We start from the raw sequence: 100,972 nt of genomic DNA on the forward strand, positions 1-100,972 counted from the left end.
CGCTCGGGTCGTGAACGTACGGCGCGACGATGTGGGCGTTGTCGACCCCCTCGAGGTAGTAGGCCTCTTCGGCCGGCCACTCGACGCCGCAGTGGTGGATCTCGAGCCCCATGCTCCGTCGGCCCTCCGTTCCGTGGAGGGAGTAGCCGCGTCGGGTCCTGTCGGCCGCGCAGTTGACGAGGCCGGTGTAGTCCATCACGTCGATGTCGTAGCCGTGGCCGTCGTTATCGAGCGAGTAGCAGGTGTGAAACTGCGTCGACGTCCCGTGACCGGTGACGAAGAAGCCGCTCCCGCCGTTGTGCTGGGCCCGACAGGTGGCGATCCGCGAGACGATCGGCCGGTGAATCGCGAAGCCGTGGCTCCTCGCGCGGACGCCGTGAACGTTCGCCACGTCGAGCACGACGTTCACGTCGGCGCCCGCCTCGCTGACGCTGAGGGCGTGATCGGCGACGCCGTTGGCGTCGAGGCTGAGATCGCGGACGATCAGGTCGTGACCGTCGGTCCACTCGGTCCGTTCCGGTCTGTTCAGGACTCCCTCGCCGGCCGGCCACGACCCGTTCGGATCCGCTCGAACGGTGACCGCGCCGCTCCCGCGAAGGTGGCGAGCGCGACCCCCGTAACCGAACTCGATCGGCTCGGAGACGAGATACGCGTCCTCGGGCTCGGGGAAGAAGACCGCGTAGCTCGCGTCGTCGATCGCGTTCTGAATGGCCTGCGTGTCGTCGGTGACGCCGTCCCCGACGGCGCCGTACGCGGTCACGGGGGCCGTCGTCTCCGCGACGGTACCCAGGTGAGTCCACGCCGACCCGGTGCCGACGTACACGTCGCCCGTGTCTCGAGCGATGAACACCGAATCGCCGTGAGGCGTGTATCCGTCGCGGTCGGTCTCGTCGTCGACGATCGGCACCCGCTCCTCGAGCGCCGCGAACTCGTCGTTGTAGTCCCACGTTTCGCCCGGTTCGTAGTCGAGGTCGAATCCGTGGTTGTCGGATGATGTTGGCATGATCTACTCCGGAGTTATGACCCGTATCGACGGCCGTATTCCGCTCCGAATCCGCACTCACTCGCGGGCTCGTCCGTCGCGTCCGTGGAATCTCGAGACGGCGGCCCCCCTCGTTCGTGATTGGATCGGTGGTGAGCGGCCGCCGAGCCGGTGACGGCGCCGACGAGCGACATCGCGGTCGTCGCGGCGAGGATCGCTCGGCGGTGGATCGTCCGGTCGTCTTCGGTCATCGTGGAGAGGGAGACGCTCAGTCGACTTAAGCAATCCACTGCACTCGTTCAGCGACGAGACGGATAGAGGTATTAAGTCGATGAGCATGGTGAGACGCAATCGAGTGTCCAATACGCATCCGTCACCCGCAACGAGCCGTCGTCGAGCGCCTCCGTCACCGGTCACCGTTCCGGACCGATGAGAGAGTTCGGGTTCGTCAAATCGTCTCTCGGCGTGTTCTTCCTTCAGGTCGGAATCGCCGGACTCGAGTTCGCCGGCGTCCTCTACGTCGCTCGAGCGACCGACGCTGCGACGTTCGGGACCTACGCGCTGTTCGCCGCGACGGTGTTCTTCGCCGCTTTGCTGACCGATATGGGGTTCTCCGAGGCGACGCGAAAGCGGATCAGCGAGCGGTCCGCGGGCGGCGCCGGCACCCGCGATCGGTACTTTACGGCCTCGCTGTCGATTCGGCTCGGACTCTTCGTCGGTGTCCTCGCCGCGCTGTTCGCGTTTCGCGGTCCGGTCGCGACGTACATCGGGAGCGACGTCGTACTCCCCTTCCTGGTGGCCGGGATCTTTCTGAACGTCGTCGTCGACACCCTCTCGTCGGTGCTGGCCGGGAAGAAGCTCGTCGGCCGGTCGGTACTGCTGTTGTTCACGGAGACGCTCGGGCGGGTCTCGCTGTGGTTCGTTCTGGTCGCTCTCGGGTACGGGCTGACCGGAATCCTGGTCGGTTTCATCGCCGGACAGGTGCTCGCGATCGTCCTGGCGCTGTACCTGCTCCCCGTCGTGCCCGGCACGCCCGCGAGAGACCACTACTCGAGCCTCTACCGGTTCGCACGGTTCAGTTGGCTCGCATCCATCAAGGACACCTCGTGGGTGTGGACGGACACGCTCGTACTCGGGTTCTTCGTCGCGTCCGCGCTGATCGGCATCTACGAGGTGAGCTGGCAGGTCTCCGGGATCTTCTTCTTCGTCGGTCTGGCGGTGAGTTCGACGCTGCTGCCGAACGTGAGCGAACTCTGGACCAACGGCGAGCGCGCCCGCGTCGAACTGCTCGTGGAATCGTCGCTGGTCTACGCGGGGATCATCGCGATCCCCGGCTTCGTCGGGGCGATCTTCGTCGGCGAGGAGCTCCTCTCGTACTTCGGCGAGGAGTTCACCGCCGGCTACGTCGTGTTGCTCGTGCTGATCTTCGCGCGCGTGATCCACAGCTACGAGATCATCCTCGAGAAGCTCGTCCACGCCCTCGATCGACCGGTGTTGATGTTCAAAGCCAACGTCGTGTTCATCGCGCTGGCGGTCGTGCTCAACGTGGCGTTGATCGCCTCGTTCGGCTGGCAGGGAGCGGCCGTCGCGACCTCGCTGGCGATGCTGATCAAGACCGCGCTCGTGTACGTCTACTCCTCACGGCTGCTCGAGATCACCGTCCCGACGCGCGAGATCAGCATGCAGGTCGTCTCTGCGGGAATCATGGGACTCGCACTGCTGTTCTCCCCGTTCGACGTCGACACGCTCGTCGGTCTCGTGCTGGCGGTCGGGCTCGGAATCGTCGTCTACGTCGTCTCCCTACTGTCGCTGACGAAGCGAATCCGTCGGGACGTCATCGACGTCCTCTCGCCGTCCGACTGAGTCGCGACACCGCGACCTCGATCGGACAGCGCGCCGCGGGTCGAAAATCGTGAATCGCCTCTCGAGATCCGGACTCTCAGCAGCCGTAAATCGTCGCGGAGCCGCTGTCGTACACCCGGTTCGAGTCGACCACGACCGCCTCGTAAAAGGTCGTCTCCGCGAACTCGGTGTGCTCGAGCGTCTCGGTCTCGGTGTCGAAGTACGGCATTCGCCCGTCGTTGTTCATCTCGTTCCCGAGGTAGATGCACGTCCCCTGTGGGACCGAATCGGTGTCCCGTTCGAACCACACGAACTCCGTTTGCTCGTAGTAGCCGGAGAGTATCATGAAGTCCTTATTGTGCCACCAGTGATTCGGCGGGCCGGGGAGGGTCGCGATCTCGTCCGACCCGGAGTGGGTGCTCACCCACTCCGCGGCGGCCAGTTCGGACGGGTAGGCGACGTTCCACTCCTCCCAGTTATCGTCGTCCAAGTAGATCGCGTACGGCGGGGTTTCGTCGCCAGCGAGCGCGAACCCCGCGCCCGTACTGAACAGCAGGTAGACGACGATGAAGACGCACGCCGCCTTGCGCGCGTTGCTCGGCGTCGCGATCCGCCTCGTGGACTCGACTACGCTCGCGGTGGCGGTCGCCAGCGCGACGGTACCGATGATCAGGTACGGGGCGAGGACGAACAACGCCAGTTGTAGGATGCGGTCGAATCCGATGTCGAACGGGAGGACGATCGTGACGGCGATCAGCGCGTAACATCCCGCCGCGAGAACGTGGTACGGGTGGATCTCCCGATCGGCGAGAATTCGCCGCGCCGTCGCGAGGAGGCCCGCGGAGACGAGCCCGAGGAGGACGACGTTCAACAGCCGGTACCACTCCCAGAGCGCGCCGCCCGGGAGGTCCCGCGTCGCGTAGTCCACGCCGCTGCGGCTCTCGGGCGTCACCATGAACGCCTCGACGTTCGCGAGCGTCTCGGCGGAGACGGCGAGGATCAACTCGAGGTTCGTTCCCTGGCTGACGGTGCCGTACCAGAGCACGTTGAAGAGGACGAAGTACATCCACAGCCCGACGCTGACGGGGATGGCGGTCCGCTCGACGCGTATCGAGCCGGATCGATATCGCGAGACGATGTCGACGAACGCCACCGGCGTGAAGAGGCCGATCAGGACGAAACTCGTCGCGTAGTGCGACGTGACGATTCCGCCGAGAAACGCGACGGAGAGGACGAGTTTGACGCGCTGTGAGAGACGCGGGTCGGTCGCCGCGACGAGGAGAAAGCCGAGAAACAGGATGGCCATATGCTGTTTGTCCGGCATGTCCTTGAAGAAACTGTAGTAGGCGACGAATACGAACGCGGCCAGGAAGCCGACGTCCCGACGGTCGAACACGTGAATCGTCGCGTGATACACGCAGAGCGGGGCCAGCGAGAAGAAAAACGGCACGACCGCTTTGAAAATCAACGCGACCTCGACGTTCGCGAGGATCGCGTACATCGCCGGGAGCACCGCGATCGACAGCAGGGAGTTTCCGACCGAGGTAACCTGCGGGTACCAGCGGGCCTGCTCGCGAACGGCGTTTGCGGTGTAGTACTCGTAGTGGATGTCGAACCCGACGACGTGCGTCGAGACCATCGTGAACTGAAAGAGGATCGCGAGCGACACCGTCCAGATCACGAGCGGATACGCCGACGCAGGAAGATCGCTGACGTACGCGACCAGCGGAACGAGACAGAGCACTACCAGAACGACGAGATTGATGTGGTACTCCCCGGTCGCGGACCCGTAGTGCGAGGCGACCGCGCTCAGTACCGGCAGCGTCAGCAGCGGGACGGCGTATCGGACCGTCCGCCAGGTGACGACATCGTCCATTTGCGGGACGGACGGCACGGCGTCCCGACGCAGCGCGCCGAGCAAGTAGAGGAAACTGAGCGAGACGACGATCGTCACGGCGAGCGTGAGCGGCGCCATCGGCCGAGCGATCCCGAAGAGCGGATACACGACGTTGACGATCGCACCGAGGGCCATCGAGAAGACGAGACTCGAGCCGACCGCAAGCACGAGCAGCGACGAGACGGACCGGACGTCGACGTTCAACAGCCGAACAAGGACGAACCCGGGAACGAACGTGAGGTAGAGAAAGACGAACGCCGCGCGAACGACCGGGAGGTCGAAGCCGAGCGCGGCCATCCCGATCCAGCCGAGGAACGCAACCTGGAGGCAACAAAAGAGGAGCGCCCCGGCGTACTCGCGGGGTGTCCCTCGGTAATCAGCGTGGGTCTCGTGCATTCGTCTGTCTCGTTACGCCAGCGATCGGACCTCGCGGTCGAACTCCGATCCGAACGCGCTCGGATGACGATGCGATCTCGTTTCGCCGCTTCCGGTCGATCGGCGCGGCGTCCGTACGCGCAGCCGAGCCGGAGCGAACGGCTCCATCCCGGGACTCATCGGCCACACTCTTCCTCGAGCCAGATCTCCTTCCAGTCTTCCGGCCGTCGGTTTCGGAGCCGTTCGATGTCCCGGATCTTCGCGTACGTCGTCACGTAGTGATTGACGTCCGTAAACGCCATGTAGAAGCCGCGATAGCCGTCCAGTACGGCCCGTCCGACGACGAGTCGGTAGAGCGCCGCGCCGATCCCCTTCGCCAGGAGCACGGCGGCGTCGACGCGCTTGTCCAGTTCCACGATCTGGAGGGCTTCAAGCGCGCTGTACTGCATCATCTTGGTCTCTCGCTCGGAGACCCGATCGACCGTGTAGTTGTTGAGCGCGTGCTCGAGGTCTCTCGTCCGTTCGGCGTACTCGTCTCTGATCGCCGGGCGCTCCCACAGGTGTTCCTGCTGGTAGTACAGCGCCTCCTTGCGCGCTAACACCGGCTGCTTGACGTGATACTGGTGGGACCAGGCGCCCAGGATGTGCTCGCGTTTCCGGATGTAGAAGCCGACGATTCCGGACGAGCCGAACGCGTCGAAGATTTCCCGACGGAGAGCCGGGGGCACCTCTTCGTCCGAGTCGAGGATGAGCACCCAGTCGTTCGTCGCGTGGGCGATCGACTTCGTCTTGATATCCCCGAACCCCTTGAACTCGTGTTGGTAGACGTTCGCGCCGTACTCCTCGCAGATTTCGATCGTCCCGTCCCGACTGTCGCTGTCCACGACGACGATCTCGTCCGTCCAGTCGTGGACGCTCTCGAGACACCGTCTAATGATATCGGCGTTGTTCTTCGTCGTGATACAGACGGAGATCGGGAGGGGCTCGCGCTCGGCCGTCCGTTCGTCGGTCGTCGCGGCTCTCATGGCAGGACCCGCCGTCGACGGAGACGAATCGGCGTTCGCGCGGCGCACACGTCACGGCAATGATTCGACGTCCGCTCGCGACGCCCGGAACGGAACAAATACACGGTGTCTGTCATCTTCGTTCGCTACCGCAGTTACCAGCGTTCGGGGTAAAACAGTATGGGAAGGCGGAAGCCGGTAAGACGCCGTTGTCGAACGGTTCACGCCCGTAGGCCGAACTTATTTCGAGCACGACGCTTCGTTTCGAACGGCGCTCTCGAGCGCGTACTCCGAACCCCGATCGACGCGTTACGGAGGCGTCCGCGTGTAGCGCGCGATCAGTCGGCCGCGGATTCGCCTGGGGAGCAGTCGAAGGGGAACCCGCGTGAGCAGGTTGTACAGGAGGATCGGCGCGTCGACGAACCCGGATCGGTAGAACGTCCACTGGAGTCGGGCTTCGGCCCTCGCGACGGCGATTCCACCGCGCTGGGTGTAGTGACGGTCGATTCGCGCCTTCGCGAGCACGGCCGGTACGTTGGCGAACGTCGACCCGTTCGACAGCATTCGCACCCACAGGTCGTAGTCCTCCATGCCCAGGAAGTCCCGATAGTTACCGGCCTCGAGGATCGCCCGGCGGCGGGCCATTACGGTGATGTGATTCATCGGGTTCCGAAACCGGGCTCGAGCGGCGATCGACGCGTGGTTCGTGGGGACGACCCGCCGCGCGTAAAGGTCGTCCGGATCGTCGTCGAACTCGGCGATGTACCCGCCGACAGCGTCGACGTCCGGACGACGGTCGAAGACCGCTAGTTGGCGCTCGAACCGGTCAGAGACGCTGATATCGTCGGCGTCCATTCTGGCGACGAGTTCGTGTTCGCACCGCGGTACGCCAGCCCGAAGCGCGTTCCCGATACCGACGCTTTCGCGCAATCGGTAGCGCGAGATCAGCTCTCCGCACTCCCGCTGGAAGGCGTCGAGAACGGCGTTCAGCTCTCGAGTGAGCGGCCCGTCCTCGACGATCACGATCTCGTCCGGACGAACCGATTGGTCGATGACGCTCCGAACGGCGGCCGTTAGCTGCGACGGATCGTCGCCGTGGTACACCGGCATCAGTACCGAAAACGAGGGTCTCATGGTGTGAGGGAGGGATCCAATGGTCGACGAATCGGCTCTCGTAGCCACGAGTGCGCCGTCGCCGGGTTTAGAATGGGGGTATCGTTACCGCGTTAGTCCCCGCTTGTCGCGGGGGAGCTCCGGCGATACGGAAGCGGAAGCGGCGGGGGCGTCGGGTGGAACGCTCGAGTACGGACTCGGGGGCGACTCGAGGGGCGAAACGATGCGCTCCATATTTGGATCGCGGCGGCGTTCGTACGGACACGCCGAATCGTCTCGAACGCGCGGGTCCCCGATACCGCGTCCGTCGAGTGTGAGCCGATCGAAATGGTACGAACTGTCAATCTGTACGGTCGCGAGGATCCGGACGCCCCGGAGCTGAGCCATAGGGTTCTGAAGAGCACGTGGATACGACTGGCCCGTCTCGATTACTACGCGAACGTCTCGTCTTGGGTGCCGGTTCCGGACTCCGGGAACCGGATTCTCATGTACCACTCCGTCGGAGGCGGGTTTTACGACGACATCTCTCCGAACCGGTTCCGGAGACAGCTCGAACAGCTCACCCGGAAATACGCCGTCGTCGACCTTCCGGACGTGACGGCGGAGGTGGACGAAACCCGCGTCGCGCTGACGTTCGACGACGGAACCGTCGATTTCTTCGAGAACGTGGTGCCGATACTCCGCGAGTACGACGTCCCGGCGACGGTCTTCGTCATCGCCGGCAGTATCGGAGACAGGACGTTCCGGCAAAACGAGCTGTTCGACTACGAGTACATGACCGAAGACCAGCTCGTCGAACTCGCCGACGACGAGTTGGTCACCATCGGGAACCACTCGAAGTCCCACCGGAAACTCGACGCGGTGCCCGACGACGAGTTAGCGGCGGAGATTGCGGGATCGAAGGACGAACTCGAGGAGTTACTAGGGATCGAGGTGACACGATTCTGTTACCCCGAAGGCGAGTACTCGCCGACGGCCGTAGACCTCGTTCGCGACACGCACCGGTTCGCGGTGGCGGGACTGAACGAGATCCGGGTTGGCCCGGAGTCGGATCCGCACCTCCTGGCGCGGATAAACGGCGCCGGTGAGCCGAAACAGCTCCGGTGGGAGTTCACCGATCTCAGCGCCTTCCTCGCGAAGACGGCGTTCAGATTTCAGAACGGGTATCGCTGAGCGTCATCCGTCGCGACGACCGCCCTCACGGTCGTTCGTCGACCGTGGTGACCTCACTGTCGGAGGCGATCTCTGACGGTGGCTCGCGGTACTGGAGGGACGTCGAACGGTCCCAGTCCGGAGTCGTTCGGAAGGACGGATGCGTGTTGATCGTGTGGAGAAACACCGCGAGCAGGACCATCGTCGTCCCGGCGAGTACGAACGCGGCGGCCGCGAACACCGAGATCACCGACACCGGGGTGACGAACAGCTGTCCGATCGACCAGAGACCGAACGACACGCCGAGGACGGCGAGGAACAGTCCCGGAAGCCCGAGCGCGAGCAGAGGGTGTCTTCGCTCGAGGAATCCCAAGATGTTCCGTACGAGACCGGCCCCGTGAGAGAGCGCCCCCTGGGAACTACCGTGCTCGACGTCGTATCTGATCGTGGTTCCGACCTCCTCGAAGTCGAACCCCTCCTGGTGAGCGTGGTAGATGATATCCGTGCTCGCGCCCATTCCGCTCCCGAGGTCGGCGGTCGTCGCGAGAGAGTCGACGGCGTCTCGCGTGTACGATCGGAGACCACTCTGGGTGTCTCGAACCCACGTGTGCGGTCGGAATCGTCCCAGACTCGCGTTCGTGAGGAGGTTGACGACGTCGAGTCCGAGCGACCGAACGCGGGGCATTCGCGTGTTCGAGTCGTCCGTGAATCGACTGCCAATGACGACCTCGGCACCGCTCGCTTCCTGCGCCGCGACGAGGATCGCGATGGACGCAGGGTCGTGCTGTCCGTCGGCGTCTACCGTCACGAGGTGGTCGGCATCGAGCGTTTGTCCCACCTCGAAGATGGTCTCGAGCGCGCCGCCGTAGCCGCGGTTGCGGTCGTGGCGGACGACGAGCGCACCGGCGCGTTCCGCGCGTTCGGCCGTTGCGTCGGCGCTCCCGTCGTCGACGACGAGGACCGTATCCGCGTGATCGGCGGCTTCCCGAACGACCTGACCGATCGTTTCTGCCGCGTTGTACGCGGGAATCGCCGCGACGACGTGCGGCTGGCGTTCGAACGCCGAGCGTACTTCCGGGACGGCGTAGACTTCGAACCGATCCTCCTCGAACGACGCCAGGGTCCGCTCGTAGTCGATTCGCGGACACCCCTCCAGTTGGAAGATGAGCCCGGCGTGGCCGCCGATTCGTCCCGCCGCGAAGAGGGCCGATTCGAGTTCGAGTCGGCTCGCCGCCGAGTCGCGCGGTTCGACGACCGTGGCGCCGAGACCGACGGCGAGGCGACCGACTTCGGAGTCCGGATCGACTGCGGTGAGGTAGACTGCGAGCCGGCGGTCGGTCGCACGAAGGATCGTTCGGTAGATCGATTCGGCCTCCTCGCCCCGGGCGATGATACCGATCGCGAGACGATGCGGAACGAGCGGAGACGGCGGGCCGTCGACGTCCGCCTCGGTCTCTGCGAGGCGGTGGTGGTGTGTGGCGCTCATACTCGTTTAGAGCACCGACGACCCTCAGTAATGATAGCAACCTGATAGTTACGGGAGACGGTTACCTCGAGGAAACCGCCGCCGGAGCGGCCGGGAACGCGGAATGTCGCGGCTGTTCAGATCCGATCTCTCTGGGGAAGACGTACTCGTCGCAACGGAGATCAGCTCGTGTCAAAAGGAGAATTCGGAACGGGTTGCGGTCTGCGATTCGTTACTCGAGTCGAACGGCCGTTCCGTAGGCCATCACTTCCGAGCCGCCGTCGGTGATCTGGGAGGTTTCGAGGCGGACGTTGACCACGGCGTCGGCACCCATGCGTTCGGCGTCGGCTTCCATCCGGGAGATGGCCTCGTCTCGAGCCTTCGAGAGGAGTTCCGAGTAGGCCTTGAGTTCCCCGCCGAAGACGTTGCGGATCCCCTGGGTGATGTCGCGGCCGGCGTTTCTGGCTTCGACGGTGTTTCCGCGGGCGATTCCGATCGTTTCGACGATATCGCCGTTCGGGACGGTTTCGGTGTTTGCGATCTGCATAGCCACGCCTTCACAGACCCGAACCAAATACTCGTCGGAAACGACACCGAGTTGAACAGTTCGCTCTGGAGCCGATACCAGACGCCGCAGCGAGGGCCAATATGCAAGCTCGCGATCGACGAACCGCACCAATATTTGTGTTCGATCCCGAACGACGAACCATGCACTTCGATCACGCGGGAATCGCGACCGAGGACGCCACCGAACTCGCCGACCTGTACGCTGACCTCTTGGGTCTCGAGGTCGTCCACGAGGAGGAGTTCGACGGCATGCGCGTCGTCTTCCTCGACTGTGGGAACGGCTACTTTGAACTCCTCGAACCGCTCGGGGACGGGACTATCGCGCAGTATCTCGAGTCAAACGGCGCGGGGATTCACCACCTCGCGCTCGCGACGGACGATCTCGCGGACGCACTTGAGACGGTCCGCGACCACGACGTCCAGTTAATCGACGAGGAGCCACGACCCGGCGCGTGGGGGCATTCGGTCGTCTTTTTGCATCCCAAAGACACCGGCGGAATCCTCATCGAACTCGTCGAGCACTGAACCGAACGTCGCCGCCGCTCGAGATGAGCGACTGACTCAGTCCATTCGATTGTCGCTCTCGTCGAACTCGCCCTGATCGATGTCGATGCGGTGCGGTTCGGGGCGCTCGCGGCCGCTGTCCCGGCTGCCACCGACCGGCAGTTTGGTTCGGAGGTCCGCGGCGAACGACTGGACCTGATCGAGCAGCGTCTTGACCTCCTCTTCGAACTGCTCGACTGAGCGCTCGACGTAGTGGACGCGCTGGGCCGGAATCCGCCGAACGATGTCGTGGCCCTCCTCGTCCTCGTCGGTCTTGATGATCCAGTGATCCTGAAAGTAGGCGATGTGTTCGTTCGGAACCGTCTTCCTGACGGTGTCCTCGTCGGGTTCCTCGTACACGATTGTCGCCTGTCCGATGTCTCGCTCGAGTTCGAGATCTTCGTCAACCATAGATCAACTAGCGAACGAACAGGCGTAGTGACTGTGCTTGCGAGGTGCGGCGCGCGATCGATCCTCGGGATGGCCGCGCGTCTTGGCCAACTGTTCACCCGGTAGTCGGGTACTCGGGTGAGAGGATGATCAGCCGTTCGGCGCAGTCGAGTGACCAATCGACCGCATCGGAACGAAGCGGTTCCGTCGGCAAGCCACAGAAAAGCTGTGGTTCCGCGCTCGAACGGCTTCTCAGCCGAAGTTCTCGATCAGCGCCTCGTCGGAATCGCCGCCGTCCTCGTCGATCGTGTCGGCCACGAACCGCACGAAGTCCTCGAAGCCGAAGGCGTAGAGTTGGCCGTCCGTGCGGTGGGACTCGATCGCCTCGGCCAGTCCGTCGCCGTCGTCCTCGTCGAGGATGACGACGTCCGCGCCCGCGTCCTCGAGCGCCTCGAGTCGGTCGACGTGTGCGGGTTCGTCGTCCTGGTAGACGACGACCGCCTCGTGACCCGACTCGTGGGCCGCTTCGGCGATCGAGACGGCTGGACCGACGCCGGGACCGCCCGCGACGGCGACAACGTCCTCGTCACCCTCGTAGGTGATCGTCCCGAACGGGCCTTCGATGTGGACGGTTTCACCGCCCTCGAGATCGGCGAGCCACGGGGAGAGGTCGCCGTCGGGGTCGATGCCGACCGTGATTTCGAACGTCTCGCCGACCGCGGGCGAGGAGAGCGTGTAGTGGCGCATGACGATGTCGTCCTCGTCGTGGTCGCCGCTCGTCTGGTCCTCGGCCCCGGGAACGGCCCGGAGCAGCACGAACTGTCCGGGGAGGGCATCGAACCCCCCGGGCGTCTCGAGTTCGAGTGCGACGGTACCCGGACCGACTTCGCGGACCGATTCGACGGTGACTGGTGTTCCTTCGATTGTCATGTCGAATCCGTTCGGGGGCCGCTGGAAAAGGCGTTCCGTTCCGCGTCGTCGTCACGCTCGCGGTTCGATACACCCGTGGTCCGATACACTTGCTCCAGGGCCACTCTCGGAAACGGTCGTTCTCGAGAGATGGCCGTCCCGTTCGAGAGAGTACCAACCGGCGTTCTCACAGCCTTCCGGGAACGTAATTTCATCGGCTATTTATTCTGATTCGAGTAACGAACGCGGCGATCGAGAGCGGACATATCACGCACTGTTGCGGTGGTCCGGTTGGGTTTTCAGAAGCCTTTTCATTTACTGGGGGCAAGGCTCAGCATAACATGGCTGAGGATCTCAACTGGGCGGTCGGAGGCGAGGCCGGGGACGGTATCGACTCCACCGGAAAAATCTTCGCTCAGGCCCTTTCCCGAGCCGGGCGGCACGTATTCACGTCGAAAGACTTCGCGTCCCGAATCCGCGGCGGCTACACAGCCTACAAGATTCGGACGTCGGTCGAGCAGGTCCAGAGCGTCGTGGACCGGCTCGATATCCTGGTCGCCCTGACACAGCGCACCATCGACGAAAACCTCGACGAACTCCACGAGGGCAGTGCCGTCATCTACGACGGCGAACGCTCCTGGGAGGCCGAGATTCCCGACGAGATCACCGCAGTCGACGTCCCTCTGAAATCGCTCGCCGAGGACGCCGGCGGCGCGATCATGCGCAACATCGTCGCGCTCGGTGCCGCGTGTAAGATCACCGGCTTCGACGTCGAGTACTTGGACGAGGCGCTCGAGAAGCGCTTCGGTGGCAAGGGCTCGAAGATCGTCGAGAACAACAAGGAAGCCGCCCGCCTCGGCCAAGAGTACGTCGAAGAGAATTACGACCTCGACCACCTCGGCTACAACGTCGACGTAACTGACAACGACTACGTCCTCCTGAACGGCAACGAGGCGATCGGGATGGGTGCCATCGCCGCCGGCTGTCGCTTCTACGCCGGCTACCCCATCACGCCCGCGACGTCCATCATGGAGTATCTGACGGGCCGTATCGAGGACTACGGCGGCCACGTCGTCCAGGCCGAAGACGAGCTTTCGGCGATCAACATGGCACTTGGCGGCGCACGCGCCGGCGCTCGAGCCATGACGGCGACGTCGGGAGCCGGGATCGACCTCATGACCGAGACGTTCGGACTGGTCGCGACCAGCGAGACGCCGCTGGTCATCTGTGACGTCCAGCGATCCGGTCCCTCGACGGGGATGCCGACGAAACAGGAACAAGGTGACCTCAACATGGCCCTGTACGGCGGCCACGGTGAAGTGCCGCGGTTCGTCGTCGCCCCCACCTCGATCACCGAGTGTTTCTGGAAGACCGTCGAGGCGTTCAACCTCGCCGAGAAGTACAACACGCCGGTGTTCCTCGTCTCCGATCTGGCGATGTCGGTCACCGAACAGACGTTCCCGCCGGAAGCCTTCGACATGGATGCAGTCGAGATTGACCGCGGCAAACTCGTCGGCGACGACGAGGTCGACGAGTGGCTCGACGAGCAGGGCCGGTTCCGCGCCCACGCCGACACCGACGACGGCGTCAGCCCGCGCGCCATCCCCGGCACGATCGACGGCGCGCACATGAGCACCGGCCTCGAGCACGACGAACTCGGCCGCCGAACCGAGGAACAGGACGAGCGCGTCCAGCAGGTCGACAAACGGTATCGGAAGGTCGAGACCGCACAGGAGCAAGAAGAGTGGGAGTGTCGCGAGTTCGGCGACGAGGACGCGGACAACCTCATCCTCTCGTGGGGATCCAACGAAGGGGCACTCGTCGAAGCCCTCGGCTACCTCGAGGACGAGGACGTCGACGTTCGCGTGATCTCGGTACCGTACATCTTCCCGCGGCCGGACCTCAGCGACGAGATCGAGGCGGCCGAACAGACGGTCGTCGTCGAGTGTAACGCGACCGGCCAGTTCGCCGACCTCATCGAACACGACGCACTTACCCGCGTCAAGCGCATCAACAAGTACACCGGCGTCCGCTTCAAGGCGGACGAACTCGCCGAACAGATCACTGACAAACTCTCCGAGGAGGTGCCAGCACAATGAGCTCCGACGTACGATTCACCGACTTCAAATCCGACAAGCAGCCCACGTGGTGTCCCGGATGCGGCGACTTCGGGACGATGAACGGCATGATGAAAGCCCTGGCCGAAACCGGCAACGACCCCGACAACACGTTCGTGGTCGCCGGAATCGGCTGTTCCGGCAAAATCGGGACCTACATGCACAGCTACGCCCTCCACGGGGTTCACGGCCGTGCACTTCCCGTCGGCACCGGCGTCAAGATGGCCCGCCCCGACATCGAAGTGATGGTCTCCGGCGGCGACGGTGACGGCTACTCGATCGGTGCCGGTCACTTCGTCCACGCCGTCCGCCGAAACGTCGACATGTCCTACGTCGTCATGGACAACCGCATCTACGGCCTGACGAAGGGCCAGGCCTCGCCGACCTCGCGGTCGGACTTCGAGACCTCCACCACTCCAGACGGCCCACAGCAGCCACCCGTCAACCCGCTCGCACTCGCACTCGCATCGGGCGCGACGTTCATCGCCCAATCGTTCGCCTCCGACGCGCTGCGCCACCAGGAGATCATCGAGCAGGCGATCGAACACGACGGCTTCGGCTTCGTCAACGTCTTCAGCCCGTGTGTCACGTTCAACGACGTCGACACGTACGACTACTTCCGCGAGAGCCTCGTCGACCTCAAAGAGGAGGGCCACGATCCGAACGACTACGAGAACGCCAAGGAAGTCATCCTCGACGGCGAGAAGGAGTACCAGGGCGTCATGTACCAGGACGAAAACTCCGTCCCGTACCACGAGCAACACGGCGTCACCGAGGACATGTCCGAGATTCCTGACGGCGCGCCGGACGATGCAATGGATCTCGTTCGCGAGTTCTACTGACGACCGACGTTCTCGACGCGACTCCGTCGTATTCGTTTTCTCGAGCACCGATCACCAGCCACTGTTGCTACCGTCGAGACGATCTTGTGTCCGTACCCGCGCGCCGGACGGCGCTCGAGCCATCCAGACGAGGCTCGGGCGACCGAGATATCGTCAGTCTCGCTCTCTCAGTGCGGAACGCCTGCGTTCTGCGTCTCTCGGTTGTGGTTCGAAAATGGCGATCCGAGCGCGGCCGTCTCTCGAGTTCGCGAGCGTTCAGACCGGGTGTTCGACGGATTCCATCAGCTCCTCGGCGTTCACCGATTCCTCGGCCAGCGGCGCTGGGTAGCTTCCGAGGAGGACGATGAGGTCGTCCTCGTGAGGGAACGACGTTACCGGAATTTCGATATCGATCGGTTCGCCTTCGAACTCGGATTCACCCTCGAAGACGTCGACTGTTCGACCGTCGCCGAGAATATCGAGCGTGAACGAGTCGATCTTCGAGATGTCGTCGATATCGGTGTGTTCGCTGTCGATTTCGGACGTGAACTCCTCGAGCAGTTCTTCGTTCGTCATCTCCGAAATCGGGTTGAACGACCGCCCGAGGACCGAGAAGTCGGGAATCGAGACGGCAACGAAGAACGCGCCCTCGTGTTCGATACCGCGGTGCTCGACGTCTTTCGAGTAGACCGACGACCAGACCCTGGCCTCGACGTCGCGCTCGACGCCGACCTCGATCGTCTCCTCGACGGATCGTTCTTCGATCTCGTACTCGTCGTAGCCGGCGGTCTCGAGGGCTGCGTCGGTGGGGGCAACGCGCTCGGCCGTGAGCTCCATCGGCCCGTTTCCGAGGACGAAGTCGAGACAGCCGGCCGTCAGTGCGAGCGTTCCGGTCGCTCCTGTTGCGAGAATGGCACGTCGAGAGTAGGTCATTAGCCGTGTATTCGGTAGAAAACGTATATTAGTTGTGGAACATCCATTCACGTAGACAAGACTATTACTGGATCATGATTATCGAATCGGTCGTTGCAACGGACCCCCAGAACACATCAAGAGTTATCGGGATCCGCACCAGCCTTTAGGCATGACCGAGTTCGCACGACGAGTCGAGCAGGTGTCGATCAGCGGTATTCGCGAAGTGTTCGAGGCCGCGGGAGACGACGCGATCAACCTCGGAATCGGCCAGCCGGACTTTCCGACGCCCGCTCACGCCCGCCGGGGCGCGATCGAGGCGATCGAGGCCGGCCAGACCGACGCCTACACGTCGAACAAGGGAACGCTGACGCTGCGCGAGGCGATCGCGGCGAAGTACGACCGCGACTACGACCTCGCGGTCGACCCCGAACACGTCATCGCCACCTCCGGCGGCAGCGAGGCCCTCCACCTCGTCCTGCAGGCCCACGTCGATCCGGACGAGGAAGTGATCTTCCCGGATCCGGGCTTCGTCTCCTACGACGCGCTGACCCACATCGCGGACGGCACGCCGAACCCCGTCGGCCTCCGCAAGGATCTCACGCTCGATCCGGCGACCGTCGAGGAAGCCATCACCGACGAGACGGCCGCTTTCGTCGTCAACAGCCCGGCCAACCCGACCGGCGCCGTCCAGAGCGAGGCCGACATGCGCGAGTTCGCCCGTATCGCCGACGAGCACGACGTGCTCTGCATCTCCGACGAGGTGTACGAACACATCGTCTTCGAGGGCGAACACCGCTCGCCGCTCGAGTTCGCCGAGACGGACAACGTGGTCGTCGTCAGCGCCTGCTCGAAGACCTACTCGATGACCGGCTGGCGACTCGGCTGGGTCACGGGCTCGAATCGCCGCATCGAGCGCATGCTGCGCGTCCACCAGTACGGACAGGCCTGTGCCTCCGCCCCCGCCCAGTACGCCGCCGAGGCCGCGCTGACCGGACCACAGGAGCCGGTAGCGGAGATGGTCGCAGCGTTCGAGGAACGCCGCGACGTCGTGCTCGACGGACTCGCGGACGCCGGTCTCGAGGTTCCCAAACCCGAGGGCGCGTTCTACGTCATGCCGAAGGTTCCGGAAGGATGGTGTGACGAGGTGCTGGACCGCGGCGTGATCGTCGTCCCCGGCGACGCCTTCGGCGCGAACGGGGAGGGCTACGCGCGGCTCTCGTACGCGACGGCGATGGAGGAGTTGAAGGAAGCCCTCGAGATCATCGACGACGCGACGCGGGCGGTTCAATAACGGCTGGTCTCGCCCACTGGATCGGGGGAGAATTCGACAGGACAGTCGCCGGAACCGTCATTAGAACCGCTAGAATCGCTTTATCTGCGTATAGCGCGTATCTGTCCGTGGCGATTGAATTGACAACGAGACAACTCACACCCCGATCGAACGACGAACACCTCCACGTGCTCGGCGCGACGATGACGATCACGGCCGACGGCGACGACACTGACGGCGAGTTTACCGTCATCGACATGCTCGCTCCGCCGGGGTTCGAAAACGGACTTCACACCCACGCACCGGCCGAGGTGTTCCACGTCCTCGAGGGATCCATGACCCTCCACATCGACGGCGACAATCACCTCCTCGAGCCCGAAACGACGGGCTACGTCGCCGGCGGACGTCCACACGGGTTCCGCGTCGAGGGAGACGAAGCGGTCCGCGTGCTCGTCGCGCTCACGCCCGCCGGAACCGAGGACTTCTTCCGCGCGGTCGGCGAGCCGACCGAAACGCGGTCACTACCGGAATCTCGCGACGTGACCGACGCCGACCTCAAGGCGCTGTTCGCCGTCGGCGAGGAACACGGCTTCGCGTTTATGGGACCGCTCCCGGCCGACGACTGAATCGGTCGGAGCGTTTCGGATCGCCGGTTTTAGCTCGCGAACTCCTCGAGGATCGTCTCGCAGAACGCCTCGAGGTCGTCCGGGTTCCGACTCGTGATCAGTCCGTCGTCGACGACGACCTCCTCGTCGACCCACTCGCCGCCGGCGTTGCGGACGTCGGTCTGCAGGCTCGGATAGGAGGTCAGCGTCTTGCCGTCGACGACGTCCGCTTCGACCAGCGTCCACGGGCCGTGACAGATAACGGCCGTCGGCTTGCCGGCCTCGACGTGTTTTCGGAGGAGGGCCACGCCGGCCTCTCGGGTTCGGAGCGTATCCGCACCGACGGTGCCGCCGGGGACGATCACCGCGTCGTAGTCGTCTGCGGAGACCTCGTCGAACGACTTTTCGATCTCGTAGCGCTCGCTCTCCTCCAAGTCGTTGTTCACCGTCAGGCCCTCGCCCGTTTCGTGCCCGACGACGTCGACCGTCGCGCCCGCCTCGGTGACGGCGTCCTTCGGTTCGGTGAACTCGATCTCTTCGCTGCCTTCCTGTGCGAGGAAGACCGCGACCGTTACGTCCTCGAGGTGACTGCCACTGGGTTCACTCATCGTCTCGTTCGAGGGCCAGCGAACGCACAAGCGTTGGACTTGCTGGTGCAGCCGCGACGAGCCCGAGATCGCACCTGTTCCCGAGCAGCCGAGAACTGTACCCTTATACGGCTCTACGGCGTGTGCTCGAGTATCATGCGCGCTGTACGCCTACACGAGCACGGTGACGCGGACGTACTGCAGGTAAACGACGTCGACCGACCCGAGCCAGCCGACGACGAGTTGCTCGTCGAGGTGGCCGCCGCGGGGATCAACCCCGTCGACACCTACTTCCGAGACGGTTCCTACGAGCCGGTCAGCGTGCCGTTCACGCCCGGCGTCGACCTCGCCGGCGTCGTTTCGGAGACCGGGTCGGCCGTCGAGGGCTTCGCCGAGGGCGACCGCGTCTTCGGGACCGGGATCGGAAACGGCGGCTTTCAGGGCTCCTACGCCGAGTACGCGACGGTACCTACCGACCGGGTCGTCCACCTCCCAGACGGCGCGGATCTGACTGAAGCGGGCGCGGCCGGCGTCGCCGCCGTCACCGCCTGGCGCGCGCTGATCGACCACGCCGACCTCGATCCCGCCGAGCACTGCCTCGTCCACGGCGGCTCCGGCGGCGTCGGACATGCGGCCGTCCAGATCGGGGCCGCTGTCAGCGCCCGAGTCGTCACGACCGGTTCCGAAACGTACCACGACGATCTCGAAGCCCTCGGCGCCGAGACGGTCCTCGATTACGGGCGCGACGATCTGGCCGACGCGGTTCTCGAGGCCACCGACGGCGGCGTCGACGCCGTTCTCGACCACCGGCTGGACGACTACCTCCAGTTCGACGCGGACGTCGCCGCGACCGGCTGTCGCGTCGTCGGCATCGGGGAGAACAGCCCCGATCCCGCGTTCACGAACGACGGCGCCGCGCGCTCGAAGGACGTCAACTACCAGTTCATGAGCATGTTCAACACGCCGGACCTGCGCGTGCCGCTCCGCGGCGTGGCGCACCTCATGGCAACCGACGCACTCGAGATCGAACTCGCGCGAAGCTACGGCCTCGACGAAGCGTCACAGGCCCAGGAGGACGTCATGAACGACAGTTTCCTCGGGAAGCTGGTTATCGAGCCGTAGCCGAACAGTTCCAGCCGACGATCCGGATTTCGAGTTCGATCGACCGTTCGAGATCGTCTCCGCGAAATGCGGTCTGTTAGCCGTCACTCGGCCGGTTACGACTGTCCAGCGATCCGGCGTATCCGTACGGCTATGCTGACGGGACCCGTGTTCGCAACCATGCCACAGGATGTCAAGCTCAACGGACTCGTGAACGTCCTCGACGACCTCGAGTATCCGATTTCCCAGGACGAAGCCGCCGAACAGTGCGACGGCGTGACGCTGGTCCTCGCCGACGGGGAAGAGAACCTCGGCGAACTCGTCGCCAATTCGAACGGCGACACGTTCGCGTCGATGGACGACCTCGAGACGGAAGTGTTCAACCTCCTCCCTCGACACGCCGTCGGTGAACCGTACCAGTCCGAGGGCGAGGGATAACGGATCGGTCGGCGGTCGGACGATCGATCGGCGGTCCGGTGATCGCGGCACTGGTCCCGAAGCGGAACGCGTTTTCGACGGGCGACTCGAGCGGCGATCGGTCGACCCTACACCAGCTCGGCGACCGCTTCCATCGTCGTCTCCTTTTCGTTTTCGGTCATCTCGTTGACGAAGCCGACGCGAACGGCGTCGACGCCGTCGATCTCGCCGTACGATTCGACCCACTCGCGAACTTCATCGGGCGTTCCCGCTGGCGCGAGTTCGTCGAGCAGTTCCTCCGGTAACTCCGCGGCCATTCGCTCCGTATCGCGATCCTGCCACGCCGCGCGGATGTTCTCGACGACCTCGGGGTAGCCCTGCTCGGCGACCGAGTCGCCGTAGTAGGGGCCGTAGGCACCCAGCATGAACGCGATCGTGCCACGGGCCTTTCGCCGCGCCAGTTCGCGATCCTCGCTCGCGATACCGCGCACGATCGGTGCCACGCGCAGGTCGTCGACGCTCTTGTCGGCGAGTTCGGCACCGCGGGAAAGGTCCTCGAGACGCTCCTCGAGGCCGTCCTTCGTGAACATCTGTGGCGCCCAGCCGTCGCCGAAGCGGCCGGCCATCTCGGTGGCCTTCGGGCCGAGCGTCCCGAGATCGATCGGCGGCGGGTTTTCGGGGACCTCGCGCTCGTAGTTGAGGCCGGCGATGTCGAAGATATCGCCCTCGTAGGCGGGGTTGCCGTTCTCGTAGACCGACCGAATGACCTCGATGGCTTCGCGCGTACGGCGGAGCGGGCGATCGAACTCGAGGCCGTGCCAGCGCTCGGTGATCGCGGGCGAACTGGGGCCGAGACCGAGCCGGAACCGTCCCTCGGAGGCCTCGTGCAGCGTGAGTGCGGTCTGGGCGAGCATCGCGGGCGAGCGGCCGAACGGCGAGATGACGTCGTTCGTGATCCCCAGTTCGTCGGTGCGGTCGGCGGCGAGCGTGAGCACCGGGACGATGTTCCAGCCCGTGGTCTCGCCGACCGTGATCCGGTCGAAGCCAAACTCCTCGGCTTGTACGGCCCGCTCGGCGACGTCCTGCGGTCGCTCGTAGTCGTTGAGCTGCACCAGCAGGTCGAGATCGGCGTTCACAGTTCTCCCCTCCAGGTCGGTCGGATCGCTCGGCTATCTGCCATCAGCGGACAGTACGGTATCAGTTATCATAAAATCCATCGTTTCCGAGAGTTGACTATTTGCTGAACACTGGTTGTCGATGTGGGTAGAATACCTTCCAGTAGTAGATTGCGTAGGCGGCGCAGAAGTTGCGTCTCACACTCCGGCCCCATATCGGGGCCTCGAGTGCTCGTCACCCGCTACGTGGCCGAGTCGCGGCTCCGGTCAATCGGGGTCGGAGTCAGGCTCGAGTCCACTCCTCGCGCAGCAGTCCGTACCGGATCGTGTCGACGTACTCGCCGTCGATGAACCGGTCCCGTCGAGTGCGCCCCTCCTCCTCGAACCCGAGCGACTCGAGGAGGCCACGGGAGGCGTCGTTGAACTCGTAGGCCGCCGCGCCGACGGCCGGCGTGTCGTACGTGCGGAAGACGTAGTCGATCACCAGGGACACGGCCTCGCTCCCGTAGCCGTCGCCGTGGACCGCCGGGACGAGCCAGTAGATGAGCTCCGGACGCCGCCAGTCGGCGTCTTCGACCGTCACGAGGCCGATACGCCGAACATCGTCGGCATCTTCGGGACGGCCGGGACCCGTACGCTCTCCGTCGAGACAGACGAGGAACCGATCCGCGTTGTCGTCGGTGAGCCACGCCTCGAGTTCGTCTCGGTTCAGCAGCGGATTTCCGAGCGGATACCGAAGGTCGGGGTTGGCGTACGCTCGCTGCAGGAACGGGAGATCATCGTCCTCGACCGTCCGGAGCGTCACGCGAGTACCGCGGGAGATTCGGGCACCTGGCATACAGTCGACAACAGAGACGAGTGGAATATGTCTTCCGTCGTGAGCGAATGCAGCGGACGGGTCCTACCTCGTCGCATCTCGATACGTCAGGTCGGACGACGGGGTTAGTTGTGCCTCGCCTCCTCGAGAATCGCCTTACAGCACTGGATCGCCGCTTCGAGGTGGTCGTCAGCCTCCTCGTGACCGGTCTCGTCCACCTCAGAGAGCAGGTGCTGGATCTTCCCGACGCGTTCGACGACGACATCGTCCTCGAGGTCGCTCATCGCCACGTCTCGGGCGATGGCGTCGGCCTCGCCGAGCCAGCGGTTGGCGTCTCGATCGATCGGTAGTTCGGCGGTGTGCTCGAGGTGGCGGTGAAGCTGTTGGGTGTGGTCCTCGAGCGAGTCCTCGGACCCGTCAGCCGTGCGGGCCGGGTGGGAATCGTCGGTCACGATTGGTTCTACGGACTCGAGACCCGTGACGCTTGCTCGAAAAAACGACGGGGCTACCCCACCACATGCGAGCAGCGAGGATCGAAGGGAACTACGTGGGAAACGTTGATACGGGACGTGAACGACGACCACGTATGACACACGACTGTTCGTTCCTCGAGGACCTCGACTTCGCGGACGACCAGCTATCGTTCGCGGAGGGGCGCCGGGAGACACACGCCGCCGACTGGGGCGCGGAACAGGACGGACGCGGCGTGCTTCCGGACGCCGTCGTCTGGCCGGAAACGACTGACGACGTCTCGGCGGTCCTCGCCGCCGCGACCGAGCACGACGTCCCCGTCACGCCATACGCGGCGGGAACGGGGCTCGAGGGCAACGCCGTCCCCGCCCAGGGCGGGATCAGTATGGATCTAACCCGAATGGACGACATCGTCGACTACCGGCCGGACGACTTCCAGATCGACGTCGGACCCGGGATCATCGGCTCGGCGGTCGACGAGTACGTCGCCGACGACGGCCTGTTCTTCCCGCCGCTGCCCTCCTCGGGCGACATCTCGACGATCGGCGGCATGATCGCGACCGACGCCAGCGGCATGCAGACCGTCAAGTACGGCGAGGTCGCCGACTGGGTGCTCGGCCTCGAGGCCGTGTTAGCCGACGGAACCGTCATCGAGACGGGGTCGCGGGCGATCAAGACCTCGAGCGGCTACAACCTGACCGAACTGCTCGTCGGCAGCGAGGGCACGCTGGCGGTCGTCACCGAGGCGACCCTCCGATTGGCCGGCCGCCCCCAGCAGATCCGCGGCGGGCGGGCCATCTTCGAGACGCTCGACGACGCGACCGCAGCGGTCTTCGACGCCGTCCGAACCGACGTCGACGTCGCCCGGATCGAACTCGTCGACGGGCTGAGCGCCCGGATGGCAAACGAGTACTTAGACTCCGGCCTGCCGGACGCGCCGATGGTCTTCCTCGAGTTCCACGCCAACCACGGCGTCGAGGAGGAGATCGACCTCTGTCGGACCATCTTCGAAGACCACAACGTGGCCCGCTTCGAGATGAGCGACGACGACGCGGAGATGGAATCGCTCTGGCAGGCACGTCGAGAACTGGCCTACGCAGTACAGAGCTACGACCCCGATCGACGGCCGCTACATCCCGGCGACGTAACGGTCCCGATCAGCGCCTATCCGGAGATCGTCCACGAGGCCAAACGGTTAGAGGAGGAGTACGGACTGCTCGTCCCCTGCTTCGGTCACGCGGGCGACGGCAACCTCCACTACAGCGTGCTCGTCGATCCGGACGATCCCGCACAACTCGAGCGCGGCGAAGCACTGTACAAGGAAATCGTCGAGCAAGCGATGGCGATCGGCGGCACCTCGACTGGCGAGCACGGGATCGGACAGGGAAAACGGGAGTATCTCGAGGCCGAACACGGCGCGGGTGCAGTCGATACGATGCGACGGATCAAGCGGGCGCTGGATCCGACGGGGACGCTGAACCCGGGGAAAATCTTCCCGGACGAAATGGAGTGATTCCGAACGAAGCGGCGTGATTGACTCGACTCGAGGAAGATGCGAACACGTCTCTCCTCGAACCCTACCTTTTTTACCGCCGTTCGGTCAGTAGCTATCGTGACTCACGGGCTGGATCCGACGGAGGAGTACGACGGGTCGATCACGGTTCGGCTCCTCGACGACGGCGCCAGGACGGAGGCTATCAGCTGTGCGTCGTACGAGCGAGCGATCGAACTCGTCAAAGAGCGACAGCACTCGGTCACGGTGGCGAAGATCGTCGATCGAGACGGAGCCGTCGTCTTCACCTCCGCAGAGATGGATATCGACGACTGGGAGCGCGTCTGGCGGCGGGAAAAGCGCAGCCTCTCCGTCCACGTCGAGACGTACGACTGTCCCTACGACAACATCTCGTGTTTCGCCGACGATCTCTGCGTGCAGTGCCAGATCGACAACGTACGGGAGCAGCACTGAACGGTGGTCGTCCGTTCCGTCCGTCGGTCGGGACGAGAATGATCGTGCGATGGTAAGTTTATTCATCCCAAGTGACATCTCGTACAGTAATGGGTCGTATCACTCGCCGAACTGCCCTCCAAATACTTTCCGGGGGCGTGCTCCTGACATCAGGTGGCAGCCTTGATCGAGTCCGCGAAACGGACGACGAGACGGCGGACTCCGTCCGACTGTGTCAGGCGATGGTTTTCAACGACGACGAGACCGAGACCCACCGCGTTCGACTGCGGCTTCGCGAGGGTGACGACCGACTGTACGACGAGGAAGCAGACCTCGAGCCCCACGAGTGGCTAACCGTCGAAGCGGCCGACGTGGAACCGACCGTGGGCGCATTCACCTTCGAATTCAAACTGAACGGCGCAGGGTGGCACGAGATGGACATGACGAGCATTCGGTCCGATCCGGTGGCTGCGACCGCGCTCGTCACCGGTGACGATTCGTTCGTGTTCTTAGAATCGAGCGAGGGAAATATCGAGTGTTAGACGGATGTTCGACGATCTCCGCGTCCCAAAATTCGAGCGATCCCGTCTCAGTCGTGTACTAACACGTCGAGCACGTCCACGCCATCGTTCGAGAGGGCCTCCTCGAGCGCCCCTTCGATCCCGTCCGGCGTCTCGACCTGTTCGGCCCGCGCGCCGTGGCTCTCTGCGTTTTTGACCAGGTCGACGGCCGGATCGAAGTCCATGGCCGTGAACTCGTAGTCGGCCTCCTCGCCGCCCATCAGTTTGAGCGTGTTGTCCTTCAGGATGCGGTAGTTGCGGTTGTCTGAGATGACGACCGTGAGGTCGACGTCGTGGCGGGCCGCGCTGTAGATGGAGTGGGGGTAGTAGAGGTAGGAGCCGTCGCCGATGAAGCCGATGACGTCTCGCGGATCGTCGCGCTGACCTTCGGCGATGGCCGCGCCCACGGAGGCGGGCAGTCCGTAGCCGAGCCCGCCGCCCTTGTTCGAGATGTACTGCTCGGGCGCGAGGTTCCAGCGGGTCAGCATGGCGTACTTCGATGTCACGCCCTCGTCGACGATTGCGGCGTCTCCGGCCACCCGTTCCATCGCGTCGACGAGTTCGGCCTTCGAGGCCCGTGGGTCGTCCTCGGCGTCGCCCTCGCCCATGCCGGCCATCTTCGCCTCGACCATCTCCTTGATCGCGCCGACGTTCTCGAGTCGCCCCTGGACGGTCTCTTCCGAGAGTCTGCCCTGCACGCGCTCGATGAGTCCCTGCAGAATCAGTCCGGGGTCGCCGATGACCGCCGCGTCGGCGGGCTGGTTTTTCCCGACCTGCCAGTCGTCGTCGCTAATGTGGATACAGGTCGTTTCGGAGTCGACCAGCGCCTCCTCGTGACGAGTCAGCGTCGTGTTGGTCGAACAACCGATAAACGCGACCGTGTCGGTGTCCATCAGCATCGACGCGAGGTCCTCGTTCGGCGGGATGTAGGAGACCCACTGGTCGTGGTCGGTCGGGAAGTCCACCTCCGAAGAGAGGATCTCGCCGTGGACGCGAGCCCCGGTCGCCTCCGCGAGTTCGACCGCCGCGGCGACCGCGTCCGCGCCGGAACGCGCGATGTGGTCGCCGACGACCATCACCGGGTTGTCGGCGTCGACGAGCAGATCGGCGGCGTGCTCGAGTTGGGCGGGATCCCCGCTGCCCGCGTTCGGAATCGGGCCGAGGCGTTCGGGCTCGGCGTCGGTTTCGGCGAGCATGACGTCCAGCGGAAGCCCGAGGAAGACGGGGCCGGTCGGCGGCGTCATCGCGACGCGGAACGCGCGCCGGAGCATCGTCGGAAGCGCCTCGACGTCTAACACTTCGTCGGACCACTTGCAGAACTGCACGGCCATCTCGACCAGCCCGCCCGAGAGGATGGGCTCCTCGTGGCGGAAATCCGTGCTGTGATTTCCGGCGGTGACGACCACCGGCGCGCCGGTGATCTTGGCCGCGTAGAGGTTCCCCAGCCCGTGGGCCAGCCCCGGCGCGACGTGAAGGTTCGCCACGCCGACCGGGTTGATCGACTCGTCGTGATGGGAGTGGTACCGTCGCGTCTGGGCGTAGCCCGAAGCCATCCCCACCGCGATGTCCTCGTGGAGCCCCAGGACGTACTCGAGGTCGCTTTGCCCGACTGCGTCCACGATCGGAAGCTCCGTCGTACCCGGATTCCCGAAGAGGTAGTCGACACCGTAGGACTCGAGTGCGTCGGTGAAGAGATCTGCACCGGTGTAGCCGTCTGTCATGATCGTTCGTGGAACGGGACGATACATCAAACTGTGTGTTTCGGCGCTCGAGACGGGTTTCCGGGCTGTCACGTGTCTCTCCGATTTCGGCGAGTTCTCTGCCGGGCGGGGTATTATACATCAGTTCGTTGTCGCTCGAGACATGGCTCTCGCGAGAGATGGACCCGGCGTCGCAGCGACTGTACAGGCGTTCTGGTCGCAGGTCCATCCGGTGTTCATGCTGCCCCCGCTCGCGGCGTCGCTGTTCGGCGTCGTCCTCGCTGGCGATCTCGAGCCACCGCTCGCGGCGATCCACGTCCTCGCGATCTTCGCGGCGGTCTACACCGCCCACGTCAAGGACGGCTACGTCGACTTCCACCTACGGGGTGAGGACGACGATCACCCGCTGACCGAGCGCGGCTGTCGCGTTGGTCTCGTCATCTCGACCGCGACGTTCGGCGTGTGCTGTCTCCTCCTCTGGCTCTTCGTCGGTTGGATCGCGGTCGCGCTGACGCTGCCGACGTGGGTGATCGCCTACCATCACGCCCCGCAACTCGATATGAACCCCATCACGGCGACGACCGGTTACCCGCTCGGGATCGCGCTCTCCCTGCTCGGCGGGTTTTATGTGCAGGCCGGGACGATCACTGCAGTCCCGCTCGGGTTCGCGCTGGTCTTTCTCGTCTTGCTGTCGGGCATCAAGGTCGTCGACGACGCGCAGGACTACGACTACGATCGATCGATCGAGAAACGAACCGTCGCCGTCGCGCTCGGTCCGCAACGAGCGCACGCCGTCGCGTACGGTCTGATGGTGCTCGCGCTCCTCGTCGTGCTCGGCTTCGCCCTCGCTCGCGTGTTTCCGCCGACGGCGATCCTCGCGGCACTCGCGTTCGCCGTCGTCGCCGCCGTCGCGTACCGGGCCGGACCGGATCTGGCGACGATGTTGCTCGTCCGCGGATCGTACGTCTTCCTGGCCGTCCTGGTCGCCGCGGTCTGGTTCGAGCCGCTGGCGGCGATCGGTTGACGACGCGGACCGTCGATACGCCGCGAACGAGACCGATACGCTGCGAGGGAGACGAGACGATTCGGGACGATTCCGTCTGGAATAAGAGAATACATGTGACGAAATTCTACAACAGACTTTTCACAAACTTCGCCGAACGGGGGGTATGGGAGCATCCGATCGTGAGGGCACGTCCGGGGGCGAGACGATTCGATCACACCACGACTGGGCGACGACGACACCGAGTCGGGCCGTCGTCGAGGCCATCGCGACGGTCGAGGAGACGACGCCGGTAACGCTCGCACGGGAAACCGGAACGACGTTGTACGACCACGTCGATCCGGAGGCGCTTGATTCGCTCGTCGGTTCCGACCGAAACGGATCCGTCGAGGTCGCGTTCGATGTCGGTTCCCTGCGCGTCACGATTGCGAGCGACGGCCGACTCGTGATCGACGTCGGCGGGCACTGATACGTCGGGACGGGACGTTGTCTCGAGTCGAGCGCGGGTGCCGAGTGGACCGCCCGAAGCGTCGAACGCCGCCGCTCGCAGCGTCGCGTGCTGTCGGCGAGATCAGAACAGGTGCGGACCCCAGATCAACACCAACCACGAAACGAGGCTCACGATGCCGAATACGGCGAACAGCAGGCCGAACCACGACCGCTCCATGACTGCCGTCAGCCGGTACCCGCTGTAGGCCGCGACGATCCCCGCGAGCGGAACGAGCAACGAGACGACCGTCGAGACGGTCGCACCCAGGAGATGCGGCATGCTCTCCCGGGCCGCGCGCTCGAGGTCCTCCATCAGCGTCGGTCGTGATTCGCTCATCACGTCGACTCCGCGTACGCTCTCGAGAGAAGTAACGTATCAGGTCAGTCATCACTCCGTGAAGATCGGTCACAACCTCGTCGCATCGTGGGGAATCACACGCCCACTCGAGAGCGAGCGACCCGCATCCATTCCGGAGACCTACCCTGAGATGCCGCGTCGCTTTTGTCGCCGACCGAGAAACTGGTCGACAGTGAGCGCACAGCGAATCGTCGACCGGTATCGCCTCGCGCGTCCCCTCGTCGTCACCGGCGATAGCGGACCGTCCGACCCGCTCGACGGCCCGTTCGAAGGGTGATTCCGGATGCTCGAGCGTATCGCACCCGTCCTGATCGAGCCGACGCTGCTCGCGGTCTACCTCGTCGCAGCGGGTGCGATGATCCTCTCACCCGGTCCGGACACGCTCTACGTGCTCACTAGGAGCGTCGGCGACGGCCGCGACGCCGGCATCGCCTCCGCCGTCGGAATCAGCGTCGGCGTGCTCGTTCACACCTTCGCGGCGGTCGTGGGACTATCCGCCGTTTTTCGGGCGTCCGAACTCGCCTTTACCACCGTCACTGTCGTCGGCGCGGGCTACCTCGTCTATCTGGGCGTTCGGACGATCCGGGACGACGGACTCCTGTTGGCAGACGACAACCCCTCGGCGGCGAGTCCATTTCGGGAGGCCGTGCTGGTCAACGTCCTGAACCCGCAGGTTGCGCTGTTTTTCCTCGCCTTCCTGCCGCAGTTCGTCGATCGAGCGGGCCACGTCCCGACGCAACTCTCCATCCTCGGCGCGATCTACGCGCTCGTGACGATGGGCTATCTCGCGACGGTGGCGGTCGGCTCGAGCGCCGTCCGCCGGGTACTGTTCGCGCGGCCGCGAGTCGCCGACGGCGTGCGGTGGCTCTCGGGGCTGATCCTCGTCGGACTCGGAGTTCGTCTGCTGCTCGGGAGTTTACTCGGCTGAGGGCGAGTCGGACGGGCGACAGTGAGGTGAAAGCTGAACGAGGGCGGCCGTTCGGCCCGAACGACGCCAACCGAGAGTCGGTAGTCGAACAGTGGTCCATAACGGCCTGTCGAGAATTGAATCCGCGTCAGTCTTCGACTGCGTCCATGACTGAGGTCGGACAGCCCGCCGGGACGGCGTTTTGCGGATCGTTGCCGGTGCCGGCGAAATATACCGTCCCGCCGTAGTGATCCGTCCAACCGCCGCGGAACTCGTCGTCCCACTGCGTTCTGGCCACGACCATGGTGCTCCCCTCGTCCTCCGCGCCGGGAACGAACGAGTAGTGATTCCCGTTCATCGCGAACTGGCTGTCTTTGACGAAGACCGGACCGGGTGGCCACGCCCACACACCCCGACCCTGACGGTGCTGTCGGTCGTCGGTAACGGCAGCGACGCAGTTATCCACGATGCCGCGTGCGAGTCGGTAGTGAGCGATCCCGCAGTTCGCCGCGTAACAGTTCCGGAAGGTTACCGTCCCGTCGCCGTTGCCGCCCGGCGACGAACAGTAGAAGGCGTTGTTCCCCATCTCCTGGACGTTCACCCGATCGATCGTGAGGTGACCGTCGTGTTCGGGATCGAGCCAGATTCCGATTCCGCCTTCCTCCTCGTAAACCGCGCCGTCGCCCATCCACACGTTTTCGATACGAGCGCTCCCGCCGTCGGTGACGGCCCCACCGATGACGGTATTATCCTCCATGTCGACCTGCCCGCGGACGCCAATGTTTCGGATCGTCCAACCCGATCCGTACGCGACAATCGTTACGCCGGCACCGCACGCCGTGACGTCGAACAGCACGTTCTCGAGCGTCTCGTCGTCGTTCACGTAGACGACTTCGCGTTCGCCCTCGGGAACGGTGACGGTTTCGTAGCCGTCGTCCGTCGCGCTCACTGCACTCGTTCCGCCGAGCATTCCCGCAACGGTCGCGCCGGTCAGGGTGAGATACGATCGTCGGTTCAGGGATCGACCACTTCGGATTCGTTCGGGATTCATCTGTTACAACCCGATAGCCAACGTCGGAGTTTTAAGAAATAATTACTATACTCAAAAGTTGAAAATTCGACATTCGGTAATGTAATCTACTAATTACTATTGCCGATAGTTCGGTGGTGTCACGGAAACCACTGAAACGGCTGGTCGTCGTCGAAAACGGTCTCGACCGATCGAAACGCTACCCCTGTCGCCCGTGCTACCCCGCGGTCAGCGATAGTGCAGTGACTCAACGAAATCGAACGAGCACCGCGCGCCCGTCAATCGGTACTCACGGGCCTCGCGCTCGATTGCGACTCGGTGTGTACGCATTCCGTCACTGGCGAAAACCCACCGTCGGTACCGACACCAGACCAGAATCGGTGTCGTAGCCGTGAGCTGTCTTAGAGCAGCGTTCCCGCGATAACGGTACTAGTCGGGTTTCTCGGAAACGTTCACTGACGTGGTTAACCACAAACACTATTCGCTCAATTGACCCAGTTGAGATATGGCAGACGACATTTCGTTCGACGGGCGGACACTCGCCGGGGTCGAAAACGACGACGGCGGAGAGGTCGGCGCGGACACCGAGTTCCACTTCGAACAAAACGGTGAGCGGATCTACGCGAGTTACTCTGGTGGGGCCATCGTCGACGGGCACCTGGTTGGGACGTTCGATGGCGACCAGTGGGACGTTCGATACGTCCAAATAAACGAGGACGGTGAAACGGCTACTGGCCACTCCGTCGGAGTTGTCGAACGACTCGATGATGGCCGTCTCAGAGTCGAAGACGAGTGGGAGTGGGAGTCCAAACCCGGGGAGGGCGAGTCCGTTCACGAAGAGGTCGACCGATAAGATCAGTTCACTTCTCGCCCGACTGTCGGGCCGCCGTGGATACGGAAGTACCTCTTTACGCCTCCGGATTTCTCGTGATCCGAGAACGCCGGTTTCTTGTCACCAAGCGAAGCCTCCGGCTTCGCGGATAGCGGCCGCTCTTTGCTCGCGGGCGAGCAGCCGGCTCACATAACTCGAGGTTCCGTACGACGAACTCGCGAATCTTTAGTAGAACAGCTGGGAGGGATGCCAGATAACAACACACCGCCCGAAGCCTGAAGAACGAGCGTTGCGGAGCCTCCGTATGAAACTCGTAGAAGCCACCGCGAACGACCTCGATACGCTCGTGGACCGTTGGTACGACCTCGCGGCCGGAATGGAGGAGCACTCCGAGTTGAACGAACTCGTCTACCCAGACGTTCACGAGGTCCCGGACGATGGCTTCCGCGCGCATCTCGACAACGAGGACATCACGGACTACCTCATCGTTCACGACGACGAGACTATCGGCTTCGTCACGCTCCGCGAGGGCCGCCACCCGTCCCGGCAGTACTCGAAGTATCTCCGCATCGTAAACATCGCTATCGACGAAGACGACCGAAGCCGAGGCCACGGCACGGCGGTCGTCGAACGCGTGAAAGAACTCGCTCGCGAGCGGGGGTGCGACCATCTCAAAGTCTCCTGCGAGTGGCAAAACGAGGGCGCACGCCGGTTCTATCGTAACGCGGACTTTCAGCCGAAGCAAGTCGATTACGCACAGCCCCTAGAGTAAGTCGAAGTACGCCGGTCTATCTGACCGCTCCGGACACTGATTCCCGAGTTCGCGATCACCACAGATGCTTACTGATCGATGACTCGTTCTTGTTCAGAGAGGATGTTTTCGTGTTCATCACGCGCTTCATTGTGCGCCTCAACATCCCCTTCATCTCGGTCTGCGAGTTCCTGTAATCGATCTTCTTTCCCATAGAGGGTAACAGTATCTCCCGGTTGAATCTCTGTATCGGGACCAGGGGCACCGATATAGTCATCATTTCGCTCGATTCCGAGCAAGATCACTCCTTCGTCAGAGAGATTCAATTCTCTGGCTGTATCATTTGCCAGCCATTCGTCTTCATTGATCTCAATTTCGGCGACGCGATATTCACTCTGAAGACCGAGTACCTGCGTGTAATCTTGGATGGTAAGATCAGTCGTATGGTCAAGTGTTCTTTCAATAATTGGTGTCAATGCTCGATTCAATAGTTGGCTATGAGCGAAAAGAATAATCCCGATAACGCCACCGATAACGTAGATGAGGGTAAGAATGTTCTCGCCCTCTGCGTTGATGAACGACAGAAGAAGCGACGCAAGCGCACTCACAACTCCGACACTTCCGAGTCGGATAAGCCAAATGACAATGGTTCGTCTGCTTGGTTCTGAGACCGTAAACTCTGCTTCTTCGGTTGTGTACCCCGCTCCCGAAAATGCTGATGCCGCCTGAAATGTGGCCACATCCGGTGAGAGACCAGTCATTCGAAGTGCAATCGCTCCGATCCGGATCACGAGTAGCGCGAGGGCAAAGATGATGAAAACGGACAGGATTTGATTTGTCGCTACCATGAAATGGCGTCCTACAGTAAGCTGTAAAAAGACGCAGTCTTCATTCAACGGAATCGTTATGTTATCAGCCTGTACCGATCACCGCACCCCCCGAAACGAGAGTCTATCTATTAGGAATGAGCGCGACCTTCGAAACGTTCGGTCCGATCCCCACCGACGGTGGCCGGCGGGATCGCTCTGGTTTGAGTCCGTGTAGTGATCAGTTTGTGCTCACGATCTTGATCACGTCACCCTCCTCGAGTTCGTACCCGTCACTCACCTCTCGACTCGACTTCGCGTTGACGGCGTGGAGGTAGCCGTCGCCGATGTCGGAATGGACGGCGTAGGCGAGGTCGACGGGCGTCGAGCCGTCGGGCAGGAGGAAGGCGTCGGGCAGGACGTTCCCGCTCCCGTCGGACCACTTCGCGGCGTCCTCGACCGGGTAGGCCGTGAGGTACTCGAGCAACTCGTAGACCGCGTAATTCAGCGCGGACTGCACGCCGGTGCCGTCCCACTCGTCCATCGTTTGGGCGAGTCCCTCGAGGGCCTCGCGCTGGGCGTCGTTGACGCCGTCACCGATCGCTAAACTCTCGTCACCAGGATCGTAGTCGACGAGGCCGTTCTCCGCGGCGCGGCGGAGTGCGAGTTCGCCCTCCGCGGTGGTCGGGATGACCGGCTTATCCAACTCGAGCAGCTTTTCGACGTTTTCCTGGGGCGCGACGTCGATCTTGTTCGCCGCGACGACGATCGGCTTGGTCCGTTCGCGGACCAGTCGGGCGAGCTCCTCGCGGTGGTCATCCTCCCACTGGATGGGGTCGTTGGGATACTCCAGCTCCCGAAGCACCTTCGCGATCTGCGTCGGCGACGCGCCGAAGCCGGAGAGCATGTCCGCCAGCACGTCGTCGATGTCGAAATCGGGCGAGCGGGACTTGCGCTCGACGGATTCCCAGTTGTTCTCGACGATGCCGGCCAGCCAGAGGTCCATCTCCTCCTCGACGAAGTCGATGTCCTCGAGCGGGTCGTGTTCACCGATATCGACGGGTTCGCCCTTCGCGTTGGTTCCGCCCGAGGCGTCGACGACGTTCACGATCACGTCCGCGTTCGTGAGTTCGTCGAGGAACTGATTGCCGAGCCCCTTCCCCTCGTGAGCGCCAGGTACCAGCCCCGCCACGTCGAGCAGTTCGATCGGAACGTAGCGCTTGCCGTCCTCGCAGTTGTCGGCGTTACAGCGTTCCTCGCGCTCGAGGCAGGGACACTCCGTCCGGACGTAGCTGACCCCGCGGTTGGCGTCGATGGTCGTAAAGGGGTAGTTGGCGACGTCGACCTCCGCCATCGTCGCCGCGGTGTAGAACGTGGACTTGCCGGCGTTCGGTTTCCCGGCAAGCGCGATCGAAAGCATGCCTCTCCGTAGCATCGTCCCCTCAAACTGTCTTTCGATTCCCGCCACCGATCGCCGGCGGTGACGGACCGGCGCTCGAGGAGTCGTCGAGTACGAACGAATCGACGGATCGCGGGTTGCACCGAACGCCCACCGCTCGTCGGTCACCGACGGCACCCTTTCGACTGACGGGGTCAGGCTCACCAGTGGCGCGCGTGAACGAGCGCACAGCTCCCCGAAGAGCTCGGCCGGTTCCTCGAGGATTCGACGACGTCGAACGCGAACCGTTCGACGAATTCGTCGACCGCGTCGCCGAGCGCGAGGAGATCGGCGACGAGGATGCGGCCGACGCCGCCTTCCACGCGCAGGTCGTCGTCGACGTTGTCGAGAAGGCCGTCACCGAAGGAGCACTCGAGGATATCAGACCACAGCTCCCCGACGACGGGTACGACGATCTGTTCGAGATCGCAGAACACGAAGGGAGTCCCGCGTAAAAAGCGAAGACGTACCGCTACCGAGTGCCTGGCTCGAACGCCTCGAGCAGCGCGGACGCATCGCGAACGCCTTCTTCGAAGAGTGCGTGTTCCGGCGCGCTGATGCGATCGGCGTACGGGTCCCAGTCGATGGCGCGAATAGCAACCAGCCGCGGGAGCGTCGCGTGGCGGAGTGAAACGGCCGCAGTAGCGGCGCGCTGGTCGGTGTGTGCGGCGACGACGCGCGCGAGTTCGTCGAGCGACCGCGATCCGTCGACGTCGTGGTACAGCCGTGCGAGGACGATGCGCGACCGTTCGTCCCGCAGGACTTCGAGTACGGTCTCCGTCGTCTCCGGAACGGCCGCGACCCGTTCGACGCTCGGGTCGAGTTCGCCCGAGGACGGGGCCGGTGGATCGGTTTCGTCGGGGACGATCGGGTCGGGTAGATCAGCGGATTCGATACTCGCCGCGCTCTCGGCGGGCTCGAGTGGACGGTCCGCAATCGGTTCCGGGACGGTCACGGCGGAGGCGCTACCCGATGTGCTCGCGGCTGGCTTCGCGGTCGTGTCAGGTTCGGCCTCGGAGTTGGTTTCGGTGGCCACCTCCCGTTCGTCTTCGCAACTGTTCTCCGAATCGTCCTCGTGCGACAGTTCGTGCTCTGCGGCGGTCTCGCAGGGTGATTCGAGGGGGGCCGTCGGCTCGGCGGCGAGCGCTCGAGGCGTCACGCGAACGGCGGCGACGAACCCCGTCGCGCCGCCGACCGCCGCGAGCGTCGTCACGAGCGATAGCGGTTCGACGATCGTCCCGCCCTCGAGGGAGACGTAGAGCACCAGCCAGCCGCCGAGCCCGCAGGCGGCGACGATGCCGATCGAGACCCAGGTTGCGACCCGAGAACGAACGCCCGGCGCGACGTTTCGACTGGCCAGCCAGTAGCCGCCGGTGGCGAGGCCCGTCGGGACGAGAAACGAGACGAACAACTCGAGCGCGATGACCGGGTGTGCGTCCGGCGCGGTAATCGCCTGGGCGATACCGGCGGTCGCGAGGGCGAGCCCCATCGCGACGATTGCCGTGCTCGACTCCCCCCACCCCTCCAACTCGGACTGCAGGGGGGTATAAAAGCGCATACCCGTCCCTTCCCCAGAGGATCACATAAAGTATCGTGTCGGCTCAGTCTTCGTTTCTCGAGTCGAACTGTAATCGTTCTCGACTGGTGCATCGGTGGCACGCACTGAGCCGAAGCGAGCGAACGACGAGCACCGGCCCAAACGTGGCGAGAAATGATGGTTCGAGAGAGCAAACACCCCGTCTACAGCACGAGCGCCATCATCACCTCGTCGACGTAGTGGCCGTTTAACTTGTAGTGGTCCTCGCGGACGGCCTCGGTCTCCCAGTCGTGGCCCTCGAGGAACGCGATCGCGTCCTCGTTGCTCGAGGGAACGCTCTGGTAGACCCGCTCGTAGCCGTTCGCGCCGGCCCACTCGAGGCCCCGCGAGAGGAGGTGCGAGCCGATGCCGTGGCCGCGGTACTCCTCTAGAACGCCGACGGTGAGTTCGGCGGTGTGGGAGAGTTTCTCTAGCTCCGGGGCGTGGAGATGGACCCAGCCGACGACTTCGTCCTCGACCGTCGCGACGAAGAACATCCGTGACTCGATTTCGTTGTGCCGCAACAGGGCGTCCTGATGGTCGATCTCGTCGGCGACGCTTTCGGCTTCGATATACGTCTTCTCCTCGGCGACCTGTCGGATCGCGCCGACGATTCCCGTGAGATCCTCCTGTCTGGCGGGACGGATGTGGAACTCGAGATCCTCGGAAACGTACTCCTCCTCGGCCCCCGCGTCGATCGTGACTCGGAGTTTGCCGCCCGATTCCTCGAGTTGCCCGTCGCGCTTGAGGATCGCGACGTGGTGTCGGAACCCGCTGGGATCGATTCCGAGAGTCACCTGTACGTCGTCGGGATCGACGGCCCCGTGGCGCTCGACGTGCTCGTAGATCCGTTTGCGGTCGTCATGGCCGAACTCGAGGGGTTCACTGGATGCCATGGTACTAGGTACCACCTTACAATACTTAATCCTTGGCCGGATATCACGGACCGTCGATACCGAGGCAGTACAGGTCGCCTCTACCGCAGGGACGGTGTGTCCGCAGTGATCCGAGCACACAACAGTTGGAGGGGCGACGCGCCCCGCAGACCGGACTTAATGGACCAACAGGTGAATCCGGACAGCCTTCCGCGGCCGGTCCTTCCCACCGAGTACGTGAGATGACGATACGGATCGCTGTCCGTCGCTGAACGGAACTCGACTCGAGCGAGTCGAACGCGGATGTCGATCTCACGTGTCCACATGATCGAAACGGAGGTGGCGGTTGCTGGCGGTGCGCTCGTCCTCGCGGTAGCCACCGGACTGATGGCCCACGAGTGGCTGCACGCACTGACCCTTCGACTCGCTCGAATCGACTACACGGTGACCTACTTTCCGGATCGGACCGACGGGGTCGTCGGTCTGCTGGCGAGTTGTCCGTGGGCGGCCGTCCGGCCGCATCCAACCGGTCGCGAACCCACCTGGCAGCTTCGGGTTGCGGCACTCTCCCCGTTCCTTCTGGCCGTCCCCGTCTTCGCACTCGGAATAGGTGGCGTGCCAGTCGACTCGCCGGTCGTGACGGCGATCGGAATCGGCTTGCTGGCCTGTTCGATCCCCAGCCCACAGGACTTCTCGGTCGCCTTCTACGCCCACCGCGCCCTCGAGTCCGAGTCTGCCCGCGAACCGAACACGGCACAAGCTTCCTGCGCCGATTGACGGTCGTCGCTTCGACGCCGTGCGCTCGCGGGCCGCTCGCTCGGCTTAACTACCGATCGGAGAACAATTATTCTTCAACGAACGTCGAGTAGACGTGTAGGGCCGTGACGACGGCAAACGTCAGCACGGTGAGAACCGAGACGGCGATCCACGGAACCGAGACGAGGCCGCTCGCGGTCACGGCGAGAAGCAGTCCGGAACAGCCGACGGTTCCCGCGTACCGGTAGGGCCACGGGTCGTCCGACGCCGACGACTCGACTCCCGCCAGATAGGGATCGAACTGCGGCGTCAGGTCGGTTGCGGTGATCGTCCCGCGGTCCTTGTCGTAGTCGATGATTCCGCGGGTGTCGAGTTTCGGGAGGTGGGATTGGTACAACGAGATGTAGACGCGCTGGCGCTGGTCGGAGTGGAGGTTCTCGACCGTCGTTTCGTGCTCCCAGGCGGCGACCTGTTCGGCGAGGTCGCTCAACAGAACCGGATCGTCGTTGGTCCGGAGGTACCGGAGCACGTCACGCCGTCGACGCGTCTGTAGGATGTGATAGATGTCGTCGGGGTCCAGCGACGAATCGTCGTCCGCCGTGGACGCTCGAGACGGTCCTTCGCCGACGGATCGTGGTGAAGACGCAGGTGGCGCCATTGTCGATACGCTAGCACTACAGAGCGTAGATAAGTATCTTCCCCGTCTCGAGAGGCAGCTCTCTCGGTCTCGAACGTGCGGTGAAAAGGTGTGGGCCGAATGGTATGCAGTGGAGCGGCCCGTGGGATCTGAGACCGGCAGCCACACAGCCACGAGTGGCCGCCGTGATTGAGCACGAGTGAACCACCGGCGCTTTAGGGCACTCGGTGATGTCGCGGAGTCGGCGTCTCGCCGACAGGAATTGTTTGTTTCCGTCCAATAATAAACCTGTCCGTTGCGGTAGATTCGACTATACTGGACAATTATGCGGATATCCGGCCAATTTTCACGGAGAATACGTCTCGGTGTGTTATAATTCTCACTGCGGAGGTTGTAAATTATCCGTTTGTGAGACTCGCCGTCGGTAGCAGCGACTCATCGGGACATCTCGTCACGAGTGGCGAGGTGCCGATGGTCGCCGATTCGAACGATATAGTCGATCCGAAAAGCGGTGTCGAACCGACTTGTCGAACGGATCAAACCGATCTGCGACTCGCACTCAGGGATCGATCGCCGTCGGCTGCATTCCGTCCGTCAGTTCGGCGCTGACGAGCGTCGAGTGACAGCGCCGCAGTCGCTCGGAGAGCGCCTGATGAGAAACGTCGAGTTCGGCGGCGAGTTCCTTGAGCGTGATCTGGCGGGGAATGTCGAAGTAGCCGAGTTCGTGAGCCTTACAGATCGTCTCGTACTGGGTCTGTGTCAGCGGCGTCTGGGCGCTCTCGAAGTCGTCCATGCCGGTCAGACGCGTCACGTCGACGCTGTAATCGTACTGTTCGAACAGCGCGTAACACTCCGAGAGCGATGCCCGATCGTGGAAGAGCAGTTTCACCGACCACGTTCCGTTCTGCCCGCAGGCCGCCAGGATTGCACCACCGTTCTCCGCGACGATCTGTTCGAACAGTTTGACGCTGTCTCCGAACTCGAGTCGGAACAACCAGCGCTCGCTGTCGTCGGATTCGTTCCCGGCTCGAAGGCTCCGTTCACCGCCTGTCAAACTCGCGATCACGTCGACCGATGGGTCCGACTCGAGCGCGTCGTGGACGGTCCGTCGATCCGGACCGATAACCCAGACCAGCGGCGGCGAATCCCCGATCATCCCACCAATCTGGCACTCGAACGTCGGCACCCGATCGAACGTCCGGGCGATCCCGAATCGATCGGCCGGAATCTCGAGTTCGACGACTGTCGTCATGTTCGAAACCCACCACAGAGACGTATAGACGCGTTGGGTTTCCGGTAGCCTTTCCCGCCACCCAATTGCCGTGACTCTCGTTGGTAGTGGAGTGTTTTGGGCGGTGAATAGTTCACCAATACTAGCCGATCATATCGAATGTGTGGTATCTCTCACGCGTTGCAGCCACCAGAAAAGTTATAGTACGAGTGTGACAAATATTCGATCAGCCGAGTGTGGAAACTTGGTTACAGGGAATGCAGATCGGCGGTCTCGCGTTTTCTCGTCTCCGCAACACCGTGGACAAGCGACTCGTCGCGGGCTCCGTCACGCGGCTCCCGAGAAGGAGCCGCGTCGCTCGCCGCCCTACGCGGGAACTTCCTCCGGACTCCGCCCCCAGTGGCGGTGCTCGGCGATGGCGTCGACGAACGCCTCGAGGTCGTCGTATTCGTCGCCTACGTCGGGGTCCTCGTAGGGCTGGAAGTAGCCGTGGGCACCCGTCCCGCGGGCGTGGACGACCCGTTCTGGGATCGACTCGTGGTCGAACTGGGCCATCTTCTCCCGGAAGTGGAAGTCCTCCATGATTGTCGGCCCGCGTTCGCCGGCTTTCAGGGAGTTGTCCGTATCGCTGATCTTTACGCCGTGATCGGAGGTGAGGTCCTCTCCCGCGGAATTCTCGAGAACCGCATCCAGTTGCTCCTGCTTGCTGTTTTCGTCCGTTTCACCCCCCTGGTCGTCGCTGGTTCCGGCACGGCTCGATAACGAGTCGGACGCGTCTCCGGAGCCGTCGGCTCGAGGCGCTCTTCGATCAGTATTCACGTCGCCGTCAGCCGATTCCTCGGATCGATTCTCCGTTCGGTCGTGCTCGGTGGGTTCGTCTGTAGTCATCGGTAGATCGACGGTCAGGCGTTCCGGCAGAGAGACGAGCGAGCGCGCAAGGCGGCCGACGACCGTCATGGCCCGATTTCGACAAACCGTGACGTAATGCTCATCCAGTCATGTGCTTGCGGCCGTAGATCAAGCCGAAACGCGGGACGACGGCCCGTCGCCGAGGCACTCGAGATGTCGATCACGGCCGTGGCGGCTCCGACCCGGAGAGACGCCATCTACCGACGCGAGCCGCGAGTAGTCCGCGTTCACGGTCACTCCACGACCGACAGGGGTGGCGTCAGATCGACTGCTGGTAGCCACACGTCGGACACGTCATCATGCCGTCGGCGATAAGAAGATAGCTCCGCTCGCAGTGGCCACAGGGGCAGCCGATCGAAACGCCCGCCTGTCTGGCGACCGCACGGAGCGTGTTCTCCAGCAACGGAAGCCGGGTTTCGATCCGTTCGAGGCGTGCGGTCACGTTCCGTAGCTCGGACGCCGTCCGCTCGAGGCGTGGCGTCGCGTCGGTGGGGGAGGTTCGCCAACGCCGGTAGTCACGCCCGCGGTCGTCCGTCCGTGCGGGTATTCGAGGCGTCATCGAACAGTATAGGCCGCGGAAAAACATATATGTGTCTCGTGGTCGAGTGAATCGTTCGCACCGTCGAAACGCCACCCCGTCTCGGACGAACGCCGGATCCGATCCGAGAGTCGATGCGGACGAGATCAGGCGCTGCTCGCTCTCGACTGGGTCAACTGCCAGCTCCCATAGATGCTCCCGCCGGCCAGGATCGCCACGAGCGCGCCGGCGATCACGTTACTCCAGAGGAGCCGGCCCGCGGTTACCTGCAGGACGAACGGGGCGGCGAGCACCCACAGCCCGAGGAGCGCGGCAAGGGTCGGTGCGGCGACGCTCGGCAACGGACCGCCGTCGGGCCAGCCGGCGGTGTACGACGCGAACGCGGCGATTGCTGCGCCAGCGAGGAAGTTGTTCATGATGATGGGGCCGGAGCCCGTCAGGATCACTCCCGACCAGAGGATCCAGGCTCCGAGCGCGGCGGCGAACCCGGCCGTCCGCACCGGGATCGACGATCGATCGGTCGTCGCGCGTGTCTCGCTCATACCGCTCGTATGCACCCTGCGATGCTAAATGTGGTCCAAGCATTGTGCCGCTAACTGGCGTCGGCGGGTCGGATTCCGTTTCCCGTTTCCGACGGCTCCGCTCGGGACGCGCGTTCCGTCGAGAAGTGAGTCTGCCCTAATTCATTCAATATCTGAAGCATTTCGGCGAGAGGGACAGAAACGACCGTTTGCCGAGTACGGCGGATTGCAAGGGATATTTTGTCGGATCACGGTGTCGGAATCGGACCCACGCAGTTTTATTCTCTCAGACGAATTAGTTGCTATGACTCCGGGGGAGATGCGGATGGACGGGGTGGTCGACATCCTGTTAGTCGAGCCGAATCCTGGCGATACGCGACTGTTCACCGAGAACTTCAGGGACGCGAAACTGCTCAACACGATTCACTCCGTCTCCGACGGCGAGTCCGCACTCGAGTTCGTCCGCCAGCGCGGCGAGTACGCGGACGTCCCGCGTCCGGACATCGTTCTGCTCGAGCCACAACTCCCCGGAACCAGCGGTATGGACGTTCTTGCGGAGCTAAACGGCGACTCGGTGCTCCGTGAGATCCCCGTCGTCATCCTCACGAGTTCGAAAGCCGGCGAGGATATCGTCAAAGGCCACGATCTCGAGGCCGACTGCTACATCCGAAAACCGGTCGCCCCGGAGGAGTTCGTGGACTTCGTCCACTCGCTCGAAGAGTTCTGGTTCGCGATCGTTCGGAATCCGGTCGACGGCGACTGACGACCTCCCCTATCGTCCCTCGAACCGATCGAATCCCGTTTCGCTCCCGAGCTGCCCGACACCGTTTTCGGCGTTCGCACCCTAAGAATTCGTATGACAACCACTGCATCCACAGCCGACCGTCCGCCCACCAGCAAGGCCGTTCTCTACTGTTTCGACTGTGGACACGAGAGTTCGTTCGACGGCGACTGGAACGTCCGCCGAACGATCGACGGCGACAGATACGACTGCCCCGAGTGTGGGACGACGATCACCGTTCGGCCGACCAAGGCGACTCGAGGCGCCGACCGACACACCACGTCCTGTTACTGCACCTGAGATCGAGCCATCGGTCCCGCCGTGCGTTTAGCCGCCACTCGAGCGGCGTCGTCGCGCGTAACGTGTACACAAATCGCTTTCGTCAACGAACTCGTTCCCTGATTGAAGGGCCGTTATCGGACCAGACTGACCAGATCCACAGACTCTATTGGGCCCGTTAGAGTTACGCTTATACGCTTGCACTGTCACGCACGGATATGGCGTTAGCAGACGACGAGAGCGATGGCGAAATCGGGGAGACGATCGACATCTTACTGGTCGAGCCGAATCCCGGCGATATGCGCCTCTTCGAGGAGAATTTCAGAGAGGCGAAGCTCATGAACGCCGTCCACGCCGTCACCGACGGCGAGGCGGCGCTCGAGTTCGTCAACCAACGCGGCGAGTACGCGGACGCTCCGCGACCGGATCTCATCTTACTTGAGCCACAGCTTCCCGGCCAGAGCGGCATGGAGGTCCTCGCGCAACTGAACGACGAACCCCTACTCCGTGAGATCCCCGTGATCGTGCTCACGAGTTCGGAGGTGGGCGAATCGATCGTCAAGTCTCACGATCTCGAGGCGGACGCCTACATCCAGAAGCCGGTAGAGACCGACGAGTTCATCGAGTTCGTTCGGGAGGTCGAGGAGTTCTGGTTCGCCATCGTCAAAACTGAACCCACCAACTGAGTCGTCTGTCGAGCCATCAGTCGCTCCCGACCGGCCACGGCTCTTGTCGTCACGCGCCTGTGGTCTCACTTTCAGTTCTGCTCTCTCGCCTACCGTTGCCGAAGGACCCTTGACCGACCGCATTTTGCGGGCATTCGTTCGAACCGCAACCGGGTCGTTCGGCCGGTCGTCGTTCACGACAGTCCGAGGGCGTGGATGCGTCGTTCGGAACTACATCGCCCTCGAGCCCCGATTCCGAACCAGGTGCCGATAATAAGGGGAAGGTGATTGCTTAGAGCAAGTTTTCATACGATCTGCTGTAACAATTTATCGGCGCAATCGCTGGCCGGTTCGAGGTTGCGCCGGAAATAACTTACAGCAGACCGTATCAGTCCGATCCCGAACTGTCGTACAACTCCTCGAACTCTCCTTCGCCGCGGATCAGTTCATCGACACCTTCGGCGAGTGTGACGTCTCCGAAGACGGTCGCCCGATAGTACGTGTACAGCCCGTCCTGTCCTCGTTCCGTACGTTGTCGCTTCTCGACGAGCCCGACCTCGAGTAGCTTGTTGAGGTGGTAGTGCAGGGTGCTGTCGTCGATATCGATCGCTTTCTCTTCTATCTAATGGGACCGTACAAGTCGTTCAACCTCAACTACGTGCTCAGCGACGAAGAGCGTCGAGACATCGACGTCGACGAACTTCCAGGTCCCCTTCGCAAACTGTTCCGGAACAAAATTGACATCACCGAGGCACAGGCGCTCTTGCGGCGGGTACAGGGTGAGCTCCGAACCGACCCCGGAGTGAACGCGTTTCTGGCCCTCGACGCCGATGTGGACACTGACAACGTGAATGCAGTGACCCAGAGCATCGAGTACACGCGATGCAGCAATGCGACCGCGTTCATCGTCCCGTTTCTCGGACACAACTTCGGCGTCACTGAGGAAGCCGGAAGTATTCTCGAGAACCTCGCGGAAACGCATGCTGGTCGGTTGCTCTTTGTTCACGAGGACGACGTAACGAGTGCGATGATGCGATCAGCGACGGTACAGTGGGACCTGCGAGTCGAAACGTACGAGACCGAGACCGAACTCGTCGATACCCTCCGCCGGTTCGTTGGCGGAATCATGCACCGCGAACGCCGCGGCGACCTCAACCACCTCGGCTGATCGTCGACATGACGTTTTCCGTCGTGCAACGAATTGTTCGACCGGTTGATGTCTCTCGAATGGAACGTCCGACGGAATGGGCCAGAGGAATTTGTACCACGGTCGCAGCAAGCTGCTCCCTGATTCAAATCCTCCGGATTACATACCTGTCGCTCGCGGACTTGCTCGCGACAAAAGTATGGGGCCGGAGGGATTTGAACCCCGATCCGACGAGAGGAGCGCCATACGCACCGAATATGGCACTCTCGTCGGTAAACCGACCCTGATACCCGAGTGGTGCGCGAGGGAACCCCCCCGCTTCCATCACCTGAGGGTTGATCCGGTGGTCAGCTCACGTTCGGCGGTTCAGATCGATACCAATGACACCGAACGTAACTCCGAAGCAAGCAGTAGAGGACTTCCTCGCAGAGCGAGAGGATGAAGTCAGCAAAGCCAGCCATCGAAACTACAAGTACGCACTCAAGGAGCTAATACAGTTCTGTGAGAATCAAGGCATTGAGGAGGTCGGAGAGCTTCACGGCTACCACCTGAAACAGTACAAGCTCCGAAGGCGAGGACAGGGCATCAAGGAGGTCACGTTGAAGAACAATCTCTCGACCCTCCGGGTATTCCTCCGCTGGTGCGAGCAGGCAGAACTCGTCGAGCAAGGATTTGCAGAGCTGGTGCAGCTCCCTGATCTCAATTCCGATGATCGGGTGAGCGAAACAGTTCTTTCACTCAACCGAATAGAAGACATTCTGAACTACTACTACAAATTCGAATATGCTACGCGCCGCCATGCTGTCTTCCAGCTAATGTGGCACACTTGTTTCCGCATGGGCACAGCCGTTGGCCTTGATCTTGAAGACTATCTCTCGGGTCAGAAACGGCTCAAAGTGCGTCATCGCCCGGAGACTGGCACTCCGCTAAAGAACGGCATTGAGGGGGAGCGCATTGTGAATCTAAACGATCGAATCACACAAGTTCTTGACGACTACATTCAAGTTCAACGGCATGACGTGACAGACGACTACGGTCGGGAACCGCTTTTTACTACCCGCCACGGTCGCCTATCTCGGACAGCACTCAGAAAAAACTTCTACGGGATTACCCGACCGTGTAAGATCGGCGGGAATTGTCCACATGATCGCTGCATTGAGGAGTGTGAAGCGGCGATCAGGAAGGCAAACTCATCCCAATGTCCATCAAGTCGGAGTCCTCACCCGATCCGACGTGCTGCGATAACCTATCATCTCAATCGAGACTGGCCTGCGGAGAAAGTTAGCGAACGGGCGAATGTAACCGTTGACGTTCTGGAAGAACACTACGACAGTCGAACAGAAGGCGAGCGAGCAACAACTAGAAGGCAGTATTTGGATAACCTCTAAATAGAGTATCAAAGTCCATCGTCGGGAAGATATGGCTTGTCGTTGAACCTATTGCTGATGTATGTGATAAGTGATTTTTTCTTTGCAGCGTCATCGATTATTTCCTGAAAATCTTTATCAGAATCATAGTTGTCAAAGAACATAGCCCAATATTCACGCTCGTTGAATGCCGAGACGGGCATATCAAAGCCGAAATCTGTTCTCCAGATAAGGAAGTCTTCTAATCGGCCTAATTCGTCAGTCTGATGTGCCAATTCAAACAGATCAAAGAGTGTTATTAGCAAGACGCGATCTCCTTCCTCGACTGCTTCGTAAATCCCGTTCATTCCAAATGTTTGGTCAATATGTTGGTTTTGAGAAAACAAGGTAGGTAGTAATCCATCGAGAACTACTATTACTCCATATTCCTTCTCGAGTGGGGATTTATCACCTGCGAGATGGTACAATACATCCTCTCCTTGGTCTTTTAAGAATTTTAATGTGTTATCCCCCTGTGAGATCGCATCTTTGAACTTTTCTTCAAATCTGTTTAGTGCTATCGAGGCATTGCCGGGGACCTTCCGGAAGATTGGATGAGATTTGACTTCTACAGCCCAGTAAGAATTTTCAAAAAAGAGTAATCCATCTGTCTCATGAGGATGAGGATCAGTATATTTGAAAGAGTGAACCAGATTTCGACTATTGAACTCAGCAAGTGCTTCTAAAGCTAATTCTTCGACTAGATCGCCCTTCTGATTGTCTTCTAAATCTCTCAAACTTTTATGATTCTGGAAAATTTCCTCTATTCTTATTTGTGTTGTACTCACTAAGAGGGAAGGGAACGGAACTAAAATCCTGTTTTCCTCACCAACTACCTCAAAGAGTGGCGTTTTTAGAAACTGATGTTGGGAGTATTCGACTTCAGGTCCATATGGTTTAGAGAGAAAATCAATCATCGCATTTGCTGCGTCAATCCGCTCGGTGAGGGAAAGAGATTGTGCCAACTGCTGATTATCCGTTTTAGCCAAAAAGGAATCAATTAGCTCGCTTCGTGAGAATTCGATACAAGCTCGCCATCTATTCTGGAATTGCTTACTAGGATCTTCAAATTCATTCATTTCTGTATATTCTTCTTTATCCTCGAATTCATAAAAATTGGATTTAATGTCCAAATTTTCAGCTCTGTCTGCAATCTGGTTATAAATAAATGCCTCAAAAGAGACCAAATCAACTGCTGAATATCCTAATTCATTCCGAATCTGTTCACTCAAATCAGCATAGCGTATACTAAGATACATCTGGTAATGTTGTAGATCGGGATCATCGGGATACATCAGTAGTAGTTCTCGAAACGATTGCTCTGGTTCATCTGGGTCTAAACCATTGTTTTCCCCATAGTCGCTAATAGCTATATCTGAGACTTTGCCATCAAACAACTCACCTGTCTGTAGAGCTTTATCAAAGTACCCTCGTAGAAGTGGTCTTCTCTCAGTATTGTACCTGGTAGCGGCAGAAATGAAACTAAGATTATCGACGCTTTGTCTAGACATTATTGGTATCAATACATTTCATTTACAAAATAGTATTGGCTTTTGTTATAAAATAGACATCTTCAGCTGTTGTCTTCTGCGTTCAATCGCATTGAGGGAAGGGAGTCCCGATCACTTTCACTTAGCATCATAACTCTGAATCGCAGGAAGGCACGTGACTCCAACCCCTGACCGACTGAAATCCATCACTACATTGAGGGCGCGAATTTAAGGAGGATACTCTCTGCTAACCATTTTGAAGCGATAGAGGGAGTAATGGGGCCGGAGGGATTTGAACCCCCGATCGACTGATATCTCCGGTGCGCCTCGGAACTCCAGAGGGTCATCACACGGACACTGATCAGGTGTCCGATCAGTATATCAGTCTGGAGTGTCGTCCCGGGCGCCGTAGCCTCTGGAGTCAGTCGCCATCCCTGGCTTGGCCACAGCCCCTCGTTTTGCAGTTGGTCGATCCTGCGTAAAGTGGTTTCGATTCGGAATCCGCCCTACAGCCACGGGGCCCGACCCTGCGTGTCGGTCGAGTCGTCGCCCGGATACGGTCCCGAATCGGAGTCGTCGTCGCTCGAGTCCGCGTCGTCGGGATCCGACCCGCCGCCGTCGGTCAGCGCGCCCAGGCTGTCCGTGGGCGAATCGTCGCCGTCGGTTGCGCTGTCACTCGAGTCGCGCTCGAGCGGCAGATCGATCGCGAACACGCCGGCGACGAGCAGCGCGGCTAGCGGTGCCTGTCCGAAGGCCATCCCGAGCATCGACAGCGGGAGCAGTCCGAGGGCGACCGCGCTGCCGAAGCGGAAGCGATCGATGTCCATGCAACCGCGGAGGTACGGGCCGCCGAGGGCGATGGCGAGCGCGAACGCGACGCCGACGCCCGCGGCGAGGACGGCGTTTGCGACCAATGCGGGGTTGTCCATGACGACGAACTCGGCACCCGCGGGGTCGATGCTCGCGACGAGCCCGAGGCCGATGATGACGGCCGGGTTCGGGAGGTAGTCGCCGATCGTCGCGCTGGCGGTCTTGGCCGCGATGGCGACGATGACCAGCGCCGCGAACCGTTCGAAGATGACGATATCGAGGACGCTCCCGATCGCCGGCGCGAGCGCGGCCTGCACTCCCGCGAGTAGTATCAGCGGAACTCCGACGAGCATGACGATCGTGGCCTGTTCCCGGGGCGTCCCGGACATCTCTGCGAGGATCACCGCGACCGTGGCGCTGCCGCCGAAGATCAGTAGGCCGACCTGGACGGCACCGAGCGGGTCGTCCAACGCGCCCGCAAGGATCAGCGCCGGGAAGACGCCGTCGATCAGCGGCAACATCATCACCAGCGCTAACAGACGGGTATCACCACCGACTATTCGCTCGAGGCGGAGTGCGACCGGGTGTCGTGACGTACTCATGAGTCAGGCTCGATGGCCATGACCCGAGGCCGGTGGGCAATAGGGTGGACGGTCCCGTCGAGACTGGTGAATCGCACACCGGGTCGTCCAGTTGCGGCCTCGCGCTGTGAATTGTTTTGTGAATTTCCCGAACTGGAAATTGGCGGCGTCACTGTCGACGCTCGTCCGACCAACGGTTCGGGCAGCACTGAAATTCACAGCGTACATACCCGTATCGAGAACCGGATTCTCAATAAGCGTTGTGTGGGACGCGGTCGCATAACTTGCCGCATTCGTACCACTGGGTGCCAGAAGCGGTCGGGAATGTACACACCTGCGCTTGACAACTGTGGCTGAGAGCGTGGTTCGGTCGACGAACGTCCACTCGAAAAGAGTCAACGACCGGCGCTATGGGTTTTCCGTACGGCCCGCGGTCGTCCGGCCACCTCGAGCGCACGGGTTCACGCTCGTCGACGTTCGTCCATCCCGCTACCGGGTATCACTTTCTCGCCGAAAGCCTCGACAACCGTTCGCACCCAGTTCGTATCTCGCAACGCTTTTTGCTCACGGGTTCGGACGGTTTACATGGCGAACGATATCCCTGAGCAGGAGCCTTATTCTTCGAAATTACAGGTACCGGAAGCGCTAACCTTCGACGACGTCCTCTTGCGTCCGAAAGAGAGTCGCGTCGAACCCGACGACGCGGACCTCACCACGTACGTCTCGAAATCCGTCGAGGTGTCGGTGCCGATCCTCTCGGCCGCGATGGACACCGTCACCGAGAGCGGGATGGCCATCGCGATGGCCCGCCACGGCGGCCTGGGCGTTCTCCATCGCAACATGAACGTCGACGCGATGGTCGAGGAGATCGAACGGGTCAAGAGCGCCGACGAACTCATCATCCCGCTCGACTCGGTCGTCACCGCCGATCCCGAGATGAGCGTCCGGGAAGTCGACGAGCAGATGGCCCGCCAGGGCGTCGGCGGTGCACCGGTCGTCAACACCCGCGGCGAGGTGCTTGGCATCATCTCGAGTACCGACATCCGACCCCACCTCGAGGTCAACGAGGACGATCCGGTCACCGAAGCGATGACCGACGAGGTCGTGACGGCCTCCGAGGACATCGATCCGCGCGACGCGTTCGACCTGATGTACGAGCACAAAATCGAGCGCGTGCCGGTCGTCGACGACGAGAACCTGCTGGTCGGGCTGGTGACGATGCAGGGCATCCTCCAGCGCCGCGAGTACCAACAGGCCGTCCGCGACGACGACGGACGCCTCCGCTGTGGCGTCGCCGTCAGCCCCTTCGAACAGGAGCGAGCCGAGGCCGCCGACGAGGCCGGCGCGGACGTGCTGTTCATCGATACCGCCCACGCCCACAACCTGAACGTCATCGACGGCGCTCGAGAGATCAAGGAGTCCGTCGAGGCCGACGTCGTCGTCGGTAACGTCGGGACGCGCGAAGCGGCCGCGGATCTGGTCGACTTCGCGGACGGGATCAAAGTCGGTATCGGTCCGGGCTCGATCTGTACGACCCGAATCGTCTCGGGCTCCGGTATGCCACAGATCACGGCCGTTGCACAGGTCGCAGACGTCGCGAGCGAACACGACGTACCGGTGATCGCCGACGGCGGAATTCGGTACTCCGGCGACGCGATCAAAGCGGTCGCCGCCGGTGCGGACGCCGTCATGCTCGGCTCCTACTTCGCCGGTACCGAGGAGGCGCCCGGCCGCGTCGTCACGATGAACGGCAAGAAGTACAAGCAGTACCGCGGCATGGGCTCCGTCGGCGCGATGAAGTCCGGCGACAGCGACCGATACCTCAAGGAAGAACCGAACGAGGACGACGAGTACGTCCCCGAAGGCGTCGAGGCCGCAACCCCGTACAAAGGAACGCTCAGGTCCGAACTCCACCAGCTCGCCGGCGGGATGCAGTCCGGCATGGGCTACGTCGGCGCCGAGACGATCCCCGAATTCAAAGAGCGCAGCGAGTTCGTCCGTGTCTCCGCGGCCGGCCAGGCCGAGAGTCACGCCCACGACGTCGTCATCACCGACGAAGCGCCGAACTACTCGCCCGACAGCGAGTAAGGGACCACTCGGAAACCGCGGTCCCGGAAGCGACTCAGACGAGTTCAGTTCGCCGGATCTTCCCGGTCGTCGTGGTCGGGAGCTCCTCTCGAAACTCGATCTCACGCGGATATTCGTACGCCGCTAGCTTCTCACGGACTAACTCACGTATCTCGGCGCGCACAGCCTCGGTTCCGGTGACATCACCCGTCAGCTGGACGACGGCCTTGATAACCTCGCTCCGGGTCTCGTCCGGAACGCCGACGACGCCGACCTGTTCGACGGCCTCGTGCTCGAGAATCGTCTCCTCGACCTCCCGCGGCGCGACGCGGTAGCCGCTCGTGATGATGAGGTCGTCGTCTCGTGACGTAAACCAGTAGTAGCCGTCGTCGTCGCGTTCGGCCAAGTCGCCCGTGAGGTGCCAGACGCCCCCGTCGGGGCCGTCTCCCAGCGTCACCGCCGCCGTCTTCTCCGGAGCGTTCCAGTACGTCTCGAAGATCACCGGATCGTCGCCGCGACGGACGGCAATCTCGCCGATGTCGCCCGCCTCCACGCGCTCGCCGGTCTCGGAATCGACCACGGCGACGTCGTGACCCGGCACGGGTTTCCCCATGCTGCCCGGCTTCGCGGGAAACCACTCCCGGCAGTTGGTCACGAGCAGGTTCGCCTCCGTCTGGCCGTAGAGTTCGTCGACGATTACGCCCTCGAGGACCTTGTCAGCCCACTCGAGGATCTCCCCGGTTAGCGGTTCCCCGCCGGAACAGATCGCCTCGAGGGAAAGGTTGTACCGCTCGCCGGGCTCGTCGACGCTCATCAGCAGCCGGATCGCCGTCGGCGGGAGGAAGGCGTCGGTGACGTCGAACTGGGCCATAATCTCGTAGGCGCGCTCGGGGTCGAACGAGCCCATCGGGTACCCCACCACCGGCCGGCCGTAGTGCCAGGCCGGGAAGACGAGGTCGCCGAGCGCGCCGATCCAGGCCCAGTCGGCGGGCGTCCAGTAGACGCCGTCGCGGACGTCGCGCTCGAAGTACATCGTAAACGCCGGACAGTGTCCGATCCAGACGCCGTGCGTGTGGAGGACGCCCTTCGGCTCGCCCGTGCTGCCGCTCGTGTACATGATGATCGCGGACGTGTCGGCGTCCGTATCGGCCAGTTCGAACGCCGTCTCGTCCCAGTCGACGGCGTCCGCGAACCGCTCCACCGTCACGTCGTCGATGGCCTCCGAATCGATAGCCCGCCCCGAACTCCCGACGACGAGGACGGACTCGAGTCGGGGACAGTCCGGCGCGACCTCGCGCACCGTCTCCCACTGGCTCGCGTCGACGACGGCCACGCGGGCTTCGCTGTCGGTCAGTCGATAGCGGAGCGCGTCGTCGCCGAACAGCACCGACAGCGGGAGCGAGACCGCACCCAGTTTCCAGCAGGCGAGGTGGGTGAGGACGTTCGCCGGCTTCTGCGGGACGACGACGGCGACGCGGTCGCCGTACTCGACGTCGCGGGACTCGAGTGCGTTCGCGACCGCGTTGGAGCGCGCGTCGAGGTCGGCGAACGTGTACGCCTTGTGGCCACCGTCAACCGCTACCTGATAGAGCGCGACTTGTTCGCCGTCGTCGTGCTTGCCGACCAGATCCGCGGCCGCGTTGAACCCCGAGGGAACGTCCCACGAGAACGACTCGCGGGCCTCCTCGTACGAGTCTCCGTCGACGGTGACGTAGTACGCCATACTGCTAGTTGATCACACACACAGCACAAAATAGCCATCGACCGCGAGCGGCGACGACTCGACGACCGTCACTGCGTCGCGGGCAAAATTCGTCCGAATCGCGGTGCTACGGATCGACGGCCGGCGTCGAGAACGCCCCTTCGTCGATCTCGGGATCGTACTCCTCGAGTGCAGCCCGCACGAGTTCGAACACGCCGCGTTTGCTCCAGCGGGCGGTGTTGATCGAGAGGTCGTAGAACTCCCGGTCGTCGATGTCGATTGCGTAGTAGGACTGGTAGCGACCGGCCTCGCTGACCTCGCGGACGCGCATCTCGGCTTCGGTTTCGATACGACCCTCGATCCGGTCCGCGCGGACGTCCTCGGGCGCGTCGAGCCAGATGCGGAGGTCGGCCCGTTCGCCGGCCAGCCAGCCGGCGAGGCGGGACTCGAGGATGAAGGGTTTGTTCGCCGTTCCCCACTTCTCGGCGATCTGCTGGAGGCGCTGGTCGATCGCGCGGTCGATCTCCTCGGAGGAGTCCGCCTGGGCCGTCAACTGGTTGAGGTTCATGCCGCGATCCTCGGCGATCTCGCGGAAGATGTCGCCGCCGGAGACGTACGGACAGCCCATCGCGTCGGCGAGTTGCTCACAGAGCGTCGTCGCGCCACAGCCCGGTGGCCCGGAGACCGTAATGAACAGTGTCGTGTCGATCTCGCCCACCGCCGTCGGGTCCGTAGACATACGTGCTTGCTCACGGTTCTGCGTGAAAAACGGTCCGACTGATCGCGCGCTAAAAGAGCGACCAGCGCGGCGAGTCGAGTTCGATCCCGACGTGCTCGAGTCGCGAGTCCTCCGCGAGGGCCGCCACGGTCTCCCGCTGTGGGTCGGCCTCGCTGGTGCTGACGAGCGTCATCCCGCCGCCGTACCGGGTGTCGTCGAGGCCCGCCTCGGACCACTCGAGTTCGAGTCTGGCGCGGCGAAACCGCGTCCCTTCGACATGTCGAATCGACTCGAGGGCCTCGAGCGGAATCGCGAAGTTCTCCTCGGCGAGGTCGAGTAGTTCCTCGGGGCGGCTGTCCTCAACGATGGCCCGGTCGCGCTCGCCCATATCGGCTCGCAACAGCATCGAGCGGTAGGACTGGCCGACGTAACACCAGACGAGTCGCTCGTTCGTCACCACCAGTTCCCAGAACTCGATCGAGTTCGGGCGCTGGCGGAGCCACCGCGTGAGTCGCGCGATCGATTCCTCGGTGTGGACCATCATCGTTCGAACAGGGCGTGGAGGTCGTTCGGGAGTTCGTTGCGATCCTGGGTCGCAATGGAGACGAAGATGAAGACGATCATCGCGACCAGCAATCCGATCGCTTCTGACGGAACCTCCGCGGGATACGGGTACGTCATCATGACGAAATCGTTGAGCGCGGTCGCCCAGCCGGCCTCCGTAACCGCAGCCAGTTCGCCCGGAACGTTGTAGACGATGTTGAACAGCATGCCGACGACGAGCGAAGCGATCGCTCCCTCCTTCGTCGCTCCCTTCCAGTTGAGTCCCAACACCACCACCGGAACGAACGCGGCGGCGAAGAAGCCCCAACTGATCGCGCCCAGAATGCCGACCAGCGCCTGGGAGTAGAAGACGACGAGCGTCGAGAGCACCGTTAGCGTGGCGAGGGCGGCCTGGGTCACGCGGAGTTCGGTCTTGTCGTCGGTGATCGGTTTTCCGAGTGCTCGTGGGATGTCCCGCGAGATGGCCGCCGCCCCGATGTTGAGAAACGAGTCGCTCGTCGACATGATCGCCGCGAGCAGCGCGGCGAGGATCAGCCCCGCGACGACGCTTCCCGTGTGATCGAGGACGAAGACCGGACCGACCTCGGAGGCGGAGAACGTTTCAGAGATTTCGCCGGCTTCGACCATCGCGCGCATCGAGAGCCCCGCCGAGAAGGCGATCAAACTCGAGATGGCGTAGGAGATGGCCGCGATCGGCGCGCCCCACTTCAGGATCTTCATGTCGCGGCTCATGTAGAACTTCGTGATGAGGTGGGGCTGTCCGGCCGCACCGATGGAGAACAGCATCCACCACGAAATGCCGACGAGGACGGCGACGGCGGGGGCACCTAGCGCGCCGAACGGCGAGATGAGGTTCGGATCCGCGCTGGCGAGGTTCCGCGAGATGGTTCCCATCCCGCCGCCGAACGACATCGCGTAGGCGAAGACGAACCCCGCGCCGACGATCATCGTGATCGCCTGCAGGAAGTCGGTCCAGACGCCGGCGATCATTCCGCCGAGCATGCTGTACAGGAGGAGAATGAGGGCGCCGCCGAGCAGGCCCCAGATGAGCGGAATGCCGAAGATGGCGCGCATGACGAACTGCAGCGCGGCCAGGTTGACCGCGAGGTAGGCGACGACGCCCAGCGCAACGGCGACGCCGCCGAGTCCGCGGACCCACTCGCTCTCGTAGCGGACGTACATCGCGTCCGGCAGGGTCAACACGTTGCGGATGTCGGCGAGAATTCGCATCCGCTTTGCCAAAACGATCCACGTGAGCAGGAAGCCGAGCGGTGCTGTAAAGAAGATCCACAGCGCGGACGTCCCGAACGTGTAGACCAGTTCGGGTCCGCCGACGAAGCCGAACCCGGACTGGATCACCGAGAACGCGGTCAGCGCGAGGACCCACGTCCCGATGCTCTTGCCCGTGATCAGGAAGTCGCTCGTCGATTCGGTCTGCATCCAGCCCCAGGCGCCGATCGCGATGACGATGAGCAGATAGGCAGCCCCGAAACCGATGATGATCGGGTCGTCGGCGATCGGGATCCCCTCCTCCTGCAACGGCATCGGCGCCACCGAAAGCATCGAGAGCGCGTTACTCATCGCTCTCACCTCCGGTCGTCAGTTCGCCGCCGTCGGCCGTCTCGGCGGTTCGTGTCGGCTGCTCCGGCGCCAGCGGGAACGACTCCCGGCGCTGTCGTTCGCGGGCCGATTCGATGATATCGTCGACGATCTCGTCGCTCGCGATCCGATCGAAGATCAGCGAGTAGTAGATCGCGGCGGTCAGCGGTAACAGCCAGATGAACCCGAAGTAGATGAGCGTCGAGACCGGGACCCCGAGCACGTAGCTGTACTCCGCGGTGCCCGGTTCCCACGTCAACCATATTCCGCCCAAACCGATCAGAAAGAACGTCGCCAGTGCACCGATCAGTCCGGTGTACGGTGCGAAATCCGGATCGCCGTCGCTTCGTTCGATCGTCGCGGACGCGATCACCGTGAGGATGACCGCCGCCCCGACGAAGGAAAACGCCCTGTACAACCCGAGACTCGCCGTAATCAGTGCGATCAGTGAAAGTACACCGAGCGCACCCATCGTTCGATTTCGTGCCATTGTGTTGGTTACTCGTGTCGAAGTCGCTTCGCGTTCGATTCGGTTCTACCCGCCGTCCAACCCGTTCTCGAGGGATCGTTCCCGATTCCAGTGATCGTCACTACAGCGGTGCGTCACGGCCCGCTCGAGCGAACTCTCCGTTGGTGACCATCACGATACTACATGCCACGCTCTATACCCCCGAGAATGTGCTTGTTAACATGTCAATAGCCTCCTCGAGACAGGGCTCAAAACGATCGTCGAGTCATCGCTCCGAAGGCGAGTGAATCGACGGGAAAGTCACTGAAACGGCTAAGATGAGCGTTTCCGATTATCCGATCGTAAACGCGTTGTCGCAGTCGGTACAGGTCATTCGGAACGCACCTTCGTTAGTAAGTTCCAATCCGTGACCGACCTCCTCCTCGCAGTCCTGGCAGAAGATCATCGATTCGATCTGGTCCCAGTCGTGTTGGGCACCGGGTGCGCCGAAGGCGAAGCCGACGACCGGGTCGTCGCCGTCGTTGTAGCCCTGCTGGAACTCCCCCGGAGCGAACCGAATCACCTCGTCTTCCCCGACGGTGACCTCGCCCTCCTCGGTGTCGAACGTCGCGGTCCCGGATTGCACGTAGAACACCTCCTCCTGATCGTGGTGGGTGTGATAGCCGCCGGAGAAGGACTCGTCGGCCTCGAGTTCGAAGTAGTTCATCGCGAAGTCCGAGAAGCCGAGTGCCTTCGAAATCGGCCGTCTGATCGAGTGGACATCCATCGGGTTGGTCTCGATATCGACGTCGTCGATTGCGGTTTTCTCCATACGTGCGTGTGTTTCCCTCTCGTATCATAAAACCGCACGATAGTCCATCACAATCACACGGAAGCGGCTCGCGGAGCGACGAAGAGTAATGCCTACGTTCGCTCGCTCCCGAGCATCGGGTGTGAACCGCCGCACGCTACTTCAGTCCGCCGGAGTGGCGGCCGCCGTCGGGCTCGCGGGCTGTGTCGACGGCGTCCAGGAACACTTCGGACTGCAGGGTATCATCCCGATCGAGATCCACAACGAGGGCGACCGCACCCGGAACCTCCACCTCCAGGCTCGAGAGCGCAACGGAGGCCGCGCGAGTTACGAGCAGAGTTACTCCGTCGGTCCGGGCGAGACCGTCGGCCCGCCCCACCTCGACGAGACGGAACAGAGCTTCCGCGCCGCCATCATCGAGAACGAGGACGAGGCGACGGTCAGAGCGGTCTCGATCACGCCCGACACTTCACTCGTCGTGATCCGAATCTCCGAGGACGACCTCGTCGTCGAAGTCCAGCGCAGTGAGGGCGAAGACGAGATCGCGGACGGCACCGAGGACACGGAGGACGCAGACGACGATGACGAGCAAAGCGACGAAAACGGGGACGAGAGCGACGAGAACGAAACCGACTCCGACGACTAATCGCGCTCTTGGTGCTATTTTACGGACATCTTCCCCACCGTGCGTAGTGCTGGATACCGACGTACACGCTCTCCACCGACGGGTTTCAGGGGTACGGGTGGTATGCCCGCTCGAGTCGCGGTTCGAATCCGAGATCGTCCGGCACCGTTCGCGCGCGCTCGCCGAAGAACGGCTCGCCGGTGAAAAGCGGCTGTGCGCCCGGCACCACTACGCGAACGGCCTCGAAGCCGACGCGCTCGACGTCTCGAGTCGTCAGTCGCGCCGCGTAGGGCGTGAGATCGACGTCAGCCGTCCGTGAGACGAGTTTCTCGAGCGCCTCCGTCCCCGACGGTACCGGATCCGGACCGACGCTTTCGGCCGGAATCGTCCGCTCGACATCGACGAAAGACCGGACGGCCGCTGGGAACGCGGCGTACTCGCCGATCGAACCGGAGGCGTCGGCGGCCTCCTCGGGACCGAGCCCGCGCAGTTCCGTCCAGTTCTGCAGCGCCTCCTCGAGCGCCGACCGTGCGGCGGCGGTGGCGTCGAGTCCAGCCGCGGAGCCGACGGCGAACGCCGGCCACTCGTCGTCCGTCGGCTCGAGTCTGTCCGCGAGCGTCTCCGGGTCACGGTGGACGGCGACGGCGACCACGGGGACATCGATATCCTGCGTGACGAGCAGCGGCGTCACCGACAGCCCCTCGCTCCGGGCCCGGCGCTCGAGTACGTCGAACCCGTCGTCGTCGACCGACAGGCCAAGCGGCTCGAACGATGAGTACCACGCGAGCATCGTCGCGTCGCGCTCGAGCACCTCCGTCAGCCCCGACAGCAGCGCGTCGACGGTAGAGGAGCCGAGTCCCAGCCCGGTCGTGATCGCCGGGAGGAGTCGCTCGCCGGGCTGAGGGAACTGGACCGCCGCGGCGGGTAGATGGACCGAATCGCCGGTCGCAAGGTTCTCGCCGGGAATCCACCGGTGTTCGTCGCTCGCGTCGTACGCCGGCGCGTCCTCGGGCCGCACGAGATCGGTGGGCGAGACCGCGTTCTCGAGGTCGCCCTCGCTCTCGTGAACGAACTCACTCTCACGATAGACGCCGGCGCAGTAGCGCTCGAGGCCCTCGCCGACGGCTTTCATGAGCGCCGCGTTCCAGTCGTCGGCGACGCCGGCGGCCTGCGTCGGCGCGCTCGCGTCGCTAAAGCTCGATGTGTCCGCCATCGTCGCGAGATAGTACGGAACCGGGAACGACGCGACCTCGCCGATGCTCGAGACGACGCCGACTCGGTCGTCGATCGCCGCCTCGGCGTGCTCGACGGCCGCGTCGAGGCCGAGCGCGTCGTCGTCGCGCTCGAGGGACCGATTCCGCTCGCCGCCCTGGCAGTCACAGCCCGGCACCGGCAGCACGCGCCGTCGCTGGTGTGGAAGCTCGATGACGTGGCCGATCACCGATTCCTCGTCGCCCGAGAGGACCCGCACGCACTCCCGCCCGGCGACCGCGCCGGCCAACCGCGCCGCGCTGCGATCTCCCGTCGGTTGGGCTGTCGTCGTCCCCTCCTCCAGATTCGAGGCGACGCGGTGGCGGAGACAGTCGAAACAGCCGGTCGCGGCGGCGAACCCCGAGACGGCCGCGTCGACCGCCGCGAGCGACTGCCCGCCGACGCCGCCGATCTCGACGGCGATCCACGGGGTGCCGCCCGCTCGAGCGGCCTCGTTCGCCCGATCGAAGGTGGGCAAGCCGGCGACGTCGCTCACGATCGCGAATCGGGCGTCCGCGATCTCGTCGGCACTGGCGTTGACGACCGAAACGTCGACGTCTCCGAGCGCGGCGACGACGGCCGCGCGAACCGGATCATCGCCGACGACGTGGATATCCATACGCGCACAGTCACAGGCCGGCATCAAAAACGCCGCGCTCGGCGGCCGTCTCGCGAGCGACCTCGAGCCGTCGAATCGAGAGCCGTCGAGCCGTCGAACCGGGCGACTCCGACCCGACACCTGCAGGCCGCCACGGTTTGTCGCTGGTCGACGTTGTTAGCGTAGATTCATGGCTTCCACACGAGCGCACGCCGACCGAACGGAACTGCTGAAGAACGCTGGCGTCGTCACGACGGCGATCGACGGCGTCATGGAACTCTCGAAGGGGCACCGAAAGAGTGGACTCCTGTTGCTCGGCGCCGCAGCCCTTTCGTCGCGAATTCCGGGGCTCGGAACGGCCGCGTCCGTGCTCCTGCGAGCGTACCGACGGCTTCGATAACGGGTTTCGGTATCACGGCTGCCGAAATCGACGGCCGCCGGAGAATCGAACCGGGCTACTCGTCGTCCCGAAGCCGCTCGAGAACTTCTTCCGCGTTTTCGACGGCCTGCTCCTTTTTCGCCGGGTAGGCCTCGACCTTCCCGCGGAAGGTGATTCCGGTGCCCAGCCGAACGTCGCCCGCGAACGCGGCCTGCTTGTCGAGTCGCAAGAAGAGTTCGGTGTTCTCGGTGACCCGCTCGTCGAGTTCGTCGATCAGGTCGTCGAACGACTCGAGGTCAGCCAGCCGCGAGAGCACGTGACGAACCTCGTCCGCCCGCTCGACCCGCGCCGAGAGGACGAGGATGCGGTCGCCGAAGTGGCCCTCACTCTCGGCGCGCTCGATCTCGAACTCCTCGGGGAGGAAGGTTCTGAGCGCCTCCTCGACGCGTTTCTCGTCCTCGGTGGCGTAACAGAACGTGCGTAGGTCGACGTAGTGAAGCGGGATCTGTGGCATCTGGGTCCGTGCGTGATCTGGGTCGGTTCGAGCGGGTGGCGTACGGGCAGTCGCTCGCTTACTCTTCGTCTTCGTCGTCCGCGTCGTCGTCCTCGGCCTCCTCGAGGGAGTCCTCGGGAACGCCGGTCTCCTGGCCGTCCTCGAAGCTGACGGTGTAGGTGACGTCGCCGAACATCGACTCCATCGTCTGCGTGATGGTGCCGGTCTCTCCGTCGAACTCGCTGTGCTCGTCGTGCAGGACGACGCTGTCGTCTTCGTCGAAGCTCATAGCCCTGAGTTCCCCGGCGTCGCGTAAAAAGGGACTGATTCGCGGCAACCTCGGTGATCGGTGGCTCGGTCCTACGTTACAGGCGCTCCCTCGAATCTTCAGACCGTCGCTCGCGCCACCACTCGAATCCGAACCCGACGGCGACGGCGATCGCTCCCGATCCGCCGAGAAACGGTATCCAGTAGACCCACAGATCGAATCGCGGCGCGATGGCGTTACCGATCGCCGTGCCGACGCCGTAGAGCAGGTAGCCGGGCAGCGCGAGCGGCGAGAAGAGCCGCGTCTCGAGCCAGCCCAGTCCGAACGGGACGACGAGCAATGCGAACGTCGCGAGCGTCGCCGGACTCGAGACGATCCGGCGAGGCGAAACCGACAGGCGACGACGGACGCCGCGGAGGGCGGTCGTCCGCCCGTCGCTGGCGGTCATTCGTCACCTCCGGCCGCGAGCAGGCCGTGAAGCTCGAGGACGTGTGCGGCCGCCAGTCGCGTCATCTCGTTTCGCGTCGGCTGGTCGAACATGAACTCCGTCGTCTCGAAGAGGTAGGCGCTGGCCTCGAGCTCTCGAGCCGCCTTCTGGAAGAGCAACGGTCCCGAACTCCCGCTTTCTCGAGCCGAAAACCGGTGGAACGGAAGATACCACGGGACGGCATCGTCGTCGAGCCGGTCGGCGAGGTCGTCGCCGCGGGCGTCCGGCGAGTGAAAGATCGCCTGCCCGACGTACTCCCGGTGGAGCCCGTAGATCCCGAGCGATCGGTGGAGGTCGAGGACGACGTCGGGTTCGTGGCGCTCGACGGCGTCCCAGATCCCGCGTGCGAGGTCGGTCGTCGGCTCGCCGTCGGCCGGAAACTGTCGGTTCAGATCGCCGTCGATACCCTCGCGCTCGTCGTTTTCGACGGCCACGCGGTCGGTCTCGGGGACCACGACAAGCGTTCCCGCGTTGGGGTGCCAGTCGGTGACCTCTCGAGCGACCTCGATCCCGCTTCGCTCGTCGCCGTGGACGCCGCCGAAGACCATCGCCGTCGGACCCACCTCCGGCGCTTCGATCTCGTACAGCGACGTCTCGTGGACGGTTTCGGGGAGAACCGTCTCGGTACTGGTACTGGCTTCGCCCGCGTCGCCGGGCTGACGGGCCGCCTCAAGCAGCGACTCGTTGCCAGACGACCGGCTCACGGCTCCCGACGCGACGATCGCCGCGAGCGTGGTCCCGCCGCCGGCCAGAAGCGTCCGACGTCTCATCGGAAGCGGGTAGATCGTGCGGCCTCAAGCACTTTCTCATCGACGGCGGAGTGGACCGTCCACGAGCAGTTGCTACCGGTCAGAGTGATGACGATTACGACGGGAAGGGGTATCGAATGAGGGTGGCGACGACCGCACGGAGTGGGCTCATCGGAGGTTGTCCAGCGCGACGACGGTATCGGACATGAGCCACGCCTCCTCGCTGGCGGCGTCCTCGATGCTGAGCGCGTAGAACGACTCGCGGCCGTCGTCGACGGTGATGCGGTAGCTGTGACTCTCTAACGAATCGGTTCGGGCGGACGTGTTCGGTTCGGCGGGGACCACACACGTCCTCAGGAAGCCGTGTGTATAACGGACTCGGTCCGCGCGTAACGGGTCTAACGCCGCGATTAGCGACGAAATCGCCGTACTCGAGCGAGATAAGCGAACGCTCAAACGGACCGATCTGTCAGTCCGATTAAACGTCGAGTTCCTCGAGCAACGTCTCGCCCGCCGCGTGCGAGGAGCCGGGACCGCGGGCGGTAACGAGGTCGCCGTCGACGGTGACGCTCGTCTCCTCCTCGAGTTCGGCGTCCCAGTTGCCGCCGGCGGCGTTCACCTCGTCTTCGACCCAGTAGGGCAGTTTTCGGCCGCTGGGCATACAGTCGTTCTCGTCGACGATGCCCTCCTCCCACTCGTTCGGGAAGCCGGTTACGTCGCGGCCGTTGACGAGGAACGCCCCGTGGCTGTCACGAGCGAACGCGAGGATGCCGACGGCGTGACAGACCACGAGTGCCTTCCCGCCAGTTTCGTCCTCGACGATGTCCCGGAGGAGTCGGCGAGCGTCGCTGTCCTGGTTGACGTCCCACTCCGTCCCGTGACCGCCGGGGAAGACGACGGCATCGTAGGCCTCTGCGTCGGCCCGCGCGGTCGGGATCGGATCGTTCAGTCGCTCGTCGGTCTCGTGGATCTCCCGAACGTGTTCGGCGGTCTCCTCGCCGACCTCCTCGGGATCGATCGACCGCTCGTCGATCTCCGGGGGGTTCCCCGAGGGCGTCGCGACCGTGATCTCGAGACCCGCGTCCGAGAGCGTCTCGAGCGGTTCGACGCACTCTTCTCCCCAGTAGCCTTCCTCGCTGACGACGAACAGTGCAGTGCTCATATACGAGCGTACGCGGAGGAGCCTAAAAACGGCCAGCCCACCCCTCGGTTCTGCCGCAATCTATCCGGTCGATACATTCGAAACAACGACTGTCCGTCGCGCTGAGAATGGACTTTTTCGCCGACGACGACGAATGAGACACGGGCCCATGTCAAACCGACCCAGTCCTTTCGACGGCCTCGAGAACCTGTTCGAGCGGCTGAGCCGACACGTCGGGACGGCCGCGCGGTCGTGGGAGTCGGAGTTCGACGCCCGAAGCCAACTCGATCTCTCCGCGGGCGCATCGACCACCCGGCTGGACCTCACCGATCACGGCGATGCGTTCGTAGTTACCGTCGACGTCCCGGGCTTCGACAGCGACGACCTCGAGAGCAGGCTCCGGGGCGACACGCTGGAGATCAGTGGGGAGCGCGAAAGCGCGTTCGAGGCGGATACCGTAGCCGACACGACCGACAACGTGAGCAAAGCAACCGACGACGTGAGCAAAGCAACCGACGACGTGAGCAAAGCAACCGACGACGTGAGCAAAGCGACCGACGACGTGGCCGATGCGGACGACGGTGCCAACGCTGCGGGAACCTACATCCGTCACGAGCGCAAGACGCAGTCGTTCAGCCGACAGGTGAAACTCCCCGAGCCGGTCGACGCGGACGCGGTAACGGCCTCGCTCAATAACGGCATCCTGACGATCTGGCTGCCCAAATACGAGTCGTCGGGCGAGACCTACGCGATCGATCTCGAGTGAGCGATGCCGCGGAGAGCACCCGTCGGCCAGTCGCGACGGCCTCGCCACCAGGTGAGCGAACGGATCGACCGGCGACGGATCACCGGTCGTCGTCGAGATTCAGCGCGTCGAAAAAGCGGTGCGTGAGGCGGCCGCCGGCGAACTCGAGCAACGCCTCGGCGTCCTCCGCGTCGTCGGCGAACAGACCGAGTTCGATCCGGCCGCCGGCCATGTCGTGGTGCCCCCCGACGGCACCCAGTTCGGCGAATCCGCTCTGGAGCGTCTCGCCGATGTGGATCCGCGGGTCGATCGAGCGGGCGCTCATCCGGATCGCGCCGTTGACGATGCCGTAAACGAGAACGGTGTCGACGCCCTCGAGATTGAGGAGATAGTCCGCGGCCTGGGGCAGCGCGTCGGTCTCGGGGGTTTTGCCGACGCTGGCGACCAGCGAGGAGCCGCGGCGTTCCCGGGTCGCGATCGCCCGACCGATCGCGTCTATCGTCCCCGGCGAGAACGCGCTGCCGTACAGCTGCTCGAGCGTCTCGAGGTCCGCGTCGGGGTAGACCGCGAGCGCGGCCTCGTACTCCCGGCGAGTCGGTTCGCGGACGAAGTCCAGCCGCTCACGATGGAGGGCAAAGAGGAGTGCAGATGCCAGCCGCGTCGTCAGTTCGATCTCGAGGTCACAGAGGTACTCGACGAAGATGGTCGCCGTCGCGCCGACCCCGGTTCGAATGTCCTCGAACGTCGCGTCGACCGGCTCGCCGGGGTGGTGGTCGACGACGATCTCTGGCGTGACGCTCGCCGGGAGTTCGGTGTTCGAGCCGGGCTGGGAGTGATCGACGAAGCCGAGGCAGTCGTAGTCGTCGAGGTTCGTGCGCCCGACCGATTCGAGCGAAATATCGAGCATGTTGACGAACGCGCGGTTCTGCTGATGGGAGATCTCGCCGCCGTAGGCGATCGTTATCTCTTGGACGTCGTGATCGTTTGCGATCGCCTCGAGAGCCAGCGCGCTGGCGAGACAGTCCGGGTCCGGATTATCGTGGCAGACGATCACCAGCGACTCGGTCGTCTCGAGAACGGAGACGAGTTCCGCCGCACGGGTCATGAATCGCAGTACGGGAGCGAAACGCTTGAACCCCGTGTCGTGACGCACGCTGAGAGACCGAGCCCCCGGCGAGCGGATGTCACGCGAGCGCCGTCCACTCGCCGCCGTCATTACCGTCGCTCGCGAAATCGGTCACTTCAGGCTACAGTTTTCGCCACGAGTGTACAGCTATTTCACTTTGCAAATCCCACCCACGGGTATGCGAGACGCATATCTCGTCGGCGCGGGGCAGTCGGACTACGGGGCTTTCCCGGAGGAGAGCTACCGGTCCCTGTTCCGAACGGCGTTCGAGGCGGCCACGGACAGCGTACCGAAGGGGATCGAGGCGAGCGACGTCGACGAAGCGTTCGTCGGCAATCTCGGCGTCGGCGGGCGACAGCTCGGTCTCTCGGGACCGGCCGTCACCGAACACGTCGGCCTCGGCGGCGTCCCCTGTACGCGGGTCGAAAACGCTTGTGCGGCCAGCGGTTTCGCGACCAGACAGGCCGTCCAGGCCGTCAAGTCTGGGATGGCCGACGTGGTCCTCGCGGGCGGCTTCGAAATCATGTCGGACATGAGTTCGGACGCGACGAAGTACTGGCTCGGCGTCTCGGGGGAAACCGAGTGGGAGCGCCTGTCGGGCACCACGTTCTCCGGCGTCTACGCCCAGATGGCCAGCGTTCACATGGAGAAATATGGCACCACGCGCGAACAGCTCTCCCGGGTCGCCGTCAAGAACCACTCGAACGGCGCGAAGAATCCCCACGCCCAGTTGGGCTTCGAGTGTTCGCTCGAGGACGCCCAGTCCGCCCCGGTCGTCGCGGACCCCCTGAACCTCTATCACTGCTGTCCGACCTCGGACGGCGCGGCCTGCGCCCTCATCGTCAGCGAGGACGTCGTGGGCGAGTATACGGACGACCCGATCAGAGTCGCGGGCGTCGGCGCGGGCAGCGACAACGTCGGACTCTTCCAGCGCGACAGTTACACCGGCGTGCCGGCGAGCCAGCGCGCCGCCGAGACGGCCTACGAGATGGCCGGCATCGAACCCGACGAGCTGGACTTCGCGGAAGTCCACGACTGCTTCGCCATCGCCGAACTGCTGGCCTACGAGGATCTCGGATTCTGCGAGAAAGGCGAGGCCGGCCAGCTGATCGAATCCGGCGAGACCGAAATCGGGGGCGACCTTCCCGTCAACACCTCCGGCGGTCTCAAGTCCAAGGGTCACCCCATCGGTGCGACGGGCGCCGGACAGGTCGTCGAGGCGTTCAAACAGCTCTCGGGCGAGGCCGGCGAGCGACAGGTCGAGAGTCCGATCCGCGGGCTTACCCATAACGTCGGCGGCAGCGGTGGTGCCTCTGTAATCCATATCTTCGAGAAGGAAACGGAGGTGAGCGCCTGATGACCGTGATTACCGGCGTCGGTGCGTACGCGCCGCGATTCCGCATCACTGCGGAGGCGTTCCACGAGGCCTGGGGACAGTTCCAGGCTGCCGGCGTGAACGAGAAGGCCGTCGCCGCGGCCGACGAGGACGCCCTGACGATGGCCTACGAGGCCGCGGGTCGGGCGCTCGAGGCCGCCGACGTCGACGCCGCGAGCGTCGACTGGCTCGCGTTCGCCTCCTCGCGTCCGCCGCTGGCCGAGGAGGATCTGACGCCCCGCCTCGGCGCGATGCTCGAACTCGACGAAACGGCGACGCGACACGTCTTCGCGGGCAGCACTCGAGCCGGTACCCGCGCGCTCTGGGCCGGGATGGACGCCCTCGAGTCCGGCTCCACGACCGGTCTCGTCGTCGCGGCCGACGCGCCGCGGGGCGTTCCGGACGACGGCGTCGATCACGCCGCCGGCGCCGGGGCGGCCGCGTTCGTCCTCGAGAACGGTGCGTCGGGGACGAACCGCGGCTCCGCCGAAATCGTCGATCGCGCGGAGTACGCGACTCCCTATCCCGGCACCCGATTCCGAACCACCGGCGAGGACGAGACGCGGGGGCTGGGGGTCACCCAGTACGACCGCGCGGCGTTCACCGAGACGATCGGCGGGGCCGTCGCCGGGCTCGAGACCGACCCCGACGTCGAGGCGGCCGCGATTCAGGCTCCCGACGGCAAACTCCCCTACCGCGCCGCGGGCGCGGCGGGCGTCGGAACCGACGAAATTCAGGCCGCGTCGACGGTCCACGGGCTGGGCGACCTCGGCGCGGCGAGCGTCCCCGTCTCGCTGGCCAGTGCACTCGCGGACGGCTCCGAGTCCGTGCTCGCGGTCTCTCACGGCAGCGGCGCGGGTGCGGACGCGCTCGTCGTCGAGACGGACGGCGAGGTGCCCGCAGAGACCGCACTCGAGAGCGACGACTCGCTCTCCTACGCCGAGTACCTGCGCCAGCGCGGCGTCGTCACGAGCGGCCCGCCGTCGGGCGGCGGCGCGTACGTGAGCGTTCCCTCCTGGCGGCGCTCGATTCCGCAGCGCTACAACTTAGAGGCCGGCCGCTGTCCTGAGTGCGGGGCGCTCTCGTTCCCGCCGGAGGGTGCGTGTTCCAGTTGCAACGCACTCGAGGAGTACGAACCCGTCCAGCTTTCCGGCGAGGGGAGTATCGAGGCCGTCACGACCATCTCGCAGGGCGGCGCACCGCCGGAGTTCGCCGAACAGCAGGGCCGCTCCGGTGACTACGCGGCGGCGATCGTGTCCCTCGAGACCAAAGACGGTTCTGAATCTGCGAGTATCGCGGCGATGGGTACCGACGCAGCACCCGACGCGTTCGCGGTCGGCGATCGAATCGAGACCACGATCCGGCGGATCTACACGCAGGAAGGCGTGACGCGGTACGGGTTCAAGGTACGGCCGGCGGAGTAGCCGACTCGAGACGGCCGAAAGCTGTCGCCGGCATTTCTCCCTCGTTGCGCTGATGACTCCTCGCTTGCACGTAAAGAAGGGATGCCGCCGCGACGATCTCGATTTCCGCCCCGCTGCCGTCGAAGACCGCACTCTCGTCGTCGCTCGAGCAAAACAGCGCTTCGAACGGGGAGAACGGCAAGCGAAGGGGGGGAGCGCGAACGAAGATGACCGACGGGGAGACGGCAGTAGAGGGAGAGAGAAAGAACCGATTAGTCCGCGTTCATCGGGGGCCGCGCGGACTGGGGTTCGTCGGGAACGTCGGCTGGGGTGTTGACGAACATCGCGTGACCGATGATCGCCATCGCGACGACCGAGCCAATCGGGACCGCAGCTGTCAACGAGATCCCTACGACGGTCAGGGCTGCAGTGATTCCGAGCAGTGCGACTGGGATGAGGCCGAGAACAATGTCGTAATATCCAGTCATAACTATTCTGTAGTATGAGAAATAACCATATAAGCGTTTCCCATAATCGCTTCATAGTGGACCAGTTTCTAATTTGTATCATACTCAGAAGATTTCTATAACTTATGAAGCCATTATTACCTAACATTGCGTCGAGAAAACATCGATGGTAGCCGACGTGATATTAAAAAATTCGTATAAGAAAAAGCAACCGTCGAGTTGTTAACCACGGGACGGAGCGTCGGTAACGCTGGTCCAAAAGAGAGTTAGTACAAAATAATACATAATGATAATATACCCTTTTAATTTCGTTGGCGGTACCAGTGTATACGACTCGTGATAGGTTGCTTGATAAAGGGGGCTCCACGATCGAAGCGCTCCGCTCGCAGAGAGCGGTCCGAAATCGTGAGTGAGAGCGAGTCGAGGCGGTTTCGACTCGTCACAATCGGTCGACGATCAGCGCGACCGCGATACGCCAGCCGACGAGCAAGAGGAGTCCGAAGCCCGTGATCACAAGGGGAAACGGCCACGCGGCGGTGTCGCCGAATACGGTCTGACGGAGCAACAAGCCGACGTTGGCCGCTGCGATCCAGGTTACGGTTGTCAGTCGAACGGACTGGGTCACCGACGATGCGACCGACCGCGTGTAAAGCCCCGCGAGAGCGGCAACGGCCAGCCAGCCGATCACGAACGGTGCGATCGCCTCGAGCGAGGCGATCGGTTGATCGATCGGATTCACGTTGTGACTCAACTGGCCGACGAGCACCAGCCCGGCGAGCAGGCCGATATCGGCGGCGGCGAGCAGGAGCGTCTTCCGGTCGACCGACTCCGAGCGGGACGCCGTTCGAACTGCGGTGTCCATACGTACGACTCGAGGCCGAGCCCCTATTGATTTCCCGGTTGAGCGCGCCCACCGACCGAAGTGGACGGGGACCGAACCACCCGTCGTAGCCGGCTCCGAGTCATCCGCTACCGGGTCTGTCAGAAGAAGAACTAATAAGGGATGATGACAAACACGAAGCTAATGGCTGTGGCCGGTGACCGTCACGGTGGCTGTGATGGATGTGGCCGAACGGTTCCGCTCGAGGAGTTGACGGCAGTCACAATGCCGGACGGCGAGCGAGTCGCCTGCTGCCCTCGCTGTGAGCCCCACGCTCGCGAGGCCGCCCGGAAGTGTTCCTCGCTCGACCAGCGTCGCGACACCTGTGACGGCTGTACCGACACCTACCTCGAGTCGCAACTCGAGGACCTAGTGCTCGACGACGGCACCGTCGTCGCCTGCTGTCCCTCCTGTGCGGCCGAAGCGCCGGGACGCGGCTCCGTCGCCGACCGGCGTGTCTCCGCCTCGAACGACACCGCCAACGAGGCGGATGTCGAACGGACGACCGGAACCGACGACGCGCCGGGCGAGAAATCCCTCTGCACCCAGTGTAACGAGTGGACCGCGACGGAGCGGTTTCCGGTAACGACCATCGACGGCCGGAGCGAACGGCTCTGTCCCGCCTGCAAGGAAACCGCAGAGCAAGATGGCATCATCACGGACGTCGGCATGCGGCGCGCAGAGGCGAGGGAGGCCCTACGCGTCGAGCGCGGGGCGACGGCCGACGAAATTCGCTCGGCGTTCCACCGGGAGGTCAAACGCGCCCATCCCGACCGAAAGAGCGGGAGCGCGTCGGCGTTCCAGCTCGTGACGAACGCCTACGAACGGCTCACCGAGGACGGCTAACTCACTCGAGTCCGCCCTCGCGGCGAACGTACCCGATCGTGGCCGCGTCGAAGTAATACGTCGAGTCACAGACCGCACACGACGCCGACAGGAGTTTTCCGTGCTCGTATCGCTTCCAGAGCTTCGTCTGATCGCGCTCGATGTCGAGCGTGACCGGGTGGCCGCAGTCGGGAACGGTACAGGGGAATCGGATGTACCAGTTCGGAACCGACAGCGCGCCGAGCGGGGCGAGTTCGCTCCGCAGCCGACTGAGGAGGTTGAAGATCGTGTACGAGGGATTCCGCCGGTCGATCGTCACTCCGTCGACGCCGGCGACGAACCCACCCTGTCGGTGCTCGTCGTCGGAGAGCGGAATCACGGGGATTCCCTTCGCCAGCGCGTAGCCGATCTCCTGATTGATCCACCGGCTATCGGCCGACCGCTCCGTCAGCACGGCGACCACGACATCGCTGTTCGCGAGTCGCCCTTCGAGTCGCTTGCGGGACCGACCGGATTCGACCTCCTCTAAGGCGATGTGGACGCCGAACGGGAAGTTCTTGACCGTCGAGAACAGCTCCTGAACGAGTTCGAGGTCCGCCGGCGCGTGTGAGACGTAGATCTGCTCTCCGGTCATCTGCGGGTCTACAACGAGTAGGCGTGTGAGACACTATTAATCTACCTATCGTCGCAATTGAAACGAGAGAGCGGTGACTCCGGCCGTTGCACGGGTAGATGAAGGATCGGGCGATCGACCGCGAGCCGACAGCCAGTGGTTTGAGAACCGTTCGACCCAGCGGCTTCGGATCTGTTCGACGGTCAGTGATTCCGAGACTCCGTGGTGACATCCGTATGCCTCGTGTCGAGCACTCGCTGTGAGAACTCGAGATCGTCGTACTCGAGGCCCAACGCGTCGAACCACTCGTCTTCGACGTGCCACCGACCGCGGACGTCTCCCTCGGTCGACCGCGACGTCACCTCGAGTCGGCCCGGCGTCCACTCGCGTTCGTTCGCGATATCGAGCAGCGTCCGGACGACGGCACCGACCTCGTCGCTATCGATCCCCGGCGAGTCGGAGACGGTCTCGTACTCGAGTGCGAAGCCGGTTCCGTCCGGCAGGTCGTCTTCTCCTCCCTCGCGGGCGCCCGCATCCGAGAGCCGCTGTACGTCGAGAACGTAGATCCCGTGGCTCATGAGTCGGTTCTCGAGCGCGACGCCGACGGGTCGGTGATCGGTCATGATGGTGGATAGCACGGGCAGCGAGAAAAGTCGTCGGGCGAACACCGACCCTGCCGTCACCACCGTCGTTCGGCGCGATTCAGAGCGGTTCGACGAGGTCCTCGAGCGCCGCCGTCGGATCGTCGGCCTTCGCAACGCCGCTGGCGAGGAGAACGCCCTCGACCCCGAGGTCCCCGGCCGCGACGACGTCGTCGCCCGTGCTGATGCCGGCACCGCAGAGCACGGAGACGTCCGAATCGACGTTTTGGGCCGCCTCGACGGCGTCTTCGACGACGTCGGGATCGGCCTGACTGACCGGCGTGCCGGTGCCGATCAGTTCCGGCGGTTCGACGGCGACCGCGTCGGGGCCGAGCGCCGCGGCGGCGCCGATCTGGGCCGGGTTGTTCGCACAGACGACGGTCTCGAGATTCGCTCGCTGAGCGGCTTGGACGGAACCGTCGATATCGGCCAGTTTGAGCCGCCGTTCGGAGTGGTTGATCAGCGTGCCGACCGCGCCGGCGTCGGCGACGGACTCGGCCAGCGTGTGGCCGGTGTTGCTGCCGTAGTCGATCGGATCCACGTGCTGGGCCCACGTCTCCGCACCCGTCTCGGCGACCGACGCGATGTTAGCCGCTTGCGGGGCGACGGCGACGCGAGCGTCGGTGGACTCGTTGACGTCGCGGACGGCCTCCGCGACTTCGATCGGATCGCACGGATACGTCTTCAGGTTGACGAGGACGAACATACCAGCACAGCCTTTCGCCCGAAAGAAATAGCTTGCGAGTCGGCGACGACCGGCAACAGACGAGCGATCGGCCGCGGGCCGGTCACTCGCTGCGGTCGTGACTGTTGATGCGACTCACCCTCGTCTCGAGAACTGTCGTCGACGCGACGGACGCTGGTGGCGCGACGCCGAATCGCGACTCGAACGGTACCGATCCGCGATCAGTCCTTGCGCTTGACGACGTCGCCGAGCGTGTAACTGCCGGAGGAGGAGCCGCCCGACCACTCCGTATCGTCGCTGGAGCCACCCTGCGCGTTCAGGTTGATCCCGAGGAAGTCCTCGAGTTTCGACTGGACCTGATCGCTCGGCAGCGTATCACCGCGTTCGATCTTTCGAATCAGACTCGCCTTCTCGTTGAGTTCGTTGGCGAGATCCGACTGACTGAGCCCTTTCCCCTCGCGTGCGTTTCGGACGAGATCGTCGTAATCCGTGGCGAGTTCGTCCATGTCGTCGAACATATCGTTGCGACGCTGGGAACTCGAACTTCCGCCGCTCGCGGTCGACCCGGAGCCCGATCCGCTCGAGCCGCCGCCCGAACTCGAGGACGAACTCGAACTCGTCGAGTACTTGCTCGAGGAACTCGAACTCGAGGGCTGCTTGACTTCGGTGCCGAAGTCGGTGCAGTTCGAACACACGTCGAGTTTCGCGCCCTCGACCTTGATTGTCTTCGGAGACGACGTCTCGGCGCCACACATCTCGCACTGAACCATGAGGGAACGTATATCGCGGCGAGTCATAAACCATGCGGCGCGGTCCCGAACCGGAGGACGGAGGGTTACTCCAGCGCCGACCAGGAGTAGTAGAACCGCTGGAGTGCGGTCAGATGGCCGACGACGGCGAGGAAGACGAGGAGCCAGCCGATCAGCGTGAGGCCGCCGTACTCGCCAGACAGCGGAAAGGCCAGGAAGCCGACGATACCGATGATCGCCAGTCGATCGGCGCGGCCGACCAGCCCGCCGTAGACGCGGTCCAGTCCGACGGCCTGGGCCTGCGTCCCGAGGTAGGAGGTCATCACGACCCCCGTCACGGCCAGAAAGCCGAGGAAGTAGTCCCCGACGCCGGCGGCCAGCCCGGCGATGACGACGATGTCGGCGTAGCGGTCGAGGACGTGATCGAGGAGGTCCCCACCCGCGGAGGCAACCTCCTGTTCGCGGGCGAGCGCGCCGTCGATGATGTCCAGCCAGCCGTTGAGAAAGACCAGCGTTGCGGCCGCGACGTACCAGATCGGATCCGCGCGACCGCCGAGCAGGAAGGCGGCCGCCGCGAGAATCGCCATCCCGAAGGCGACGATACTCACGCCGTCGGGGGTCATTCCGACGCGGTCGAATCCTTTGACGAACGGGTCGAGGAACCGCGAGATGTACGGACGGAACTTATCGAGCGTCATGCGAGATACCCCACGAAGTTCACGCCGCCGGCGCTCGGTTCGCGAGTCCCGGCGACGACCGCCTCGAGCGCGTCGGCAACGCCCTCTGGATCACAGTCGGTCGTCTCGATCTCGTAGACCGACTCGAGTCCGTGTTCGTCGACGGCCTCCGAGAGGATAACGTCCAGCGCCTCGCTTTCGGCATTCTCCGTGGCCTTCGCCTCGGTCTCGTCCCGCTCGAGCAACCGCTCCTCGAGGCGGTCGGGCCGACACCGCAAAACGACCACCCGATCCGCCTCGAAGTGGTGGGCAAGGTGGGAGTCGATCACGACATCGTCTCGTCCCTCGAGCCACTCGCGCAAGGCCTCGAGATCCGCAATCTTGCTCTCGCGGTCCGCGTCGATTTCGGTGTACAGTTCCTCGTCCTCGAGCACGCGATTGAGGTGGATTACTCCGAGTTCGGGGAGCGAGTCGCCGTCCGCGCTCGACAGGCGCTCCTCGAGTAGCTCCGTCGCGGTCGTCTTCCCGGTTCCCGGCGTCCCGGTGACAGCGACTCTCACGTGTCAGTCACCTCTGCACTGGTGGTATCGGCATCCTCGGAATCGAGATCCGCGAGCACCTCGTTGAGCGTCTCGACGGCGCGTTCGGTCTCGTCGTCGGTCCCGCAGGTGATGCGGATACAGCCGGGGAGGCCGAAACTCGAGCAGTCTCGGACGATGACGCCGCGTGATTGCATCGCTTCGGCGACGCTCGAGGCATCCCCGACATCGACGAGGACGAAGTTACCTTCGCTCTCCCAGACGTGAGCGTCGATGTGTTCACGCATGTACGCGCGAGAGTTCTCGGTCGTTTCGACCGTTCGGCTCACGTGCCCGTCGTCGTCGATGGCAGCCAACCCGGCCCGGCAGGCCAGTTCGCTCGCGGCGAACGGCGTGTTCACTCGAGTGTAGGCGTCGGCCCACTCGTCGGGGACGACGGCGTAGCCCAGTCGCACGCCGGCCAGTCCGTAGGCCTTCGAGAACGTTCGCAGAACGGCGACGTCGTCCCGGGCGTCGAACCCGCCTTCGCCTTCGACGAGGGCGACGGCGCTCTCGCGGTCGGCGAACTCGCCGTAGGCCTCGTCGACGACGATGAGCGTCTCTTCATCCGTTTCGTCGGCTATCCGCTCGATATCTGCGAGCGGGATCGTCGACCCCGACGGGTTGTGCGGGCTCGTGAGAAAGACGATCCGGTCGCCGTCGTAGGCGTCGAGGACGGTCTCGGCCGTCTGTTCGAAATCGTCCTCGCGCTCGAGGGCGTACTCCCGGACGTCGCCGTGGTGGAATCGGGCGCTCATTCCGTAGTAGGCGAAGCCCGGATTCGGAACGAGAATCGTGTCGTCGGGGTCGATCGTCGCCCGGTGGAGGTAGTCGAGCGCGCCGTCGCCGCCGTTTGCGAGCCAGATCTGCTCGTCGGTGACCGACCAGCGGTCGGCGACGGCGGCGGTGAGGTCGGCGTGAGCGGCTTTCGGGTAGGAACTCACGCTCGAGGCGGCCTCGCGAAGCGCCACGACGGCCGCCGGAGAGGGGCCGTGAGGGTTCTCGTTCGAGGCGAGTTTGACGAACTCCGAGGGGTCGCGCCCGAGCTCTCGGGCGACTTCCTCGATGCCTCGACCCGCCTCGTAAGCGACGTGATCGGACAGGTCGCGCGGTTGCATACGGCAATCCTGTCGGCCGCGGGCCTTAAGAGTGCTCAACTGTCTCCGCTCGCGGGGACTGTCAGTTCACCCGACAGCCACGACGGGGAGGAGCCGCAAGCCACGGCGGAGACAGTGGCTGCGCGCTTGATCACGGTACCAGAGGCTCACGAACCGACGGGCAGGAACGCGCTTGGGGAACGCTCGCTCGTAGCCGTCCGAGAGTCGTCGATAAGAGACGGGAACGCGGCCCGCGTAGTTTGTCGTCGGTGTGGCCGGTCAGGCCTCCCGGAGTCGCTCGAGTCGCTCGAGCGAGTCGGCATCGGCCGGATCCTTGTCGTGACGTACGGCCTGGAACCGCGGAAAGCGCAGCGCGTAGCCCGACGAGTACGTCGGCGAGCTCTGGATCTCCTCGTAGCCGACCTCGAAGACGATTTCGGGCTCGAGATCGACGTCCTGTCCGTCCTCGCTCGCGATATGGGGTTCGAGCAACTCGGTCAACTCCGCGAGCGTCTCGTCGGTGATCCCGGTCGCAACCTTCCCGACGGTCTCGAGGTTCTGCGGCTCCACCGCAGCGCCAGCGGAACGTCCTCCCTCGCCGTCGTCGCCCGCGTGCACGGAGAGTTCGAACGTTCCGAGGAACGTCGCCCGGCGGCCCTCGCCCCACTCCGCGCCCGTGACGACGCAGTCGAGCGTCTCGACGTCCGGCTTGCGCTTTCGCCAGTGTTTCCCGCGTCGCCCCGGCGAGTACGTCGACTCGGGGTCCTTGAGCATGATCCCCTCGTGACCGCCCTCGAGGGCCTCGGCGTCGATCGACTCGATCTCGTCGGGGTCGTCGGTGCGCCACAGCAGCGAGAGCCCCTCGATCTCCGCTGCGTTCGGCTCGGGGCCGTCCGAATCGGAAAGTACCGCTCGCAGTCGGTCGTGCCGGGTCGTCAACGGCTCCTCGAGCAGGTCGTCGCCTTCGGCGTGCAGACAGTCGAAGAAGACCGGCCGGACGGTAACGTCCTCGCGGGCCTTCTCCACGTCGTGTTTCCGGCGGAACCGTTTGAGGACCTCCTGAAACGGCAGCGGCGCGCCGTCCTCGTCGATCGCGACGACCTCGCCGTCCAGAATAACCGGCTCCTCGATCGTCTCCGCAGCGTATTCGACGACCTCCGGGAGGGCGTCGGTGACGTCCTCCATGTTCCGCGAGAAGACGCCGGTTTCCGGGGCCGCCTCGTCGGACTCCGCAGGGCGATGGTGCAGTTGGATTCGCGCCCCGTCGTACTTCCACTCTACAGCCGCTTCCTCCCACTCCTCGAGCGCGTCCGTCACCGTCCCGGCCTGGGCGAGCATCGCCTGGACGGGGCGGCCGACCTCGAGGTTCATCGCGTCGAGCCCCTCGAGACCCTCGTCCCGGGCGACGCGAGCGACCTCGCCGTAGTCGTTCGACACCTGCAGCGCGCGCTCGACGCCCTCGACTGGCACGTCGAACGCCTCGCTGATGGCGTCCCGGACCGATCCCTCGCCGACGCCGATGCGCATCTCCGAGAGGACGAGCCGGGCGAGGTATCGGGCTTCCTCGCTCGAGCAGCGATTGAACAGCCCGAAGAGGAGGTCAGTCTTGCGGTCCTGGCTGCCCGACCCCTCGGCGGCGGCCAGCTCGGAGAGCGTCTCGAACACCTCGCGAACGGTCAACTCGTCGCCGGCTCCGCCGTCGTCCGCTGCTGCGCCACTCCCGCCCGTAAACGCCCCCAACCCCTGTTGTCCGCCGAAGTCGTAACTCGCGGCCACTTCGCCGATCTCGCCGACCTCGGCGAGTCGGTCCTCAATGTCGTCGCTCCCCACGTTCGTCCCGGCCGCGCGAGCGATCGCCTCGTAACACGTGTTCGGCCCGATATCGAGCGTTCGCGACCGCCAGGCCGGGAAGACCCGCCCCTGGACGAATCGGGCGACGAGCTCCAGATCGGCGTCCGACTCCTCGAGCATCTCTCGGACGAGATCGACGATCTCGAGGTCGGCGGGCTCGGCTTCGATCGCGGCGGCACGGTCGGCGAACGTGGCGAACTCCATCGGCGGTGTGTATCGGCGGCGAGAGTAAAACTGTTCTGAGACATCGTCGTCCGCACCGAGCGCTCGTCTTGAGGGGTGCTCGAGGCACCGATCCAGAGTCGTCACGCGGCCTGTGAGTACACCCCACGTGCCGGCTTCACGACGGCGTCACGAGGGGCAGGCTTTAAAGACAGGCGGGCCGCACTCGGAGGTATGCCAGAGGAGGAACTCGCCGAGCGGGTCGCGGACGTGTTGGCGGTCGACGCCGAGGAGTTTCGTACTCGGGCCGACGCCGACGCCGAGGTGATCACGGACGCTATCCACGACGGCGTCTTCGACAACCCGCAGGCGATCATCGGCTTCGAGTACGAGTTCTACGCGATCAAGAACGACGACTGTGCACTGCGGCGGGTGCCGCGTCGCCTCCTCGAACTCATCGGCTTTGAGAAGGAACTCGGGCTCCACAACGCGGAAATGACGACCAGTCCGCAGCCGTTGAACGCCCACGGACTCCTCGCCCAGGAGTCCGAAATCAAAGCACGGCTTCAGACCGCTCTCGACGTCACGCAGTCCGAACGCATGCGGCTGGTCAGCGACGCACTCTGGACGATCCCGCCGGAAGGCGAGGACGCCGCGACCTACCTCACCGACAGCGTCGAACGGACGATGACCGACGCGAACGGCGACGAGCGATCGATCCGCGTCGCGACCAACATGAGCGATTCGGCGCGCTACCACGCGATGGCCAACACGGACCAGGCAGAATCTGCCGGTATGCGCATCGAGGCCCCGAACGTCTCGCTGCAGGCCGACACCGTCATGCCCGAGAGCCTCATCACCTCGATCCAGCCCCACTACCAGGTGGCCCACGCCCCCGACCTTCCGCTGTACTTCAACTACGCGCTGCGCGCCGCGGGTCCGCTCCTCGCCCTCGGCGTCAACTCCCCGTTTTTCCCCGCGGATCTGTACGACGACGACGCGACCCCCGAGGAGATTCTCGCGGACGCCTGGATGGAACACCGGATCAGCGTCTTCGAGACCACGCTTAACGATCCCGCCGCGGCCGAGGGGAAAGTTCGATTCCCGCGCGACCTCGGAAGCGTCGACGAGGCGGTCGAACGGATCGTCAACGACGACACCATCGTCCCAATGCCCGTCGAACCGGGCGAGCGGTTCGACGATCAGTTCCCCCACTTCCGTCGCAAACACGGCACCTACTGGCGGTGGGTCCGCCCGGTGTTCGGCGGCCCGACCCGCTCGGCCGCCAACGCCCGCATCGAGTTCCGTCCCATCCCGGCCCAGCCGACCGTCCGCGACTCGGTCGCCTTCCTGGCCGCCTTCGCCGGCGTCCTCGAGAGCCTGACCCGACTCGAGCATCCCGTCGTCGAACTCGACTGGCAGATCGCTCGCGAGAACTTCTACGGCGCGATGCGCGACGGACTCGGGGCCGACCTGACGTGGATCACCAACGACGGCAAGGAGACGACCGACAGCCTCGAACTCTACGAGGATCTGCTGGCCCACGCCGAGGACGGCCTCACGAACCGCGGACTGACCGAAGAGCAGGCCGCGAAGTACCTCTATCCGCTTCGGCGGCGCGTCCGTCAGCGGGTGACGCCCGCCCGCTGGAAACACGAAATGGTCAGCGACGCGCTCGAGGACGGCGCGTCGCTCGAGGAGGCGATCGCGACGATGCAACGCGGCTACGTGCGCCGACAGGAGGAGACGCTGCTCGAGGGGAGTTTCGCGGACTGGATCGGAGACTGATCGTTCGGCGCGGGACATCCCTCGAGTCGACCGAGAGCCACGGTGCCGACGAAGATGAGTGCAGCGATGTCTAATCGGATCGCAGCGAAGCGGAGCGCAGGGTTTCGGATCCGATTTCGATCGCTGTGAAGGCCGTTCTCCAGACGAATGCGAGTGCATCGAACATCAATACGTCTTCTGTCCGAGTCACGGTTCAAAACATACTTGACTGACTGGCCAGTCAGTTTAGTTACGACCGACTCGCGAACCAACGCTACAATGACCGACACGACTGATGAGCTCATGGAGGCGACCTACGCCGCGCTGTGCAAGCACGGCTACGCGTCGCTTCGCATGCAAGATATCGCGGACGAATCATCGAAGAGCAAAGCGACGCTGCACTACCACTACGAGAGCAAGCAGGAACTCCTCTATGCGTTGCTCGACTTCCTGACGGAATCGTTCGCCGACCAGATCGAAACGCTCGAGGGCGAGACCCCTGCCGCCCAGTTGCTGACGCTCATCGAGAGCTATCTCTGGCCGGGCGAGGACGACACTCACGAGGAGTTTCGGACTGCACTGCTCGAGATCAAGGCTCAGGGCCCGTACAACGAGCGATTCCGTGACGAGCTCACGGAGTTCGATCGGATGCTCCACGGGCGGATCCGATCGCTGCTCGAGGCCGGGCAGGCGGACGGGCTCGTTCGCGATGACATCGATCCCGACGAGACGGCCGAATTCGTCGTCACGATACTAAACGGTGCGCAGACCCGTCACGTTGCAGTCGGTTACGCACCCGAACGGACGTACGCGATGCTCGAGACGTACGTCTACCGCCAGTTGCTCGTCGACGACGCCGACGTGGATCGACTGGAGGTCGGTCTCGAGTGACGGTCCGCGACCAGTTGGACGCGATCTTCAAGTCGCCCGACGACCTCGATCTGACCTCGGGCGGGATCGCCAGACCGTTGATCTACCTCTCGATTCCGCTTATCATCACGAATCTCCTGCAGGTCACCTACAACCTCGCGGATACGTTCTGGCTCGGCCAGCACAGCACGACGTCGCTGGCGGCGATCAGTTTCGCCTTTCCGATGGTGTTTTTCCTCATCGCGCTCGCACTCGGCGTCTCGGTCGCCGGGAGCGTCCTGGTCGCTCAGTACACCGGTGCCGACCAGCCAGCAGAAGCGGAGTACGCGGCCTCCCAGACCGTGGGCTACGCGATCGTCGCCTCGATCGCCCTCGGTGCAGTCGGCTACGTCTTCATCGAAGACGCGATCGCGTTACTCGGCGCTTCCGACAGCGTCGCGCCGCTGGTCGCCGCATACATGGAGGTCTACTCGATCGGGCTGGTCGCTGTCTTCGGCTTCTTCGTCTTTCTCGCGTTAATGCGGGGCTACGGCGACACCGTCACGCCGATGCTCGTGATGTTCGGCTCCGTCGTCCTCAACATCGTCCTCGACCCGTTCCTCATCTTCGGGTTCGAGAACAACCCGCTCTTCGGCTATCTCGGACTGCGCGGCCTCGAGACCGAACTGTTCGCGCTCACCGGATACGCGGGTGCCGGGATCGAAGGGGCGGCGATTGCGACCGTGTTCTCGCGAGCGGTAGCGTTCGCGGTCGGCCTCGCGATCCTCTTCCGAGGCACTCACGGCGTCCAGATTCACCTCGGACAGATGGTGCCCGACCTCGAGTACGGGCGACGACTCGTCGACATCGGGATGCCGGCGTCCGTCGAGGGAACCGCACGCGCACTGTCGATCAACCTGCTGCTGGTCATTATCGCTATCTTCCCCGAGTCGGTCGTCGCCGCCTTCGGGATCGGTACCCGAGTGTTCTCGGTGATCTTCCTCCCCGCGATCGCGTTCTCGCAGGGAATCGAGACGATGACGGGCCAGAACATCGGCGCCGGAAAACGGGACCGAGCGGAGCGGACGAATCACTTCGGCGCGAAGATCATGCTCGTCACGCTCACCGGTCTCGGGATCCTCGTCTTCCTCGCGGCCGCACCGATCGTCTCCATCTTCACGACCGATCCCGCGGTCGTCGAGGAGGGGACACTGTTCCTCCGATACACCGCGCTGACGTTCGGCTTCATGGGCGTGATGCGGGCCTACAGCGGGGGCTTCCGTGGTGCCGGAAAGACGTTCATCGCGGCGGTAATCTCCGTGCTCACGCTCGGCGTGATCCGCTTCCCGCTCGCATGGGTCGGTGCGGAGCTGTACGGCTCGAACGGCGTCTGGCTCGCGTTCGCCGTTTCGACCGTGATCGGCGGCTGCATCGCCTACGCCTGGTTCAACTGGGTCGACTGGCTCGACGAGGGCCTTACCGGGAAGGACGTCGCAGTCGGTACCGAGGCGGTTGGCGAAAGCACCAGTGAGAACGTCGGCGACGACTGACCGCCCTCCCCGAGTGGGAAATCTGTCCGGCGATACCCTCGAGTTCGAACGATCCCCGAACGACGCGGCGGAAGGCGGCCGCAAGTGATTAAGTACCCACGCTCGAGAGTGTCGACTATGGTAACCTTCCTCTCCGGGGGCACCGGGACGCCGAAGCTGTTGGACGGTGCTGCCGCCGCGTTCTCGCCGGAGGAAACCACCGTCGTCGCCAACACGGGCGACGACGTCGAACTCGGCGGACTCTTCGTCTCGCCGGACGTCGATACGCTGTTGTTTCAGGGTGGTGGGGTACTCGACCGCGAGACGTGGTGGGGAATCGACGGCGACACGCATCGGACCAACGCGGCGCTGTCGGACATCGCCTCGGCCGCGGGGCTGCCCGACGGCCCGCAGTATCTGCCCGACGAGAAACAGACCGCGGGACGCGAGATAGCCAACTGGCGTCGGTTTTCGGGGACCGGGGAGTTCATGACGATCGGCGACCGCGACCGGGCCGTCCACATCACGCGAACGAGTCTGCTGGACGAAGGACTGACGCTGAGCGAGGCGACCCAGCGGCTGGCCGGTGCCTTCGGCCTGACGATCGATCTGTTGCCGATGAGCGACGATCCCATCGCGAGCCTCATCCACACCGACGAGGGGCTGATGCACTTCCAGGAGTACTGGGTCGCCCACCGTGCCGAGCCGACCGTCGAAACCGTCGAGTTTCGGGGCTCCTCGAACGCCGAACCCGCGCCGGGCGTCCTCGATGCTCTCGAGGACACCGTCGTGATCGGCCCCTCGAACCCCGTCACGAGCATCGGCCCGATGCTGACGCTGCCGGGCGTCGCCGACGCGCTTGCCCAGTCGACCGTCGTCGCGGTCTCGCCGTTCCTCGGCGACGACGCGTTCTCGGGGCCGGCGGGCGACCTCATGGCGGCGGTCAACGCCGAGCCGAGCACCGAAGGGCTGGCGACGGCCTACCCCTTCGCCGACGCGTTCGTCGTCGACGACAGCGACGACGCGGCGTTCGATCGACCGACGATCCAGACCGACATCCGAATCGACTCGCCCGAGGACGCCGCACGGGTCACCCGTGCAGTCAAGAGCGCGATCGATATCGTGGAGTAACTATGTTCGCCCCACCGCTCGCACTCGCGAGCCTCAGCGGCGAAGCGGACGCCGAGTGGGCCCGTTCGGGTGCCGACTACGCGGGCGCGGCGTTTCTCGGCGGCATCGCCCTCGACGACGACTCGAGAGCCGCGGCCCGCGACCTCGTCGCGCGCGATCGCAACGAGTTTCTGCCAGACGATCCCTTCGTATTCATCGACGAGCAACTCGCCGCGCTCGAGGACGTCCCGATTCAGCCCGCGTTCAACGTCCGGAGCGCGACTCCGGAACCGATCCCGGATGCAGCACGAGTCTGTCGGGATCGAGACGCTCTCCTCGAAATCAACGCCCACTGCCGACAGGACGAACTGTGTGCGGTCGGCTGCGGGGAGACGCTGCTGCGAGACGCCGACCGGCTTCGCTCGTACGTCGAGCGCGCTGCCGAGACCGGAGCGACCGTCGGCGTGAAGGTCCGAGCAGAAGTTCCCGGCGTCGATCTGCCGGCGCTCTCGCGGGGACTCGAGACCGCGGGCGCGTCGTTCGTCCACGTCGACGCAATGGACTCCGAGTCGATGGTCCGCGAGGTCGTCGACGCGACCGAGCTGTTCGTGATCGCCAACAACGGCGTGCGCGACGAGGCAACCGTCCGCGAGTACGCCGACTACGGCGCCGACGCGGTCAGCGTCGGGCGACCCAGCGACAACCCGGTCGTCCTCGAGCGCGTTCGCGACGCCGTCAAACGGCAGTTCGGATCTGAGGACGCCGTCAGATCGGCGTCGCAGTGAGCGGGTATCGATCGCTCGAGTCCACGATATCCTTTGAAGTCACGGTCACAGTCTCGGCAAGGGCGTCCCGACGCGTTTCGGCCTCCCTATAGCTTTATCCGGATCCCCGTGCAGGACAGTCCCATGAACGGGATCCACGACCTCGGTGGGATGGACGGGTTCGGCTCAGTAGCCTACCCCGATACCCCCGAGACCTTCGATCACCGGTGGGAGGGAGAGGCGTACGCCGCGTTCGTCGCGACGCTCGGCAACGAGATCGCCTCGATCGACGAGTTTCGCCACAGTATCGAACGCATGCCGCCAGCGCAGTACCTCGACTCGACGTACTACGATCGGTGGACGACGGCGATCACCCGACTCCTGCTCGAGAACGACGTGATCGACCCCGAGGCGTTCGTCGAACGGACGACGGCACTCGAGGCCGGCGAGGCGACCGTGCCGGAGCGCGAGGTTCCCGGTTTGCTTTCGGAACTCGCAGCGGGAGTCGCAGCATCGTACGAATCCGACGCGCCCGCCGAGTCGTCGACGTTCGCAGTCGGCGACGCCGTCGTCGTCCGCAACGACCATCCCGACGGCCACACCCGCTGTCCGCGATACGCGCGCCGCGCCCGGGGGGAAATCGTCGCCAATCGCGGCGCGCACGTCCTTCCCGACGCCCGCGCCCACGGCGAAGATGCGGCCGAGCCGCTCTACCAAGTCGCCTTCGACGGCCGGGAGCTGTGGGGTCCGGACGCCGACGGCGACCTCGAGGTCACGATCGATCTCTGGGAATCCTATCTCGACCCGGCTGAGGAGGTGGAGCGCACCGATGACTGACGAAACGCCGGCTCCGAGTGATACCGAATCCGAGCCGGACGGGTTCGACGTCGACGAACACGCCCGCGAGCACGACCCCGAGGCGCGGGTTCGCGCCCTTCAGTCGCTGCTGATCGAGCAGGAGTTGCTCTCGAGCGACGCCGTCGACGACATCATCGCGACCTACGAGCACGAGATCGGACCGAAAAACGGGGCTCGAGTCGTCGCCCGGGCCTGGACGGACCCCGACTACCGGGAACGGCTGCTGTCGGAGGGGATGTCGGCAGCAGCCGAGGTCGCGGACGTCGACGAGGACGTCGTCGATATCGAAGTCGTTGCGAACACGCCCGAGGAACACCACCTTGTCGTCTGCACCCTCTGTTCCTGTTACCCGTGGGCGCTGCTCGGGCTGCCGCCGACGTGGTACAAGACCCCCGAGTACCGCTCTCGGGCGGTCAAGGACCCGCGCGGCCTGCTCCGCGAGGAGTTCGGCACCGACCTCGACGACGACCTCGAGATCCACGTCCACGACAGCACGTCCGAACTCCGATACATGGTCCTGCCACAGCAGCCACCCGAGACCGAAGGAATGACCGAAGACGAACTGGTCGACCACGTGACCAGAGACGCCATGATCGGCATCGGTCGACTCGCCGGGGGACAGAATGGCTGACCGCGATGAACGCCCGGTCCCCGGACTCGCGACACTCGAGGGCGAGGAGACCCCCACGTTCGACGCGCCGTGGCAAGCCCGCGCGTTCGCCATCGCGGTCGCGCTCTCCGCCGACGGCGCCTACGAGTGGGACACGTTTCAGGAGCGGTTGGCCGCCGAGATCGAGCGGGCCGACGGCTCCGATCGTCCGGCCGACCGAGCGGCCGCCGAGGCGAAGTACTACCACCGGTGGCTCGTCGCCCTCGAGCGACTGCTCGTTTCCGACGGGGTTCTCGAGTCGGGAGCACTAACCGAACGGGCGCGGGAGTTCACAGCCGGTGAGCGAGACGCGTCCGAGTGGGTCGAGGGCGAACACGACCACGATCACGATGCTACGAGTTCCGGCGCGCACGACCACGATCGCGACCATCCCCGCTAACGGTCGACAGTATCGAGAGCTAGCTCGGCGGCCGAGTGCTCGCCGAAGAGAGACATACCGAGAGCGAGACGGGAACAAGAAATCATCTGTGGACGCCGTATGCCACGACAGCATCGAAGTGGATAGTGCCGTCGGGGACGATAAAAGCGCTCGGCCACTGCCAGCGATCCTAAAGCGTCACTATGTGTGTGCGTAGTGTCTTCGGTGGTGTGTACAATCCGGACGTAGAGTATGACGAGTTCGGACGAACACGCAGATGATATGCGCTGGGGCTGGACCTGTCCTCGCTGTAACGCGGACGTCCCGGTCCACAGAGACGACGATTCGGAGACGTTTCGATGGGAGTGTCCTGTCGACGACTGCCCGTCGGTCGGTTTCGGGTTCAAATCGCGGCGCCGGGCCCGGATCGCACTCCGGGAGTACCGCGAGGCGTATCGGAACATCTACCGCTAATCTCGCTCGGCGGGCCGCCTCGAGCCGCACACGCCGAACGGACGCCGGGATCCACAGTCATTAACCCGCCCGAATCGTAGCTATCGGTATGCGAACGCCGGCGCAGAACGCACATCTGGCACTCCTCCTCGAGGTCGCGGGCACGCCCAAACCGGGCAACGTCGACCGACACCGCGACCTCGAGGACCTGCGGTTCGAACACTTCCTCGCGGGCGCGGTGGGGGCTCAGGGGGGACTCGAGCAGGCGGCCAACGGCGGCGCGGTCGGTCCCGCGTTCGAGCGCAGCGTCGAAGGGATGGCCGCACAGGGCGGCGGCAACACCCAGTTCGGGGCGCTCCTGTTGCTCGTCCCGCTCGTTCGGGCCGCTGCCGACGACCTCTCCCAGCCCGTCGTCGAGGCGATTTGTGAGGAGACCACCGTCGCGGACGCCGCCGGCTTCTACCGCGCGTTCGACCACGTCGACGTCTTCGTCGGCGAGCCACCCGCGGAGATGGAACCGCTCGACGTCCGCCGGGGGAGCGACGCGGTGTCCGCCCTCGAGGAGCACGGACTGACGCTGCTCGATATAATGGAGCAGAGCGTTCCCGGGGACGACGTCGCCCGCGAGTGGGTCCGAGGCTTCGAGCGGTCCTTTACCGCCGCCGAACGGCTCGCCGAGGCCGACGGCCCGCTGACGGACCGAGCTGCGACCGTCTTCCTCTCCTTGCTCGCCGAGCGCCCCGACACGCTCGTCGCGACCCGCAGCGGCGAGGCCGTCGCGAAGGAGGTGACCGACCGTGCAGCCGAACTGGTCGAACGGGACGTCCTCGAGACCGACCGGGAGACCGTCGAGCGTGTCGCGGACGAACTCGTCGAGCGAGGCATCAACCCGGGGACGACGGCTGATATTACAGCGGCGGGGTTGTTTATCGCACTCGAGCGCGGGGCGATCACCGTATGAGCGGCGACGAACTGCCGCCGAGTGGCGATCTCGATGCCGAGCCGACCGCCGAGTGGCCCGTCACCCTGTCGGGCGTCACCGAATCCGTCGTCGCGACGCTCGGTCCCAACGGCCTGTGGAACCAGGCCGCGCTCGGCCTCTTCGCCGCGGATGCCGGAGACGGCCCGATCACCGCTCGAACGTGGGGTAACACCCGCACCCGACGCAACTTCCACCGGCAGGGCGAGGGCTACGTCCAGTTCGTCGACGACCCCGTCGTCTTCGCCGACGCCGCGCTCTCGATCGTCGAACACGAGGAGCCCGTACTCGAGTCCGCGCACGCGTGGGCACGCGTTTCGGCCGAGCGGATCGACTCGGGGACCGACGACGGGACCGACTGGGAGGAGTGGGCGCTTCGGCCCCTCGAGTCCGCCGTCGAGACCGAGACGGTGCCGACGATCGACCGCGGCTTCGCGGCCGTCGTCGAGGCGACCGTCGCCGCCTCCCGCCTCGACGTCGCGGGCTACGACGAGGACGAACTGCGCGAACGCCTCGCGTACTTCGCCGCCGTCGTCGACCGCGCCGGGAGCCCGCGCGAACGCGAGGCGCTCGAGCGCGTCCGCAAGCACTCCGCGTGGTAAACCGGATGATAAGTTCGGCCGTCTATTCGCTATTACCGAAGCTAAATTTAAATATGAAGCCGAGGCCAAGCGCGGCTACATGGTGCTCCACTTCAGACGGGCGACGAGTATCTTCGCGAAAACCATGCCGTTCGTACTGCTCAGACTGGGAATCGGGGTGTTACTCGGTGTGCTCACCGTCCTCTACTTCGGCGTCGTGCTCTACGTCGGCTACAGGTTGCTCGGCGCGGGGACGATCTCCGGCTGGATCGCGATGGCCGGCCTCCTCGTAGCGATCGGGTTGTTCGCCTGGCTCTGGCGACTGTTCAGCAGGTACGTGCTCTATCTGATCAAAGCGGGCCACATCGCCGTCATCGCCCACATCGTCGAGACCGGCGAGGTTCCCGACAACCAGATCCAGTACGGCAAAGGGCAGGTGACCGAACGCTTTACCGAAGCGAGCGCGCTGTTCGCCGTCGATCAGGTGGTCAAAGCCGTCGTCAAGCAGTTCAACAGCGGCGTGATCTCCTTCTCGAAGCTGTTCAGTTTCGTGCCGGCGCTGAAGAAACTGATTCAGCTCGTCGGCAAAGCGATCGCAATCGCAGCCTCCTACATCGACGAGGCGATCGTCGCCCACATGTTCGTCAGCGACGAGGAGAACCCGTGGCGATCCGCCCGCGACGGCGTCGTCCTCTACGGGAAAAACTGGAAGCCCGTGCTCGGGTCGACCATGCTCATCGTGCTCGGAATGTACGCCGCCGCGTTCGTGCTCTTGCTTGCCCTGACGCCGATCGCGAGCGTCCTGAGCGGGCTCTCGGCGACGGTCGAAGTCGCCGGCTGGGTCGTCGTCGGTGGGTTATTTCTGACCCTCTACACCGGCTTCCTCAAACCCTGGGTGAAGACCGTCGTGATCACCACGTTCCTCGTCGAATCTCGAGCCGAGACGCCGGACAGCGAGACGATGGACCGGATCGCCGCGCGATCCGACCGGTTCCAGGAACTCGTGAGCAAGGCCGACGATGCGCCGGCCGAACAGTCGCCACAGTCCGAAGACCACCCTATCGCGAGCAGCGGTGCCTGACGTCTGGATGATCGGCTCTGCGTCGTCGAATATCCGTCTCGTAATCGGTTGCGATGCGAACGGGCTCGAGCGGACGAGTCGCCGCTCGCGAGCGTCGATGGGGGTCGGGTTTCCGTAGCGGCGAAGAGAAAGGGATTAAGAGCCTCTGGACGGAACCTTCCTCTATGGCAATCAAACCGGCCTATGTCAAGAAGACCGGGAACCTCCTCCTGGAGCGGTACCCGGAGGCGTTCACGACCGACTTCGAACAGAACAAAGACAGCGTCACGAAGCTCACCAACGTCGAGTCCAAGGGCGTCCGCAACCGCATCGCCGGTTACGTTACCCGAAAGAAAAGCGCCCAGACGGCTGCCGCATAAGCTCGCTTTTGTCCTCGAGTTCCGACCGCCGTGAGCCGCGGCACTCGCGGCGGTGGCGAGAGATTGTGCGTGCCGTCTAGTCCTGATAGCAGACTTCCGCAGCGGATCGAAACTCCCGGTTTCACGGGCTGTCGGCATTACTCTCGGCGAGATACCGTCGGTACTGGAACTGCGTCGAGAAATTTCACAGACAGGTCGCTGTGCGACGGAAACCCAAACGGTTTTGCGCACACGACTCGGAGTCCGGGAAAATGGCAGTACGAGTTGGCGTCCTCGGTGCGACCGGTGCCGTCGGACAGCGTCTGATTCAGCTTCTCGACCCGCACCCGGAGTTCGAGATCGCCGCATTGACCGCAAGTGAATCCAGCGCCGGGAAGAGCTACCGGCAGGCCGCGAAGTGGCGCGTCGACAGCCCCATTCCGGCTGACATCGCGGAGATGACCGTCGTCGAAACCGACCCCGGCGCGGTGCCGGACGACGTCGACCTCATCTTCTCGTCGCTCCCCTCGAGCGTCGGGGCCGAGGTCGAGCCCGGCTTCTGTGAGGCCGGCTACGTCGTCTCGTCGAACTCCTCGAACGGCCGGATGGACGACGACATCCCGCTCGTTATCCCCGAAGTCAACGCCGATCACCTCGACCTGCTCGAGGTCCAGCGCGACGAGCGTGGCTGGGACGGCGCGATGGTCAAGAATCCCAACTGCTCGACGATCACCTTCGTTCCCACGCTCGCCGCGCTGACCGAGTTCGGTCTCGAGAAAGTCCACGTCGCGACCCTCCAGGCCGTCTCCGGCGCGGGCTACGACGGCGTCAGCTCGATGGAGATCATCGACAACGCCATCCCCTACATCGGCAGCGAGGAGGACAAACTCGAGACCGAGTCCCGAAAGCTCCTCGGCAGCTTCGACGGCGCCGAACTGAGCCACAACGAGATGGACGTGGCGGCCTCCTGTAACCGCATCCCGACGATCGACGGCCACCTCGAGAACGTCTGGGTCGAGACCGGAGACGAGCTAACCCCCGACGCGGCTGCCGAGGCCATGCGAGAGTACCCGTCGCTCGACCTTCGTTCCTCGCCCGATCCCCTCATCCACGTCTTCGAGGAGCCCGACCGTCCGCAGCCGCGGATGGACCGCACGCTCGGCGACGGCATGGCCATCGCCGCGGGCGGGCTCCGCGAGTCCGCCTTCGGACTCCAGTACAACTGTCTCGCACACAACACCATCCGCGGTGCCGCCGGCGCGAGCGTGCTGAACGGCGAACTACTGCTCGAGAACGGCTACCTCTAAGCCGTTTTCACTCGAGTTTTAGTACTTTCTTCGCTGCAGATCCTGCGTGATTTGGCAGGGCGCACAAGTACGGAAGGACCCAACGGAGCGTATGCTTCCCGTGATCTCCGATCCAGAATCTCTGACGTCGGTGTCCGCGACCGCATCGGCGGCGTCCGCCGACGAGACGGGACGAGCGTTCGACCTACTCGCCGATCGGCGCCGCCGGGCCGTCCTCGAGTATCTCGACGACCGCGACGAGCCGGTTTCGCTGATCGATCTGGCGGACCACGTTACCCTCGAAGAGCAGGGTCTAGCTCGCGGCGCGATCGCGGACTGTGGAGACGCGCTGCTGGGAACTCGTCGACGGGTTCGGATCTCGCTCCGGCACCACCACGTGCCGAAACTCGCCGCGGCCGACGTCGTCGAGTCCGACCTCGAGGCGAACACCGTCTCCGCGCGGGATTCGGGCGCTGATCTACTCGCTCGACTGGAGGCGACCGCGGAAGAGCGTGGCGGCTGCAAGCACCACGTCCAGTAGTCAGCCGAAAAACGCATGGAACGATGCCTACTGAGGAGCAGGCGGTACAGCTCCTGGTCGAATTGGGGCTCACGGAATACGAGGCTCGCTGTTTCGTCGCGCTTTCGCGCGTCTCGACGGCGACGGCGTCGGAGATCGCCACCCTCTCGGACGTCCCGCGTTCGCGGGTCTACGACGCGGTCGATCGGTTGCACCGGCGAGGGCTGGTCGATATCCAGCAGTCCGAACCGCGGGAATACCGGGCGATTTCGAAGGCGGCCGCACTCGAGTCGCTGAAAGACCGGTACGACGCGACGCTCGAGGCGACCGACGACGCCCTCTCGAAGCTACGTCGCTCGACCGGCGGCGACGGCATGGAGGAGAGGGGGGCGTGGGCAATCGCCGATCACGATCACGTCAGCGATCGAGTCGAACTGTTCTTAGCGGAGGCCACAGACGAGATTTACGCGCTTCTCGCCGACGAGAGCGCGCTCGATCGTCAGTTTCTCGAGCAACTCGCCGCGGCAAGCGGTCGCGGTGTCGACGTGCGGATCGAGGTCTCCTCCGAGGAAGCGAAAGCCCGTGTTCTGGACGCCGCCCCCGAGATCACCGTCGCGGTCACGGAGCTCGCGAACGACCCGGCCTCGTTGAACGTCAAGCGCCTCGGTCGGATCGTTATGGTCGATCGGCGATGCGTCCTGCTCGCTGCGGTCGCGGACCGAACCCGCCCGGGACAGGTCGAAGAGACGGCAATCTGGGCCAGCGGACCGGACCACGGGCTGGTCGTCGGCCTTCGACACGTTCTCGGGGCGCGAATCGAGTCACAGGACGTCTTCGTGTGAAGTGATTCTCCGTCCCCCGGATCCGATCCGGCACTCGCCGAGAACTCAGGCGTCCGTCTGTGGCAGCGCGACGACCGGAACGGACGCCTCCTTGACCATCCGTCGGGCGACGTCACCGGTGAGCAGTTCCGCCAGCCGATTTCCCTCTCGAGCGGTGAAGACGACGGCGTCGGCGTTCCGGTCTTTCGCCTCGGTAAAAATTCGTTCGACCACGTCAGTCCCGTAGAGCACGCCAGTCTCGACCGTCGCGTCCGTCGTCTCGAACGGTCCGCGCGTGCGCTCGAAGATCTCTTCGGCATACTCCTCGCGCTGTTCCACAGAGGCCTTGTCGGGCGCCCCACCGGCTTTCTCGATCACGTTGACGAGGACAACCGAACTGGTCGGGGTGAGATACGGCGCGAGCGCCGTCGCTGTCCGTTCACCGTCGTCGGGATCCGCCGCGGGGACGACGACCGTTCCGTCGAACGCGAGCGTCATCGATCGCCCTCCGCTCCCCGTGTCGTTCGTTCGCGAGTCCGTGTGGTAGCGTCGAACTGCGGTGACAGCGCCATACCCGAAATTCGGGCCGATCACTGAAAAAACTGCAGTCGACGGAAGCGTGAGCCGTAATTCAGGGACGCACCTGATTCTCGAGTTCGCCCTCCCCGTCGCCGAACCGCCGTGCGTTCTCGGCCACGATATCGGCGAGCCGTTCGTAGTACTTCGGCGTGTGGCCCGCGTTGTGGGGCGTGATCTGGACGTTCTCGAGCGTCCACAGCGGATGCTCCTCGGGGAGCGGTTCGGGATCGGTAACGTCGAGCGAGGCGCCGCGGATCCAACTCGAGCGCAGCGCCGCCACGAGCGCGTCGGTGTCGACGACCGGCCCGCGAGCGACGTTGACGAGCACCGCGTCGGGATCCATCGTCACGAATTCGTCGTGGCCGATCAGCCCGCGAGTGGTCTCGGTGAGCGGACACGCGAGCACGAGGTAGTCCGTCCGCGCGAGCGCGCCGTCGAACGCGTCGTCCTCGAAGCCGATCACCTCGTCGGTCGGCCCGCCCTTCTCGGGCGAGTACCGTACCCCGATCGTCTCGACGCCGAACGGCTCGAGACGCTCCGCGACGGCCTCCCCGATCGCGCCGAGTCCCACGATCGTTACCGTCGATCCCTGCAACTCGAAGGCCTGATAGTGGCGCCACTCCCGTCGATCCTGTCGACGCGCGCCGACGTGGAACCGACGCGTGTACCGGAGGATCGCTCCGAGGACGTGTTCGCCGATGTTGGGACCGTGCACGCCGGAGGCGTTCGTGACCGCCACGCCGCGCTCTTCGAGTCGCTCGAGCGGGAGGTGGCCCGTCCCGGCGTAGGCGCACGCGAAGACCTCGAGGTTCTCGGCGGCCTCGAGGAGCTCCTCATCGAGGGTCATCCCGGTGACGAACCGGGCGTCTTCGATTCGATCACGTTCTGCGGCGGGCGTGCGCGCGAGTTCGACCGTCCGCTCCGGCAATCGTTCGCGGATCGCGGCGACGTACTGTTCGACCGGCATACCGTGGGTTCCGGTCCGAAGGACGAGGACGTCCGGTTCGTTGATGTTGCTCATGTCCGTGGCGTCGGCCGGTGCGAGCAAAAGCGTTCGTCTCCCGGAACGAGTCTCGAGGCGCCGCTGGGAGTGACGCGGGCCGGACGCGCGGATGGCCGACCCGCGCGGCACACACGGTCGCCGACCCGCGCCGAACGGTCGATCGTCCCCCCTCGGTATCGGTTCCCCGCATCGGGACGTTCAGGCAATTTAATAATGGGCCGTTGAGTTCCAACGGAGTATGGAACGCGTAGACGTCGCGATCGTCGGTGGCGGCCCCGCTGGGGCATCCGCGGCCGAGCGGGCCGCGGCACACGGTGCCGAGACCGTCCTTTTCGAACAGGGCGTCCCGCGGGAGGACCGCGACGGACTCGGCCCTGACTCGACCGACGCCGCCGGCATGCTCGACTACTGGATCGACATCATGGACTTCGACTACCGAGAGATTCCCGACGAGGTCATCCACCGGGAACTCGAGGCGACCGAGTTCGTCGGTCCGAACAGCAACGTCACTCTGACGACGACCGGGATGGAGGCCAGTTACCCGAAGTTCGGCTACACCTTCCACCGGGCCCGGATGGACGACTGGCTCCACGAGCGCGCCGAAGACGCCGGTGCCGACCTCCGGGTTGGAACGGGTGTCAAAGACCTCGAGACGGACCTACGCGCCGACAGCGCGAAGGGACCCATCCACACGCTGACCCTCGCCGACGGCGATCGGCTCGAGGCCCAGTACGTCGTCCTCGCGGACGGTCCGCAGCGACGGATCACCCTCGACGCGCTGGATCAGTTCACGGCTCCCGGCCGCAGCGTCTCGGATCACCTCTCGCCGCCGACGGCCAACCACATCGCCTACCAGGAGTATCGGGAGTTCCCCGAAGAGCTGTTCGAGGAGTTCGAGGACACCCTCAAATTCTGGTGGGGCTACATGCCCGGCGAGACCGCCTACCCGTGGGTGTTCCCCAACGACGGCACGGTCGCCCGCGTCGGTCTGACGATGCCCATCGGGATGGAACTCGAGGACGTGAGGAACCCGGGCGCGTACAAACTCCTGCGCCCGGACGACGACCGACTGCCCTCCGGCTCGGAGTACATCCGCCGCTTGCTCGAACAGGAGTACGGCGACGAGTACGATATCGAGGAGGAGATCCCGATCGTCGAGGATCGCGGGAAATCGAAGGGAACCGAGACGTATCCCATCTCCTCGACGCGGCCGATCGAGTCGCCCGTCGGCGCGAACATCGCCGTCGCCGGCGGCGCGATGGGGACGACCTCGGCGTTCCACGAGGGTGGCTACCACGTCGCCGTCCGAACGGGGAAGATCGCCGGCCGACTGGCCGGGACGGACTCCCTCGAGAGCTACAACGACGTCTGGAAGCGCGCGATCGGCGACGAAATCCTTCGAAACGTCGCCTTCGCAGATATCGTCAAGGACTACGAACCCGACGACTGGGATCGGGCGTTCGATACCATCACCGACATGCAACAGGGGGCCTCCGGCGGCAACCTGATCAGGCGGAGCTACTCGGCCGGTCTCGGTGCCTCGAAGATCATGCTCGCCTACAAGCGACGGAAGTACGCCTACCGCAACGGCGGCTACGTCCAGTTGAAAGAAGACGACTACTTCTACTGAGTTCCGGTTTCCGACTCGAGATCGCTCGGGGCGTATGCGAACTCGCCTGTCCGACTCCTCAGAGGTGAGTCACCTCCTGTGTCCGAACCGCCGGTTCTGACGGTCGACGTGGACGGCGCTGAGCGCGAAAAAGAGCGATGCAGTGAGTAGGAACGGACGATCCGTTCAGGTGGACGGGGTATCGAGGGTCCAGCCGGGATCCTCCCCCGTCTGTTCGATGTGATCAGCTCGGCACGCCGGACAGTAGTCGGGTGTCGCAGTGTCGCCTCGAGGAACGTAGACTGCGCCGCTACACCCCACGCACGCGTCAGAAACGATGGTCGTGCAGTCGGCACAGATGTTGAAGTCGTCGACCGTGAGTCCGCGCAGGGGTTCGAGTTGTTTATCCAAGATGTACTCGTCGATGGCCGCCTGACAGTGTTGGCACGGTTTCATAGCGGTACACTCGGTACCATGTCACAGTACTACAAAGGTCTGACGACCCGATACAAATCTGCCGTCACCGTGGGACGAGTTGTACGGACATACGCTGTATGGAACGATTTGAACCGTCTACCTGCGCAGTACGAGGCTGTACTGACGACCTACCGTCGTGTAAGCGGTTATCCTTTTTGTCACTCGAGGTGGAGACCGAACGTATGCGTGCTCCGTTCGACGGCTCGGACGCCCGGGACGACGAGTCGTCCGAAACGGCAGCGACTCGAACGGACGGCGCCGGCCACGTCGCGCGGGACGATCAGGGGGAGATCGCCGATCCCGACGGCCCCGTCGGCCCCGACAGCCCGCACGAACCGAGCGGTCACGGCGACCACGACGAACATGAACACCGCAGTCGCTGGCCGTTGATTACCGGGGTCGGAGCCGGCGGACTCTACGGAGGGGTTGCGATCTACTTCCTCGGCGCTGCGGCCGGCGTCGCACCGCCGCTACTCGGCATCGGACTCGCCGTGGTGGGAACGATCGTCCTGTTGGCCGGGGTGGCGGGCTGGGTCGACGAGGCATTTCTGGCACCCGCCCGAGAGCGTGCCGGGCAGACGAAATCGCGAGAATCGTACGTGTCGACGACGATTCTCTTTCTCGTGACCGACGTCTCGACGTTCGGCGCGCTGTTCGTCTACTACTTCTTCGTCCGACTGGGTGCCTGGCCGCCGGAGACGCTCCCGCCGCTGTTGACGTCGCTCGTATTGGTCAACACGCTGATCCTGATCGCCAGTAGTGTCACTATCCACTACGCCCACGAGGCCTTACACGACGACAATCGAGGGCAGTTTCTGGGGCTGCTCGGAGCGACGCTCGCACTCGGCGTGATCTTCCTCGGCGGACAGGCCCTCGAGTACTACGAGTTCATTATTCACGAGGGCTTTACCCTCGGCAGCGGCGTCTTCGGCAGCGGCTTCTTCGCGCTGACCGGCCTCCACGGCCTGCACGTCGCACTCGGTGTCGGCGGCATCGGCGTCGTGTTCTGGCGCGGGTTCCGAGGCCACTACGGGCCGGAGCGAGACACCTCCGTCGCGACCGTCTCGCTGTACTGGCACTTCGTCGACCTCGTCTGGGTGTTCCTCGTGATCGTCCTCTACGTCGGGGGCACGCTCTGACGAGTCGCTGAACGGACGGATCGATGACCCCGGAACAACCCGGTCGAGACTGCGACTTCACGGTAGGTCGTCACCCGCGTCGAGATCCTCCTCGAGCACGCGAAGCGGCGGGTCGGAACAGTCACAGAACGCCGACTGGCCGAGCGGTTTGCGCTGGCCGTCGGGCCAGATCTGAACAATCCCGATCTCGCCACAGCGCTCGCACTTCGCCGCGGCCCGTCGCTTCTCGTTCTCCTCGTACTCTCCCACGTGACTCACCTCGAGCGAGTGCGTCGTACCAGCGCCAACGGCTAAAACCCCCGGTGGGACTCGGAGTCGGTCGTATCGGTTCGTATCACGGTCGAGGGCTATCCGTCGGTGACGGACCATCGGTAACGGACCATCGGTAACGGGTCGTCACGCTGGCATCCAGGCTGCAACGCCGCGGAGTGAGCAAGCGATTCAGTGGCGCGCTAAACCGCGACAATGTCGCGGTTCGAACATCGCGAGGTCATCACGAACGGAGTGAGTGATGGTTCGGAAGGCGCGAAGCGTCTTCCGGTGGATGAGTGAGCGACCGAACGGAGCGAACGTTAGCGCGGGACCGAAGGTCCCGCGAACCATGCAAACGGGTGCTCCGCACCCGTGAGCAGAAATCGGTTGGGGAGGGCGTGGCAATCACTGGTGCCACTGTGAGGAGCGTCCCTGCAGTATGTGTGGCGTCTCTTCGGTGTATCCGAGACCGCGTCTAAGCCGGCGAATCAGCAGATGACAGCCCACCCGAACGGTCCGAAACCCGCTATCGTCCCCGATCTCGTTGGATTCGCTCCTCGAAACCGGCCATCTTGCGGTAGATCGGCGGGGTCAACACGCCCGCGATCCCCACCAAAATCGCCACCGAACCGATCGGAAACAGCAACGGCTCGGCCTCGAGACAGGAGTTCAACGACGCGATGCGTACGTAGTACTCCTGGCCGTCGACCTCGACGACGACGCCCTCTAGCAACGCCGCCTCGTTCTTCAGCCCCTCGCCGTCGACCGTCGCCTCCTCGAGCGGGCTGTCGATCGCCTCCCGAAGCGCTCGCTGTTCGGTCTCGGAGAGGTTGTCGTACTCGAGATCCTCGACGGTAGAAGCGGGTCGTTCGCCGTCCTCGAGCGCCCGAACCTCGATATCCGGATCGCCGCAGAGACCAAGCGTGTCCTGCATGACGACGTAGCCGCCGACGAGCGCGATCGGGATGCCGGAGGCGATCAGGAGCACGCCGAGGAACGGGGCGGCGTACGTCAGGAGATACGACTCTTCGGATTCCGTCGGCTCGCCGGTCGCCAGCGGATCCTCCGCCGTGTCCGAGCCGGTGTCCGTATCACGCCACCCGCCGTCATCCGATCGATCCGACGGCCCGCCGTCGTCGCCGCTCATCGTCGATCCTCCGTTGGTGTCCGGTGGCGACCGCCCAGGTACTCGACCGTGCCCGCGAGCCCCAACCCGTAGATCCAGTGGGCCAGCAGGACGAACACGAGGTAACCGACGAGTTCGAGTCCGATCTGGTCGGTGTGGAACGCGATGGCGAAGCCCGAGGCGATGACGGTCGAGAACCACAGCCCCGTGACGAACGAGAGCTCGCCGGGGAGATACTCGCCGAGCGCTAGGAAGAGCAGCGGCCAGGTGAGCATCCCGCCCGCGAGGAACACGCCGTAGCCTAACGTGGCGCTCGCTGGGAGTCCCACGAGTACCGCGAGACCCGCAAAGGACTCGAGGTCGAACACGCCGATGACCACCGCCACCGCGAGCACGAGCGACATGAGGAGGGTGCCGACGAGCCCGCCGACTGCACCCGTCCCCGCGTCGTTCGCCACCGTCCGCGCGACCGGCTCGATGCGGCCGTACAGCGACGGCGGCTTCCCCTCCTGGGCGGGCACGTAGGATCGGCGCACCTCGTCGGGTTCGGACGGCGGGATCCCGCGCTCGCGCTCGAGTTTTCGCTCGAACCACTGCCACTCCGGCGTGAACTGGTTGGTCGACTTGAGATCCCACGGATCGGCGGTCTCGACGCGTTCGCCGTGGAAGTACGACCAGATCATGTTGTAGAACCAGAGCAAGACGCTCAGCCCGATGATATACGAGCCGACGGTGGCGACGATCTGCAGCCACTGGAAGTCAGCCGGGTAGGTCGCGTACCGCCGCGGCAGCTCGAGAAAGCCGAGCGCCATCAGCGTCATGAACGTGAGCGCGGAGCCGGCGACGAGCAGCGAGGACTGGAACAGCGCCAGTCTGCGGTCGTAGAGTCGCCCCGTCAGCAACGGATACCAGTAGTAGCTCGCGGCGAACATCATGAGGGGGATGATCCCCATCACGATGAGGTGGAAGTGACCGACGACGTAGTAGGTGCCGTGATAGATGATATCAACGGGGATTACGGCGAGAAAGATGCCGGTGACGCCGCCGACGATGAAGAGTCCGATCGAGCCGACACAGAGGATGGTGGGAGCCGCGAGTTTGACGTTCCCGTTCCACATCGTCGTGATCCAGTTGAACACCTTGATCGCGCTCGGGACGGCGATCGCGATCGAGGTCGCCATAAAACTCGCTCGAACGCGGGGATCGATCCCGGTCGTGAACATGTGGTGGGCCCAGACGCCGAAGGAGAGGACCCCGATCGCGATCGTCGAGTAGACGATGAACTTGAAGCCGAAGAGCTTCCGGCCGACGAACTTGGGCAGGATGAGGCTCATCAACCCCGTCGCCGGCAGGAAGATGATGTACACCTCCGGATGGCCCCAGAACCAGAACAGATGTTGCCAGAGAATCGGCCCGCCCCCTTCGGTCGCGAAGAACGTCGTTCCGAAGTTCCGATCGAACAGGAGCATCAGGAGGGCGGTCCCCAGCAGCGGGAACGCAAAGAGCGCGATTGCGCTCGTGACGAGCATGGTCCAGGAGAAGATGTCGAGGTTCGCCCAGCCGATCGACTCGTCGCGCTCGTAGACGACCGTCGCGATGAAGTTGATCGCCGCGATCGTGGTAGCGATGCCACTCAAGTGGAGGCCCAGCAGGAGGAAGTTGATCTGCGGATCGGGCGACGTGGACGAGAGAGGCGCGTACATGGTCCACCCGATCGCCGGCTCGCGTAACGCAAAGAGGAACGAGAGCCACGACTCGGGCACGACCAGCGCGAGCGACTTCCCCGTCACCTCCGCGATGATTCCCAGTCGAGACAGTAAGAGCGCGGGCGGCAACAACCAGAATCCGACGGCGTTGAGCCGCGGAAACGCCATGTCGTCGGCGCCGAGCAACAGCGGCAGGAAGTAGTTCCCGAGGCCGAAGAAAACGGGGGCGACGAAGAAAATCAGCATCGTCAGCCCGTGCATCGTGAACAGTTCGTTGTACGTCTGCTCCGTCCAGATGTCCGCCGCCGGTGTCAGGAGATGCGTTCGCAGCATCATCGCGTCGATCCCACCCCACACCGCGGCCACGGTCCCGAAGGCGATGTAGAGCAGTCCGATCTCGCGATGGTTCGTCGTCGTCGTCCAACGAACGATTGCCGCCTTCGCTTCTCCCACTGTGAACTCGCGTTCGGCGATCGATTCGTAGCCTCCGTCGGGCGAGGGATCCGCTCTGAGTCGTCGCGCTGCCAACAGCGTGAGGAGACAGCTGACAGCCACGAGCGCGAACAGCGACACCTGCACGAGCGCTCGGCTCATCGTCGCTCGCCTCCCCCAGTAGCAACGTTCCGACCGCCGCGGTCGCCGGCCTGCATAGCCGACTTCTCATCACCGACTCCAATAAGGCCACTCCACGATTCGACGACTCTCACGAACACTAACAGTCGCAATCCGCTACAGTATCCGCTCGAAGAACGTCACGAACTCGAGACACTCCAGTCACCGATGCAGGCCGTATAACACGGCCGTCGTAGAACCCCACCCCAATGGGTCGTCGACGAAGCGGTCTCGCGCTCGCGGCGGGTGGAATTGCCGGACTGCTGGCGCTCTCGGGAACGGTCGCCGCACAGTCCGAAAACCGCGAACTCATCGACGGGCTCGAGGCCCAACTCCTCTACGTCGCCCTGCCGCTGACGCTGTTCGTCCTCATGATCCTCGTCTACGCGGCGGTCAAGTTCCACGACAACGACGATCCCAAACCAACCGCGGAGGATCCCGCCCTCGAGATCACCTGGACCGCCGCAACGGCCATCATCCTGCTGTTCGTCGGCATCGCCGGCTACAGCGTCCTCGTCAGTCCGTACGTCTCGCCCTCACAGCCCGGTGACCTCACCGGCGACGGGGACATCGTCGACGAGGAGATCGAGTCGCTCGAGGACCTCCCCGAGACCGACGACGAAGCGGTAGTCGTCCGAGGCTACCAGTGGGGGTGGGAAGCGACGTATCCCGAAGATAATGTGACGACTCGAGATGAGATCGTGATACCAGCCGACGAAGACGTGACGATGTGGCTGACCGCCGACGAAGTTATTCACGCGCTGTTCATCCCCGAACTCGGCGTGAAACAGGATGCCTTCCCCGGCGAGTTCACGCGCGTTCGAACCGTCGTCTACGATACAGGCCTCTACGATGCGGTCTGTACGGAGTTCTGTGGGGCCGGTCACTCCCGAATGGACGCCGACGTCGTCGTCGTCGAACCCGAGGTGTACGACGAATGGCTCGAAGACAACGAAGACGAACGAGCGACGGCACCGGATCCGGATGCGTGAGGACCAGCGGTCGGTCGGCGCTACCAAGCACTGAAAGGGTTAAACCGCGGACGCACCTAGTCCGAGTGCGTGCCTTCAGTCCCCGTCCGAGCAAACCCATTCGGGTGCGATGACAGCACGGCGAACCCGGGCACGCGACAGTGATTCGGTGGGCCTCGCCCACCCGACCGAAGAGCGCGAAGCTCTTCCGCCCGGCACGAGGGTTAGCCAGCCGACGCGGCATGCCGCCACGGGATGAGGCTGGACGTTAGTGTTCCGGGTGACACCGTTTCAATGCGAGAGAGCAACAGCGCCAGCGTTTGGACTCTCAGTCAAGCAGACGGCACGTTCCGCCTCCGACCGAATAGCCGCGAGCGACAGCCCCATACGGAACAAGTTCCCGGCGAGAATACAGTCAGTTATCCGTGTTCGAAGGCTGCGTGAGTGGTTCACTGTACAGGAACGATTCCATGGAGGTGCCGGTCACTTCGACCTCCTCTTCCGCCGCTCTCGCGCGGGCGATTGTCGTCCGGATCCCGTCGAACCCGTCGTCGACGATCACATCCCCGGTTCGGCCGTCGTACTCGATGAGTCCGTGATCCTCGAGTTTCGGGAGATGGCTGTGGATCAGCGACGTCGTCACTGATTGTTTTTGCTCTTTGGTGATCGCATCGATAGAACCGTCCTGTCCCCAGGCGGCGATTTGCAAGGAGAGGGATTCGATATTTCCGTGGTCGTTTTCCAGAAAGTAGTACAGCACGTAGCGACGGCGAGACTCCGATAGCAACCCGTACACCGTATCCAAGGAGAGATTTGACGCTGTCATACCACGAGATTTCTGCCACACCTGAATAAACCCCGCTCCAAAAATGTTTGGTTCAGGTAAATCAGGCGTTGCGCAGTCGCGTTGGCTCTGGGAGCCCCGTGTTTCTCCAGTCTCGAAATGCAAAAAACCCACAGAGCCAGCGCTGTGGCTCCGTGGGTGATGTGCGTGGCGATCCCTTCGGGATCGCCGAGTATGAGTGAAGGCGGCGAATCGCATTTCCCAGAGGCTCGCGCACTCCAGTACTCCGCGATACGCAGATGAGCTTATCTTCCGTGTTCGGGATGGGTACGGGAGGAACCTCACCGCTCTGGCCGCCGTAACGCCGATCAACGGACTCGAACCGTTGTACATCGGAAGACCATGTCTTCCGTGCCTTGGACTCGTGTCCAAGCTACCGTAATCGGTGGTTACTGACCGTAATGTATGTGTAGTCCAGTT

General features: G+C 63.9%; 108 protein-coding genes, 1 tRNA gene, 1 rRNA gene and 2 pseudogenes (1 of these 112 cut by a window edge). 50 read left to right on the forward strand and 62 right to left on the reverse strand.

Going from position 1 to position 100,972, the window contains the following annotated elements; translation table 11 throughout:
• Both ACSFC5_RS09095 and ACSFC5_RS09100 read right to left on the reverse strand, forming a co-directional pair.
• Positions 1-1,003: the 5' portion of a glycosyl hydrolase family 28-related protein gene (locus ACSFC5_RS09095; protein ID WP_440764895.1), read on the reverse strand. The gene continues 383 nt to the left of window position 1, outside the view; 1,003 of the gene's 1,386 nt are visible here — the first part of the coding sequence; its start codon is at positions 1,001-1,003; the stop codon falls past the left edge of the window.
• A 14-nt stretch (positions 1,004-1,017) separates the two neighbouring features.
• Complete coding sequence (locus tag ACSFC5_RS09100; protein ID WP_440764896.1) at positions 1,018-1,233, reverse strand: hypothetical protein; 216 nt, start codon at positions 1,231-1,233, stop codon at positions 1,018-1,020.
• A 178-nt stretch (positions 1,234-1,411) separates the two neighbouring features.
• Here ACSFC5_RS09100 and ACSFC5_RS09105 point away from each other — a divergent pair, with 178 nt between their 5' ends.
• Positions 1,412-2,845: an oligosaccharide flippase family protein gene (locus ACSFC5_RS09105; protein WP_440764897.1), complete on the forward strand. Its 1,434-nt coding sequence runs from the start codon at positions 1,412-1,414 to the stop codon at positions 2,843-2,845.
• Between the two features lie 76 nt (positions 2,846-2,921).
• Here the strand turns inward: ACSFC5_RS09105 and ACSFC5_RS09110 are convergent, their stop codons facing one another.
• The 3 genes from ACSFC5_RS09110 to ACSFC5_RS09120 all read right to left on the reverse strand — a co-directional run bounded on the left by ACSFC5_RS09110 (position 2,922) and on the right by ACSFC5_RS09120 (position 7,234).
• Positions 2,922-5,117, reverse strand: coding sequence for a DUF2206 domain-containing protein (locus ACSFC5_RS09110; protein WP_440764898.1), 2,196 nt, complete (start codon positions 5,115-5,117; stop codon positions 2,922-2,924).
• Positions 5,118-5,272: 155 nt separating this feature from the next.
• Positions 5,273-6,121, reverse strand: coding sequence for a glycosyltransferase family 2 protein (locus ACSFC5_RS09115; RefSeq protein ID WP_440764899.1), 849 nt, complete (start codon positions 6,119-6,121; stop codon positions 5,273-5,275).
• A 288-nt stretch (positions 6,122-6,409) separates the two neighbouring features.
• Entirely contained in the window at positions 6,410-7,234 is an 825-nt protein-coding gene (locus tag ACSFC5_RS09120) for a glycosyltransferase (RefSeq protein ID WP_440764900.1), read from the reverse strand.
• Positions 7,235-7,540: 306 nt separating this feature from the next.
• On the opposite strand from ACSFC5_RS09120, the gene ACSFC5_RS09125 reads away from it, so the two are divergent.
• On the forward strand, positions 7,541-8,386 hold the full coding sequence (locus tag ACSFC5_RS09125) for a polysaccharide deacetylase family protein (RefSeq protein ID WP_440764901.1): 846 nt from the start codon (positions 7,541-7,543) through the stop codon (positions 8,384-8,386).
• 25 nt (positions 8,387-8,411) lie between these two features.
• Here ACSFC5_RS09125 and ACSFC5_RS09130 read toward each other — a convergent pair whose 3' ends face one another.
• On the reverse strand, positions 8,412-9,851 hold the full coding sequence (locus ACSFC5_RS09130; protein ID WP_440764902.1) for a glycosyltransferase family 2 protein: 1,440 nt from the start codon (positions 9,849-9,851) through the stop codon (positions 8,412-8,414).
• Between the two features lie 211 nt (positions 9,852-10,062).
• Complete coding sequence (locus ACSFC5_RS09135) at positions 10,063-10,377, reverse strand: YbjQ family protein (protein WP_440764903.1); 315 nt, start codon at positions 10,375-10,377, stop codon at positions 10,063-10,065.
• A 161-nt stretch (positions 10,378-10,538) separates the two neighbouring features.
• Between ACSFC5_RS09135 and mce the strand changes: the two genes are divergently transcribed.
• Entirely contained in the window at positions 10,539-10,922 is a 384-nt protein-coding gene (gene mce, locus ACSFC5_RS09140) for a methylmalonyl-CoA epimerase (protein WP_440764904.1), read from the forward strand.
• Between the two features lie 36 nt (positions 10,923-10,958).
• Here mce and ACSFC5_RS09145 read toward each other — a convergent pair whose 3' ends face one another.
• Positions 10,959-11,351, reverse strand: coding sequence for a hypothetical protein (locus ACSFC5_RS09145; protein ID WP_440764905.1), 393 nt, complete (start codon positions 11,349-11,351; stop codon positions 10,959-10,961).
• A gap of 231 nt (positions 11,352-11,582) precedes the next feature.
• Positions 11,583-12,260, reverse strand: coding sequence for an FAD-dependent oxidoreductase (locus ACSFC5_RS09150; protein WP_440764906.1), 678 nt, complete (start codon positions 12,258-12,260; stop codon positions 11,583-11,585).
• A gap of 320 nt (positions 12,261-12,580) precedes the next feature.
• On the opposite strand from ACSFC5_RS09150, the gene ACSFC5_RS09155 reads away from it, so the two are divergent.
• Positions 12,581-14,338: a 2-oxoacid:acceptor oxidoreductase subunit alpha gene (locus ACSFC5_RS09155; RefSeq protein WP_440764907.1), complete on the forward strand. Its 1,758-nt coding sequence runs from the start codon at positions 12,581-12,583 to the stop codon at positions 14,336-14,338.
• Positions 14,335-15,198, forward strand: coding sequence for a 2-oxoacid:ferredoxin oxidoreductase subunit beta (locus ACSFC5_RS09160; RefSeq protein ID WP_440764908.1), 864 nt, complete (start codon positions 14,335-14,337; stop codon positions 15,196-15,198). The genes ACSFC5_RS09155 and ACSFC5_RS09160 overlap by 4 nt, the downstream gene beginning before the upstream one ends.
• A 255-nt stretch (positions 15,199-15,453) precedes the next feature.
• Here the strand turns inward: ACSFC5_RS09160 and ACSFC5_RS09165 are convergent, their stop codons facing one another.
• Entirely contained in the window at positions 15,454-16,110 is a 657-nt protein-coding gene (locus ACSFC5_RS09165) for a DUF6517 family protein (protein WP_440764909.1), read from the reverse strand.
• A 151-nt stretch (positions 16,111-16,261) separates the two neighbouring features.
• On the opposite strand from ACSFC5_RS09165, the gene ACSFC5_RS09170 reads away from it, so the two are divergent.
• Together ACSFC5_RS09170 and ACSFC5_RS09175 are read left to right on the forward strand one after the other, a co-directional pair.
• Positions 16,262-17,383: a pyridoxal phosphate-dependent aminotransferase gene (locus tag ACSFC5_RS09170; protein ID WP_440764910.1), complete on the forward strand. Its 1,122-nt coding sequence runs from the start codon at positions 16,262-16,264 to the stop codon at positions 17,381-17,383.
• A 107-nt stretch (positions 17,384-17,490) separates the two neighbouring features.
• Positions 17,491-17,988 (forward strand): cupin domain-containing protein, encoded by a 498-nt coding sequence (locus ACSFC5_RS09175; protein ID WP_440764911.1) that lies wholly within the window; start codon positions 17,491-17,493, stop codon positions 17,986-17,988.
• A 29-nt stretch (positions 17,989-18,017) separates the two neighbouring features.
• Here ACSFC5_RS09175 and ACSFC5_RS09180 read toward each other — a convergent pair whose 3' ends face one another.
• Positions 18,018-18,575, reverse strand: coding sequence for a type 1 glutamine amidotransferase domain-containing protein (locus ACSFC5_RS09180; protein WP_440764912.1), 558 nt, complete (start codon positions 18,573-18,575; stop codon positions 18,018-18,020).
• 135 nt (positions 18,576-18,710) lie between these two features.
• Here ACSFC5_RS09180 and ACSFC5_RS09185 point away from each other — a divergent pair, with 135 nt between their 5' ends.
• Positions 18,711-19,676: an NADPH:quinone reductase gene (locus tag ACSFC5_RS09185; protein ID WP_440764913.1), complete on the forward strand. Its 966-nt coding sequence runs from the start codon at positions 18,711-18,713 to the stop codon at positions 19,674-19,676.
• 159 nt (positions 19,677-19,835) lie between these two features.
• The gene (locus tag ACSFC5_RS09190) at positions 19,836-20,093 is read left to right on the forward strand and encodes a DUF5789 family protein (protein WP_440764914.1); all 258 of its coding nucleotides are present in this window, start codon (positions 19,836-19,838) and stop codon (positions 20,091-20,093) included.
• A gap of 107 nt (positions 20,094-20,200) precedes the next feature.
• On the opposite strand, the gene ACSFC5_RS09195 is transcribed toward ACSFC5_RS09190, so the two are convergent.
• From ACSFC5_RS09195 to ACSFC5_RS09205, 3 genes are all read right to left on the reverse strand, one after another.
• Entirely contained in the window at positions 20,201-21,208 is a 1,008-nt protein-coding gene (locus ACSFC5_RS09195) for a TIGR04024 family LLM class F420-dependent oxidoreductase (RefSeq protein ID WP_440764915.1), read from the reverse strand.
• Between the two features lie 262 nt (positions 21,209-21,470).
• Positions 21,471-22,025 carry a GNAT family N-acetyltransferase gene (locus ACSFC5_RS09200; protein ID WP_440764916.1) on the reverse strand — a complete coding sequence of 185 codons (555 nt, stop codon included), beginning with the start codon at positions 22,023-22,025 and terminating at the stop codon, positions 21,471-21,473.
• A 104-nt stretch (positions 22,026-22,129) separates the two neighbouring features.
• On the reverse strand, positions 22,130-22,456 hold the full coding sequence (locus ACSFC5_RS09205) for a DUF8152 family protein (protein WP_440764917.1): 327 nt from the start codon (positions 22,454-22,456) through the stop codon (positions 22,130-22,132).
• 134 nt (positions 22,457-22,590) lie between these two features.
• Here ACSFC5_RS09205 and ACSFC5_RS09210 point away from each other — a divergent pair, with 134 nt between their 5' ends.
• The 3 genes from ACSFC5_RS09210 (at position 22,591) to ACSFC5_RS09220 (ending at position 24,962) form a co-directional block, all read left to right on the forward strand.
• Complete coding sequence (locus ACSFC5_RS09210) at positions 22,591-23,988, forward strand: FAD-binding oxidoreductase (protein WP_440764918.1); 1,398 nt, start codon at positions 22,591-22,593, stop codon at positions 23,986-23,988.
• A gap of 99 nt (positions 23,989-24,087) precedes the next feature.
• The gene (locus ACSFC5_RS09215) at positions 24,088-24,441 is read left to right on the forward strand and encodes a hypothetical protein (RefSeq protein WP_440764919.1); all 354 of its coding nucleotides are present in this window, start codon (positions 24,088-24,090) and stop codon (positions 24,439-24,441) included.
• An 89-nt stretch (positions 24,442-24,530) separates the two neighbouring features.
• Positions 24,531-24,962, forward strand: a complete 432-nt coding sequence (locus ACSFC5_RS09220; protein WP_440764920.1) for a hypothetical protein — start codon at positions 24,531-24,533, stop codon at positions 24,960-24,962.
• A gap of 47 nt (positions 24,963-25,009) precedes the next feature.
• Here the strand turns inward: ACSFC5_RS09220 and ACSFC5_RS09225 are convergent, their stop codons facing one another.
• Positions 25,010-26,701 (reverse strand): thiamine pyrophosphate-binding protein, encoded by a 1,692-nt coding sequence (locus tag ACSFC5_RS09225; protein ID WP_440764921.1) that lies wholly within the window; start codon positions 26,699-26,701, stop codon positions 25,010-25,012.
• A gap of 142 nt (positions 26,702-26,843) precedes the next feature.
• Here ACSFC5_RS09225 and ACSFC5_RS09230 point away from each other — a divergent pair, with 142 nt between their 5' ends.
• A complete protein-coding gene (locus ACSFC5_RS09230) occupies positions 26,844-27,704 on the forward strand; it encodes a UbiA family prenyltransferase (RefSeq protein WP_440764922.1) in 861 nt (286 codons plus the stop codon).
• 145 nt (positions 27,705-27,849) lie between these two features.
• Complete coding sequence (locus ACSFC5_RS09235; RefSeq protein WP_440764923.1) at positions 27,850-28,152, forward strand: HalOD1 output domain-containing protein; 303 nt, start codon at positions 27,850-27,852, stop codon at positions 28,150-28,152.
• Positions 28,153-28,254: 102 nt separating this feature from the next.
• On the opposite strand, the gene ACSFC5_RS09240 is transcribed toward ACSFC5_RS09235, so the two are convergent.
• Positions 28,255-28,509: a hypothetical protein gene (locus ACSFC5_RS09240; protein ID WP_440764924.1), complete on the reverse strand. Its 255-nt coding sequence runs from the start codon at positions 28,507-28,509 to the stop codon at positions 28,255-28,257.
• Positions 28,510-28,813: 304 nt separating this feature from the next.
• Between ACSFC5_RS09240 and ACSFC5_RS09245 the strand changes: the two genes are divergently transcribed.
• Positions 28,814-29,458: a LysE family translocator gene (locus tag ACSFC5_RS09245; RefSeq protein WP_440764925.1), complete on the forward strand. Its 645-nt coding sequence runs from the start codon at positions 28,814-28,816 to the stop codon at positions 29,456-29,458.
• A gap of 127 nt (positions 29,459-29,585) precedes the next feature.
• Here the strand turns inward: ACSFC5_RS09245 and ACSFC5_RS09250 are convergent, their stop codons facing one another.
• Positions 29,586-30,488 (reverse strand): hypothetical protein, encoded by a 903-nt coding sequence (locus ACSFC5_RS09250; protein WP_440764926.1) that lies wholly within the window; start codon positions 30,486-30,488, stop codon positions 29,586-29,588.
• A gap of 484 nt (positions 30,489-30,972) precedes the next feature.
• On the opposite strand from ACSFC5_RS09250, the gene ACSFC5_RS09255 reads away from it, so the two are divergent.
• On the forward strand, positions 30,973-31,320 hold the full coding sequence (locus ACSFC5_RS09255; RefSeq protein ID WP_440764927.1) for an avidin-fold protein: 348 nt from the start codon (positions 30,973-30,975) through the stop codon (positions 31,318-31,320).
• Between the two features lie 283 nt (positions 31,321-31,603).
• Positions 31,604-32,071 carry a GNAT family N-acetyltransferase gene (locus tag ACSFC5_RS09260; protein WP_440764928.1) on the forward strand — a complete coding sequence of 156 codons (468 nt, stop codon included), beginning with the start codon at positions 31,604-31,606 and terminating at the stop codon, positions 32,069-32,071.
• Positions 32,072-32,139: 68 nt separating this feature from the next.
• Here ACSFC5_RS09260 and ACSFC5_RS09265 read toward each other — a convergent pair whose 3' ends face one another.
• Positions 32,140-32,898 (reverse strand): TrkA C-terminal domain-containing protein, encoded by a 759-nt coding sequence (locus ACSFC5_RS09265; protein ID WP_440764929.1) that lies wholly within the window; start codon positions 32,896-32,898, stop codon positions 32,140-32,142.
• A gap of 199 nt (positions 32,899-33,097) precedes the next feature.
• Positions 33,098-34,276: a redox-regulated ATPase YchF gene (locus ACSFC5_RS09270; protein WP_440764930.1), complete on the reverse strand. Its 1,179-nt coding sequence runs from the start codon at positions 34,274-34,276 to the stop codon at positions 33,098-33,100.
• Between the two features lie 194 nt (positions 34,277-34,470).
• Between ACSFC5_RS09270 and ACSFC5_RS09275 the strand changes: the two genes are divergently transcribed.
• Complete coding sequence (locus ACSFC5_RS09275) at positions 34,471-34,749, forward strand: DUF2267 domain-containing protein (protein WP_440764931.1); 279 nt, start codon at positions 34,471-34,473, stop codon at positions 34,747-34,749.
• 17 nt (positions 34,750-34,766) lie between these two features.
• Here ACSFC5_RS09275 and ACSFC5_RS09280 read toward each other — a convergent pair whose 3' ends face one another.
• A complete protein-coding gene (locus ACSFC5_RS09280; protein WP_440764932.1) occupies positions 34,767-35,852 on the reverse strand; it encodes a hypothetical protein in 1,086 nt (361 codons plus the stop codon).
• Between the two features lie 182 nt (positions 35,853-36,034).
• Positions 36,035-36,766 (reverse strand): GNAT family N-acetyltransferase, encoded by a 732-nt coding sequence (locus ACSFC5_RS09285; protein ID WP_440764933.1) that lies wholly within the window; start codon positions 36,764-36,766, stop codon positions 36,035-36,037.
• A 303-nt stretch (positions 36,767-37,069) separates the two neighbouring features.
• On the opposite strand from ACSFC5_RS09285, the gene ACSFC5_RS09290 reads away from it, so the two are divergent.
• A complete protein-coding gene (locus ACSFC5_RS09290; protein WP_440765037.1) occupies positions 37,070-37,522 on the forward strand; it encodes a hypothetical protein in 453 nt (150 codons plus the stop codon).
• A 67-nt stretch (positions 37,523-37,589) separates the two neighbouring features.
• Here the strand turns inward: ACSFC5_RS09290 and ACSFC5_RS09295 are convergent, their stop codons facing one another.
• From ACSFC5_RS09295 to ACSFC5_RS09315, 5 genes and pseudogenes are all read right to left on the reverse strand, one after another.
• On the reverse strand, positions 37,590-38,159 hold the full coding sequence (locus tag ACSFC5_RS09295) for a DUF7344 domain-containing protein (protein ID WP_440764934.1): 570 nt from the start codon (positions 38,157-38,159) through the stop codon (positions 37,590-37,592).
• Between the two features lie 538 nt (positions 38,160-38,697).
• Positions 38,698-39,390 (reverse strand): helix-turn-helix domain-containing protein, encoded by a 693-nt coding sequence (locus tag ACSFC5_RS09300; protein WP_440764935.1) that lies wholly within the window; start codon positions 39,388-39,390, stop codon positions 38,698-38,700.
• Positions 39,391-39,786: 396 nt separating this feature from the next.
• A pseudogene (locus ACSFC5_RS09305) lies at positions 39,787-40,257 on the reverse strand (catalase); the annotation flags it as partial.
• Positions 40,258-40,537: 280 nt separating this feature from the next.
• Positions 40,538-40,837 (reverse strand): hypothetical protein, encoded by a 300-nt coding sequence (locus ACSFC5_RS09310; RefSeq protein ID WP_440764936.1) that lies wholly within the window; start codon positions 40,835-40,837, stop codon positions 40,538-40,540.
• A gap of 125 nt (positions 40,838-40,962) precedes the next feature.
• The gene (locus tag ACSFC5_RS09315) at positions 40,963-41,358 is read right to left on the reverse strand and encodes an SPW repeat domain-containing protein (RefSeq protein WP_440764937.1); all 396 of its coding nucleotides are present in this window, start codon (positions 41,356-41,358) and stop codon (positions 40,963-40,965) included.
• 283 nt (positions 41,359-41,641) lie between these two features.
• On the opposite strand from ACSFC5_RS09315, the gene ACSFC5_RS09320 reads away from it, so the two are divergent.
• From ACSFC5_RS09320 to ACSFC5_RS09330, 3 genes are all read left to right on the forward strand, one after another.
• On the forward strand, positions 41,642-42,100 hold the full coding sequence (locus ACSFC5_RS09320) for a response regulator (RefSeq protein ID WP_440764938.1): 459 nt from the start codon (positions 41,642-41,644) through the stop codon (positions 42,098-42,100).
• 93 nt (positions 42,101-42,193) lie between these two features.
• A complete protein-coding gene (locus ACSFC5_RS09325; RefSeq protein ID WP_440764939.1) occupies positions 42,194-42,418 on the forward strand; it encodes a DUF8106 domain-containing protein in 225 nt (74 codons plus the stop codon).
• Between the two features lie 197 nt (positions 42,419-42,615).
• Complete coding sequence (locus ACSFC5_RS09330) at positions 42,616-43,083, forward strand: response regulator (protein WP_440764940.1); 468 nt, start codon at positions 42,616-42,618, stop codon at positions 43,081-43,083.
• A 367-nt stretch (positions 43,084-43,450) separates the two neighbouring features.
• Here the strand turns inward: ACSFC5_RS09330 and ACSFC5_RS09335 are convergent.
• Positions 43,451-43,678: pseudogene (locus tag ACSFC5_RS09335) on the reverse strand (helix-turn-helix domain-containing protein); the annotation flags it as partial.
• A gap of 9 nt (positions 43,679-43,687) precedes the next feature.
• On the opposite strand from ACSFC5_RS09335, the gene ACSFC5_RS09340 reads away from it, so the two are divergent.
• Entirely contained in the window at positions 43,688-44,230 is a 543-nt protein-coding gene (locus ACSFC5_RS09340; protein WP_440765038.1) for a DUF7509 family protein, read from the forward strand.
• Positions 44,231-44,589: 359 nt separating this feature from the next.
• On the forward strand, positions 44,590-45,597 hold the full coding sequence (locus tag ACSFC5_RS09345; RefSeq protein ID WP_440764941.1) for a tyrosine-type recombinase/integrase: 1,008 nt from the start codon (positions 44,590-44,592) through the stop codon (positions 45,595-45,597).
• An 8-nt stretch (positions 45,598-45,605) separates the two neighbouring features.
• On the opposite strand, the gene ACSFC5_RS09350 is transcribed toward ACSFC5_RS09345, so the two are convergent.
• The 3 genes from ACSFC5_RS09350 to ACSFC5_RS09360 all read right to left on the reverse strand — a co-directional run bounded on the left by ACSFC5_RS09350 (position 45,606) and on the right by ACSFC5_RS09360 (position 48,517).
• Positions 45,606-47,126, reverse strand: a complete 1,521-nt coding sequence (locus ACSFC5_RS09350; protein WP_440764942.1) for a hypothetical protein — start codon at positions 47,124-47,126, stop codon at positions 45,606-45,608.
• A gap of 256 nt (positions 47,127-47,382) precedes the next feature.
• Positions 47,383-47,558, reverse strand: a tRNA-Trp gene (locus ACSFC5_RS09355).
• Between the two features lie 53 nt (positions 47,559-47,611).
• Positions 47,612-48,517 (reverse strand): DUF5794 domain-containing protein, encoded by a 906-nt coding sequence (locus ACSFC5_RS09360; RefSeq protein ID WP_440764943.1) that lies wholly within the window; start codon positions 48,515-48,517, stop codon positions 47,612-47,614.
• A gap of 564 nt (positions 48,518-49,081) precedes the next feature.
• Here ACSFC5_RS09360 and guaB point away from each other — a divergent pair.
• On the forward strand, positions 49,082-50,584 hold the full coding sequence (gene guaB, locus ACSFC5_RS09365) for an IMP dehydrogenase (RefSeq protein WP_440764944.1): 1,503 nt from the start codon (positions 49,082-49,084) through the stop codon (positions 50,582-50,584).
• Between the two features lie 34 nt (positions 50,585-50,618).
• Here guaB and ACSFC5_RS09370 read toward each other — a convergent pair whose 3' ends face one another.
• The 6 genes from ACSFC5_RS09370 to ACSFC5_RS09395 form a co-directional block, all read right to left on the reverse strand.
• Positions 50,619-52,286 (reverse strand): acetate--CoA ligase, encoded by a 1,668-nt coding sequence (locus tag ACSFC5_RS09370; protein WP_440764945.1) that lies wholly within the window; start codon positions 52,284-52,286, stop codon positions 50,619-50,621.
• A 106-nt stretch (positions 52,287-52,392) separates the two neighbouring features.
• The gene (gene cmk / locus ACSFC5_RS09375; protein WP_440764946.1) at positions 52,393-53,004 is read right to left on the reverse strand and encodes a (d)CMP kinase; all 612 of its coding nucleotides are present in this window, start codon (positions 53,002-53,004) and stop codon (positions 52,393-52,395) included.
• A gap of 49 nt (positions 53,005-53,053) precedes the next feature.
• Positions 53,054-53,527 (reverse strand): hypothetical protein, encoded by a 474-nt coding sequence (locus ACSFC5_RS09380; RefSeq protein ID WP_440764947.1) that lies wholly within the window; start codon positions 53,525-53,527, stop codon positions 53,054-53,056.
• Positions 53,524-55,128 carry a sodium/proline symporter gene (locus ACSFC5_RS09385; RefSeq protein ID WP_440764948.1) on the reverse strand — a complete coding sequence of 535 codons (1,605 nt, stop codon included), beginning with the start codon at positions 55,126-55,128 and terminating at the stop codon, positions 53,524-53,526. Before ACSFC5_RS09385 ends, ACSFC5_RS09380 begins: the two co-directional genes overlap by 4 nt.
• Positions 55,121-55,636: a hypothetical protein gene (locus tag ACSFC5_RS09390; RefSeq protein WP_440764949.1), complete on the reverse strand. Its 516-nt coding sequence runs from the start codon at positions 55,634-55,636 to the stop codon at positions 55,121-55,123. Before ACSFC5_RS09390 ends, ACSFC5_RS09385 begins: the two co-directional genes overlap by 8 nt.
• A gap of 310 nt (positions 55,637-55,946) precedes the next feature.
• Positions 55,947-56,426, reverse strand: coding sequence for a cupin domain-containing protein (locus ACSFC5_RS09395; RefSeq protein WP_440764950.1), 480 nt, complete (start codon positions 56,424-56,426; stop codon positions 55,947-55,949).
• Positions 56,427-56,580: 154 nt separating this feature from the next.
• On the opposite strand from ACSFC5_RS09395, the gene ACSFC5_RS09400 reads away from it, so the two are divergent.
• Complete coding sequence (locus ACSFC5_RS09400) at positions 56,581-57,051, forward strand: hypothetical protein (protein ID WP_440765039.1); 471 nt, start codon at positions 56,581-56,583, stop codon at positions 57,049-57,051.
• A gap of 85 nt (positions 57,052-57,136) precedes the next feature.
• On the opposite strand, the gene ACSFC5_RS09405 is transcribed toward ACSFC5_RS09400, so the two are convergent.
• Positions 57,137-58,900, reverse strand: coding sequence for a YcaO-like family protein (locus tag ACSFC5_RS09405; protein WP_440764951.1), 1,764 nt, complete (start codon positions 58,898-58,900; stop codon positions 57,137-57,139).
• A 169-nt stretch (positions 58,901-59,069) separates the two neighbouring features.
• Here ACSFC5_RS09405 and ACSFC5_RS09410 point away from each other — a divergent pair, with 169 nt between their 5' ends.
• Positions 59,070-59,279 (forward strand): hypothetical protein, encoded by a 210-nt coding sequence (locus ACSFC5_RS09410; protein ID WP_440764952.1) that lies wholly within the window; start codon positions 59,070-59,072, stop codon positions 59,277-59,279.
• A 55-nt stretch (positions 59,280-59,334) separates the two neighbouring features.
• On the opposite strand, the gene ACSFC5_RS09415 is transcribed toward ACSFC5_RS09410, so the two are convergent.
• The 6 genes from ACSFC5_RS09415 to ACSFC5_RS09440 form a co-directional block, all read right to left on the reverse strand.
• Positions 59,335-59,772 (reverse strand): RNA-binding protein, encoded by a 438-nt coding sequence (locus ACSFC5_RS09415; protein WP_440764953.1) that lies wholly within the window; start codon positions 59,770-59,772, stop codon positions 59,335-59,337.
• Between the two features lie 58 nt (positions 59,773-59,830).
• Positions 59,831-60,040, reverse strand: a complete 210-nt coding sequence (locus tag ACSFC5_RS09420; protein ID WP_440764954.1) for a DUF1918 domain-containing protein — start codon at positions 60,038-60,040, stop codon at positions 59,831-59,833.
• A gap of 76 nt (positions 60,041-60,116) precedes the next feature.
• Positions 60,117-60,467, reverse strand: coding sequence for a hypothetical protein (locus ACSFC5_RS09425; protein WP_440764955.1), 351 nt, complete (start codon positions 60,465-60,467; stop codon positions 60,117-60,119).
• Positions 60,464-61,276 (reverse strand): succinylglutamate desuccinylase/aspartoacylase family protein, encoded by an 813-nt coding sequence (locus tag ACSFC5_RS09430; RefSeq protein ID WP_440764956.1) that lies wholly within the window; start codon positions 61,274-61,276, stop codon positions 60,464-60,466. Before ACSFC5_RS09430 ends, ACSFC5_RS09425 begins: the two co-directional genes overlap by 4 nt.
• A 147-nt stretch (positions 61,277-61,423) precedes the next feature.
• A complete protein-coding gene (locus ACSFC5_RS09435) occupies positions 61,424-61,600 on the reverse strand; it encodes a hypothetical protein (protein WP_440764957.1) in 177 nt (58 codons plus the stop codon).
• 133 nt (positions 61,601-61,733) lie between these two features.
• A complete protein-coding gene (locus ACSFC5_RS09440) occupies positions 61,734-62,417 on the reverse strand; it encodes a type 1 glutamine amidotransferase domain-containing protein (protein WP_440764958.1) in 684 nt (227 codons plus the stop codon).
• A gap of 148 nt (positions 62,418-62,565) precedes the next feature.
• On the opposite strand from ACSFC5_RS09440, the gene ACSFC5_RS09445 reads away from it, so the two are divergent.
• Complete coding sequence (locus tag ACSFC5_RS09445) at positions 62,566-63,162, forward strand: Hsp20/alpha crystallin family protein (RefSeq protein ID WP_440764959.1); 597 nt, start codon at positions 62,566-62,568, stop codon at positions 63,160-63,162.
• A 79-nt stretch (positions 63,163-63,241) separates the two neighbouring features.
• Here ACSFC5_RS09445 and ACSFC5_RS09450 read toward each other — a convergent pair whose 3' ends face one another.
• Positions 63,242-64,246: a DHH family phosphoesterase gene (locus ACSFC5_RS09450; RefSeq protein ID WP_440764960.1), complete on the reverse strand. Its 1,005-nt coding sequence runs from the start codon at positions 64,244-64,246 to the stop codon at positions 63,242-63,244.
• A 199-nt stretch (positions 64,247-64,445) separates the two neighbouring features.
• Between ACSFC5_RS09450 and ACSFC5_RS09455 the strand changes: the two genes are divergently transcribed.
• Positions 64,446-65,624 (forward strand): thiolase domain-containing protein, encoded by a 1,179-nt coding sequence (locus tag ACSFC5_RS09455; RefSeq protein WP_440764961.1) that lies wholly within the window; start codon positions 64,446-64,448, stop codon positions 65,622-65,624.
• Positions 65,624-67,066 carry a zinc ribbon domain-containing protein gene (locus ACSFC5_RS09460; RefSeq protein WP_440764962.1) on the forward strand — a complete coding sequence of 481 codons (1,443 nt, stop codon included), beginning with the start codon at positions 65,624-65,626 and terminating at the stop codon, positions 67,064-67,066. Before ACSFC5_RS09455 ends, ACSFC5_RS09460 begins: the two co-directional genes overlap by 1 nt.
• A gap of 251 nt (positions 67,067-67,317) precedes the next feature.
• Here the strand turns inward: ACSFC5_RS09460 and ACSFC5_RS09465 are convergent, their stop codons facing one another.
• A complete protein-coding gene (locus ACSFC5_RS09465) occupies positions 67,318-67,533 on the reverse strand; it encodes a DUF8015 family protein (RefSeq protein ID WP_440764963.1) in 216 nt (71 codons plus the stop codon).
• 418 nt (positions 67,534-67,951) lie between these two features.
• Positions 67,952-68,374 (reverse strand): DUF3054 domain-containing protein, encoded by a 423-nt coding sequence (locus tag ACSFC5_RS09470; RefSeq protein WP_440764964.1) that lies wholly within the window; start codon positions 68,372-68,374, stop codon positions 67,952-67,954.
• Between the two features lie 162 nt (positions 68,375-68,536).
• On the opposite strand from ACSFC5_RS09470, the gene ACSFC5_RS09475 reads away from it, so the two are divergent.
• Positions 68,537-69,238 carry a J domain-containing protein gene (locus ACSFC5_RS09475; RefSeq protein WP_440764965.1) on the forward strand — a complete coding sequence of 234 codons (702 nt, stop codon included), beginning with the start codon at positions 68,537-68,539 and terminating at the stop codon, positions 69,236-69,238.
• 1 nt (position 69,239) lies between these two features.
• On the opposite strand, the gene ACSFC5_RS09480 is transcribed toward ACSFC5_RS09475, so the two are convergent.
• From ACSFC5_RS09480 to ligA, 8 genes are all read right to left on the reverse strand, one after another.
• Positions 69,240-69,851 (reverse strand): toll/interleukin-1 receptor domain-containing protein, encoded by a 612-nt coding sequence (locus ACSFC5_RS09480; RefSeq protein ID WP_440764966.1) that lies wholly within the window; start codon positions 69,849-69,851, stop codon positions 69,240-69,242.
• Between the two features lie 182 nt (positions 69,852-70,033).
• Complete coding sequence (locus ACSFC5_RS09485; RefSeq protein ID WP_440764967.1) at positions 70,034-70,453, reverse strand: DUF8159 domain-containing protein; 420 nt, start codon at positions 70,451-70,453, stop codon at positions 70,034-70,036.
• Positions 70,454-70,532: 79 nt separating this feature from the next.
• Positions 70,533-71,177 carry a triose-phosphate isomerase gene (gene tpiA, locus ACSFC5_RS09490; protein WP_440764968.1) on the reverse strand — a complete coding sequence of 215 codons (645 nt, stop codon included), beginning with the start codon at positions 71,175-71,177 and terminating at the stop codon, positions 70,533-70,535.
• A gap of 200 nt (positions 71,178-71,377) precedes the next feature.
• Positions 71,378-71,926, reverse strand: a complete 549-nt coding sequence (locus tag ACSFC5_RS09495; protein ID WP_440764969.1) for a multiprotein bridging factor aMBF1 — start codon at positions 71,924-71,926, stop codon at positions 71,378-71,380.
• 65 nt (positions 71,927-71,991) lie between these two features.
• Positions 71,992-72,603: a CDP-alcohol phosphatidyltransferase family protein gene (locus tag ACSFC5_RS09500; RefSeq protein ID WP_440764970.1), complete on the reverse strand. Its 612-nt coding sequence runs from the start codon at positions 72,601-72,603 to the stop codon at positions 71,992-71,994.
• Positions 72,600-73,142: an adenylate kinase family protein gene (locus ACSFC5_RS09505; protein WP_440764971.1), complete on the reverse strand. Its 543-nt coding sequence runs from the start codon at positions 73,140-73,142 to the stop codon at positions 72,600-72,602. Before ACSFC5_RS09505 ends, ACSFC5_RS09500 begins: the two co-directional genes overlap by 4 nt.
• The gene (gene hisC / locus ACSFC5_RS09510) at positions 73,139-74,278 is read right to left on the reverse strand and encodes a histidinol-phosphate transaminase (RefSeq protein ID WP_440764972.1); all 1,140 of its coding nucleotides are present in this window, start codon (positions 74,276-74,278) and stop codon (positions 73,139-73,141) included. Before hisC ends, ACSFC5_RS09505 begins: the two co-directional genes overlap by 4 nt.
• A gap of 258 nt (positions 74,279-74,536) precedes the next feature.
• Entirely contained in the window at positions 74,537-76,312 is a 1,776-nt protein-coding gene (ligA, locus tag ACSFC5_RS09515) for an ATP-dependent DNA ligase LigA (RefSeq protein WP_440764973.1), read from the reverse strand.
• Between the two features lie 192 nt (positions 76,313-76,504).
• Here ligA and ACSFC5_RS09520 point away from each other — a divergent pair, with 192 nt between their 5' ends.
• From ACSFC5_RS09520 to ACSFC5_RS09595, 16 genes are all read left to right on the forward strand, one after another.
• Positions 76,505-78,058: a glutamate-cysteine ligase family protein gene (locus ACSFC5_RS09520; protein WP_440764974.1), complete on the forward strand. Its 1,554-nt coding sequence runs from the start codon at positions 76,505-76,507 to the stop codon at positions 78,056-78,058.
• A 258-nt stretch (positions 78,059-78,316) separates the two neighbouring features.
• Entirely contained in the window at positions 78,317-78,928 is a 612-nt protein-coding gene (locus ACSFC5_RS09525) for a TetR/AcrR family transcriptional regulator (RefSeq protein WP_440764975.1), read from the forward strand.
• Positions 78,925-80,436: an MATE family efflux transporter gene (locus ACSFC5_RS09530; RefSeq protein ID WP_440764976.1), complete on the forward strand. Its 1,512-nt coding sequence runs from the start codon at positions 78,925-78,927 to the stop codon at positions 80,434-80,436. Before ACSFC5_RS09525 ends, ACSFC5_RS09530 begins: the two co-directional genes overlap by 4 nt.
• 117 nt (positions 80,437-80,553) lie before the next feature.
• Positions 80,554-81,546, forward strand: a complete 993-nt coding sequence (gene cofD / locus ACSFC5_RS09535; RefSeq protein ID WP_440764977.1) for a 2-phospho-L-lactate transferase — start codon at positions 80,554-80,556, stop codon at positions 81,544-81,546.
• 2 nt (positions 81,547-81,548) lie between these two features.
• Positions 81,549-82,310: a tRNA-dihydrouridine synthase gene (locus ACSFC5_RS09540; RefSeq protein WP_440764978.1), complete on the forward strand. Its 762-nt coding sequence runs from the start codon at positions 81,549-81,551 to the stop codon at positions 82,308-82,310.
• A gap of 123 nt (positions 82,311-82,433) precedes the next feature.
• On the forward strand, positions 82,434-83,126 hold the full coding sequence (gene nthB / locus ACSFC5_RS09545; protein WP_440764979.1) for a nitrile hydratase subunit beta: 693 nt from the start codon (positions 82,434-82,436) through the stop codon (positions 83,124-83,126).
• Positions 83,119-83,778, forward strand: coding sequence for a nitrile hydratase subunit alpha (gene nthA, locus ACSFC5_RS09550; RefSeq protein WP_440764980.1), 660 nt, complete (start codon positions 83,119-83,121; stop codon positions 83,776-83,778). The genes nthB and nthA overlap by 8 nt, the downstream gene beginning before the upstream one ends.
• Positions 83,771-84,196, forward strand: coding sequence for a nitrile hydratase accessory protein (locus ACSFC5_RS09555; RefSeq protein ID WP_440764981.1), 426 nt, complete (start codon positions 83,771-83,773; stop codon positions 84,194-84,196). The genes nthA and ACSFC5_RS09555 overlap by 8 nt, the downstream gene beginning before the upstream one ends.
• Before the next feature lie 231 nt (positions 84,197-84,427).
• Entirely contained in the window at positions 84,428-84,649 is a 222-nt protein-coding gene (locus ACSFC5_RS09560) for a hypothetical protein (protein ID WP_440764982.1), read from the forward strand.
• An 88-nt stretch (positions 84,650-84,737) separates the two neighbouring features.
• On the forward strand, positions 84,738-85,589 hold the full coding sequence (locus ACSFC5_RS09565; RefSeq protein WP_440764983.1) for a triphosphoribosyl-dephospho-CoA synthase: 852 nt from the start codon (positions 84,738-84,740) through the stop codon (positions 85,587-85,589).
• Positions 85,586-86,209, forward strand: coding sequence for a DUF447 domain-containing protein (locus tag ACSFC5_RS09570; protein WP_440764984.1), 624 nt, complete (start codon positions 85,586-85,588; stop codon positions 86,207-86,209). Before ACSFC5_RS09565 ends, ACSFC5_RS09570 begins: the two co-directional genes overlap by 4 nt.
• Positions 86,210-86,288: 79 nt before the next feature.
• Complete coding sequence (locus ACSFC5_RS09575; RefSeq protein WP_440764985.1) at positions 86,289-87,269, forward strand: hypothetical protein; 981 nt, start codon at positions 86,289-86,291, stop codon at positions 87,267-87,269.
• A gap of 164 nt (positions 87,270-87,433) precedes the next feature.
• The gene (locus ACSFC5_RS09580) at positions 87,434-87,628 is read left to right on the forward strand and encodes a 30S ribosomal protein S17e (protein WP_440764986.1); all 195 of its coding nucleotides are present in this window, start codon (positions 87,434-87,436) and stop codon (positions 87,626-87,628) included.
• A gap of 251 nt (positions 87,629-87,879) precedes the next feature.
• Positions 87,880-88,914, forward strand: a complete 1,035-nt coding sequence (gene asd, locus ACSFC5_RS09585; RefSeq protein ID WP_440764987.1) for an aspartate-semialdehyde dehydrogenase — start codon at positions 87,880-87,882, stop codon at positions 88,912-88,914.
• Between the two features lie 91 nt (positions 88,915-89,005).
• Positions 89,006-89,434 carry a DUF7344 domain-containing protein gene (locus ACSFC5_RS09590; protein ID WP_440764988.1) on the forward strand — a complete coding sequence of 143 codons (429 nt, stop codon included), beginning with the start codon at positions 89,006-89,008 and terminating at the stop codon, positions 89,432-89,434.
• A 23-nt stretch (positions 89,435-89,457) separates the two neighbouring features.
• Positions 89,458-90,255: a TrmB family transcriptional regulator gene (locus ACSFC5_RS09595; protein WP_440764989.1), complete on the forward strand. Its 798-nt coding sequence runs from the start codon at positions 89,458-89,460 to the stop codon at positions 90,253-90,255.
• A gap of 45 nt (positions 90,256-90,300) precedes the next feature.
• On the opposite strand, the gene ACSFC5_RS09600 is transcribed toward ACSFC5_RS09595, so the two are convergent.
• Together ACSFC5_RS09600 and ACSFC5_RS09605 are read right to left on the reverse strand one after the other, a co-directional pair.
• Positions 90,301-90,732, reverse strand: coding sequence for a universal stress protein (locus ACSFC5_RS09600; protein ID WP_440764990.1), 432 nt, complete (start codon positions 90,730-90,732; stop codon positions 90,301-90,303).
• 133 nt (positions 90,733-90,865) lie between these two features.
• On the reverse strand, positions 90,866-91,834 hold the full coding sequence (locus ACSFC5_RS09605; protein WP_440764991.1) for a D-2-hydroxyacid dehydrogenase: 969 nt from the start codon (positions 91,832-91,834) through the stop codon (positions 90,866-90,868).
• A 220-nt stretch (positions 91,835-92,054) separates the two neighbouring features.
• Here ACSFC5_RS09605 and ACSFC5_RS09610 point away from each other — a divergent pair, with 220 nt between their 5' ends.
• Positions 92,055-93,446 (forward strand): NAD(P)/FAD-dependent oxidoreductase, encoded by a 1,392-nt coding sequence (locus ACSFC5_RS09610; RefSeq protein ID WP_440764992.1) that lies wholly within the window; start codon positions 92,055-92,057, stop codon positions 93,444-93,446.
• Between the two features lie 165 nt (positions 93,447-93,611).
• Here ACSFC5_RS09610 and ACSFC5_RS09615 read toward each other — a convergent pair whose 3' ends face one another.
• Complete coding sequence (locus ACSFC5_RS09615; protein ID WP_440764993.1) at positions 93,612-93,881, reverse strand: DUF7571 family protein; 270 nt, start codon at positions 93,879-93,881, stop codon at positions 93,612-93,614.
• Positions 93,882-94,084: 203 nt separating this feature from the next.
• Here ACSFC5_RS09615 and ACSFC5_RS09620 point away from each other — a divergent pair, with 203 nt between their 5' ends.
• Positions 94,085-95,041, forward strand: coding sequence for a cytochrome c oxidase subunit 3 (locus ACSFC5_RS09620; protein WP_440764994.1), 957 nt, complete (start codon positions 94,085-94,087; stop codon positions 95,039-95,041).
• 57 nt (positions 95,042-95,098) lie between these two features.
• Here the strand turns inward: ACSFC5_RS09620 and ACSFC5_RS09625 are convergent, their stop codons facing one another.
• The 3 genes from ACSFC5_RS09625 to ACSFC5_RS09635 form a co-directional block, all read right to left on the reverse strand.
• A complete protein-coding gene (locus ACSFC5_RS09625) occupies positions 95,099-95,290 on the reverse strand; it encodes a hypothetical protein (RefSeq protein WP_440764995.1) in 192 nt (63 codons plus the stop codon).
• Positions 95,291-95,819: 529 nt separating this feature from the next.
• A complete protein-coding gene (locus ACSFC5_RS09630) occupies positions 95,820-96,440 on the reverse strand; it encodes a DUF7979 domain-containing protein (RefSeq protein ID WP_440764996.1) in 621 nt (206 codons plus the stop codon).
• Positions 96,437-98,719: a DUF6789 family protein gene (locus tag ACSFC5_RS09635; RefSeq protein WP_440764997.1), complete on the reverse strand. Its 2,283-nt coding sequence runs from the start codon at positions 98,717-98,719 to the stop codon at positions 96,437-96,439. The genes ACSFC5_RS09630 and ACSFC5_RS09635 overlap by 4 nt, the downstream gene beginning before the upstream one ends.
• A 227-nt stretch (positions 98,720-98,946) precedes the next feature.
• Between ACSFC5_RS09635 and coxB the strand changes: the two genes are divergently transcribed.
• Positions 98,947-99,729, forward strand: coding sequence for a cytochrome c oxidase subunit II (gene coxB, locus ACSFC5_RS09640; protein WP_440764998.1), 783 nt, complete (start codon positions 98,947-98,949; stop codon positions 99,727-99,729).
• Positions 99,730-100,123: 394 nt separating this feature from the next.
• Here the strand turns inward: coxB and ACSFC5_RS09645 are convergent, their stop codons facing one another.
• Both ACSFC5_RS09645 and rrf read right to left on the reverse strand, forming a co-directional pair.
• Entirely contained in the window at positions 100,124-100,534 is a 411-nt protein-coding gene (locus ACSFC5_RS09645; protein ID WP_440764999.1) for a DUF7344 domain-containing protein, read from the reverse strand.
• Positions 100,535-100,731: 197 nt separating this feature from the next.
• A 5S ribosomal RNA gene (gene rrf, locus ACSFC5_RS09650) occupies positions 100,732-100,853 on the reverse strand.
• Between the last annotated feature and the right edge of the window lie 119 nt (positions 100,854-100,972).

The sequence above is a fragment of the Natronorubrum marinum genome (assembly GCF_052040125.1).
Lineage (GTDB): Archaea > Halobacteriota > Halobacteria > Halobacteriales > Natrialbaceae > Natronorubrum.

What these genes read in the sequence shown, in the direction of transcription:
- ACSFC5_RS09320 (WP_440764938.1), top strand. Translation starts at nt 41,642, where the DNA reads ATGACTCCGGGGGAGATGCGGATGGACGGGGTGGTCGACATCCTGTTA.
- ACSFC5_RS09100 (WP_440764896.1), bottom strand. Translation starts at nt 1,233, where the DNA reads ATGACCGAAGACGACCGGACGATCCACCGCCGAGCGATCCTCGCCGCG.
- ACSFC5_RS09340 (WP_440765038.1), top strand. Translation starts at nt 43,688, where the DNA reads ATGGGACCGTACAAGTCGTTCAACCTCAACTACGTGCTCAGCGACGAA.
- ACSFC5_RS09345 (WP_440764941.1), top strand. Translation starts at nt 44,590, where the DNA reads ATGACACCGAACGTAACTCCGAAGCAAGCAGTAGAGGACTTCCTCGCA.
- ACSFC5_RS09445 (WP_440764959.1), top strand. Translation starts at nt 62,566, where the DNA reads ATGTCAAACCGACCCAGTCCTTTCGACGGCCTCGAGAACCTGTTCGAG.
- ACSFC5_RS09350 (WP_440764942.1), bottom strand. Translation starts at nt 47,126, where the DNA reads ATGTCTAGACAAAGCGTCGATAATCTTAGTTTCATTTCTGCCGCTACC.
- ACSFC5_RS09165 (WP_440764909.1), bottom strand. Translation starts at nt 16,110, where the DNA reads ATGACCTACTCTCGACGTGCCATTCTCGCAACAGGAGCGACCGGAACG.
- ACSFC5_RS09620 (WP_440764994.1), top strand. Translation starts at nt 94,085, where the DNA reads ATGCGTGCTCCGTTCGACGGCTCGGACGCCCGGGACGACGAGTCGTCC.
- ACSFC5_RS09500 (WP_440764970.1), bottom strand. Translation starts at nt 72,603, where the DNA reads ATGACGCTCGATAAGTTCCGTCCGTACATCTCGCGGTTCCTCGACCCG.
- ACSFC5_RS09190 (WP_440764914.1), top strand. Translation starts at nt 19,836, where the DNA reads ATGCCACAGGATGTCAAGCTCAACGGACTCGTGAACGTCCTCGACGAC.
- ACSFC5_RS09250 (WP_440764926.1), bottom strand. Translation starts at nt 30,488, where the DNA reads ATGAATCCCGAACGAATCCGAAGTGGTCGATCCCTGAACCGACGATCG.
- ACSFC5_RS09120 (WP_440764900.1), bottom strand. Translation starts at nt 7,234, where the DNA reads ATGAGACCCTCGTTTTCGGTACTGATGCCGGTGTACCACGGCGACGAT.
- ACSFC5_RS09475 (WP_440764965.1), top strand. Translation starts at nt 68,537, where the DNA reads ATGGCTGTGGCCGGTGACCGTCACGGTGGCTGTGATGGATGTGGCCGA.
- ACSFC5_RS09155 (WP_440764907.1), top strand. Translation starts at nt 12,581, where the DNA reads ATGGCTGAGGATCTCAACTGGGCGGTCGGAGGCGAGGCCGGGGACGGT.
- ACSFC5_RS09145 (WP_440764905.1), bottom strand. Translation starts at nt 11,351, where the DNA reads ATGGTTGACGAAGATCTCGAACTCGAGCGAGACATCGGACAGGCGACA.
- ACSFC5_RS09450 (WP_440764960.1), bottom strand. Translation starts at nt 64,246, where the DNA reads ATGACCCGTGCGGCGGAACTCGTCTCCGTTCTCGAGACGACCGAGTCG.
- ACSFC5_RS09480 (WP_440764966.1), bottom strand. Translation starts at nt 69,851, where the DNA reads ATGACCGGAGAGCAGATCTACGTCTCACACGCGCCGGCGGACCTCGAA.
- ACSFC5_RS09125 (WP_440764901.1), top strand. Translation starts at nt 7,541, where the DNA reads ATGGTACGAACTGTCAATCTGTACGGTCGCGAGGATCCGGACGCCCCG.
- ACSFC5_RS09325 (WP_440764939.1), top strand. Translation starts at nt 42,194, where the DNA reads ATGACAACCACTGCATCCACAGCCGACCGTCCGCCCACCAGCAAGGCC.
- ACSFC5_RS09225 (WP_440764921.1), bottom strand. Translation starts at nt 26,701, where the DNA reads ATGACAGACGGCTACACCGGTGCAGATCTCTTCACCGACGCACTCGAG.
- ACSFC5_RS09410 (WP_440764952.1), top strand. Translation starts at nt 59,070, where the DNA reads ATGGCTTCCACACGAGCGCACGCCGACCGAACGGAACTGCTGAAGAAC.
- ACSFC5_RS09600 (WP_440764990.1), bottom strand. Translation starts at nt 90,732, where the DNA reads ATGACGCTCGCGTTCGACGGAACGGTCGTCGTCCCCGCGGCGGATCCC.
- ACSFC5_RS09460 (WP_440764962.1), top strand. Translation starts at nt 65,624, where the DNA reads ATGACCGTGATTACCGGCGTCGGTGCGTACGCGCCGCGATTCCGCATC.
- ACSFC5_RS09525 (WP_440764975.1), top strand. Translation starts at nt 78,317, where the DNA reads ATGACCGACACGACTGATGAGCTCATGGAGGCGACCTACGCCGCGCTG.
- hisC (WP_440764972.1), bottom strand. Translation starts at nt 74,278, where the DNA reads ATGCAACCGCGCGACCTGTCCGATCACGTCGCTTACGAGGCGGGTCGA.
- ACSFC5_RS09200 (WP_440764916.1), bottom strand. Translation starts at nt 22,025, where the DNA reads ATGCCAGGTGCCCGAATCTCCCGCGGTACTCGCGTGACGCTCCGGACG.
- mce (WP_440764904.1), top strand. Translation starts at nt 10,539, where the DNA reads ATGCACTTCGATCACGCGGGAATCGCGACCGAGGACGCCACCGAACTC.
- ACSFC5_RS09300 (WP_440764935.1), bottom strand. Translation starts at nt 39,390, where the DNA reads ATGACGACAGTCGTCGAACTCGAGATTCCGGCCGATCGATTCGGGATC.
- ACSFC5_RS09245 (WP_440764925.1), top strand. Translation starts at nt 28,814, where the DNA reads ATGCTCGAGCGTATCGCACCCGTCCTGATCGAGCCGACGCTGCTCGCG.
- asd (WP_440764987.1), top strand. Translation starts at nt 87,880, where the DNA reads ATGGCAGTACGAGTTGGCGTCCTCGGTGCGACCGGTGCCGTCGGACAG.
- ACSFC5_RS09160 (WP_440764908.1), top strand. Translation starts at nt 14,335, where the DNA reads ATGAGCTCCGACGTACGATTCACCGACTTCAAATCCGACAAGCAGCCC.
- ligA (WP_440764973.1), bottom strand. Translation starts at nt 76,312, where the DNA reads ATGGAGTTCGCCACGTTCGCCGACCGTGCCGCCGCGATCGAAGCCGAG.
- ACSFC5_RS09565 (WP_440764983.1), top strand. Translation starts at nt 84,738, where the DNA reads ATGCGAACGCCGGCGCAGAACGCACATCTGGCACTCCTCCTCGAGGTC.
- ACSFC5_RS09255 (WP_440764927.1), top strand. Translation starts at nt 30,973, where the DNA reads ATGGCAGACGACATTTCGTTCGACGGGCGGACACTCGCCGGGGTCGAA.
- cmk (WP_440764946.1), bottom strand. Translation starts at nt 53,004, where the DNA reads ATGTCTACGGACCCGACGGCGGTGGGCGAGATCGACACGACACTGTTC.
- ACSFC5_RS09280 (WP_440764932.1), bottom strand. Translation starts at nt 35,852, where the DNA reads ATGCGCTTTTATACCCCCCTGCAGTCCGAGTTGGAGGGGTGGGGGGAG.
- ACSFC5_RS09180 (WP_440764912.1), bottom strand. Translation starts at nt 18,575, where the DNA reads ATGAGTGAACCCAGTGGCAGTCACCTCGAGGACGTAACGGTCGCGGTC.
- ACSFC5_RS09290 (WP_440765037.1), top strand. Translation starts at nt 37,070, where the DNA reads ATGATCGAAACGGAGGTGGCGGTTGCTGGCGGTGCGCTCGTCCTCGCG.
- ACSFC5_RS09425 (WP_440764955.1), bottom strand. Translation starts at nt 60,467, where the DNA reads ATGACCGCCAGCGACGGGCGGACGACCGCCCTCCGCGGCGTCCGTCGT.
- ACSFC5_RS09560 (WP_440764982.1), top strand. Translation starts at nt 84,428, where the DNA reads ATGACGAGTTCGGACGAACACGCAGATGATATGCGCTGGGGCTGGACC.
- ACSFC5_RS09220 (WP_440764920.1), top strand. Translation starts at nt 24,531, where the DNA reads ATGGGTCGTATCACTCGCCGAACTGCCCTCCAAATACTTTCCGGGGGC.
- ACSFC5_RS09420 (WP_440764954.1), bottom strand. Translation starts at nt 60,040, where the DNA reads ATGAGCTTCGACGAAGACGACAGCGTCGTCCTGCACGACGAGCACAGC.
- ACSFC5_RS09635 (WP_440764997.1), bottom strand. Translation starts at nt 98,719, where the DNA reads ATGAGCCGAGCGCTCGTGCAGGTGTCGCTGTTCGCGCTCGTGGCTGTC.
- ACSFC5_RS09465 (WP_440764963.1), bottom strand. Translation starts at nt 67,533, where the DNA reads ATGACTGGATATTACGACATTGTTCTCGGCCTCATCCCAGTCGCACTG.
- ACSFC5_RS09380 (WP_440764947.1), bottom strand. Translation starts at nt 53,527, where the DNA reads ATGATGGTCCACACCGAGGAATCGATCGCGCGACTCACGCGGTGGCTC.
- ACSFC5_RS09580 (WP_440764986.1), top strand. Translation starts at nt 87,434, where the DNA reads ATGGCAATCAAACCGGCCTATGTCAAGAAGACCGGGAACCTCCTCCTG.
- ACSFC5_RS09390 (WP_440764949.1), bottom strand. Translation starts at nt 55,636, where the DNA reads ATGGCACGAAATCGAACGATGGGTGCGCTCGGTGTACTTTCACTGATC.
- ACSFC5_RS09470 (WP_440764964.1), bottom strand. Translation starts at nt 68,374, where the DNA reads ATGGACACCGCAGTTCGAACGGCGTCCCGCTCGGAGTCGGTCGACCGG.
- ACSFC5_RS09395 (WP_440764950.1), bottom strand. Translation starts at nt 56,426, where the DNA reads ATGGAGAAAACCGCAATCGACGACGTCGATATCGAGACCAACCCGATG.
- ACSFC5_RS09185 (WP_440764913.1), top strand. Translation starts at nt 18,711, where the DNA reads ATGCGCGCTGTACGCCTACACGAGCACGGTGACGCGGACGTACTGCAG.
- ACSFC5_RS09555 (WP_440764981.1), top strand. Translation starts at nt 83,771, where the DNA reads ATGGCTGACCGCGATGAACGCCCGGTCCCCGGACTCGCGACACTCGAG.
- ACSFC5_RS09105 (WP_440764897.1), top strand. Translation starts at nt 1,412, where the DNA reads ATGAGAGAGTTCGGGTTCGTCAAATCGTCTCTCGGCGTGTTCTTCCTT.
- ACSFC5_RS09295 (WP_440764934.1), bottom strand. Translation starts at nt 38,159, where the DNA reads ATGGCGCCACCTGCGTCTTCACCACGATCCGTCGGCGAAGGACCGTCT.
- guaB (WP_440764944.1), top strand. Translation starts at nt 49,082, where the DNA reads ATGGCGAACGATATCCCTGAGCAGGAGCCTTATTCTTCGAAATTACAG.
- ACSFC5_RS09570 (WP_440764984.1), top strand. Translation starts at nt 85,586, where the DNA reads ATGAGCGGCGACGAACTGCCGCCGAGTGGCGATCTCGATGCCGAGCCG.
- ACSFC5_RS09110 (WP_440764898.1), bottom strand. Translation starts at nt 5,117, where the DNA reads ATGCACGAGACCCACGCTGATTACCGAGGGACACCCCGCGAGTACGCC.
- ACSFC5_RS09360 (WP_440764943.1), bottom strand. Translation starts at nt 48,517, where the DNA reads ATGAGTACGTCACGACACCCGGTCGCACTCCGCCTCGAGCGAATAGTC.
- ACSFC5_RS09430 (WP_440764956.1), bottom strand. Translation starts at nt 61,276, where the DNA reads ATGAGACGTCGGACGCTTCTGGCCGGCGGCGGGACCACGCTCGCGGCG.
- ACSFC5_RS09455 (WP_440764961.1), top strand. Translation starts at nt 64,446, where the DNA reads ATGCGAGACGCATATCTCGTCGGCGCGGGGCAGTCGGACTACGGGGCT.
- ACSFC5_RS09590 (WP_440764988.1), top strand. Translation starts at nt 89,006, where the DNA reads ATGCTTCCCGTGATCTCCGATCCAGAATCTCTGACGTCGGTGTCCGCG.
- ACSFC5_RS09595 (WP_440764989.1), top strand. Translation starts at nt 89,458, where the DNA reads ATGCCTACTGAGGAGCAGGCGGTACAGCTCCTGGTCGAATTGGGGCTC.
- ACSFC5_RS09170 (WP_440764910.1), top strand. Translation starts at nt 16,262, where the DNA reads ATGACCGAGTTCGCACGACGAGTCGAGCAGGTGTCGATCAGCGGTATT.
- ACSFC5_RS09265 (WP_440764929.1), bottom strand. Translation starts at nt 32,898, where the DNA reads ATGGTAGCGACAAATCAAATCCTGTCCGTTTTCATCATCTTTGCCCTC.
- ACSFC5_RS09285 (WP_440764933.1), bottom strand. Translation starts at nt 36,766, where the DNA reads ATGGCATCCAGTGAACCCCTCGAGTTCGGCCATGACGACCGCAAACGG.
- ACSFC5_RS09575 (WP_440764985.1), top strand. Translation starts at nt 86,289, where the DNA reads ATGGTGCTCCACTTCAGACGGGCGACGAGTATCTTCGCGAAAACCATG.
- ACSFC5_RS09235 (WP_440764923.1), top strand. Translation starts at nt 27,850, where the DNA reads ATGGGAGCATCCGATCGTGAGGGCACGTCCGGGGGCGAGACGATTCGA.
- cofD (WP_440764977.1), top strand. Translation starts at nt 80,554, where the DNA reads ATGGTAACCTTCCTCTCCGGGGGCACCGGGACGCCGAAGCTGTTGGAC.
- ACSFC5_RS09310 (WP_440764936.1), bottom strand. Translation starts at nt 40,837, where the DNA reads ATGACGCCTCGAATACCCGCACGGACGGACGACCGCGGGCGTGACTAC.
- ACSFC5_RS09495 (WP_440764969.1), bottom strand. Translation starts at nt 71,926, where the DNA reads ATGGTTCAGTGCGAGATGTGTGGCGCCGAGACGTCGTCTCCGAAGACA.
- ACSFC5_RS09210 (WP_440764918.1), top strand. Translation starts at nt 22,591, where the DNA reads ATGACACACGACTGTTCGTTCCTCGAGGACCTCGACTTCGCGGACGAC.
- ACSFC5_RS09405 (WP_440764951.1), bottom strand. Translation starts at nt 58,900, where the DNA reads ATGGATATCCACGTCGTCGGCGATGATCCGGTTCGCGCGGCCGTCGTC.
- ACSFC5_RS09605 (WP_440764991.1), bottom strand. Translation starts at nt 91,834, where the DNA reads ATGAGCAACATCAACGAACCGGACGTCCTCGTCCTTCGGACCGGAACC.
- ACSFC5_RS09330 (WP_440764940.1), top strand. Translation starts at nt 42,616, where the DNA reads ATGGCGTTAGCAGACGACGAGAGCGATGGCGAAATCGGGGAGACGATC.
- ACSFC5_RS09645 (WP_440764999.1), bottom strand. Translation starts at nt 100,534, where the DNA reads ATGACAGCGTCAAATCTCTCCTTGGATACGGTGTACGGGTTGCTATCG.
- ACSFC5_RS09315 (WP_440764937.1), bottom strand. Translation starts at nt 41,358, where the DNA reads ATGAGCGAGACACGCGCGACGACCGATCGATCGTCGATCCCGGTGCGG.
- ACSFC5_RS09230 (WP_440764922.1), top strand. Translation starts at nt 26,844, where the DNA reads ATGGCTCTCGCGAGAGATGGACCCGGCGTCGCAGCGACTGTACAGGCG.
- ACSFC5_RS09150 (WP_440764906.1), bottom strand. Translation starts at nt 12,260, where the DNA reads ATGACAATCGAAGGAACACCAGTCACCGTCGAATCGGTCCGCGAAGTC.
- ACSFC5_RS09485 (WP_440764967.1), bottom strand. Translation starts at nt 70,453, where the DNA reads ATGACCGATCACCGACCCGTCGGCGTCGCGCTCGAGAACCGACTCATG.
- ACSFC5_RS09130 (WP_440764902.1), bottom strand. Translation starts at nt 9,851, where the DNA reads ATGAGCGCCACACACCACCACCGCCTCGCAGAGACCGAGGCGGACGTC.
- ACSFC5_RS09115 (WP_440764899.1), bottom strand. Translation starts at nt 6,121, where the DNA reads ATGAGAGCCGCGACGACCGACGAACGGACGGCCGAGCGCGAGCCCCTC.
- ACSFC5_RS09270 (WP_440764930.1), bottom strand. Translation starts at nt 34,276, where the DNA reads ATGCTTTCGATCGCGCTTGCCGGGAAACCGAACGCCGGCAAGTCCACG.
- ACSFC5_RS09370 (WP_440764945.1), bottom strand. Translation starts at nt 52,286, where the DNA reads ATGGCGTACTACGTCACCGTCGACGGAGACTCGTACGAGGAGGCCCGC.
- ACSFC5_RS09385 (WP_440764948.1), bottom strand. Translation starts at nt 55,128, where the DNA reads ATGAGTAACGCGCTCTCGATGCTTTCGGTGGCGCCGATGCCGTTGCAG.
- ACSFC5_RS09630 (WP_440764996.1), bottom strand. Translation starts at nt 96,440, where the DNA reads ATGAGCGGCGACGACGGCGGGCCGTCGGATCGATCGGATGACGGCGGG.
- nthA (WP_440764980.1), top strand. Translation starts at nt 83,119, where the DNA reads ATGACTGACGAAACGCCGGCTCCGAGTGATACCGAATCCGAGCCGGAC.
- ACSFC5_RS09440 (WP_440764958.1), bottom strand. Translation starts at nt 62,417, where the DNA reads ATGAGCACTGCACTGTTCGTCGTCAGCGAGGAAGGCTACTGGGGAGAA.
- ACSFC5_RS09240 (WP_440764924.1), bottom strand. Translation starts at nt 28,509, where the DNA reads ATGAGCGAATCACGACCGACGCTGATGGAGGACCTCGAGCGCGCGGCC.
- ACSFC5_RS09540 (WP_440764978.1), top strand. Translation starts at nt 81,549, where the DNA reads ATGTTCGCCCCACCGCTCGCACTCGCGAGCCTCAGCGGCGAAGCGGAC.
- tpiA (WP_440764968.1), bottom strand. Translation starts at nt 71,177, where the DNA reads ATGTTCGTCCTCGTCAACCTGAAGACGTATCCGTGCGATCCGATCGAA.
- ACSFC5_RS09260 (WP_440764928.1), top strand. Translation starts at nt 31,604, where the DNA reads ATGAAACTCGTAGAAGCCACCGCGAACGACCTCGATACGCTCGTGGAC.
- ACSFC5_RS09415 (WP_440764953.1), bottom strand. Translation starts at nt 59,772, where the DNA reads ATGCCACAGATCCCGCTTCACTACGTCGACCTACGCACGTTCTGTTAC.
- nthB (WP_440764979.1), top strand. Translation starts at nt 82,434, where the DNA reads ATGAACGGGATCCACGACCTCGGTGGGATGGACGGGTTCGGCTCAGTA.
- ACSFC5_RS09610 (WP_440764992.1), top strand. Translation starts at nt 92,055, where the DNA reads ATGGAACGCGTAGACGTCGCGATCGTCGGTGGCGGCCCCGCTGGGGCA.
- coxB (WP_440764998.1), top strand. Translation starts at nt 98,947, where the DNA reads ATGGGTCGTCGACGAAGCGGTCTCGCGCTCGCGGCGGGTGGAATTGCC.
- ACSFC5_RS09615 (WP_440764993.1), bottom strand. Translation starts at nt 93,881, where the DNA reads ATGAAACCGTGCCAACACTGTCAGGCGGCCATCGACGAGTACATCTTG.
- ACSFC5_RS09520 (WP_440764974.1), top strand. Translation starts at nt 76,505, where the DNA reads ATGCCAGAGGAGGAACTCGCCGAGCGGGTCGCGGACGTGTTGGCGGTC.
- ACSFC5_RS09135 (WP_440764903.1), bottom strand. Translation starts at nt 10,377, where the DNA reads ATGCAGATCGCAAACACCGAAACCGTCCCGAACGGCGATATCGTCGAA.